This is a genomic window from Roseobacter sp., assembly GCF_039970775.1.
GTDB lineage: Bacteria > Pseudomonadota > Alphaproteobacteria > Rhodobacterales > Rhodobacteraceae > Roseobacter.
This window is the reverse complement of record NZ_JBDVLG010000025.1, coordinates 1-91,732: the sequence shown is the minus strand read 5'-3', so window position 1 is coordinate 91,732 and position 91,732 is coordinate 1. Positions and strand designations below refer to the sequence as shown.

The following is a 91,732-nucleotide window of genomic DNA, read 5'->3' as shown; positions in this document are numbered from 1 at the left end:
CACATTCAGCACTAGGAAACCTGACACCAATGGAATTCTTGCAGAGAAGCTTGATGGACAAAATGGCAGCATAGCGCCAAAGATTTAACACCAAGGACTCCGCGCCAAGCTGGAGGGAACTTGGGGCACAGGTCAGCAGCGCTGATCGGATAGTGATCCGACCCAAAATCTTCCAACTGGCCAAATGAGACCAACCCTATGCCAGCGGTCAGGTAGATCTGGTCAATGGGGACGGCAAAGAGCTGGTATTGTGCGTGGAGCGTAGAGAACCTGCCTCGTCCGACGCGCGGCTCAAAAAACCCGCCGTATGCCTTAACGTGATGGCTCGTCCGTGATCATGCGACGTCGTTAAAGTCGTCCATGCAGACAGTCGGCCAGATGGCATCGCCGGTCATCGTTGCCGCCGTCTTGATCTGTTAAGGCAGCCCTGAACGGCATCCAGCCAGTGTTGATCCGCTTCCATCAGGGACAAAACGTCCGGGTCTTCACGGTCAATAAGCCGGACCATACCCGCCTTGCGCGTGTTTTCCAGTTGTACATTTGCAAACAACAGCTTGATTTTGCTGTGGTCAGGCGCCTCCTCAAGGAGGTCAACTTCGGATACTGCGAGACGTGTGTATGGGAAAATACGGGCCGCCTGATAAATGATGCACGCCCCCAGCCCCGCGACCAACAACGCCTTGAAACTTGTCGGAAGCACGTAAACCAAAACCAAACAAAATGCGGCTGTCTAGGAAGCTCCCGAGCCCGCACCCACGATCGCACGCTCCGCGTGAGCGGCTAGACCGTCCCCAGAAAGGCAACCGTGGTTAAGATTCAGATTGAAAAATAAATTTAAAGTCAATAGCTTACCGATTTTGCATCTCTTGACTAAGGTTTGCGGTTACATATCGATCCAGTCGATAAGACCAACATGCCCATCATGACCCGTCAATCAATACAAGTACCGCATGGCCGCATTTGAACACGGTGCCAACGACATGCTCAAGACCCTCGGAGCTATCAGATATGGCATAACTAGTGTTCAATTATGTCAGGGTGGGGGGGCCTTCTTAGGCCAAAAATCTATGGCGGACCCTAGAGGATTCGAACCTCTGGCCTCTGCCTTCGGAGGGCAGCGCTCTATCCAGCTGAGCTAAGGGTCCACTGGAATTCGTATAACGGGACTAATCTGCCCCCGCAACGGCAAAACAGCACGCGGGGCGCAGGTTTAGACAAACATCTGCGAACCCTCAGCCGTCACGCAAAAAGATCATGGGCCAGTTCGAGGGCGTCAACCAACACATCGACCTCCGACGTGGTGTTATAAAGCCCAAAAGACGCGCGGCAACTGGCAGGAATACCCATATGCGCCATCAATGGCCCCACACAATGCTGCCCTGCCCGCACCGCCACGCCCTTTTTATCAAGGATCGTGGAAATATCATGCGCGTGCCCGGCCCCGTCCATAGTGAAACTAAAGATCGCGGCCTTGTCGGGTGTCGTGCCTTGGACCTGCAACCAATTGAGGCCATTCAGTTTTTCAACCGCATAGTCCCGCAGCGTGTCTTCGTAGGCGGCGATATTATGCATGCCTAAACCCATCATATAGTCCAGCGCCACGCCCAACCCGATGGTCTGCACAATACCGGGTGTGCCTGCCTCAAACATCATCGGCGGGTCGGCATAGGTGACCGTGTCTTTGCTGACCTCGCGGATCATATCGCCACCCCCGATAAAGGGGCGCATTTCTGCCATCCGTTCAGGTTTTACGTAGATCGCGCCGGACCCCGACGGGCCATATAGCTTGTGCCCCGTGATCGCGTAAAAATCGCAATCGAGATCTTGCATATCAAGCGGCTGGTGCACTGCGGCTTGGCTGCCGTCGACCAACACCGGCACGCCGCGGGCATGGGCTTCGTGGCAGATAGTTTTCACATCAACCCGCGTACCCAGCACATTCGACAAATGGCTGACCGCGATCAGTTTGGTCCGTGGACTGATGGCGTCGATCACCGCTTGGGGGTCAAGGTCGCCTGTGCTGTCCACATCCACCCATTTCAGCACAACGCCTTGCCGTTCCCGCAGGAAATGCCATGGCACAATATTGGCGTGGTGTTCCATCACCGACAAGATGATCTCGTCGCCCGGTTGCATACGTGGCATAGCCCAGCCGTAGGCCACCATATTGATGCCTTCGGTGGTGCCCGAATTGAGGACAATCGTGTCTTCGGATGCCGCGTTCAAGAACTGCGCGATGACACCGCGCACCCGTTCGTATTTGTCCGTTGCGACATTGGAAAGATAGTGCAGCCCTCTGTGAACATTTGCATATTCATGCGTGTAGGCATTGGTGATCGCATCAATCACCACCTGCGGTTTTTGCGCCGACGCCCCGTTATCAAGATAGACCAACGGCTTGCCATTCACCTCACGCGATAGAATGGGAAAATCAGCGCGGATTTTTGTGACATCATACATTGCTGGGGACTCCGATGGCACTGACGCCAAACATAGACAAAAGAAAAGACAGACCGAGCGACATCACCAACGCGCCCACAATCAACACGACCACAGCGCGCAAAAGCGAGTTTAACCGCAAGCCGACACTGATGAAATTGACAAACACCCACAGGGTCGCAACCGCGACAAACAGCACCAGAAAACTGGCCAGCACCGGCGCCAGTAAGGCCGCCACCAACACCAGGGCCTGCCCCACGGCCCGAAGCGCCTGCATCCAGACCAGCACCGCCAGGAGATCTGTCAGGTCACCGGTGCCGCCCAAGACGCGGCCGGTCCAAAATAGCGCGTAAATGGTCAGGACAAACGCGCCCGCGATCACAGCAAACACCATGAAGGGGCTGATCATCAAGGTATCCAGCGGCGCGGGCAATGGGATCGCCGCATGCGACAACGCCGACATCAACGTGCTGGCGATCGCGATGACCGCCGCCGTCATCCACAAGGCCGCCTGCGGTATTTGCCAGCTGATAATGTCAGCAGCAGCGGCCTTTGGATCCCGCAGGGTTTGCACGGACAGTTGCGGCCAATTTACCTGTTGGAGGATCATACGTGATGCCTTTCCGCAGCGATCAGACCGCCGATCCAGAACCATCCAAAGATGCAAAGCCACCCGAACCCGACGATCTGCAGTTCCAGACCAGGGCCGATGAACCCCGCGACCAGACCGTTCAGCAACATCAACGGGGACGCCGCCAGCAAGGCCCAAAACAACGCCAAACGCGCGCCATAAAACGTGCCACGCCCCCGGAAAACCTTGGCGACAACATGCGATAGCGCCGCCAGACAATAGAGCATCAACGGCGCGATCACGATCCACGCCATCAGCGCGGCCCCCATCAACATATCAAGCTCTTGGCCCGTGATATGCGCCTCGCGGGCCAACCGTGGCATTTGCGCGATAAACACCACAAAACACCCCGCCATCAGATAGGCCAACGCGCGATCTTCACGTTGGCCAAGCGCCAGCAACCCGCGCAGTATTTTGCCCGGGTTGCGGTAGGTTAGTCTGATGTTGCGTGTGACCGCCATCAGCCGCGATGCCGTTCCAACCAGGCCGCAAGCCGCCCGTTGATTTCATCGCGCAAATCGTCGTTTTCGATCTCTTCCACCGCTTCGGCAAGGAACGCCAGCGTCAACAGATCAGTCGCCTGCGCTTCGGGCACACCGCGTGATCGCAGATAAAATAGCGCGTCTTCGTCGATCGCACCAGATGTCGACCCATGCGAACACGCCACATCGTCGGCGTAAATCTCCAGCTCTGGTTTGGCTAAAAATTGGCTATCGTCGTCCAACAGCAACGATTGGCTGATCTGATAGCCATCGGTTTTCTGTGCGTCTTTCTTGACCAGAATCTTGCCCTGAAACACGCCCGTCGCCCCGTTGCGCAACACCTTTTTGAACACCTGACGGCTTTCACAACCGACGGCATCATGGGTGATAAACACCGTGTCGTCGTGCAGGAAATCACCGTCACCGACACAGGCGCCCGCCACATGCGCAATCGCGTCATCGCCTGTCAGTTCGATGATGCACTCGTTGCGCGTCAGCACGCCATTGGCCGTCAGCGTAAAGGATTTGAACGTAGACCCCGTGCCCAGCCGTGCAAACATATGCGTCACAGCCCGCCGTTCGTGGTCGCGCCCTTGCGCGCGCACATGGTGGAACGTCGCACCATCGGCCACGTCAACTTCCATGCATTTGTTGAACCGCGCCGCCGCCGGGCCGCTTTCCAACACGGTGACCACCGCGCCCGCGTCCAGACGCACCACATGGTGCAACATAACGTCAGATGTTTCCGATGTGTGGTTGTAAACCAAATGGATCGGTTTGGACGTCGCGCCCGTCACATGGATCAACACACCATCGGTGGCAAATGCAGTGTTCAACGCCGCCAATGGCCGCTCAACCGGGTCTTGACCGTTGGTTTCAAGGCGGCCGTAAAGATCCCGCGCCCAATGAATATCGGCAGTGCTGTCGGCCAAGCGGTCAATCGTGACGCCTTCAAGGCTCAGATCGTCGGATGCTTCGGCGTCAAACACACCGTCCACAAACACGATGCTCAGGCGGTCCATTTCGCCAAAAACAGGCGCTTCGTCGTTGTGGAACAAGGCGGCAGGTACCGGTGCGGCCTGGGTCAACGTGTCAGGGCGCGTGTACTTCCAATATTCGTCGCGCCGTTCAGGCAAGCCCGTCGCGCGCACCCGCGACAACGCGTCCTTGCGCGCCGCGTCAGACCACCCGCCCGACGGAATACTCAACCCCGCCAGACGCGCCTCTGTCAAAGACAGGTTTTCCGCTGCGTCCGCCATTACGCCACCTCTGCCAAGATATCGCTGTAGCCGTTGTTTTCGACTTCCAACGCCAATTCCGGACCACCGGTTTTGACAATGCGACCGTTCGCCATGATATGCACAACATCAGGTTTGATGTGGTCCAGCAACCGTTGATAGTGCGTGATCACCAAGAACCCACGCCCCTCAGACCGCAGCGCATTCACGCCTTCGGCCACCAGTTTCATCGCATCGACATCCAACCCTGAATCGGTTTCGTCCAGGATGCACATCTTTGGTTCCAGCATCGCCATCTGCAGGATTTCGTTGCGCTTTTTCTCGCCGCCCGAAAAGCCCACATTGACCGGACGCTTCAACATATCCGCGTCGATTTTCAGATCTTTGGCCCGGGTCCGGATCACTTTGAGGAACTCTGCCGCAGACATTTCGTCTTCGCCACGCGCCTTACGTTGTGCATTCACAGCAGTGCGCAGGAATGTCATGTTCCCAACACCGGGGATTTCGACAGGGTATTGGAACGCCAAAAACAGGCCCGCCGCCGCGCGCTCTTCGGGCTCCATATCCAGAACATCGTTCCCATCAAGCGTGGCCGCACCGTCGGTGACCTCATAGCCGTCCTTGCCCGAAAGCACGTAAGACAGCGTCGATTTCCCCGACCCGTTTGGCCCCATGATCGCGTGGACCTTGCCCGCCTCGATCTCCAGATTGACGCCTTTGAGGATCTGTTTGTCCTCTTCTTCGAGTTTCACGTGCAGATTTTTGATGCTCAGCATGTCTTTGTCCTTTATATTCATCCGCAAGAGCGGTTTATTTTCAGCGTCTTGCGACGTATTTATATGATTGTGACGGCGGTGCCAGAAACAGACACCATCAGCATGCTGTCCCCGATCACCTCGTAATCCAGATCGATCCCGACCACGGCATTGGCGCCGATAGCGGTGGCGCGTTCTTCGATTTCGGCCATGGCCTCGTCGCGGGCGTCCTTGAGCTTGGTTTCATAGGCGCCCGAGCGCCCGCCGATCACATCGGTGACGCTGGCAAAGAAATCCCGCACGATATTCGCGCCCATGATCGCCTCGCCGACGACAATGCCTTTGTAGGCGGTGATCGGGTGTCCCTCGACAGTGTTGGTGGTGGTGAGGATCATTTAACCCAGCTTCCAATACTGTAGTGCGAACATACCAAGCGCCACCATCAGGCCTAATCCAACAGTTCCTTTCAGCGGCGGCACCGTCTCAGGGCGATGCTCAAATTTTTTCAGCGCCGGATAGATGAGGAGCGCGGCAACAAAACCGCTTGCCAATGGCTTTACAACCAAATTCAACATTAACGGCGTCACCCAACCGACCCTTCGAGGGAAATCGCCACCAGCTGCTGCGCTTCCATGGCGAACTCCATGGGCAGGGCCTGCAACACGTCCTTGCAGAAGCCGTTGACCACCAGCGCCACGGCCTCTTCTTCATCCATCCCGCGCGAGCGGCAATAGAACAACTGGTCGTCATCCACCTTGGAAGTCGTCGCCTCATGCTCCACCCGTGAGGAGTTATTTTTCACCTCAATGTAGGGCACCGTGTGCGCGCCACAATCGCCGCCGATCAGCAGGCTGTCGCACTGCGTATAGTTGCGTGATTCCTTAGCCTTGGGGTGCATCGACACCAACCCGCGATAGGTGTTTTGTGCCTTGCCCGCCGAAATGCCCTTGGACACGATCCGCGACTTGGTGCGCTTGCCCAGATGGATCATCTTGGTGCCCGTGTCCGCCTGTTGCATGTTGTTGGCGATGGCGATCGAATAAAATTCGCCCTGCGTGTCGTCCCCGCGCAGAATGCACGACGGGTATTTCCACGTCACAGCTGACCCGGTTTCCACCTGCGTCCACATGACTTTGGCGCGGTCGCCCCGGCAATCGGCGCGTTTGGTCACAAAGTTATAGATGCCGCCCTTGCCGTTTTCATCACCGGGATACCAGTTTTGCACGGTGGAATATTTAACTTCGGCGTCTTCCTCGATGATGATCTCGACCACAGCGGCGTGCAATTGCGCGATATCGCGCTGCGGTGCTGTGCAGCCTTCGAGGTAAGACACATACGATCCCTTATCCGCGATGATCAACGTGCGTTCAAATTGCCCGGTGTTTTCGGCGTTGATGCGGAAATACGTCGACAACTCCATCGGGCAGCGCACGCCCGGTGGCACATAAACAAACGAACCATCTGAAAACACAGCCGAATTCAGCGTCGCGTAATAGTTGTCCGACACCGGCACGACCGTCCCGAGGTATTTTTTCACCAACTCTGGGTGCTCTTTGATCGCCTCAGAGATCGAGCAGAAAATTACGCCTGCTTTTTTCAATTCATCCTGAAAGGTTGTGCCCACTGACACACTGTCAAATACCGCATCCACGGCGACTTTGCGTGGTTCATCGCCCATCTCTTCGGCGCCTTCGACGCCTGCAAGGATCATCTGTTCCTTCAGCGGAATGCCCAGTTTTTTGTAGGTTTCCAACAGCTTGGGGTCAACCTCATCCAAGGATTTCGGTTTGACCTCCATCGATTTGGGGCGCGCGTAATAATATTGGTCCTGAAAGTCGATCTCGGGGTAGTCGACCATCGCCCACTTGGGCTCGGATTTTTGCAGCCACCGGTCGTACGCCGCCAAACGCCATTCCAGCATCCATTCTGGCTCTTCGTTTTTCTCGGAAATCAGGCGCACAATATCGGGCGACAGGCCCTTGGGGGCGTATTCCATCTCGATGTCTGTGGACCAGCCGTATTTGTATTTACCGCCAACTTCGCGCACCGCGTCCACAGTTTCCTGATCGACGCCTTCTTTGACCTGAACCTCGTCCAGTGGTTGATCCAATGCAGCCATCTTAACCTCCATACTCACGCCGCTCGGGCGCGGAATTTACGTTCTTGAGCAAGCCATGCTGCGGCGAACCGCTGCACGTCCTCATGTGTTGTTTCTAACCCCAGCGACACCCGAATGGCGCTGCTGGCTGTGTTCTCGTCATACCCCATCGCCCGCAAAACCGTGCTGGCGCGCACCTTACCGCTCGAACAGGCCGAACCGGCGCTGATGGCAAACCCGGCCAAATCCATCTGGATGACCTGCGCCTCGCCCTTCCACCCCGGTGTCGCGAAACACAAAGTGTTAGGCAGCCGTTCTGCGTCTTTCCCGACAAAAATAGTTGTCTTCGCTGCGGCTGCAAGGGTGTTTTCTAGAATCTTTCTAAGTTTTTCGACCGCGTCCCACCGACCCGCGGTTACATCACGGTGCGCGGCCTCAGCGGCAGCCCCAAACCCCGCAATGCCGATCACGTTTTCGGTACCGGACCGCCGGCCCATTTCCTGTCCACCACCGCGCACAATCGCCTGCGGGTCTTCGGCGGTGAAATTGATCAACGCGCCGACGCCCTTGGGGCCACCCAATTTATGCGCCGACAAGATCATATAGGCCGGGCGCGTGTCGCCATATGTCACCGGCACTTTGCCTGCCATCTGCGTGATGTCGCATACGACAGAATAGGGCACCGTGCCCGCCTGCGGGGCATCGAAATAGCCGCCGGGCACAACACTGCGGTCGGGCGCCATAACGCCGGTTTCACTGTTGGCCGCAGACATCGCGACCAGCGCGACCGCGCCGCCACCCGGCCGCCCACCATCCCCCGCCATTTCGCACACCGCATTCAAAAACGTCGATGCCCCGTCTGGGTCCAGCTCGCCATCGTGGCCCCAAAGCGGGGCAAGCGCGGTCTCGCTCCATGCGCCGAAACAGTCATGTTCGGTGGGCAACGCCGCAAAAATACCGCCGTGCTGGTGCTTTTGGGCGACGGCCAAGGCAGCGGCCTCTGTGGCACTGCCGGTAAAGATCACTTGATTGGGTTTGCATCCCACCAGATCGGCAACCTGCACGCGGGCGCGTTCAACCAGCAATTTGGCCGCGCGGCCTTCGGCGTGCACCGACGACGGATTACCGTTGATATCCATGGCCGCAGACATCGCCGCGCGGGCCTCGGGCCGCAACGGCGTTGTTGCGTTATGATCCAGATAGACGCGGCCCATCACTCAATCCACGACATCAAACAGGTTGGGCACCGCAGGGCATGGCGCCAGTTCGTTGGACACCACATCCGACAGGCGTGTTTGGTGCAAAAACACATAGACATGCGCGCTGAGCCCTTCCCACAACCGGTTGGTCAACGATTGCGCGCGGCTGCCCGACGCGCCCCCAGAGGCACCTGCACCCTTGTGCATCGCATCCACGGTTTCATCCACGGCCGCCAGAATATCAGCGACCCGAATGTCAGACGCACTGCGCGCCAACCGGTACCCACCGCCCGGCCCCCGCACCGACGAGACAAGGTCGGCGCGGCGCAGCTTTACAAACAGTTGTTCCAGATACGGCAACGATATCGATTGCCGCTCTGCGATCTCGCTGAGCGTGATTAAATCACCGTCCGGCCGCAGCGCGATATCGGCCAAAGCCACCATGGCATAGCGCCCTTTTGTTGACAGTTTCATATCGCAGCCCCCTCCCCAGATGCCGCGGGTCGTGCCCGCAATGATTGACGCGGCGCTCCAGAACGCCTAAGTCGAGATTTCGCACCTCGATGGACGATGTGTGAAAGATTTAGAACCGTTCTAAAGTACCCGACTGAGGCCGTCAAGATTCACCGGGTGCAAATAGACTTTGTTACAGGGACGCACATGCCCGAGGTCATTTTTCCCGGACCCGAAGGCCGACTCGAAGGCCGCTACCACCCTCAAAAAGAACGTGACGCACCGATTGCGATCATCTTGCACCCCCATCCCCAATTTGGCGGCACGATGAACCAAGCCATCGTGCACCGGATGCATTACGCGTTCTATCATATGGGTTTCACTGTTCTGCGGTTTAATTTCCGCGGCGTTGGCCGAAGCCAGGGGGAATATGATCAGGGGATTGGCGAGCTGTCTGACGCGGCTTCCGCGTTGGATTACTTGCAATCCATGAATAACAATTCCAAACACTGTTGGGTAGCTGGATTTTCCTTTGGTGCCTGGATCGGAATGCAACTGTTGATGCGCCGGCCAGAAATCACCGGGTTCATTTCGGTCGCCCCGCCTGCCAACATGTATGACTTCTCGTTTCTAGCGCCCTGCCCGTCTTCGGGGTTGATCATCAACGGCACCGCCGACCGTGTGGCACCGCCTGCTGATACAGAGACCTTGGTGTCCAAACTGCACGAGCAAAAAGGCATCACGATCACCCACGAGCAGATCGAAGGCGCGGGGCACTTCTTTGAAGAACCGCACCTGGATACGTTGATCGGCAGCACGACGTCATATGTGAAGCGCCGCCTGACAGAAACATCGCGCTGAGCATGGGCATTGTCGAGGATGTCGCGGATGAATTGGCGCTAGAAAGCCTCAAGATCATCAACGCCACTGGGGATGATGCCTTTGTTCAACGGGTCGCCGACGCAATCGGCGGCTCGTCGCAGACGATGGAAGAAGCGTATATGACCGCCGTACGCGTTCGCCGCGCCGAACAACGGGCCCGTCAGGTGTTGCAGACCATCAATGATGAGCTGGCCACTGCGCCGCCCCCTCACCAAGATGACTGACCGGCTGGCCGCACAGATCGCATTCCTGAACGAAGCGGACCGGTTAAAATCGGTCTTGCGGGCGTCGCGTCTGCACGACAACAGCCGGTTTGAGAACTCTGCCGAACATTCTTGGCACGTGATGCTGCACGCGTTTGTGCTGGCCGAACACGCGCCCGACGGCGTCAACGCTGGCCGAGTGATGCGGATGTTGTTGCTGCACGATCTGGTCGAGATTGACGCGGGCGATAACCCGATCCACGGCGATGTGGATGCGGCCGCACAAGACGCCGCCGAACAGGCTGCAGCTGACCGTCTATTTGGCCTGTTACCACCGGATCAGGCCGCCGAATACCGCGCGCTTTGGGATGAATTCGAAGCCGCCGAGACCCCAGACGCTCAATTTGGCAAAGCCATTGACCGGTTGACCACGCCGCTCGCCAATCTGGAAAACGGAGGCGGGTCGTGGACGGATTATAACGTGACACTTGCCCAGATAGATCAACGCGTTGGCACACCATTGGAACGCGGCGCACCTGTGCTCTGGGCCTGGCTGCGCCCCAAGCTGGTCACGTGGTTTGCGCGGCACATGACCTGATTGTGACCCTGCAAGGGGCCGAGGTCTGCTGGTTTACGTGGCATCTATACAATTCTAACTAGAAATTTTCGGTATGCAAATGTATACAGACTTTTAAATTAACGATACCTGCGCTACACGGCTGATATCGCGATTCAACCCCCTGTGCAGGAGCGCCCCATGACCAAGATCAAGGTGGAAAACCCCGTTGTCGAGCTTGACGGCGATGAAATGACGCGGATTATCTGGGATTTCATCAAGAAAAAGCTCGTTTTGCCGTATCTTGATATCGATCTGAAATATTACGATCTGGGGATGGAAGCGCGCGACGAAACGGATGACCAGATCACCGTTGACGCCGCCCATGCGATCAAAGAACACGGCGTTGGTGTGAAATGCGCCACCATCACCCCCGACGAGGCCCGCGTCGAGGAATTTGGCCTGAAACAAATGTGGCGGTCACCCAACGGGACCATCCGTAACATCCTGGGCGGCGTGATTTTTCGCCAACCCATTATTTGCAAGAACGTCCCGCGCCTTGTGCCCGGTTGGACCCGGCCTATCGTGGTGGGCCGTCACGCCTATGGCGATCAATACAAAGCCACAGATTTCAAATTTCCCGGTAAGGGGAAATTGACGCTGAAATTCGTGGGCGATGATGGCACAGAGATCGAAAAGGAAGTTTTTGACGCGCCTGCCGCGGGCGTCACGATGGCGATGTATAACCTGGATCAATCGATCATCGATTTTGCGCGCGCCTCGATGAACTATGGTCTGTCGTTGGGTTGGCCTGTGTATCTGTCGACCAAAAACACTATCCTAAAACAATACGACGGCCGGTTTCTGGAGCTATTTCAGCACATCTACGAAACTGAATTTGAAGATAAATTCAAAGCGGCGGGTATCACGTATGAACACCGGCTGATCGACGATATGGTGGCCTGCGCCATGAAATGGAACGGCGGCTATGTCTGGGCGTGCAAAAACTACGACGGCGATGTCCAGTCTGACACGGTGGCACAAGGGTTCGGCAGCTTGGGTCTGATGACCTCCGTTTTGATGACCCCGGATGGCAACACCGTCGAAGCCGAAGCCGCCCATGGCACCGTCACCCGCCACTTCCGCCAACACCAAAAGGGCGAAGAGACATCAACCAACTCTATCGCGTCGATCTACGCGTGGACGGGCGGATTAAAGCACCGCGCCAAGCTCGACGAAAACGCCCCCCTCATGAACTTTGCCGAAACGCTAGAGCGGGTGATCGTCGACACGGTCGAATCCGGGTTCATGACCAAAGATCTCGCATTGCTGGTGGGGCCTGACCAAAAATGGCTCACAACCATGGGTTTTCTCGAAAAGGTCGACGAAAACCTAAACAAAGCGCTTGTGGGCTAACGCCGCACGCAACGGCCGGTGCATATATCGGCCGTTGCACAAACTTTCGGCAGCACGGCTTGACAACCCCCTGAAGTCACGTCCAATCAATGGACATCCGCCCCCAGAACACGGTACGCGCTGGTCATGAACATGGCATCCGATGACCCGAAAAAACACACGCTGTGGGAAGACACTCAGGGCCTCGGCTTGGGGGTGTTTTTGTGCAGCGTTGGCGTTCATATCCTGACTTCCGTCGGGTTGATCACCGGGCAAACTGCGGGCCTTGCAATCATATTTGCCTACCTGACCGGCTATCCCTTTGGGATCACATTCTTCGTCATCAACTTGCCGTTTTATGTGTTAGCTTATCGGCGCCTCGGGGTGCAGTTCACGTTAAAATCGCTCATGTCCGTCACCTTGATGTCCCTGATCACCATGGCCCTACCTTGGGGGATGTCGTTTGATCAACTCGATCCGGGCCTTGCGGCGATCACCTTTGGTGCGATGTCTGGGCTTGGCCTATTGGCGATGTTTCGGCACAATGGATCCATGGGCGGCTTTGGGGTTGTCGCGCTGCTGGTCCAAGACACCACAGGCTTCAAAGCCGGCTGGGTCCAGCTGATTTTAGACGCGGTCATCTTCACCGCTGCCTTTTTATTATTCCCAATCGACGTGGTTCTATATTCGTTGGTAGGCTCGGTGGTGTTGAACCTAATCGTTGCCGTCAATCACCGGCGCGACCGATACATCGCCACTTGACGCCACCCGCGTGGTGGCCCACCGCCCCATGCATAAGGATCACGTGATGCCGGCACATTATCTGTATCTTATTCTCGCCGTCGCGGCCGAAACCATCGGGACAACCGCGCTCCATGCCAGCGCTCAATTCACCAAACTCTGGCCATCGTTGCTGTCAATCGCGGCCTACGGCGTTGCATTCGTTTTGCTGTCGCTCACGCTTAGGGTCATGCCGGTTGGTGTGGTTTACGCAATTTGGTCCGGGCTGGGCATTGTCCTGATCGCCGTGATTGGGTTTGTCATGTTTGATCAACGGCTCGATGCGCCCGCGATTTTAGGCCTGACCATGATCATTGGGGGAATTTTAGTCATCCACCTGCTGTCAAACACCACGTCGCATTAACCAATACCGATTTACCCTAGCATTCTGGGACGCGGCGCGTTATGCGCCCTGCAACCCCTGCAGCGTGGCCAAAACCGCTGCTATTTTCCGAACAAAGGCTAAACCATGGACCTGCGCAACATCGCAATTATCGCTCACGTTGACCACGGCAAAACCACGCTTGTGGATGAATTGCTCAAGCAATCGGGCACCTACCGCGAAAACCAGGCGACGACAGAACGCGCCATGGACAGCAACGATCTAGAACGCGAACGCGGCATCACGATCTTTGCCAAACCCACATCCGTGGAATGGAAAGGCACGCGCATCAACATCGTTGACACGCCCGGCCACGCGGATTTCGGTGGCGAGGTTGAACGCATTTTGTCGATGGTGGACGGCGTTGTATTGCTGGTGGACGCGGCCGAAGGCCCGATGCCGCAAACCAAATTCGTGACCTCCAAGGCGCTCAAACTGGGCCTGCGCCCAATCGTGGTGATCAACAAGGTCGACAAACCAGACGGCGAACCAGACCGCGCGCTGGACGAATGTTTTGACCTGTTTGCAAATCTTGACGCCACAGATGAGCAGCTGGATTTCCCATCGATGTACGCATCCGGCCGGTCTGGCTGGGCGGATATGTCACTGGACGGGCCACGCGAAAACCTCGAAGCGCTGTTTCAGCTGATCGTCGATCACGTACCCGCCCCCGCCCAAATCGAACGCGCGGCTGAGCCATTCACGATGTTGGCAACAACCTTGGGCGCGGATCCGTTTTTGGGTCGGATGCTGACGGGTCGTGTGGATTCAGGCACGCTCAAAGCCGGGCAAACCATCAAGGCGATGTCCCGCGATGGCAGCCTGATCGAGAATTTCCGATGCACCAAAATCCTTGCGTTCCGCGGCCTTGAGCAGACAGCAATCGACGTGGCCGAAGCCGGCGATATCGTATCCATCGCGGGCATGACCAAAGCAACCGTGGCCGACACGTTGGCCGACCAATCCGTGAGCGACGCAATCCCCGCACAACCGATTGATCCGCCCACCATCACGGTGACCTTTGGCATCAACGACTCGCCATTGGCGGGCCGCGACGGTAAAAAAGTGCAATCTCGGGTCATCCGCGAACGTCTGATGAAAGAAGCCGAAAGCAACGTTGCGATCAAAATCACCGACACCCCCGGTGGCGATGCCTTTGAAGTCGCAGGCCGTGGCGAATTGCAGATGGGTGTTTTGATCGAAAACATGCGCCGCGAAGGGTTCGAACTTAGCATTTCACGCCCTCAGGTGTTGTTCCAAGACATCGACGGCGTACGCCACGAGCCCATCGAAGAAGCCACAATTGACGTCGACGACGAATATTCTGGCGCCGTGATCGAAAAAATCACCGGTGTGCGTCGCGGTGAGTTGGTCGAAATGAAACCCGCCGGAGCAGGCAAAACACGCATCGTGGCGCATGTGCCATCACGCGGGTTGATCGGCTATCACGGTGAATTTCTGACAGATACACGCGGCACGGGCGTGATCAACCGCGTCTTCCACGACTGGGCGCCACACAAAGGCAAGATCCCCGGCCGTCGCGCAGGTGTATTGATTTCCATGGAAAATGGCACGTCGGTTGCCTTTGCTTTGTGGAACCTCGAAGAGCGTGGAAAAATGATGATCGGCGCCCAAGCGGACGTCTACACCGGCATGATCATCGGCGAACACAGCCGCGAAAATGATCTCGAAGTGAACCCGCTCAAAGGTAAGAAACTGACCAACGTCCGGGCCTCTGGCACAGACGAAGCCGTGCGGCTGACCACCCCCGTGACACTGTCGTTGGAAGAGGCCATTGCCTACATCGATGATGATGAATTGGTCGAGGTTACGCCCAACGCGATCCGGTTGCGCAAACGGTATCTGGATCCGCATGAACGCAAGCGGATGGCAAAGGCCAGCTAATAAAAAACGCCCGTCGCAGTTATGCGGCGGGCGTTTTCATATGATCAATCAGTTGTTTCGATGATCATCAATTCACGCTCTGACGCGTCGCGCGCATGACTTAGCGCGCGCTGATAAACATCTGAATTATAGCACTTTTCCGCCGTTTCCACATCGGTGAACCGTGCAACCACATTGCGTGGACGCGCCTTGCCTTCTAGCTGCACAAACCGACCTGCACGGGCGATGAACACACCGCCATGGGCTGCAACGGCCTCTGTTGCGAGAGCGGCGTATTTTCCGTACGCCTCTTCGTCGGTGACGGTCACATGAGCGATCCAAAGTGCTCCCATTGTCTTTATCCTTTCAAGATATTTTCAGCCGCAGCGATCGCGGCATCCGCTTGGCTTGCATCTTTTGCACCGCCTTGGGCCATATCGGGGCGTCCGCCGCCACCTTTACCGCCCAGCTCTGCAACAGCTGCTTTGACGATATCCACCGCCGAAATCTGGCCTGTCAGGTCCTTGGTGACCCCGGCCGCAACCGCCGCCTTGCCATCTGCATCCGCGATCAAAAGCACAGCGCCACGCCCCAGTTTCTCTTTGAACTGGTCAACCAGCGCAGGTAAATCGCGCCCAGTCACGCCAGACACGACCTGCGCCAAAAACGGAATGCCCGCGACATCACGCGCCTGCGGCGCATCCGTATCTCCACCGCCAGACATCGCCAATTCGCGGCGCAACTGCGCAACCTCATTGGCCAACGTGCGACGCTCGGTCAGCAACGCGCGCACACGGTCTGGCACATCAGCGGCCTGCGCCTTGAGTTCGGTCGCGACCTCGGCCAAACGCGTGTCTTGATCGCGCAAATGCGTCATCGCTGCGGCGCCGGTCAGCGCCTCGATCCGGCGCACGCCTGCACTGCTGGCACCGTCACCCAAAATCACAAACGCGCCGATATCGCCGGTTTGCTGCACATGGGTCCCGCCACATAGTTCCAACGAATAGGTCTGCCCATCCGCGCCCTTGCCCGACCCGTCAAGACACCCCATCGAAACAACGCGCACCTCGTCGCCGTATTTCTCGCCAAACAACGCCTGCGCTCCTATCGCACGCGCGTCGTCTGGGGTCATAATGCGGGTTTCGACGGTTCCGTTTTGGCGGATATACGCGTTTACGTCCTGCTCGACCTGTGTAAGTTCCGCACGGCTCAATGCTTGGGTGTGGCTGAAATCAAACCGCAATCTGTCTTGCGCGTTTAGCGAGCCGCGCTGCGCCACGTGATCCCCCAGCGCCGCGCGCAGGGCCTCGTGCAACAAATGCGTGGCAGAATGATTGGCCTGAATGGCAGATCGCCGGTCGTGGTCGACCTGCAGCACTGCGGCCTCATCCACCGAAATTGTCCCTTTGGTCACGGTTGCGATATGCACAAACACACCGGCGGTTTTTCGGGTATCGGTGATCCGCGCGGCCCCGCCCGCAGTTGTCACCGTTCCGGTATCGCCAACCTGCCCGCCGCTTTCAGCGTAAAACGGGCTTTGGTTCAATGCGATTTGGATGATTTCGCCGCTTTGCGCCGACGCGACCGTGGCGCCGTCTTTGACCAAGGCGACAATCTGACCTTCGGCGGTTTCGGTGTCATACCCTAAAAAATCGGTTGTGCCGCGCTGGTCTGCCACATCAAACCAAATCGCCGCATCTGCTGCCTCACCCGTCCCCGACCATGCTGCACGCGCCTTGGCTTTTTGTTCGGCCATGGCGGTGTCAAATCCGGCAGTATCCACCGCACGCCCTTTTTCGCGCAGCGCATCCTGCGTCAGGTCAAGCGGGAAGCCAAACGTATCATACAGTTTAAACGCCGTTTCGCCGGGCAAATTCGCGTCTGCATCTAGATGCGTCAGCTCTTCGTCGAGCAGTTTCAGACCCCGATCCAGCGTTTGGCGAAAGCGGGTTTCTTCCTGCAACAATGTCTGTTCAATCATAGATTGTGCCTGCCCCAGTTCCGGGTAAGCCGCCCCCATCTGGCGCACCAACGCTGGCACCAACTGGTGCATCAACGGATCTTTTACCCCCAACAGATGCGCGTGGCGCATGGCCCGGCGCATGATCCGGCGCAACACATAACCGCGCCCATCGTTTGACGGCATCACACCATCCGCCATCAGGAAAGACGTGGACCGCAAGTGATCCGCGATCACGCGGTGGTGGGTGATCACATCCGCGTCTATGCCCGTGGAGGTCGCATGGGCAGAGGCCTCGACCAGCGACAACATCAAATCGGTCTCGAACACGCTATTGGTGCCCTGCAACAGCGACGAAATCCGTTCCAGCCCCATGCCGGTGTCGATAGATTGCATCGGCAGCGGTTTGCGGGTGCCATCCTCGAATTGTTCGTCCTGCATAAAGACGATGTTCCAGATTTCGATGAACCGATCACCGTCTTCGTCAGGCGATCCGGGAGGACCGCCCCAGATGTGATCGCCGTGATCATAGAAAACCTCGGTGCACGGCCCGCACGGACCCGTCGGCCCCATGCGCCAAAAATTGTCGTCCGTGGCGATGCGAATGATGCGGTCATCCGGCAGACCTGCGACTTTTTTCCAGATCGCAGCCGCTTCGTCATCGGTGTGATACACCGTAACCAACAGTTTTTCCTTGGGGATACCCAATTCTTTGGTCAGCACTTCCCACGCATAAGGAATGGCCTGTTCTTTGAAATAATCGCCAAAGCTGAAGTTCCCCATCATCTCAAAAAACGTCAAATGGCGTGCCGTCATCCCGACATTGTCGAGGTCATTGTGTTTGCCGCCTGCACGCACACATTTTTGCGCCGTGGTCGCACATTGATAGTCGCGTGTCTCGATGCCGGTGAACAGGTTTTTGAATTGCACCATGCCCGAATTTGCAAACATCAACGTCGGATCGTTGCGCGGCACCAACGGGCTGGACGGGACGACCGCATGCCCCTGCTTGCCGAAATAGGACAGGAAGGTAGAGCGTATATCGTTCAGCGTTTGCATGTCAGGCCTTTGCACAATGGGTCAGCCTGCGAGAAATAACCCGCGCGTTCACGGCTGTCCACGGGCATTGCGCATGAAAAAGGGCGCGCCCAACCGACACGCCCTGTTTTCAGATTTCGACAACGGTACCTAGGCTTCGAGGATATCGTCGTCTTCTTTGCGTTCATGGGGTGGCATATCAAAATCGAGCCCATGCGCGGCCCTGATTTTATCTTCGATATCCAGCGCCATTTCGGTGTTTTCACGCAAGAACCCTTTGGCGTTCTCACGTCCCTGGCCGATGCGTTCGTCGCCATAGCTAAACCACGACCCTGATTTATCGACCACGCCGGCGGCCACACCAAGATCAAGCAATTCGCCCATCTTGGAAATACCTTCGCCATACATGATGTCGAATTCAACCTGTTTGAACGGCGCTGCCACTTTGTTTTTCACGACTTTGACGCGGGTGTGGTTGCCAACGATTTCGTCGCGGTCTTTCAGGGCACCGATACGGCGGATATCCAAGCGGACTGACGAATAGAATTTGAGCGCGTTACCGCCTGTTGTCGTTTCCGGGGACCCAAACATGACGCCGATTTTCATGCGGATCTGGTTGATAAAGATCACCATGCAGTTGCTGCGGCTGATGGAGCCTGTCAGTTTGCGCATGGCCTGGCTCATCAAACGGGCCTGCACGCCGACAGAGCTATCGCCCATGTCGCCTTCAAGCTCTGACTTCGGCGTCAGCGCGGCCACCGAATCAACGATGACCATGTTCACAGCGCCCGACCGCACCAGCGTATCGGTGATTTCAAGCGCCTGTTCGCCCGTGTCCGGTTGGCTGATAAGCAATTCGTCCAAATCAATGCCAAGCTTTTTGGCATAAGTCGGATCCAACGCATGTTCCGCGTCAACGAACGCACATACGCCCCCGGCTTTTTGTTGCTCCGCCACACAATGCAAGGTCAGCGTGGTTTTCCCAGAGCTTTCAGGCCCGTAGATTTCCACGATACGCCCCATTGGCAAGCCACCAATACCCAACGCAATGTCCAAGCCTAGCGAACCCGTCGAGCTTGCCTTAATATCTTGAACGGCACCTTCTTTGCCCAGCTTCATGATTGAGCCTTTACCGAACTGGCGTTCGATTTGCGCCAGCGCGGAATCAAGCGCCTTTTGCTTGTCTGCAGTTTTCTTACTTTTCATGCTTAATAAATCTGCCGTTGCCATTCGCGTTTCCTCTTAGTGTCATACTTCGGGAAACTCGGCAATCACTGCCAACAGCTCCCAGCGAGATGTTCTCATTACGTTCTTTATGAGATCAAAAAGAGAACATTTCAATCAAAATTTCACTAAACTATATTTTGTCGATTCTGGTTAAAGACAGGTTTAAGGGTGCCTGGCCTCGAGAAATAGGTGGTCTCTAAAGTTAATTTTTATCGTAATAACAGAAGTATATTTAATAAAATTAAGGTAAAATATGAAGTATTCGACCCATCCTGAAAAACGTTGAAAACATCGGGAAATCAAACGCTTTGTGCTGCGTCTTTAATGCAGTTGTTGGTGGACCGTATCGGTGAGATCATTCAGCGAAAAGGGCTTAGGCAAAAACACCGAATTGGGAATTTTGATCTGAGTCTCGCCGAAACTGTCCTCGGCATAGCCCGAAACAAACACCACACGCACGCCCGGACGCTCTTTCAGGGCTTCGCGTACCCAACTGGGGCCGTCCATCCCCGGCATGACCACATCGGTGACAAAAACATCAATATTGAGCGATGCGTCCTCAAGCGTTTTAAGCGCGGCTTCGGCAGAATCGGCCTCAAGCACTGTGTATCCCCGCAACCGCAAGGCCCGGCTCGCAAAAGCACGGACAGGTGCTTCGTCTTCGACCAGCAATATCACCCCATCGCCGTGCTGAGCGACCGCCTTGGGCTTTGCCTCTCGTTTGACCGGCATCTGCGCTTCGGACGGCTCCAGCACAGGGAAATACAACGTGAACTGCGTGCCCGTTCCAACAGTGCTGTCCACAAAGATATACCCGCCGGTTTGTTTGACTATGCCGTAGGCGGTCGACAGGCCAAGTCCAGTGCCTTCGCCGGTGCGTTTGGTCGTAAAGAACGGCTCAAACACCTTTTGAAGTTTATCAGACGGAATTCCCACCCCATCGTCAGATACCTGAACGGTCACATATCGGCCCGGCGGTACCCGTACGCGGTCGCGTTCCAAGGGGTCTGCCAGGTCTGTGCATTCCGTCACAATCCGGATCTGCCCGCCTTGCGGCATAGCGTCTCGTGCGTTCACGACGAGGTTCATCAATACCTGTTCCAACTGCCGTTTGTCGGCGCGAATTGGCTCCAGCACCGGATCATGACTAAGTGTTAGCGTGATCTTTTCGCCGACCAACCGGTTGAGTAAATGCGTCAGGTCCGACAACGTATCGCGCATATCCAACGTCTCAGGGCGCAGGGTCTGTTTGCGCGAAAACGCCAGCAATTGCCCAACCAAAGCAGCCGCACGATTGGCGTTTTGGTTGATCTGCACGAGATCTCCAAAATCAGGATCACCCTGATCATGGCGCAATAACAACAGGTCGCAATGCCCTGAAATTGCTGTTAAAAGATTGTTGAAATCGTGGGCCACACCGCCAGCAAGCTGCCCAATAGCCTGCATTTTCTGGCTTTGCACAAACTGCGCTTCAAGCGATTTTAGTTCTGTTGCGTCGCTCAAGACAGCGATTAACGCAGGTTTGCCCTCTTCCGTCACACGGTTCAGCGTGACCTGCACATACACTTCTTTGTCTGTCCGTTTAAGACGCAGAAATTCCGATTGTTGCGGCGCGCGCCCTGCGATTGTTTCGGTTAACCAATCCCCCATCGAACGCCCCAGACCTTCCATAAGGTCAGACAGATGCACATGGTCTTTCAGCCCGATGCCAATTAACCCAGCGGCCAAACGGTTGTAGGCCAACACATCGCCGTCAGGCCCGATCTTGAGCAGCGGGACCGGCAGATCCTGAAAGACGTTCCATTCATCCCGCGCCATAGCTTCGGCACCGGGCGGCAACAGATAAAGCGCGCGCCGCCCTGCACCCGCATCCATCTCGCAGATCCGAACGCGTGTGCTACCGTTGCTGCCTGCAACATCACACACCATCCCCGGAATAACCGGCAATTGTTCAAAAAGCCGGTCCAGTGTTTTAACGCGCCCCCCGGCAATTTTGCGGGCGGGTTCGTTCATATACAGCACCGCATTGGTGTGTCCGACCAACACCATCGGCAATGCGGGCGCATCGGCGTCCTCGCTCGCAACCGGGACGTCTTCGAACCGCCACATAAACGTTTGCTGGCCTGCCTGATGCGCCGTCAAACGAATGTGTCCGCGCCGGGTTACCAAGTCTTCGCGCGCCGATCCTTCTTGTTCGGCACGCGTTTGCAGGCGGAATATAATGCCGCTTGGATTGGCGAGAGTGTTCTTCAGAGTTCCGCTAAGGGTTTCGTCGAGATCACCATCAAATCGTTTTTGCGCCGATTGGTTCGACGAAAGCAATGCACCGTTCGTATCGACAAGGAAGCTGGGCGACGAATCGCTGTGAATAAAATCGGCCAATGTGGCGACTGTGACAGCGCGATGTGCGGCATGGCGCCGCGCAATTAAGGTTAATCCGCCGCACACACCCAACAGGGACAAGCACCCCGCCAGCAACGCCTGACGTGTCATCGGATCATCCGTGACCACGGCGAGACCGCCCAGTAAAGCGGATACAACAACAAGTGCTCCCAGACGCTTTTGCGCGTTTAGTGCGAATTGTGTTAATTTAGAGGGGGTCAACGCTCCGCGCGGCAAAATCAGGCTCCCAAGTTTATTCGAATCGCAACGTCATTAACGCGACTGATGTCTTAAGCTTGACTTAACCACACCACGCACTGCCCGTTAGAGTTGAGTATCGCCAGACTTTAACGCGCGTCAAGTGTGCTATTCAAAAACTGCCGCCGTTTACCGCCCTATCCCATCGCAACCCCGTGTCGCAAACCACGCACTGGTGCTGCGCGAACGCCCGTTTCCCCGTCGAGAGTAAAGGTTGAGAAACCACCTAAATGGTGCTTTGCGTGATTTTGGACAGAACCAACCGCCTTCTCAGCCCAGCAGAATGGTCGAGATCGCACCGGTTTTTAGTCCTTGCGGAGCACCGCGCAATAAAACCCGTCGCTGTCTGACACAGGCGTAAATTGTTGCTCGTCGATGGTCGAGAAATGCGTGTTTCGGGCCAAAAATTCTTTGACTTGCCGCTCGTTTTCGCGATCTAGTAAAGAGCACGTCGCATAGACAAGATGCCCATGCGGTTTGACCAGCATGCACGCAAGATCAAGAATTTCTTGTTGCAGATCAACAATTTCACCAAGCCTGTCCGGGGTCAATGCCCACTTTCCTTGCGGATCACGACGCCAAGAGCCGCTGCCCGAACATGGGGCGTCGATAAGAACCGTGTCAAACTGGTGCTGGTCTTGTTCTATTTCGTCAAGCGTCAATTGGGTGACACTCACACCCGCCCGTTCGGCCCTGACAGACAGATCTTTCATTCTGCGTGGGTCTACGTCATGCGCAAAAAACTCTGCGGTGGTTCGCGCAGCGATGGCCAAGACCTTTCCGCCCGCCCCCGCACAAAAATCAAGCAAGGTCTGGCCCTGCGTTAGCGGGACCAAATCGGCCGCCGCCTGCGACGACGCGTCTTGCAATTCGACCATGCCGTTTAGGTAAGGCCCCGAATTTCGGATCTTTCGCGCCCCTTCTATGACCTGCAAAGCAGACGGTGACAGGCCAAGCGGTTCGCAGATGATGCCCTCGTCGGCAAGCGACGCTAGAGCGTCATCGCGGTTGCGCTTTTGCAGGTTTACCCGAAGATGCACCGGTGCCCTGTCACGCATCGCACGCGCCACGGGCAAAGCGTGATCACCGTGAGATCGCACAAGGTCAGGCCAGAGCCATTCGGGAAAATCCGCGCTTTCGGCCAACGAGGCATGCGCAACCGGATCGTAGGATGCCTCATCAGCGGTTAATTCCGAGGGTGCGTACCGATCCGCGCCAAAAACGGCGCGAGGGTCCTGCCCGCTTGCGCGCACGTACCCCAACAAAAGCGCGCGCCCCGTCTCTCCGCCCCCCAAGGCGGCGAGGCTTTGTCTTTTCCTCAATACGTCATAGACGATATCGCCTATGGCGGCCCGGTCCTTGGACCCCGCGTACCGGTTTTTACGCCCCCAGGCCGCCAAAACGCGGTCTGCCAATTCGCCCGCCTGAATGCGATCCAATAGGTCGATCGCCGCATTGATCCGCGCTGCTGGCGTCATAACACGCACCCCTTTGCCATCGGTGTTCCAATTTTACGCAACCCTAGCCACCGATGGCGGCAGGCGGTGTTAGCCCGCGCGGTAGTTCGGGCTTTCTCGGGTGATCTGAACATCATGCACGTGGCTTTCCTTGAGCCCCGCACCGGTGATCTTTACGAAATTACAATTGCTGCGCATCTCGTCGACCGTGGCGCAACCGGTGTACCCCATCGCCGCGCGCAAACCGCCGACCAACTGGTGCAACACAGCGCCCGCACTGCCTTTGTAGGCCACCTGACCTTCGATGCCTTCGGGCACCAGCTTGTCGCTGGCGGCGTCTTTTTGGAAATACCGGTCCGCGGATCCGCTGGCCATCGCCCCCAAGCTGCCCATACCGCGGTAGCTTTTGAAGCTGCGGCCTTGGTACAAGATCACCTCACCGGGGGATTCGTCGGTGCCCGCGATCATGCTGCCCACCATCGCGCAGGACGCACCCGCCGCGATGGCTTTGGCAAAATCGCCCGAAAACTTGATGCCGCCATCGGCGATCACCGGGGTCTCGCCTGCGGCCTTCGCACAGTCCATAATGGCTGTCAGCTGCGGCACGCCCACACCCGCCACCATCCGCGTGGTGCAAATAGAGCCCGGCCCGATCCCAACCTTGATCGCATCGGCACCCGCATCAATCAATGCGCGCGTGGCCTCGGCGGTGGCCACGTTGCCCGCCACAATCTGAACCTCGTTCGACAGTTCTTTGGCTCGGCGCACCGCAATTGCGACGCCTTCGGAATGCCCATGCGCGGTGTCGATCACGATCATATCCGCGCCCGCATCCACCAACGCCTGCGACCGTTCAAAGCCCGCATCACCCACGGTGGTTGCCGCAGCAACGCGCAACCGGCCCAGACCGTCCTTGCAGGCTGTGGGGTTCAGCACCGCTTGTTCGGTGTCTTTGAGGGTCAAAAGCCCCGTCAATTTACCGGCGCCATCGGTGATCAGCAGCTTTTCGATCCGGCGCGCTTTCATCAAGCTGATCGCCTCTTGGCGGTCTGCCGGTTCGTGCAGAATGGCCAGATCATCCGAGCTCATCATCACCGAAACGGGTGTTTTATCGTCGCTGGCAAAGCGCATGTCGCGGTTGGTCACAATACCGACCACCCGGCCCGCATCATCAACGACGGGGAACCCTGTCACCCGGTAGCGTTCTTGCAACGCCTTGGCGTCGGCCAACGTTTGGTCGGCGCGCAGCGTGATGGGGTTATAGACGATCCCGCTTTCGAACCGTTTAACACGGCGGATCTCGCGCGCTTGTTCCTCAATGCTGAGGTTGCGATGCACCACACCGATGCCACCGGCCTGCGCCATAGCAATCGCCATGCGCCCTTCGGTCACGGTATCCATCGCGGAACTGAGCAACGGAATGTTCATCGAAATGGCGCGCGTCACGCGCGTGCGTGTGTCCGCAGTGGACGGTAAAACCGACGATGCACCCGGCACCAGCAGCACATCATCAAAGGTCAGGGCCTCACGAATCTCCATAGCATACCTCGCGCGTGGAGTGTCTCATTTGGCAGTTTCCTATTTCACGGGCAGAGCGAAATGAAAAGGGGTAATTCAGCAGGTTTTGACAGCAGCGCACCATTGCCAATTGCCCACACACCTCGCAAGCTTGGCGCAGCACCACCAAAGGAAGACCCACATGGCAGGACACGAATACGAAGGCGGCAGATTAGATCTGCCCTTTGTCGGGATATCGACCTTTGGCAAACGCCCCTATCACGCCGATTGGCAGACCATTGATGCCGATGTCGCGATCTTGGGCGCGCCTTTTGATGCGGGCACCCAATGGCGGGCGGGTGCCCGGTTTGGCCCACGCGGCGTGCGCGAGGCATCGACCCTGTTTAGTTTTGGCCACGCCGGGGCCTACGACCACGAAGACGATGCGACCTACCTGCCCGCCGATGTACGTATCGTTGATATCGGGGATGCTGATATCGTGCACACCGACACCCGCCAAAGCCACGCCAATATCGAAACCGGGGTGCGTGCCATTTTGGCGGCGGGCGCCTTGCCTGCGGTGATTGGTGGCGACCATTCGATCAACATCCCCTGCATTCGGGCCTTTGACAGCACGCCTACGCCGTTTCATATCTTGCAGATCGACGCGCATCTGGATTTCGTCGATGAACGCCACGGGGTCCGGCACGGGCACGGCAACCCTATGCGGCGGGCGGCAGAACAACCCTATGTGTCGGGGTTGACACAGGTGGGCATTCGCAACGTCAGTTCCACGGCACGCGAGGGCTACGCAGATGCGCGTGCCATGGGGTCGCAGATTATATCAGTACGCCAAGCGCGCAACATGGGCCCCGGTGGTGTCGCCGACACAATCCCCAAAGGCGCGGATGTTTATATCACCATCGACATTGATGCGTTCTGCCCTTCTATCGCGCCGGGCACCGGCACCCCTAGCCACGGTGGGTTCTTATACTACGATGTGCTGGAAATGTTGCAACAGGTCACCGCACGGCACCGGATTGTCGGGATCGATCTGGTGGAGGTCGCACCCGATTACGATCCAACGGGATCGACCTCTATTTTGGCCGCACAGGTCTTGTTGAACACGTTGGGGTTCATATTTCACGCCCGCGCACAGACGGCCTGAGACGGGCAGATCAACGGCTGTTCATAATCGTTATGATAAATTCAGGCGGGCAATGCCGCGACCGGCGCATTATGTGACGCTAGACGGTAGGCGCAGCCCCCTGCCCGCGCTATGTGTGAACGCAAGATCAAAAACAGGTGTTATCAGACGATGAGCAACGACCCCCTTGTGGTTTTCACCCCCTCCGGCAAGCGCGGACATTTCCCTGTCGGCACCCCCGTCCTGACCGCCGCGCGGCAGTTGGGTGTTGATCTGGATTCCGTCTGCGGTGGGCGGGGCATCTGTTCGAAATGTCAGATCACCCCCAGCTACGGCGAATTTTCCAAACATGGCGTCACCGTTCAGGATGATGCCCTGTCAGATTGGAACAGCGTGGAACAACGCTATGACGACAAACGCGGGCTCGCCAAAGGGCGGCGGCTGGGCTGTCAGGCTATGGTGCAGGGCGATATCGTGATCGATGTGCCCGCCGAAAGCCAGGTGCACAAACAGGTCGTGCGCAAACGCGCCGAGGCACGCGAGATCGTGTTGGACCCGTCGACCAAGCTCTTTTACGTCGAGGTCGCAGAACCCGACATGCACGACCCATCCGGCGATCTGGAGCGGCTGCGCGCCGCGCTGACGGAGCAATGGGATCTGCCCGAGGTCACCGCCGATCTGCATATCTTGCAATCGATGCAACCTATTTTGCGCAAAGGTAGCTGGAAGGTCACCGTCGCCGTGCATCTGGGTGATGCCGAAAACCGGCCCCGGATCATACACATCTGGCCGGGGTATTACGACGGCACGGTGTACGGGCTGGCGGTTGATCTGGGCTCTACCACCATCGCGGCGCATCTGTGTGATCTACAAACCGGCAAGGTTTTGGCATCATCTGGGGTGATGAACCCGCAGATCCGCTTTGGCGAAGATCTGATGAGCCGGGTGTCCTATTCCATGATGAACGCGGGCGGTGATCAGGAAATGACCCGCGCGGTGCGCGAAGGCATGTGCGGGCTGTTCACCCAAATCGCAACCGAGGCGGGTATCGACAAAGAGCTGATCGTGGATGCGGTGTTTGTGTGTAATCCGGTGATGCATCACCTGTTGCTGGGGATTGATCCGTTTGAATTGGGGCAAGCGCCCTTTGCGCTAGCCACCAATGGGGCGATGCGGCTGCGCGCCGATGACCTGGATCTCAACATCCACCGGTCGGCGCGTATTTATATGTTGCCCTGCATCGCGGGTCACGTCGGCGCCGATGCCGCCGCCGTCGCCCTGTCTGAGGCACCGGATAAATCCGATGATCTGGTGTTGGTTGTCGACGTGGGCACCAATGCCGAAATCCTGCTAGGCAATCGCGACAAGGTGCTGGCGTGTTCGTCCCCGACGGGCCCTGCATTTGAGGGCGCGCAGATCAGTTCGGGCCAGCGCGCGGCCCCCGGCGCCATCGAACGCGTGGAGATAGACCCCACCACCAAGGCACCACGGTTCAAGGTGATCGGGTCTGACCTGTGGTCCGACGAAGACGGTTTTGACGATGTGATCGCCACCACAGGCGTAACCGGTATTTGCGGGTCCGGCATCATCGAAATGGTCGCCGAAATGCGCATAAATGGGATCGTCGATGCGCCCGGTTTGATCGGGTCTGCGGAACAGACCGGGTCGGACCGGTGTTTTCTAGATGGGCGCACCCAGTCGTATCTGCTCTATGATGGGACGGCGTCAGGCGGGCCCAAAATCACCGTCACCAACCGCGATATTCGCGAAATCCAGATGGCCAAGGCAGCGCTTTATTCTGGCGCGCGCCTGTTGATGGATAAATTCGGCGTCGACAGCGTGGACCGCGTGGTGTTGGCCGGGGCCTTTGGCGCGCATATCTCAACCAAACACGCGATGGTGTTGGGCATGATCCCGGACGCGCCTCTCGACAAGGTGACATCTGCGGGCAACGCGGCAGGCACGGGCGCGCGCATCGCATTGCTGAACACTGCGGCGCGGGCCGAAATCGAAGCCACCGTACGCGCCATCCACAAGATCGAAACCGCGATTGAACCACGGTTCCAAGAGCATTTCGTGAACGCGTCTGCCATCCCCAACGCGGTCGAACCCTTCCCGATTTTGAGGTCCATCGTGACCCTGCCCGATGCGTCATTTAACACAGGCGGCGGCGATCAAAACGGCACAGGCCGCCGCCGAAGACGCCGCGTATGACACAAGACAACAGTGACCAAGCCACGTTCTGGACCTCAGATGCAGGTGGCAAATGGGTCGCGCAACAGCAGATCCTGGATCAGCTGATGCAGCCGGTGCTTGACGGGGTATTGAACCGCGCGAAGATCACACAGGGGCAAGCCGTGCTCGATATCGGATGCGGGACCGGCGATAGCAGCCTGCGTGCGGCAGATCTGGTTGGTGCGCAAGGCCGCGTGCTGGGCGCGGATATTTCGCCCACGATGTTGGGATTGGCCCGGCAGCGCGCAGCCGACCACCCCAACGTGGCCTTTGTTGAGGCAGATGCCGCGCAATATGCGTTTGGCCCCGCCCAGTTTGACCATCTGATCTCGCGGTTTGGAGTGATGTTTTTCACGGATCCTATCGCGGCTTTTTCCAATATGCGCAGCGGGTTAAAACCCGGCGCTTATGTGACATTCGCCACTTGGGGCCAGATCACCAACAACCCTTGGTTCACGGCCGCAGCACAGGCAGCAAAGCAGCAATTAGGTGCGCCCCCGCCGACGGACCCTGACGCGCCGGGGCCGTTTTCCATGCGGAATGTCGACCAAACGGTGGCCATATTATCACAGGCTGGCTTTGACCATATTCGCGCCGATGTCGACCCTTTGCACCTGACGCCCCAAGGCGATGCAGAGGCGGTGGCACAGATGGCGACCAGCATCGGCCCTGCGGCGCGCACCCTTGATTATTTCAAGGGCACACCCGCAGATCGCGCGGCGATTGTCTCATACGCGGCCCAGAATTTTCAACGGTATGAGACGTCTCATGGCCTGCGTATCCCGGCCGAAATCAACTTCTTTTCTGCACGCTGCCCCTAACGCCGGTGCTATTGGGTCAGGCAAAGCGGGAACCTGCGCCCCCTTGCAACCGCCTGATTATATCTCCGCCCATGATTTCGGGACCACAGGCCAGAAAAACCGCAGCTATTTGGCATTTTTGGTTACTTCAGCACCTTGCGAGCCCGGGGGATCCAAGGTATCAGCACCGCACGCGGGTGTAGCTCAATGGTAGAGCAGTAGCTTCCCAAGCTGATGACGAGGGTTCGATTCCCTTCACCCGCTCCAATCCCAGATATGATATTTACACAGGAACGACCCGCACTAACTGTGGTTTACCCCTCAGTCCAATGCGAAGGTCACACCAAAGGTCAAAACACCGTCAGTCGATTGGCCATCTGCGGGCAAAAGCTGTGCAAAAACGCTGCGGTAGCGCGCTTGTAGGCCCAACAAAGGGATCACATCGCCAATGGAATGGCTGAATTGGTCACCTTCACCAGGATAGACCGCGAATCCTGCAAATGCGCCCACCTCGAGCTCCTCTGCCAATTCGATATCATACCCGATAGAGATCAACGGTGACACATTAGAATAGCTGTTTTGGAACAGACCAATGCTGTAATCAAAGGTCTTACGTTCCCAAGTTAAAAAGACGCCGGGGTTAAATTCGCGGAAATCACGGGTCGCGTTTATATGCTCCGACCCCAACAAAAATGAAATCCGGTCTGGGCCTGCCATTGCAGTGGTGGGCAGTGCAGCAGCTAAAATCAGCGCAGGCAATTTCATCGGGTGTCTCCAGCGTGTGGTGTTAAATCTGTGGTTGAGTTCCTTGTACGGTGTTTTTATCGCAATTGGGTTAAAACCACGCCGCCCCGTTGGGATATTCTAAAAAGTGTCTCTGGGGTCACGCTATTGTGTGGCCCGCGGAGCCACCGTGCCTGTCGCCTCACCCACAACAGCTTGGCAACGCCCGCGACAACGCCTAATGAAAGCGGTATGACACTTCTTTACCACACCCCCTTGTCGCACCAAACGCAACGCGATCTTGGCATTCCCCACCCTGCCCCAATGGCGCTGGCAGATCGGGTCCGATTTTCAGAGCTTGATGTTTTGAAACACGTCAACAACGCGGTTTATATGCATTGGTTTGAGCAGGTGCGCGTGCGCTATGTGCAAAGCCACGGGTTGGCGCAATCGTTGATGTCCCCTGATGACCCGCGGATCGTGATCCGTTCGGCGAACATCCACTACAAATCAGAAATGCGGATGAACGAAGACTATGTGGTCACCTGCCACTGCACAGCCTTTCGCAACACGTCATTTTCCTTGGCGCAAACCCTGTGGTCGGGTGGCACATTGCGCGCCACCTTTGACTGCGTCATGGTGTTGCTGACCCCCGACGGTCAGGCGCGCTATCCCATCCCCAAAGCCGTGCGCGACACCTTCATCACGGTGGATGGGGCACAGCCCGCTGCCGGTTGATGTCACCGCGCAAATGCCCGGTGACCTGCACATGCGGGCCGGCGTTTTGACTATGCGCTATGTTGGTGGATAAAGCCCACCAAAGATGCGGTTGAGCCGTCTTTGCCAGCCGCGTCGGCGGTGCCTTCGATGACCGGTTGCAAGGATGTTGCCAGTTCCTTGCCCAACTCAACGCCCCATTGATCATAGGAATTGATCCCCAACACCACGCCCTCGACAAACACGCGATGTTCATACAACGCCACGATCTGGCCCAATGTAAACGGATCCAACAGCGGATACGCCAGCGTCGTTGACGGCCGGTTTCCCGCAAATACACGGTGGCGCGCCTGACGTTCCAGCTCGGCCCCAGCCAAGCCCGCCGCCTGCATATTGGCCCGCGCGTCCTCAAGGCTGCGCCCGCGCATCAACGCCTCTGACTGAGCCAGACAGTTGGCGGTCAGCAACTGGTGGTGATGCGCCAGATCGGGTTCGTGGCCATTGGCAGCAATCATGAATTCACACGGCACAACGCGCGTGCCTTGGTGGATCAATTGATAGAACGCATGCTGTCCGTTGGTGCCAGCCGCCCCCCAAACCACAGGGCCACTGCTGACCTCAACGGGGCTGCCATCCATCTGGACGCCCTTGCCGTTCGATTCCATTTCGAGCTGTTGGAAATAGTCGGGCAGCCTGGACAACCGTTGATCATACGGCAAAACGGCGCGGCTGCCATAACCGCAAACCTGCGCGTGCCAGATCCCCACGAGGGCCAACATAGCAGGCAGGTTTTCATCCCACGCCGCCGATTGAAAATGAAGATCCATCGCCTGACCGCCACGTAAAAACGCATCAAACCCCTTTGGGCCAACGGCAATCATCAGCGCCAGACCAATCGGCCCCCACATCGAATACCGCCCGCCGACCCAATCCTCAAAGCCAAACACCTGACCCGCCGGAATGCCGAACGCCGCTGTTTTGTCAGCCGCCGTGCTGAGCGCTGCAAACTGCGTGCCCGGATCGCCCCCATTTTCCTGCATCCACGCCTTGGCTGTGCGCGCGTTGGTCATTGTTTCGATTGTGGTAAAGGTTTTGGACGCGACAATCACCAGTGTCGTTTTGGCATCCAGCCCCCGCAACGTATCGGAAATATGCGCCGCATCCACATTCGACACAAAATGACATTTGGGGCCATCGTGGTACGGCGCCAACGCATCAACAGCCATGGCTGGGCCCAAATCGGACCCACCGATGCCAATATTCACCACATCCGTGATCGCGCTGTCGCGGATTTGGGTGGCATATGCGCGCATGCGGTCCAGCGTGGCCAGCACGCCGGGCATTACATCAGCGCCATCGACCAAAACCGCCGGGCCATCCAGATTGCGCAGCGCGGTGTGTAAAACCGCACGCCCTTCCGTTTCGTTGATCGGGGCGCCGCCAAACATAGCGTCCCGCCGCCCAGCGACATCTGCCGCATCCAACAGCGCGATCAGCGCAGACCGCGTTTCAGCATCTATATTTGTCTTGGAATAATCAAACAGCATATCGCCCGTTTGCGCCGAAAACGTGCCTGCACGTCCGGGGGCGTCAAACAACGACAAGATAGAACGATCAGCCGTCTGGTGGTGCAAATCCGTCAATGTTTTCCAGTGTTGCGTCATGCTGCCCAATGCACGGTCCCTCCTGAAATAACGGCAGATATAGGTGCCTGTTCGGGTGGCAGGTTGCGCGATGCCGTGAAGGCTGCGCGTTTGTCATCGCCGAATATGACGAGGTGTTTGTCCATCGCGCCGCTCAGCGCTTGGGCGCTTAGTGTGATCCGCGCCTCTGGTTGGTCCGCAGGTTTCACCGCGCAGACCAATGGTGCGTCAGGCGCCATCGCCGCCGCCACCCCGGGTGCGCCGGGAAACAGCGACGCGGTGTGCATATCCGCGCCCATGCCCAGCAACAAAACCGATATAGGCACCTCGGATGCAAGTGCCGTTGCGACCTGCGGCGCCGCATCGTCCACCGACAACCCGTCGCGGTAGAGCGACACAAATTGGGCCGCCGCGGCCTTGCCCGTCAACAGCCGAGCCTTGACCAAACCAGCATTGGACCGCGCATCGTCTTCGGGCACCCAACGTTCGTCTGTCAGCAAAACATGCACCCGGTGCCAATCGATATCGACGGTGCTCATGGCGTCAAAGATCGGGCCGGGTGTTGTGCCGCCCGGCACCGCAAAGCTCGCGAATTCATGCTGCAACAGACATTTGCGCAAATCACTGGTCAGCGCATGGGCGACATTCATCACCGCCATGTCGCGATCTGCATTTTCGTTTATTTTCATGGGGTCACCTCTCGCCATTCGCGGCCATCACGACGCATCAGTTGGGTGGACGCATCGGGCCCTGCGCTGTGGCTGTCATAGGGTTTGGGCACGTCGCCGCGTTTTGTCCAGCCTTCGATGATAGGATCTGTCCAGGTCCAGGCCGCCTCGACCTCGTCTCCGCGCATAAACAAGGTCTGGTTGCCGCGGATCACATCCATGATCAACCGTTCATAGGCGTCGACGTTTTCGCCACCATCGGGGCCCAACGCGTCAGCAAAGCTCATATCCAGCGGCACATCGATCAACCGCATCCCGCCCGGGCCGGGTTCTTTGATCGTAACGCCCAACTGCATCCCCTCGTTGGGCTGCAAGCGGATCGACAACACATTGCGGTGCCGGCCTGCCTCTTCGCCAAAAATAGAATGCGGCGTGTCTTTGAACATGACCGAAATCTCGGAGGACCGGGCGCTCAGCCGTTTGCCCGTGCGCAAATAAAACGGCGTGCCGGCCCACCGCCAATTGGCGATATGGGTCTTCATCGCAATGAAGCTTTCGGTTTTCGACGATGGGTTTTCCGCGCCTTCGCGGTATGATGGGTTTTCCACCGGGTCCGTCGGGTCGGCGTCATATTGACCACGAATGATGTGATGCGGTTCGACCGGCTCTAACGCGCGGATCACCTTGAGTTTTTCATCACGCACCGCGTCGGGGTCAAACCTGGCGGGGGGTTCCATGGCAATCAGGCACAGCAACTGCATCAGGTGGTTTTGCACCATATCGCGCATCGCGCCGGATTTGTCGTAATATTCGCCGCGCCCGCCAACACCGACCGTCTCGGCCACTGTGATTTGAATATGGTCGACAAACTGGCTGTTCCACAGCGGTTCGAACAACATGTTGCCAAACCGCACGGCCATCAAGTTTTGCACCGTCTCTTTGCCCAGATAGTGGTCGATCCGGTAGATCTGGCTTTCGTCAAAAAACGCCGCGAGATCTTGGTTAAGCTGACGGGCACTGGCCAAATCACGGCCAAACGGTTTTTCAACCACAATCCGACTGTTGTTGTCGGTCAAGCCATGGTTGTTCAAACGTTCTGCCAAATCACCGAACAGGCTTGGCGCAACAGAGAAATAAAACGCGCGCACCACACCGCGCCGCATATGCGTGACCAGCTGGCGCCACCCGGTTTCGCCGCGCGCATCAATCGCGACATAAGACAGATCAGCGATAAAACTGGTTAATTTATCCGCATCGACCGAGCCTTCGTCGCTGAATTCATTGATCGCATCGCGCACCATCTCGCGGTAGGCCGCGTCATCTATATCGGCCCGTGCGGCCCCAATGATCCGCGCCTCTGGCGGCATCTGACCGGCACAATACCGTCGAAACAGACCGGGCAGAATTTTACGCCGGGCCAGATCGCCGGTGCCGCCAAAAATAACAAGATCGAAAGGATCGACCGGAATAACGCGCGAAACCATAGGATGTCATCCTGATGTGTTGGGCCATCGGGCCGGGATTTCCGTTAGCGCAAACATGCCTTGAATACCCACCGATCACAAGGGTCACACACGCGGATAAAGCAGGGTTTATTGCGATACCTTATCTCTTTTGGCATGTTTTCGGCAATATACATCAATTTTGATCGCGCGCACCTTCCCCGGCGACGCAACACCGCCCAATGTGATCAATGGCTTGGTGACGCTCCACGCACAAGCCGAACGTTGATGCCTACACTTATAGCTCACTGCGATTTCGCGCCGGGAAGACGACGGTATTGATGGGCGTATCCCATTGCGCGGCCTCGAAACACGCCACGCGAAGGGCCCAAAGACCGACCCTTTGGATCAATCCGGCTTCTTCTGCCAGCGGAATAAAATCGGCAGGAGACACGCGGCCACGTTCAGGGTGGTTTCAGCGTAGCAGCACCTCAAACCCACTAATCTCGCGGGTCGCGATGTCGCTTTGCAATTGATAGACCAGTTCAAGTTCATGTCGGTCGATCGCGTTCCTGAGATCGTCGATCAACACCAGCCGTCCGCGATTTTGCTGTTCCATGTCTTGATTGAACAGACTGATAGTCCGGTGCCGTGTCTTTGCGGCAGACCAAGGCCAAATTGAACTTATGCAGCAAACTGTCCAGATCGGCACCATCTTTGAGGGTCGTCGCAACGCCAATTGAGGCGCCAATAGACAATGTAGACCCTTCAAAAGGGATCGGTCCCATGATGATCGTGTCTATCCGTTCTGCGAAGGCCTCCACCTCTTGGCTCCGCCTGAAGCCGTCCTTTACGGCCGCAAATTCATCCCCCCGCGCGGGCAATGAATTCCCCATCGCCAAGCGCTACAGACAACCGTTGCGCGATCTGACACAGAACGATGTCGCCGGCGATATAGCCGTGCAGGTCGTTGATCTCTTTGAACCGGTCGAGCCCAATGCTCAGCACGGCGGAGTTTATCGTCTTATCCTGCGGTTGTTCTGCCAAATATTGGACAAAGGCCACCCGATTCGGCAGCCCTATCAGCGCATCCAACGTGGCCATGCGTTGCACCCGCGCAACGGATTCGTGTTCTGAGTCGAGTTCAATGTTAATGCCCACAAAACCGACGACAAAGATCACCGACGTGACACCAAATACCCAAACCCCCAGCACGATGTCGGACAAGATTTCTTCTGGGACTGCATAGAACGGGCTGAGTTCTAAATAAAAGGCCGCCATCCCGGTAAAATGCATCGCACAGATGGACAGGATGAAGAAAACTGCACCGCCCAACCAACAATAACGTGTCACAGGGTGGATCAGCCGGTGCACGCCGCCCGCTCCGAAGGCAACACCCAAAACGCAGGACACGACCATTGTCTGGGGTTCCCAGATGATGTGGCCCGGCAGCACATACGCGGACATCACAACGTAGTGCATAACGGTCACTGTCAGCCCAAACGTCAGCCCCCCCAATCAGGACAACGAACCGCGATCGCACATAGACCAATGTGGCGGAAGACCCCAACATGCCGCAGATCGCAAGCACAAGTGATGCGATGGTCGCGTTGGTTTCATACCCATGAGCAAATCCGGGTTCATACGCCAACATCGCAATAAAATGCGTGGACCAGACCGTGGTTCCCCCAACAGACCCGCCAGTGACGTCTGGTATCGGCGGTGGCCGGTGCACGCATGAATGAGATCGCCACCGATTTGAGCCGTCAGAGCCGAGCCAACGACACAAACAAGCACCGCCACGGCCAAAAGACCATCGTGATGTTCATATGTCAGACACTCGATAACTCTATTCAAACTACAAAACTCCGCCTAGCGGATATGATTACGGCCCAAAGTCATTAATATTCCCCACGCCTGCCAGAGAGAGGTCCCCCATTTTCGTGCTTGTTTTTAATGGCTCGAAGAGGAAAAATTCGACGCAATGTTACGTTGGTTACCCCCATTCGCGGCGTCGAAGACCCCCTGTTTCAATACATTGGTAACCATGAAACTCGATAACACCTTGGGTTTTACGATCTGGTAATCGCATACCGCTATCCGTGTGAAGGTTAATGGGTGGCGCGTGCAATCAATCCGCAGCCAAATGGAGACCCCGCCTTTAAATCAACTGATCTCGTCGGGAAAATGCTATGCAGCGGCGCACTAAATCTAAGAGCGGCCCCACTGGCACGCATGGGTCAGGCTCTGTGCAAATCGACGTTTACCGTCTTGGACAAGTGTTCAACGACTGGCCGCACGCTATTTTTGTGCTCAATCAGAGCGGGCGGCATGTGTATCAAAACCCCACCGACCGAGGATCAGTCGGAGATTTAGACGGTAAATTCGTGACCGACATCGCGGCCGATTTTGCAAAGAGCGAAGACTGGGGCGCGCGGCAAGACCGTGTTTTAGCAGGTGAAACGGTCACGCACACAGTTTCGCGCGGTGACCGCCACGGCGGCACGCGAGACGCAGATATCACCATGTCACCGCTGCGACGAGACAACGTCATTATCGGCATCCTTGGCATGACAATTGACCAAACCCACGCGTTCGAGCTTCAGCGCGAGCGCAAAGAAATCGCCAAGAGGGCGACAGCCGCGTCAAACCGGCTCAAATACCTCACGGACAACGTGCCGGGTGGCATTTTCGAATACGTGATTGACAGCAACGGGACCCCGAAATTTACCTACATAAATTCCGGGATGGGGCCCCTGTTGGGCACGACAAAACAGATGTTATTGCAAAACCCCGCTGCGGCATTTCAAAACGACCATCCAGACGATGCCGTGCGCGTCCAGCAGGCCATCGCACGGTCAACGACAACGAATGAACCCTTGAACATCACACATCGCTTACTCCACCCCGAACGCGGTCTGCAATGGAACCGGTTACATGCGACGCCAACCGTTCAACCAAACGGCGACGTGATCTGGCATGGCTATATCTTTGACGTCACCGAAGAACACGCGCGTGCAGAAGAGCTGGAACAAGCGCGCAACCGGATGGAAGCCCTGTCTTTGATCGATTCGCTGACAGGCTTACCCAACCACCGCGCCTGCGACGAGGCGATGGCCAAGCGGTGGGCAGATCCGCAAGCCAGATGCCAAACAACAACGGTTGTCCGCATTGACTTGGATCACTTTAAATCCGTGAACGACACTTTGGGTCACGCGGCAGGTGACGCCGTTTTATGCCGTGTGGGCGATTGCCTCAACACCACGCTGGAACCGTTCGATTTTACGGCCCGCTTGGGAGGCGATGAATTTGTGATCGTGTTGGCACCCGGAAAAACCGAATCCGATGCCGAAGACACATTGCGAAAACTCCGGGCATTGATCGAAGTTCCCTTCATGTTTGAAGGGCGGCATTGCCATTTTGATGCCAGTTTTGGCATCGCCAGCGTCACGTCTTTGCCCAGTGACTACACCGAAGTCCTGAGTTCAGCGGATGCCGCGCTATTTCAGGCCAAACGCTTGGGCCGTGGACGGATGGCGGTTTTTACACCAAGCCTGAAACAAGAAATCACACATCGCAGACGCCGTGCGGGTCAGATAAGGACCGCACTTGATCAACGGCAATTTGTCCCCTTCTTTCAACCGCAAATTGACGCTATCACTGGCGAAGTCGCCGGCTTTGAGGTTCTTGCGCGCTGGCCCCACCCCACCGAGGGGTGCATCCCGCCGCTGGATTTCATACCAATCGCGGAACAGATGCGGGTCGTGCATGAAATCGACCGTATGATGTTCGAAAAAGCGATAGAGGCGCTTGGCCGGTTCAAGGCAGATGGTCTTGTGATCCCAAAGCTTGCGTTCAACGTTTCTGCTGCCCGTGTGCATGACCCCGACATCATCAAATCTGTTAAGGCATTGCAAACCGGCGGCACGCGGGTAGCGTTCGAACTGCTTGAATCCATTTTGCTCGAAGACGAAACCGCGCTCTTTGCCCATCACATCGACCTCCTCAAAGAATGTGGTATCGAAATTGAAGTAGATGACTTTGGGTCCGGTCGTGCGTCTATCATCGGTGTTTTGAAAGTCGCCCCCGATACCATAAAAATCGATGGTCGTTTGATCAGGCCTCTTTTTGAAAGCGAACAGGCGCGCGGATTGTTGCGGGCTATCGTCGACATCGGCCATTCGTTGAACATCGACATTACAGCCGAAGGCGTGGAAACAATCGAACACGCGAGGGCATTACGCAGTATGGGGTGTAAAACCCTTCAAGGGTTTGCTTTCGCGCGCCCGATGCCCGAAGCGAACCTCAAATCATACCTGGCGGGATTTTCACCCGCCTTCATGGACGAGGCGCCCGCAAAGATCTCGCGATAGTCGTGGCTAGGGTTGCGTTTCGAAAGGAGCCAGAACCAAACACCACAATCGGATCCGAAATCCCCCAAGCGAACGCGTAACCGCACGGGTGATGTTTCACGCATACGGCCCAGAATCCTCGATTACATCGCTTTGCGCGGATCCAGGATACGAGCAATGACCCCGGTTTTGCTAATCTGACCCACGATACGCCCTTCGTGTTGCACGCCAAGTGGCCCAGTATCGTCCAGCAACATGCGCATCACGGCCTCCAGCTCTGTGTCGGCAGCCACGTTTTGTGTTGTGGTTCCGGTTACAGGTTCCATCACGTCCCCGGCACGCAACACGCCCAAGGGGTTCATATGTGCAACAAAATCAGCGACATATTCGTTTATAGGTTGCGAGAAAATCTCCTGTGGGGTTCCGCATTGCACAATCCGCCCCCCCTCCATGATCGCGATGCGGTCGCCCAGTTTGAACGCTTCATCCAGATCATGACTGACAAAGACAATCGTCCGCTTTAGATCTTGTTGCAGGTCAATCAGCTCATCTTGCAACCGATTGCGGATCAACGGATCCAGCGCAGAAAAGGGTTCATCCATCAACAGGATCGGCGCGTCCGTCACAAATGCCCGCGCAAGACCCACCCGTTGCTGCATTCCCCCCGAAAGCTCGCCCACCTTACGATCAGCCCAATCTGAAAGACCCACCAGTTCCAGTTGACGGTTCGCGCGGGCGATCCGGTCTGCTTTGGGCACATCCGCAAGTTCAAGCCCCAGCGCCACATTTTCGCGCACAGTGCGCCACGGCAACAGCCCAAATTGTTGAAACACCATCGATACGCATTCGCGCCGCACCCGCCTAACAGCCGCCGCAGACCCATGCGTCACGTCGCAAGACCACGTGCCATCGTGCACCCTGACGGCGCCGCGCACCACGGGGTTCAACCCGTTTACCGCCCGCAACAACGTTGATTTGCCAGATCCCGACAAGCCCATCAGCACCAGTATTTCACCGGCTTCGACCGTCAGCGAGCAGTCGTGCACCCCCAAAACCTGATTTGTGGCGCGCTGTACATCAGCCCGAGATTTCCCCGCATCCATTTCGGGCAACGCCCGATGCGGCGCGTCTCCGAACACGATCGAGACATTGTCAAATTCAACAGCCGCCGTCATTTGCGATCCACCCGCAACATGCGGTCCAGCATAATCGCCACCACCACAATGATAAATCCGCTCTCGAAGCCCAATGCCGTATTCACCTGATTGAGCGCCCGCACCACGGGCACGCCCAACCCGTCCGCGCCCACCAAGGCCGCGATCACCACCATCGACAGCGACAGCATGATCGTTTGGTTCAACCCCGCCATGATCTGAGGCAGCGCATAGGGGAGCTCGACTTTCCATAGTTTTTGCATCGGTGTTGCGCCAAACGCATCCGCCGCCTCGAGCAACGGTGTCGGGGTCGAGCTGATACCAAGATGCGTCAACCGGATCGGCGCCGGCACCACAAAAATCACTGTTGCAATCAGGCCCGGCACCATACCGATGCCGAAAAACACAATGGCAGGAATAAGGTATACGAAGGTTGGCAGCGTTTGCATCAAGTCCAACACAGGCCGCATGACCTGAAACAACCGCGGTCTATGGGCCGCTGCAATCCCGATGGGCACGCCAATCGCCATGCACACGACGCAAGCCGACAGCACCAATGTGATGCTTTCGGTCATTTCTTCCCAGTAGTCCTGATTGAGAATGAACAAAAAGCCCAACGTGACAAACAGGCACGTTTTCCAACTGCGTTGCAACGTCCAGGTCAGTGCGACAAAGGCCGCGATAATCACAAACGGATGCGGCGTTTGCAAGATCCACAGGATCGCATCGATCATCGCTTCCATCGCGACGGCGAGCCCGTCAAACGCCCATTCCCCGTTGGATTGCAGCCAATCGAAAAACGCAGCCGCGGTTTTGCCAACAGGTATTTTGGAATCAGTCAGCCAATCCAGCACGCAGCGCCTCCCCTTCAGGCCTCAAAGTGCCCCGCGCCGCAACGGGCGCAGGGCGGTGCCTATCTGATCACAGACCCAAGGCGGCATTCACTGCGGCAACACTATCGCCACCGTCCAGCGTGGTCACACCGTCAAGCCATGCCGCAAACACATCGGCGTTCGCGGTCAACCAATCGGTGGCTGCCTCTTCGGGGTCGGTACCATCGTTCAGGATCGCGCCCATGATCTCGTTTTCCATGGCCAGCGTGAATTTCAGGTTGCCCAGAAGTGCGCCCACATTCGGGCATTCCGCAGCATACCCGGCGCGGGTGTTGGTGTAGACGGTCGCCCCACCAAAATCGGGGCCAAAGACCTCATCTCCACCGGTCAGGTATCCCATGTCAAAATTGGCATTCATCGGGTGTGGTTCCCAGCCCAAAAAGACAATCGGTTCGTCGCGCTTGGTCAGACGTTCTACCTGTGCCAGCATCCCCTGTTCGGAGCTTTCTTTGACTTCGAAATCAATCAGACCAAACGCGCCGCCATCGATCATCGACTGGATCAGGCGGTTGCCGTCATTGCCGGGCTCGATGCCGTAGATTTGACCGTCCAGCGCATCGGCATAGGCGGCGATATCCGCGAAATCTTTGATGCCTAGATCCACGGCGGCCTTATTCACGGCCAGTGTGTATTTCGCCCCTTCGAGGTTTTCGCGCACGGTATCCACGGTGCCCGCCTCGCGGTATGGCGCGATATCGGCTTCCATCGTCGGCATCCAGTTGCCCAAAAACACATCAACATCACCTTGGGCCATCGACGTGTAGGTTACGGGAACGGACAGCACCTTGATGTCGGTGTCATAGCCCAACGCCTCAAAAATAACCGTTGTGGCGGCTGTTGTGGCGGTGATATCGGTCCAGCCCACGTCGGAAAATGTGATGTCAGAGCAGTCCGCAGCCGCCGCACCGGCCATGCTTAGAAAGGCCAGCGCACTGGCGGTTGTCTTGAGTGTCATGTGATATCTCCCATCTGGATTTCACGCCATAGATGCGCAGCCAAAACGGGCGGGTCAAGGCGAAAGGCCCGACGACCGCCCGTGGCATTCATCGCAGTGGGTCAAACGGGGCTGTCACGCCTCAGATGGTAAGTTTCTGAAAACACCAATTATTTTATTGACGGCATCGTCATCATCCGTTCGCGCAAGGCCGAAAGATTCAACCAAGAGCGTTTCCCCCTGACGATTGCTCAGACGATGTTTGAACCGGAAATCGCCGCCCTTTTCGACCACAGTTTCGATGTGCTCTTTCACAGCCTCGCGGTCGTCGGGGTGGTAATAGTCCAGCGCGCCGTCCAAATCAGGCGCGTCACCCTCAGGGCCCTCGCCATGAATGCGCGACCCTTCGGACGACCAATACACCGCCTTGGTCTTCAGATCATACGACCAAACGCCGATTTTGGCCAAGTTTTGCAACAGTTCAAGCTGCGTCAGCGCACCTTCAGCTTCGTGCCGGGCTTCGACAACCTCGCTGATATCTGTGCCAACCGAATACAACGACGACGTATACAGAGACGGATCCGCAAAGATGAAGTTCTCGGTGCTCATCCAGCACGGCTGGCCACCCTCTTGCGACACAATGGCACTGATGTCGCTGTAGCTGCCCGATTTGCTGTTCATCAACGCTTCGTCGCGCTTTTTCACGGCCAGTACGGTTTGTTTATCCGCGATCTTTTCAAAACTCTCGCCTTCGGCTTTCTGGCGGGTTGTGCCCAAAACATTGGCAAATTTCTCGCTGATCCGCAGGATCTTGCCATCGGTCGTCCGGTTGAGCATGAAAATTTCGGCGTGGTCGAGAATAAGGTCCAATTCCTGCGCAAGACCGGGGAATTCCGACACGACCATAGTCGAGCCTTTCATCTGGCCGCGCATGTCAAAGAACGGCGAACACGTCATCTTGTACCGCGCACCCTTTGAGGTAAATTCCCGCGAAATCGGCTCACCCAGTTTCAGTGTCTCGTTACAAATCGGCGCAAGCATCGGGCAGTTTTCTGGCAAGACGCATTGGCTGATATGCCGGTTCGACACCGGACGCGACAGGCCAAACATCTCGGCGGCCGCATTCGTTGCCTGCGAAATCTGCAACGCCGTATCAAGCACCATGATCGCTAAGGGCGCGGTTTCCAGAACAGACATCAATTCACCCGTTCGCCCGCTAAGCTCAGCCGCGGTGACCTGCAGTTCTTCGTTGACCGTGATAAGTTCTTCGTTAGTCGATTGCAGTTCTTCGTTCGAGGTCTCAAGTTCCTCGTTGGTGGCTTGCAGTTCTTCGTTGGTCGATTGCAATTCTTCGTTCAAAGACTGCAATTCCTCGTTCGAGGTCTCCAGCTCTTCAATGGTCTGCTGCAACGCCTCGCGGGTGGTGGCCACCTCATCTTCCAGCAGCCGAATGCGGTCGCTGTCGACGGTATCGCCGACCAGCTGCCTGTCAGTTTGCAGCCCCTTCGTGCGATCAACCTGAACCTCGCTGAACACAACCAACGCCGCGTGTTCGTTCAAGTCGCGCGCGATAATCGGATAGACGTCGAGCCGGATCTCCGCATCGTCGTCCTCTGCCAGCAAATGCCGGACACCGGTGCGATGCTCCTCATTTTTCAACGCCAGGGTGACCAAACTGCGCGCTTCTTCCCGGAAAGGCCGACGCAATAGATCAATGTGCATCTTCAGACTACTGGTCTCGTTCATCTCGATATACGGGCTGACGTTCCCATAGATCCGAATGATCGAATATTCATCTGTGACCAGAACCGAGTTTTTCCCCAATGACAGCGCCAGCGCCTCGAACATCTGACGGTCGGTCGAATATCCTGCCGTGTTGGTTTTCGGCGCAGAGGCCGCCAGAATTTTGCGCGACTGCGGCACGCTGCGTGAATTCGAAAATGGCATGTGCTCGGATCGTCGGATCGACCGCCTGCGGTAGATATGCGCAGAATGGCTGTCTTGCACGAACAATTCGTCTGATCCGGCCACTGTTTCCGCTGTCCCTAGGAACATCAACGAACTGTCCGTCAGCGCGTAATGGAACCGCGACATGACTTTGTGCTGCAGCGAGGTGCCGAAATAGATCAGCAGGTTACGGCAGCACAGCAGATCAACCTTCTGGAAGGGGGGATCCTGACACACGTTGTGATCGGAAAATAAGATCGCGGACCGCAGCGAATCGATGACCCGAATCCCGTCGTTTTGTTGGATGAAATATTGATCCGAGATATTTTTGGGGATGTCATTTAGAGCGCCCATTCCGTAAACCCCTTTGCGGGCCACCTCCAACGCGTCCTTGTCGATGTCCGTCGCGAAGATCTGCACGTGATCTTTTAATTGGACCTTGGCCCCCCCCAATGCTTCGCACAGTAAGATCGCGATGGAATACGCCTCTTCGCCGGTGGCACACCCGGCGATCCACACCCGAACCGGCCCCTTGTCCTTTTTCTTTACAAGAGCCGGCAGCAACTCGGTCAGAGCCTCAAACTCGCGTTTGTCACGAAAAAACCGTGTGACAGATATCAACAGATCCTTAAACAGCGCGTCTACGGCTTCCGGGCTACCCCGACAAAATTGCGTATATTCTTCGTGGCTTTCGATCCCTAGGGCAACCATACGTCGCGCAATCCGGCGGTTGATCGTGGTTTGTTTGTACTCCCGAAAATCTACGCGCGTACGGGCGAGCAAAATTTGCATGAGATCCGACAATAAACCCGTTTCGGAGGTTTCTTGTCGGAAGGCACCGAAATCACGCGGCGAGGTCAGAATTTTTTGCAGGTGCGTGCCAATTTCAAAAGGTCGCAACACCAAATCGACGCACCCGGTTTGCATTGCAGATACCGGCATGCCGTCATATTTTGCGCTCTCGGTATCTTGCGCGATGGTAATGCCCCCAGCCTCGCGGATCGCCTGCACACCATAGGCACCATCGGTGCCTGTGCCCGATAAGATGATGGCCATGGATTTTTCGCCGTGTTCGTCTGCGAGGCTCAGCAAGAAACGGTCAACCGACGGCTTGGGCGACGCCGCCTCGTGACTGGGATCAACCAGATTAAGTTTACCGTCTTTATAGACGACATCGGTCTTGGGTGGCGTAATATAAATCACGTTCCGTTCGGGAATGCAGCCATGCACCACATCACGCACCTTCAGACTGGTCTGGCGCGCTACCAATTCTGTCATCAAACTTTTATGGTGCGGTGACATGTGTTGCACCACCACATACGCCACCTGCAATTCTGTCGGCAATGTCGCGACTAGCTCGCGTATGGCCTCGAGCCCGCCTGCCGACGATCCTATCCCGATGATTGTCAATTCGTCAGTATCGGCTTCGTGCACGTCCACTCTCCCATGATGTTTCGAGTTTTGTGAGCGTACTTCCTCGCCCTAATCGCAACCTGTTAAAAGTAACCGAAATTTGCAATTGTAATAACGCTATGGCAACGAACACAACCCTGAGAACAGCCCTGCAACAATATTTCCCTTTTAGTTAGGCAACGGGCACCGTACGGTGGGTTCACACTTAACTACTAACTTTACTGCAAGCTAAAGCCATTGAATGCGATTTGTGGATTAAATCATGACAGATCCAAATATTATTTCACCTTTACCATCGGATTTGTCCGACCGCGTATTAACCTTCAACCTTATAATTAAAGAAGACCAATCTATTGCTATTCGATCCTCTGAAATATTGGGCCGCAAGTTCCGAAACCGTGTCTCGTTTCAAACATCTGCCGATCTCGATGATGTTTTAGTTGGAAAATTAGCCCATTCTCTGCGTAGATGCTTGGCCAACGTCCCTGAGGGGACGCAGGTTTTATCTCTACCTGAATTCGTAGTCGAATTACCGGGCCTGGTACTGTCTGGCGCTCATGTTCTCATAATGGACCTACAAGAGGGCGTCCGCAACACTATCATCCGTTTCAAGGAGTTCATGGGTGGGCTCAACAACGCGTTTATTGAAAACGTTGGCCTGCAAGAACCCTTTTCCAACCATGCAGAACGACTTGCAACGAACGTACTCGTCGATATTTGCCTCCCATTGCTAAACATGACCCGCGATTTGGAATATGGTCAAGTCGACACTAAGGACCGCGTATGCAAAGGATTTGCAGAACGTGCGCAAGAATTTGAGTTTCAGACCGAGTTGTTGAAACGGTTTATCTTCAACGCCGGTATTGGGCACGTGCAGCCAACGCAGATGCATCTTGATCCAGACTATGGGGTGAGACCTCTGGGCCTGCCGCGCGGATAAGCGCGCGGCAGATCCTCTAAAGTCCTTAAAATTATACGAATTTCAGGCTAATTAGTTAATTTTCAACTCAATTGGCATAGTCTCGCCTTATTGATGCCGCTCGGCTGGCAAAAATAAGGGTGAACCTTAAGACAGAAGCGGCCATGCCGCATGACGTGGATAAGGATCGAGCACATGAGCACAGAGCAACACAAACCAGTTACCACACCGCAGCAGGCCCGCAAAGACACAGCCCCCGCGCGGCCACCAATCACCGATTACGCCAGCATCTGAGGCGCGATTAACGGGGTGACACGGCGCCGCCGAGCTGCATAATCGCGGCCATGACAACACCCGTGTCCTCCATTCGCAACCTTGGCCCCGCGATGCAGGATGCCTGCCACACCGCAGGCATTCATTCCGCCGAAGACCTGCGCAGCATTGGCGCCGATGACGCCTACACGCAGTTGCTTCGCACTGGAACGAAACCGCATTTCATTGGCTACTATGTCCTAGTCATGGCGCTGCAAGGGCGCCCGTGGAACGACTGTAAAGGCGACGAAAAAAAGCAACTGCGCAAACGATTCGATGCGATCAAGGCCGCAGCCTTCGACGCAGGCCTCAGCGAGTTTGAAAAAATGATGGATCAAATCGGGGTCCGCGCCGCCCCCTAACGCACATCTTTTGATCACGCACAAAAAAGGCCACCCCAAACGGAGCGGCCTAAATCGTTGGTCAGTTGCCTATTCGGCTTAGCCAACCAGTTCCATGCCGGAGAAGAAATAAGCGATTTCGACCGCTGCAGTTTCTGGCGCATCGGAACCGTGCACAGAATTTTCGCCAACGCTTTCGGCGAATTCTGCACGGATGGTGCCCGGTGCCGCGTCCGCTGGGTTGGTTGCGCCCATGACTTCACGGTTTTTGGCAATGGCGCCTTCGCCTTCCAAAACCTGTACAATCACTGGCTCGGACGCCATGAATTCGCACAATTCGCCGTAAAATGGACGCTCAGAATGCACCGCGTAAAACACGCCGGCTTGGTCTTTGGTCATGTGGATACGCTTTTGCGCAACAACCCGCAGACCTGCGTCTTCGAATTTGGCGTTGATCTTGCCGGTCAGGTTGCGCCGTGTGGCATCTGGTTTGATAATCGAAAATGTCCGCTCAAGGGCCATAGTAAAACTCCACTTGTCATATTGCGCCGGGCCCCGTGCCCATACGCCTTGAATTTCGCGGCCCACCTAACACGCACGATCCCGCATGGAAAGCGGCGATTGACGCTCGGCGCGCGATGCGGCACACCGCGCCTATGTTACGCATTTCCAACATCAGCTATTCCGTCGAGGGCCGACCTCTGTTTGAAGAGGCCAGCGCCGTTATTCCCGAAGGCCACAAGGTGGGTCTGGTGGGCCGCAATGGGGCCGGCAAAACCACCCTGTTCAAGATCATTCGGGGGGAACTGTCTCTGGACGGCGGCGATTTTTCGCTGCCCAGTCGCGCACGCATCGGCGGCGTGGCCCAGGAGGTTCCATCCTCCGAGACCTCGCTGCTCGACACCGTCCTTGAGGCCGACACAGAACGCGCCGAACTGCTGAAAGAGGCCGAAACCGCCACCGACCCCACCCGCATCGCAGATATCCAGACGCGATTGGCCGATATCGACGCGTGGTCGGCCGAAGGCCGCGCCTCTAGTATCCTGAAGGGTCTGGGGTTTGAAGACGCCGAGCAGCACATGCCCTGTTCTGATTTTTCGGGCGGTTGGCGCATGCGGGTTGCCTTGGCGGCGGTGCTGTTTGCGCAGCCCGATCTGTTGTTGCTCGACGAGCCGACCAACTATCTGGATCTCGAAGGCGCGCTGTGGCTCGAAGCATATCTGGCGAAATATCCCCATACGGTGATTATCATCAGCCACGATCGTGGGCTGCTGAACCGGGCTGTCGGCGCTATTTTGCATCTCGAAGATCGTAATCTGACGCTCTATCAGGGCCCCTATGATCAATTCGCGCGCCAACGCGCCGAACAGCGCGCGGTGCAGGCCGCGATGGCCAAAAAACAACAAGCCCGCCGCGACCACATGCAGGCCTTTGTTGACCGGTTCAAGGCCAAGGCGTCCAAGGCGAAACAAGCGCAATCGCGTTTGAAAATGATCGAAAAAATGGACATGATCTCTAGCCCCGAGCAGGCGGCCAAGCGGGTGTTTACCTTCCCCGAACCCGAAGAGCTCTCGCCGCCGATTATTTCGATGGAAGGCGGGTCTGTTGGCTATTCCGACACGCCGGTGCTGAACCGGTTAAACCTGCGGATCGACCAAGATGACCGTATCGCGTTGCTGGGTAAAAACGGTCAGGGCAAATCGACCCTGTCCAAATTACTGTCGGGGCGTTTGGTTTTGATGGGCGGGAAATCCATTCAATCCAACAAGTTACGCATCGGATTCTTTGCACAACATCAAGTGGATGAATTGATCGTCGACGAAACGCCGCTGCAACATATGATCTCGGCGCGCCCGGGCATTTTGCATTCGAAATTGCGCGCGCAACTGGCGGGTTTTGGCTTGGGTCCGGATCAAGCAGAAACCGAGGTCGGGCGGCTGTCGGGGGGGCAAAAAGCACGGTTGTCGCTGTTGTTGGCCACGTTAGATGCGCCGCATCTGCTGATCCTCGATGAACCGACCAACCACCTCGATATCGAAAGCCGCGAGGCCTTGGTTGAGGCATTAACCGCCTATTCCGGTGCGGTAATTTTGGTCAGCCACGACATGCACCTGTTGTCGATGGTCGCGGACCGGCTGTGGTTGGTGTCTGACGGCACCGTACAGCCCTATGACGATGATCTTGAATCTTATCGCAAAATGCTGCTGACGCCGGAAAAGCCTGCGGGCAAACACAGCAAGAAACCCGTCGAAGCCGCAAAACCCAAACGCGCCACACGCGATGAAATTCTGGCGTTAAAATCCGAGACCCGCAAATCCGAAGGCCGCGTCACCAAGCTGAATGATATGCGTGACAAGCTCGCGAAAAAACTGGCAGATCCTGCGCTCTATGAAGACGCAAAAGCAGGCGAGCTTGAGGTCTGGAACCGCAAATACGCCGAAGTCATGCAGGCGTTGGAACGTGCCGAAGCCCTATGGATGAGCGCGCTCGAAAAGCTCGAAAAGGCCCAAGCGTAATGGCCAAGCACTGACCATGGAGCTTGCGTTTTTCATCACAGCTTTTGTGACCATGTTGGTGGTGATTGACCCCATCGGACTGGCGCCTTTGTTTGTGGCCATGACCCATGGCATGTCGTCGACAGCGCGCCGACATATCGCCTTGCGCGCCACGATCATCGGCATTGTGATCCTGCTGGCCTTTGCGATATTTGGCGAAGCATTGCTGAGCGCGATCGGGATATCCATGCCCGCATTTCAGGTGGCGGGCGGTGTGTTGCTGTTTCTGACCGCGCTCGACATGCTGTTTGAACGCCGCACCAAACGCCGCGAAGACCAGACCGAAGAAGAGCACAACGACCCGTCGGTCTTTCCGCTGGCTATTCCGCTTATTGCCGGGCCCGGTGCCATTGCATCGATCATCTTGTTGATGGGCCAACGTCCCGGCCTAGAAGGTGCCGTCATGGTGTTGGGCGCGACGGCGCTGGTTATGGTGATTGTACTGGCGTTGTTTCAGGCTAGCGGTCTGATCGAACGCGGTTTGGGCAAGACAGGCATCACCGTGGTCACGCGGCTTTTGGGCATGTTGCTGGCGGCGTTGTCGGTGCAATTCGTGCTTGATGGGCTTAGCGCATTTGGCTTTGGCCCCGGCGCGGGGTGATTTTTGCGCCTGCGTGCCTATATGGTAAGCCACGCAACAGGAGCACCCCATGCACGGCGATGACACCGGTCGGCTGATCTATTTGAGTGTTCTCGTGGGTGTGGTCGGCCTGTGGTTTTTCGCCCAAAACCGGCTCTCTGCGAACAAACTGCTGCAACAGGCTGCCGTCTGGGGATTGATCTTTTTGGGCGCTATTGCGGCATATGGCCTGTGGGATGACATCAGCCAAACCGTGCGACCACAACAAACCGTCTTTGCCGACCAAGGCAAAGTCGTTGTCCCCCGAAGCCCGGACGGCCACTATTATCTGACCGCGCAGATCAACGGCGCGCCGGTGCATTTTGTGATCGACACGGGCGCGACCATGCTGGTGCTTACCCGGGACGACGCCGCGATGGCAGGGTTGCACCCTGATACGCTGGCCTTCACCGGCCGCGCCAACACCGCAAACGGCGAAGTCCGCACAGCACCCGTGCGTCTTGATACGCTGACCCTTGGCCCTGTCACCGACACCAACGTGCGCGCGGTGGTCAACAACGGCGACATGGCCCAAAGCCTGATGGGGATGACCTATCTTCAACGCTGGGGCAAAATCGAGATCGCCAACGGCGCGCTGACCCTGACCCGCTAGCGCCGGTTAGGTCTGCGCTTTCATCTCCCAGCGGCCGCTTTCTTCAGACCAATACTGCGCGCTTGCACCGGCCGCCTTCAACGCCTTCCACTGGTCGCGCGCGACCTCAAGCGCCGATGGGTCATTGCCATCAAACAACACACACACCCTGTCCATGTCCGCCACATCGGCGGCATCGACGGCGGCACCGTCTACCGTCATCAGGCACCCTGCCCCATTGGGCGCATCCGGCCCTGTGGTCAGTAAAACGGGCTGCAACGCATCATGCGCGCCGCCCGCCATCCCATGCGGCAAAAATCCGTCTTCGGCGCCATGCCACAGCTGTTCATCCAGCCACCCCATGCGCCCCAAATCGGGCCCGCGCACCACCACCCGCATCTGCGCCCCAAGCGCTTTGCCCAGCAACATCGCCAAGGTTTGCTCGAGCGGGCGGCGGGTCAGGTGGTAAAATAACGCGGTGCCCAACGGTTTAGCCCTTCTCGAACATATCCGACACCAAGCGGTCCAACGCCCGCACGCCCCAGCCGGTGGCGCCTTTGGGGGCCAGTTTGGTGGCAGATTTCAACGAGGCAACACCCGCGATATCAAGGTGGATCCACGGCACGCCGTCTTTGACAAACCGTTGCAGGTATTGCGCCGCCGTGATCGACCCCGCAGGGCGACCGCCGATGTTTTTCATATCCGCGATGGGGGATTTCAACATGTCGTCATAGGCCTGGCCCAACGGCATCCGCCATGCGCCTTCTGCCTCTGCGCCAGCCGCCTTCAAAAACGCGTTGCACAGCACATCATCGTTGGAAAACACGCCCGCGTTTTCATGGCCCAACCCGATAATAATCGCACCCGTCAAGGTCGCCAGATCGATCATGCCCGCCGGTTCAAACCGCTCTTGCGCGTACCACATCACGTCACACAACACCAAACGCCCCTCGGCGTCGGTGTTCAAAATCTCGACAGTGTCACCCTTCATGGATTTCACCACATCGCCGGGGCGGATCGCAGTGCCAGACGGCATGTTTTCGACCAACCCGACCAACCCCACAACGTTGGCCTTGGCCTTGCGCAGCGCCAGCGCGCGCATCACGCCCGCCACAGTGCCCGCGCCGCCCATGTCCATGGTCATGTCTTCCATGCCGCCCGCCGGTTTCAGGCTGATCCCGCCGGTGTCGAAGACAACGCCCTTGCCAACCAACGCCAAGGGCGCATCCCCGTCGGCGCCGCCATTCCACTGCATCACCACCACTTTGGAAGGGCTTGCAGAGCCTTGCCCAACGGCCAGCAACGTGCGCATGCCCAGCTGTTCCAATTCTGCCTCTTCCAGCACCTCGACCTTCAGACCCAACGCCGACATCTCTGCCAGACGGTCTGCAAATTCGGTGGTGGTCAGGATGTTGGCGGGTTCATTCACCAAATCGCGGGTCATGAATGTGCCGTCAGCCACGGCCAGCAACGGCGCTGTTTCGGTTTCAAGCTTGGGCGCGTCATTGGCCATGACCTCAATCGCGCCGGGCTCTTTTGCGGGCGATGTTTTGTGATCGTTAAAGCCATAGTCGCGCAACACAGCCCCCTGCACCACAAACCCCGCACGCCGCGCCGACCCGACCGCCAACAACAGATCAGCCGTACCGCGTTTTTGCCCCAGCACAGCGCCCGCATGACGCGCCGCGATCTCGGAGGCACCGCGTGTCAAGCACACCACATCAATCGCTTCGGCCGCCATGCCCGCAGGGTACGCCAATGTCAGGCTGTCACCCTCTTTGAGGCCGGCCTCCACACGGGCGTCCAACGCGCGTTTCAACGCCCCCTTGCACAACCGGTTCACACGGCGCCCCGCGACATCCAACTTACCCCCATCGTCGACAATAAGACCCACCCGCCCCGCGTGATCGGTCAGGCGTTCAATGTCGGTTTCGCTATAGCTGACGGCTGTGAGGGTGGTCATGACGGAGCCTTTCTGGAATGAGATACACCACCGACCTAGCGCGCTCCTGCGTCAAAGACCAGATAGCAGTTTTACAGCGTGGAAGTTTCGTCTATCGTTGACCGAAACGCAGTAGATAAAATAGCGAGGGGCATGGGGTGAGCAAGATCGACAGGTATATGCTGTCGCAGTTGCTGATTTTATTTGGCTTTTTTGCGCTGGTACTGGTGGCCGTGTTTTGGATCAACCAAGCGGTTGTCTTGTTTGACAGGTTGATCAGTGACGGCCAATCGGCGCTGGTGTTTTTGGAATTCACCGCCCTAGGGCTGCCCAAACTGATCGCCACGATCCTGCCCATCGCGGCCTTTGCGGCGGCTGTCTATGTGACCAACCGGATGAACAACGAAAGCGAGTTGACCGTTTTGCAGGCAACGGGTGCGGGCCCCTACAGGCTGGCGCGCCCCATGTTGGCCTTTGGCGGGGTGGTTTTTCTATTGGCCTCACTTTTGCATCATTTGCTGCTGCCGCTGGCCTCACAACAGCTCAGCGAACGCGAAACAGAAATTTCTCAAAACGTGACCTCGGGACTGCTGACGGAAGGGACCTTTTTGCATCCCACAGACGCCATTACCTTTTACACGCGCGAAATTTCCGAAGACGGCGTGTTGCTGGATGTGTTTTTGTCAGACCGGCGCAAACCTGATGAAGGTGTCATTTATACCGCGTCCGAAGCCTACCTGCTGCGCAATCAAGACGTCACGACCTTGATCATGGTCGACGGTTTGGCGCAGCGCCTCGGCACCCAAAGCGGGCGACTGGCCACCGCTAAGTTCAGGGATTTTTCATTTGATATCAGCGCACTGAAACATCGCGATGTGGCGCTAAGAGTACGGGCGCGCAACATGACCACACCGCAACTGATGCGCCCACTCAGCGATCTGACCGAGTTAACCGGCCAACAACCCGGCGCCTTAATCGAAGAAATTCATGTCCGGTTCGCCGACCCACTGTTTTGCATCGTGGCCGCGATGATAGGGTTTTCGACGTTGCTTGTGGGCGGTTATTCGCGGTTCGGGATCTGGCGCGAGATTTTCGTCGCCTTTGGATTGCTGTTGTTGATTGATGGTGTCGGCTCGACGTTACAACGTCCTGTGCGCAGTGACCCACAGATGTGGCCGGTGCTGTATCTGCCTGTCATCTGCGGCGCGCTGCTTGTGCTGGGTATGATGTGGTACGTGGCGCGCCCCAAAAGACGCCGCCGCGCCGCGGTTCAACCTGTCGGGTCTACCCCATGATTTTACACTTCTATTTTGCCCGGCGCTTTGTCATTAGTTTTGGTATCATCACCGGTGCATTGTTTTCGATCGTCGCACTTGTGGGGCTGGTCGATGAAACGCGGCGCTTTGGCGACAGCGGCGTGAGTTTTGCACAGATTCTTGGGCTGACGCTGCTCAAAGCGCCTGAAACGGTGAACCAGATCTTCCCGCTGATCATGATTTTGGCGACGGTCATGCTGTTCCTGACGTTGGCGCGATCCTCCGAACTGGTTGCCACGCGCGCGTCGGGCCGGTCGGGGTTGCGGACGCTGATCGCGCCATTGGTCGTTGCGCTGATCATCGGCGGGCTAGCGGTCGCGATGCTAAATCCAATCGTCGCGGGAACATCCAAGCGCCATAACGCGCTGTCTGACAAGTACTACAGCGGCGGGGTCTCGACCCTGTCAATCTCGAGCGAAGGGCTATGGTTGCGGCAGGGCGACACCGAGGGCCAGACCGTGATCCGCGCGTGGCGGTCCAACGCGGATGCCTCCGTTCTCTATGATGTGACGTTTTTATCCTACACTCCCGGTCGCGGCCCCACCCAACGCGTGGCCGCCCAAAGCGCGTCCCTGCAAGAAGGGGGTTGGGCGTTGAAAGGCGTAAAACTATGGCCGTTGCAGGCCGGGATCAACCCCGAGGCCAACGCCGAAACCCACGCCGAATATTTCATCCCAACCACACTGACCCAAGCCCGCATTCGCGAAAGCCTGGGCCGCCCAAGCTCGATCTCCATTTGGGATTTGCCCGATTTCATTGCGCAACTGGACCAAGCCGGGTTTTCATCGCGCAAACATCGGGTCTGGTTGCAATCAGAACTCGCGCGGCCACTTTTCCTGATGTCCATGGTTCTTGTTGCGAGCGCCTTCACCATGCGGCATACCCGCTTTGGGGGGACCGGATTGGCGGTCTTGGCAGCGGTGCTTTTGGGGTTTGGTTTGTATTTTATTCGCAGCTTTGCGCAAATTCTGGGCGAAAGCGGGCAGATCCCTATTTATCTGGCGGCTTGGGCGCCACCGGTCGCGGCGGTATTGCTTGCGCTGGGTCTGTTACTCCATGCAGAGGACGGCTGACACGTGAGACATCTCTTAATCGCGCTGGCTGTGACCTTGTGGTCCACCACAACCATCGCACAAGAAACACCACCCCCAGCGGCCGTTTTGGTCGCGGATGAACTGTTCATCGCCAATAACCGCGAACTTATCGCGCGCGGCAATGTCGAGGCATTGCAAGGCACGACGCGGCTGACGGCCAAAGAGATCGCATATGACCGCGACACCGGCGCGTTGGTCATAACCGGCCCGATTGTGTTGCAGGACGGCGAAGATATCACGGTTCTGGCCTCTGCGGCCGAACTGGATGCAACCCTGCGCACCGGTCTTTTGACCAGCGCCCGGATGGTGCTGAGCCAGCAGCTGCAACTGGCGGCGGTACAAATTCAACGCGTCAACGGGCGCTATAGCCAACTGTCTAAAACCGCGGCAACGTCTTGCCGGGTCTGCAACGACGGAACGCCGCCTTTGTGGCAGATCCGGGCCAAACGGGTTATTCACGACAAACAAGAACGCCAGTTGTATTTCGATGGCGCGCAGCTTTTGATCCGCAATATCCCGGTTTTCTACATCCCGCGACTGCGGCTGCCTGACCCGACCCTCAAACGGGCGACCGGATTTTTGTTCGCTGAGCTACAACAAACGTCGCAGTTCGGTCCGGGGATCAAGATCCCGTATTTCATCAACATCGCCCCTGACCGAGACCTGACCTTGACCCCGTATATCGCACGGGATTCGACCACGCTGGAATTGCGCTACCGGCAGGCCTTCCGCAAGGGTAACATCGAACTCAACGGGGCGATCTCCAGGGATGGCCAGCGACCCGGCGAAACGCGCGGGTATTTCTTTGCCGACGGCAACTTTGCGCTCAAGAACGACTTTAATTTAAGCTTTGATATCGAGCTGGCAACCGACGATGCCTACCTGAGCGAATATTCCATCTCGGGCAAAGACCGGCTGGACAGTGCGATCACCATAAGCCGCGTGCGCCGCGATGAATATATCTCGACTGGGTTGACCGTATACAGATCGCTGCGCGACGACGAAGACAATTCGACTCTGCCCACAGTTGTCGCTGATGGTCTCTACGAATCGCGTCATTTCCCGTCTCGTTTGGGTGGCGAGTTGCGATTTCGCCTAGATTCCAACGTGCATTACCGAGCTTCGGACGATGACACCTTGGGGCGGGATGTGGCGCGCATCAGTGCCGAAACCGATTGGCTGCGCAGCTGGACACTACCGGGCGGTTTGCGCGCCGATGTTCAAGTGGGAACAACCGCAGACCTGTTCCAGACACGACAAGACAGCACAGTCGGAAACACGGAATCCCAAATTAGCCCGCGCGGATCTGTGGCCCTAAGGTACCCATTGTCCCGGACTGGGCAAAACGATGTCACCCAACTGCTGGAACCCATCATACAGGCCGCATGGGTCGGTGGAAGTCGGCTTGATGTGGTAAACGAAGAAAGCACGCGCGTTGAATTCGATGGCGGTAACCTGACATCCCTGTCACGTTTCCCCGAAGTGGACCGGCGTGAACGGGGCCGGTCACTGGCGGTCGGTATGAACTGGTCGCGGTTTAATCCCGAAGGGGTTGATACCTCGCTGACCTTTGGCCGTATCCTTCGCCAAGACGCCGATGACGCGTTTTCTGAAAGCTCGGGTCTGTCGGGGGTGACATCGGATTATCTAGTCGCAGGTCAGGCAATCACGCAAAACGGTTTGATCATGACCGCGCGCAGCTTATTTGATGCCGACTTCGACTTTACCAAGTCGGAAATCCGGGGGGATTACACCGGGCGCCGGGCCACGCTGGGTGGCAGCTACCTGTGGCTGGTCGCCGATGACGCCGAAGACCGCGCCGATAGTATATCGGAAATCACTCTGGACGGGTCCTACGGTATCGATAGATACTGGACCGCCTCGGCAGATTGGCAATACGATCTATCTCTGGCGCGGGCCTCAAGTGTGGGCCTTGGCCTGCAGTACGAAAACGAATGTGTCGCAGTCGCCTTGAACTTTGACCGGCAGTTTGCGTCATCGACGAGCCTTGAACCGAACACGACTTTGGGCTTTACCGTCACGTTACGGGGGTTTTCGGCGGTCAAAGGCACTGAAACCTACACGAAGGCATGCGATCAATGACGAGGATGACAGCCGTGAGCAGATTGAAAACCACCATTGCCCTTATGGCGAGCATTGCGTTTACCGCGCCGGTCGCCGCGCAGGGGTTGTTTGACCCGGTTGTGGTGGTCAATGACGATATTGTCACCGAATACGAAGTGGCGCAGCGCAGCGCGTTTTTGCAGATGCTCAACTCTCCCGACTCGGGCCGTGACGACGTGATCGAAACCTTGATCAACGAACGGCTCCAGCGGCAAGCCGTTGATACGGCGGGCCTGGAACTGACCGATGAGGGGCTCAATGCGGGGCTCGAAGAATTCGCAGCGCGCGCCAACATGAACGCCGAAGAATTTATGGCCGCGCTCGCCAGGGGGGGTGTCGCCGAAGAGACCTTTCGTGATTTTGTGCATGTGGGTGTGTCATGGCGCGAATTAATCAGCGCGCAGTTTGGGTCACGGGTGCAAGTCTCTGAAAGAGAAATCGACCGCGCGATGGGATCCAGCACCGGCACCACTGGCATCCGTGTGCTGGTGTCCGAGATCATCATCCCCGCCCCCCCCGAGCGCCGGGACGAGGTTGACGACATCGCCCGAGAGATCGCAGCCAGCGGTTCTATCGATGAATTCTCAAGCTATGCGCGCGAATATTCCGCCACAGCCACACGCGACGCAGGTGGCCGGTTGCCTTGGCAGGACCTCAACAACCTGCCTCCGGTGTTGCGACCCATCTTGCTGTCGCTCGCACCGGGAGAGGTCACCACCCCGCTGCCGATCCCCAATGCGGTTGCGCTGTTTCAGCTGCGCGATATCCAAGAAACCAGCACACCTTCGAAGGAATTTGCAGCCATCGACTATGCGGCCTACCTCATTCCGGGGGGACGGTCGCCCGCAGGGTTAGCCGCTGCCGCAAAGGTCGCCGCCCAAGTCGACGTATGCGATGATCTTTACGGCGTTGCCCAAAACCAACCCCCAGAGGTTCTGGAACGCACCATATTGCCGCCCTCCGAGATCCCACAGGATATCGCGATTGAACTCAGCAAGCTCGACCCCGGTGAGGTCTCCACCACGCTTACGCGCGCCGACGGTCAAACCTTGGTGTTCTTGATGATGTGTGGCCGGACGGCGGCAGTCAACGAAGAGGCCAGCCGCCAAGGCGTCGCCAATTCGCTGCGGTCTGCACGGTTGAACGCCTACGCAGACAGCCTGCTCGACGAGCTGCATGCGGACGCCCGTATCGTCACCCCATGACAGCCACCGCGCCCGTGGTCATCAGCTGCGGCGAACCTGCTGGCATCGGGCCAGAGATCGCCGTGCGCGCCTGGAACGAACTGCGCGGGGCGGTGCCCTTGGTCTGGGTGGGCGACCCGCGCCATTTGCCCAAGGGCACGACCTATGACTGCATCGACACACCTGCGCAGGCCGCAGATGTCGTGGCGCACGCCCTGCCCGTTTTGGCGCACCCTTTTGCCCAGCCGACCACCCCCGGCACCCCAAACCCCGCCAATGCGCAAGGTGTGATCGACGTCATTGCCGCCTGCGTTGGTCTGGTGCAATCCGGGGCCGCAAGGGCGCTGTGCACGGCCCCTATCCACAAACACGCACTGATCGAGGGCGCCGCGTTTGGCTACCCGGGCCACACCGAATATCTGGCCGCCTTAGCGGGGGGGGACGCACAAGCCGTGATGATGTTGGCGTCTGACCAGCTGCGGGTGGTGCCCACCACCATCCACATCGCCCTCGAAGACGTGGCAGCGGCCTTAACGCCCGACCTGCTGCGCCGCACCATCCAGATCACCCATACAGATCTACGCGACCGGTTTGGGATCGCCGAACCCCGTCTGGCAATTGCGGGGCTGAACCCTCATGCAGGCGAAGGGGGCGCCATGGGGCGCCAAGAAATCGATTGGATCGCTGATCTGGTCGCGCAGATGGCCACCGAAGGGTACAACGTGGTTGGCCCGCTCCCCGCAGATACGATGTTTCACGCAGCCGCCCGCGCGCGCTATGATGTCGCCATTGCCATGTACCACGATCAAGCCTTGATCCCGATCAAGACGCTGGATTTTGACCGCGGCGTAAACGTCACATTGGGGTTGCCCTTTGTGCGGACATCACCGGATCATGGCACCGCGTTTGACATTGCAGGTCAGGGCATCGCGAACCCCACAAGCATGATCGAAGCCATCAAATTGGCCAACCAGATGGCCAACCCGTGACGCCTTTGGCAGGCATATTGAGAGACCCCCCCCCATGAGCGTATTTGACACTCTGCCCCCGTTGCGTGACGTGATCGCCGATCATGGGTTGCGGGCACGTAAATCAATGGGCCAGAACTTTCTGCTCGACCTGAACCTGACGTCCAAAATCGCGCGACAGGCGGGGGATTTGACGGGGTGTGACGTGCTAGAGATCGGCCCCGGCCCCGGTGGCCTGACGCGCGGGTTGCTGTCTGAAGGCGCGCGCCACGTCTTGGCCATTGAGAAAGACGCACGCTGTTTGCCCGCCCTGGCGCAAGTCGCTGCGGCCTATCCCGAACGGCTGACCGTCTTGGAGGGCGACGCGCTAGAGATCGACCCTTTGGTGCATCTCACGCCCCCCATCCGGGTTGCGGCAAACCTGCCCTACAACGTCGGCACAGAGCTATTGGTGCGTTGGTTGACCCCAAAAGAATGGCCCCCGTTTTGGCAAAGCCTGACCTTGATGTTTCAGCGCGAAGTCGCAGAGCGGATCGTCGCGGCCCCCGGCAGTAAGACCTACGGCAGGTTGGCGATTTTGGCGCAATGGCGCTCTGACGCGCGGATCGTGCTGCAATTGCCCCCCGAGGCGTTTACCCCGCCGCCCAAAGTGTCCAGTTCGGTGGTGCATTTAACGGCGCTGGCCGAACCGCGGTTTCCCGCTGATGCGCAGATCCTTAGTCGCGTTGTCGCGGCGGCGTTCAACCAACGGCGTAAAATGTTGCGCGCAGCGCTCAAAGGCGTCGCACCTGACATCGAAGACCGCTTGATTGCGGCCGGGCTAAAACCCACGGACCGCGCCGAACAAGTCCCCCTAGAAGGGTTCTGTGCTTTGGCCCGCGCCGTCGCCCAGACATAAAAAAACCCCGCATCGCGCGGGGCTTTTTATGATTTATTCTGCCGCTTTGGGCGCGTCGTCGCCCCCCGGTGCATCTCCACCTTCGGTGGCCTCAGGCTTGGGCCGAGGCTTGCGGCGCGGTGCGCGCTTTGGCTTGGGTTTCGGCTTGGGCTGGCTTTCAGGGGTGTCCACCAAATTGGCCTCACCCTCTTGCGCAGGTACGTCCGGTTGCGGCTGCGATGCCTGATCTGCGGCTTGGTTGGCCGCTTGCTGCGCCGCTTCGCGTTCCTGACGCTCGGTGCGCTCGCGATCACGCTCGGCTTGGCGTTCGCGGTTCTGGCGCTCTTGCTCTTCGCGGCGGGCATCAATTTCGCGCTGCGCTTCGGACAGCATGCGGGTGTAATGTTCCGCATGTTGTTGGAAGTTTTCAGCCGCCACACGGTCATTGCTCAGTTGAGCATCGCGCGCCAACTGGTTGTATTTCTCAATGATCTGCTGCGGCGTACCGCGGACTTTGCCCTCAGGGCCAGAACTGTCAAACACACGGTTCACGACGTTGCCGCCTTGATTGCCTTGTGAACGGTGACGGTTGCCCTTGGAACGGGACCGGGATCTCGATGATTTCATGAAATTCGCTCAGCCTTCGTGCTGTGGATCGTAGGCCGAATGCCTATAAATTTTTCGCGCATCCGGAATATTAACTATGTTGGGCTTACCGCCGCGCGGGACCGCCCTTTATAGGCATCCACCGCTGCAACATCTTTGAATAAACATGCGCACGGCTTTGCCGCAAGGGGTAACAACGCATTTTAGACAGAATTAGCAGAAATTCCCTTGTTCTCAGACGATATCACCCCGGTTTCGCCGCGCTGACCACCCTATCATGGCCCCCAAGATCAGGGAGAATCGCCACCTCTCCCCAGCCCTGTGCCCGAAAGATATCGGTGACCTGCGCTCCTTGCCGGTAACCGATTTCAACCAAGACGCGACCGCGTGCATTTAGGTATCCCTGTGATTGCGCCGCAATGATCCGGTAGACCGACAGCCCGTCCTGTTCATCGGTCAGCGCAATGCGCGGTTCGTGGTCGCGCAGCTCGGGTTGGACGGTCGCCATTTCGGCCGCCGCCAAATAGGGCGGGTTCGCGACGATCAGATCATAGCGCCCCTCGACGGCCTCGAACCAATCCGATTGCATGATCTGCGCGCGGTCGGCCACAGCGTGGCGCGCGGCATTGGCGCTGGCATGCAAACAGGCCGCGTCCGAGACATCGACACCAAGACCCGTGGCGTCTTGTCGTTCGGCCAACAGCGTCACCAAAATGCAGCCCGACCCGGTGCCCAGATCCAGCACCCGGTCAAAGGGTGCAGACAACGCGGCCTCTATCAAGGTTTCAGTCTCGGGGCGCGGGTCCAGAACATCACGGCTGATGTTAAAGGGCCGCCCGTAAAATTCGCGCGCGCCGATCAATTGCGACACAGGCACGCGCACAGCCCGCAGCGCGATCAGGCTTTCATACCGTTCGGCGATTTCGGGGGCGATGTCTTCGGGCGCGATCAACGTCACCCGCGCGGCATCGACCTTGGCGGCATGCGCCAACAGCACCCGTGCATCGCGCGCAGGGTCCGGCACGCCAGCGGCCCGCAACCGCGCCATGGCCGCAACCATGGCTTGGGCCGCGGTCACTGCCCCATCTCCGCCATCATCCGGGCCTGTGCATCCGCCGTCAGCGCATCGATGATTTCATCGATATCGCCCTGCATCACCGCATCCAACCGATAGAGCGTCATGTTGATCCGGTGATCCGTCATGCGCCCTTGCGGGAAATTATAGGTCCGGATGCGTTCAGACCGGTCGCCCGACCCCACCTGCGCCGCCCGGTCCGCCGAGCGTTCAGTATCAACGCGCGACCTCTCCAGATCATAGAGCCGCGCCTTCAGGACCTGCATCGCGATCTCGCGGTTGCGGTGTTGTGATTTCTCGGAACTGGTGACAACCAGCCCGGTGGGAATATGCGTGATCCGCACCGCAGAATCGGTGGTGTTGACGTGTTGCCCGCCCGCCCCCGACGACCGCATAGTATCAATGCGCAGGTCGTTGGCTTCGATCTGGATATCAACGTCTTCGGCCTCGGGCAGCACCGCCACCGTGGCCGCAGATGTGTGAATGCGCCCGCCGCTTTCGGTGCTGGGCACCCGCTGCACCCGGTGCACGCCGCTTTCAAATTTCAACCGGGCAAAGACGTTCTGGCCTTTGATATGCGCGACCATTTCCTTGACCCCGCCCAATTCGGTCTCTTGCAGTTCGATGATATCGAAGGCCCAACCGTTGCTTTCGGAATACCGCTGATACATGCGCATGAGATCGCCAGCAAACAACGCCGCCTCATCGCCGCCGGTGCCGGGCCGAATTTCCAACATCGCCGGTTTGGCATCTGCCTTGTCACGGGGCAACAGCGCCAGTTGCAACGCGGCTTCGGCCTTGGGTAGGGCCGCTTTTATCCGGGGCAGTTCCTCTTCGGCCAGCGCCGCCATGTCGGGGTCCGCCAACATCTCTTGCGCTTCTTGCATGTCGGTCAGCAGGCGTTGATAGGCCGCGATCTGTTCGACCACAGGGCGCAGGTCCGAATATTCTTTGGCCAACGTTGCGATATCAGCAGAGACATCACCCGCCGCCATCGCGGCTTCAAGATATTCGAAACGGGCAGTGATCTGGTGTAATTGGTGTGCAGGGATCATCCCGCGTCTGTCCGATATTGAACGGCTTTGGTCAAGGCCCCGGCTGTGCTAAGGTGCCTTGATGAAACGTTTCAGCTGCCTTCTGGCCCTATCGGCCCTGCCAGCCTTGGCAGACACCACCTATCCCGGCGGCCGGCCCGTGGACTGTTATTGCACCGATACCTCCGGTAGCCGCATTGAGCTGGGCCAGACCATCTGTCTTCGGGTGGACGGGCGCATATTCACGGCGCAATGCCAGATGTCGCTGAATGTGCCGATGTGGCGCGAAATTCAGCCGCAATGTGTATCATCGTGACTGGACAGCCGCGATCACCCGCTGCAACCGGGCCCGGTTGACCCCAAGATCTGACCGACCAAACCGCAACCGCCCATAGATGCGCAGCTGATCACCATGAAGCTCTATCGTTGTCAGATCCGGGAACCCGATCACCGCAGACCGGGTCGCATAGGTGACGCGCCCGCTGTCCACCGACCCCGCCAAGACCCGCGTGCGCGGTTCCGCCCGCAGCGCGGCATCCGCCTGCGCCATAATCCCGGCATCACCGGGGATCACACGTGCCGCGCCACCCGTTAGGTAAACGTCGGCGGTATGGGGCACGGGGCGGTGCCAACGCGCCGGATCCAACGGCGCCAGCCGCACATAGGCCAGTGCCAAGAAAATGCCCGCAACAAGCACCCACGCGATATTTTTTCCCATGCTGCGTCCTTTCCAATGACACCGGCGCCAGAGCTGTTAATAAAGGTTAACCACGTCGCAGAATTTCTGCCTAAAAGATATTTTTTAGGCTATGCCCAACCGACTGTGGTGGAAGGTATATTTGTGAAAAAATTATTAATTATCAGCATTCTAACTCTTTTGTCCGCCTGTGCCAAAGGGCCTGATGCGATCGCGCCTGTGCCACTGGGCGATGCCTACACGGGGCTGTCATGCGACCAAGCCAACAAGACCCTGATCGCAGAACGCCAGACCCTCGCCGCGCTCGAAAAACAACAGCGCAATGCGCGAGTTGGCGACACGGTTGGCGTCTTTTTGCTGCTGCTCCCTGTCAGTTCGATCACCGGCAATGACGTCGAAGGCAAGCTGGCAACGTCAAAGGGCAAAGTCATAGCCCTTGAACAAAGAGCGCTGTCGTGTTGACCGTCAGCGGCTCTTAACGCCTGGCAGCACGCACATCAGCTCAAACAGGATATTCGCCGCCGTCAAGGCGGTGTTGCCTGTGGGGTCATAGGGCGGTGAAACCTCGACCAAATCGCACCCAACGATGTTCAGCCCTTTGAGCGCGCGAATAAGTTCCATCGCCTGTGGGGTCGTCAGGCCACCGATCTCGGGCGTGCCCGTGCCCGGCGCATAGGCCGGGTCCAGACCATCGATGTCAAAACTGACATACACGGGTTGTTCGGGGCCAATATCGCGCCGCACTTCACCCCCCAATGTCGACAGACTGCGGTGCCACAATTCCTGCGCGGGGAACTGCTGAAAGCCCCAACCTTGGGCTTCGGTGAAATCTTCGGCGGTGTACCCCGTGCCTCGCAGCCCAATCTGATAGGTCTTATCCGCAACGATCAGACCTTCTTCATAGGCACGCCGAAACACCGACCCATGGGTTTCGCGTTCGCCAAACATGTCTTTGTTCACATCGGCATGGGCATCCACATGCACCACAGCCACAGGGCCAAACCGTTTGTGCATCGCCCGCAAAATCGGCAACGTGATCGAATGATCGCCCCCCATCGCCATCGGCATCGCATCGTAATTCAGGATCGCCTCATAGCTTTCCTGCACGATCCGCAGGCTGTCTGTCAGCGAAAACGTATTGATCGCCAGATCGCCGATATCGGCCACTTGCAGGCTGTCAAACGGCGCGGCCCCGGTGCCCATGTGGTAGGGCCGGATCATCGAACTTTGGCCGCGGATCTCTTTGGGGCCAAACCGGGTGCCCGACCGCCACGAGGTGCCGATATCTACGGGGATGCCCACAAAAGCGACATCCAGCCCCTTGAGATCATTCACATAAGGCAGCCGCATAAAACTGCCGGGGCCGGAAAATCGGGCTAGGTCATTGCCGCTGATAGGTTGGTTCTTACTGCTCATTCTGCACTTTCTTCACGCATTCGCCAGCCCAGTAGGCTGAGAAGTTCTGTTGCAACATGCGCCCCCGCAATCGCTGTCGCTCCGGTTGTATCAAACGGAGGCGAAACCTCAACAACATCCCCACCACAAATGTTGATCCCCGCCAAATCGCGCAACATCATCGCCGCCTGCGCGCTGGTCAATCCGCCCCACACAGGCGTGCCGGTGCCCGGCGCATAGGCCGGATCGAGCGCATCTATGTCAAAGGTCAGGTAGCACGGCCTGTCGCCCAAAATGCCCTTGATCTTTTGCACCACAGCCGCTGGGCCGGTTTCGTGTACCTCGCGGGCGTCGATCACATGCACGCCCAATGTGTCCTCATTGGTGGTGCGAATGCCCACCTGCACCGAAGTCGCCGGATCCACGATGCCAGATTTCACCGCCTTGTAAAACATTGTGCCATGATCGACCCGCGCCATGTCATCATCCGGCCAAGTGTCGGTGTGCGCATCAAACTGCAACAGGCTGATGGGTCCGTATTTTTCCGCATAGGCCTTGAGGATCGGAAAGCTAATATAGTGATCGCCGCCCAACACCACGCTGGCCGCACCCGCATCAAGAATACCGCGAATATGCGCTGTCAACGCATCGGGGAACACAGGCACATTGGCATAATCAAACGCCAGATCGCCGTAATCGACGATCACCCGTTCGCTGAGCACATCAAAGGGCCAGCCATAGGGCGCATCGGGGGCCTGCAGGGCGCTGGCCTCACGGATGGCGCGGGGCCCCAGACGCGTGCCCGGCCGGTTGGTCACCGCCTGATCAAAGGGCACGCCAGTTACGGCGATATCTACCCCGGTCAGGTCCTTGGTATAGCGCCGCCGCAAAAACGACAGCGCGCCACCAAACGTGAGCTCAAAGCTCGGGCCTTTGGGATCATCGCGCGTAAACGCATGATCCATCTGGGTCTTGGCATCTTCCAGCGCCACCAGCCTAGGCCCCGGCGGTCGCCGGTTGGGCGCGTTCTACCAGCCGCGCAAAGAATGACGCGCCAATGGGGGCAATGTCATCGTTGAAATTATACTTGGGGTGGTGCACGCCTGCGCCCTCGCCCTGCCCCAACATCAAATACGCACCGGGCCGGGATTCGAGCATATATGAAAAATCCTCGGCGCCCATGACCGGGTCAATATCGGTTTTGACCCCGGCCTCGCCCGCAATTTCGCCCGCAACCTCGGCGGCGAATGTCGCCTGTGCTGCATGGTTAACTGTGGGCGGGTAGCCATAATCGATCTCGAGCGCGACTTGCAGGCCATAGCTGGTGGCATGGCCATCGACGATCTCTTGCATGCGCTTTGCGACCATTGCCTGCACGTCTTTGCTAAAGGTGCGGATGGTCCCGTTGATGTAGCATGTCTCGGGGATCACATTATCGGTGGTGCCCGTGTGGATCTGCGTGGTCGAAATCACCAGCTGGTCCAATGGGTTACGGTTGCGACTGACGATAGTCTGCAACGACTGCACCAACGCGCAGGCCGCCACAACCGGGTCGACCGCATCATGGGGGCGCGCCGCATGCCCGCCCTTGCCGGTGATCCGAATATGGAACGTATCAGCCGCCGCCATGATCGGGCCGGTGCGGGTGTTAAAGCTGCCAAAATCCTTGCCCGGTGAATTGTGGATCGCATAAACCTGCGCCACGTCGAATTGGTCCATGATGCCCGCCTTTACCATGACCTCGCCGCCGCCGCCGTCTTCTTCGGCCGGTTGGAAAATCAACGCCACACGGCCCGAAAAATTGCGCGTTTCCGCCAGATATTTCGCAGCCCCCAGCAACATCGTGGTGTGCCCATCGTGGCCGCAGGCGTGCATCTTGCCCTCGTGGATCGACGCATAAAGCAGCCCGGTTTCTTCGGTCATCGGCAGGGCATCCATATCAGCGCGCAACCCGATGGTGGGGCCGTCGCCGCGCCCGTTGATGATCGCCACAATGCCCGTGGTCGCGATACCCTCATGCAATTCGTCAACGCCAAAGCTGCGCAGCTGATCGGCCACAAACGCCGCCGTTTTATGACATTCCATGCCCAATTCAGGGATCGTATGCAGATGCTGGCGCCAGGCCGTCATCTCGGCACTCATGTCGGCAATCCGGTTTACAACGGGCATGGGGTGGACTCCTTGGGTGATTGTTTGTCAGGTGCATCTGACACAACACACAGGCACGCTGCAATGGCTGACGACCTCATCCACGACCGCAATGCGGGAATTGAACGCTTGCTGCACATTATGCAGCGGCTGCGTGACCCCAAGATCGGATGCCCGTGGGATATCGAACAAACCTTCGACACCATCGCGCCCTACACAATCGAAGAGGCCTATGAGGTCGCCGACGCTATTGAGCGGCGCGATTGGCCCGAGTTAGAGGGCGAATTGGGCGATCTGTTGCTACAAACGGTCTATCACACGGCCATGGGCGCCGAGGCGGGGCATTTCACATTTCAATCGGTGGTACAGGCGATCTGCGACAAGATGGTCGCGCGCCATCCCCATGTGTTTGGCGATGAAAGTCGCGACAAATCCAGCGCCCAGCAAACCGCCGATTGGGAACAGATCAAGGCGGCTGAACGCGCAGGCAAGGCGCAAAAAGGCACGTTGGATGGCGTCGCTGTTGGCCTGCCCGCCCTGCTGCGCGCGTTGAAATTGCAAAAACGGGCTGCGCGTGTGGGGTTTGATTGGCCATCGACGACGCAGGTGTTGGATAAAATCATCGAAGAAGCCGCCGAATTGGTCGAGGCCAAAGACACGCTCACGCAGGCTGAGGTCCACGAAGAATACGGTGATTTGATGTTTGTGATGGCCAATCTGGGCCGACATCTGGACCTAGACCCAGAGGCCGCATTGCGCGCGGCCAACGCCAAATTTACCCGCCGGTTTGAGGCCGTCGAGGCGCGATTGGCGCAGATTGGCAAAACCCCTGCCGAGAGTGATTTGGCCGAAATGGACGCATTGTGGGACGCCGTGAAACACGCCGAACGCGCGCCCTAAGACAGATCAGCGCAGCTGTGCTCAGACCGGCCAGAGCCGCTGGACAATTCCGATGCGACTGATATCACACGAACAATAAGAAACTGGAGCAGCCATGTCCCCCCGCAAAATTATTATCGACACAGACCCCGGCCAAGACGACGCCGTTGCCATCCTCTTGGCGCTGGCCAGCCCAGAAGATATCGAGGTTTTGGGCATCACATGTGTGGCAGGCAACGTGCCGCTGTCGCTGACGTCCAAGAACGCGCGCATCATCTGCGAGCTGGTGGGCAAGCCCGACGTCAAGGTCTATGCAGGGTGCGACCGCCCGCTGGGCCGCGAACTGGTCACGGCCGAACACGTGCACGGCGAAACCGGGTTGAACGGCCCCGTCTTGCCCGACCCAACCATGCCTCTGCAAGACATGCACGCCGTCGATTACCTGATCGAAACATTGCGTGCGGCGGCGCCCAAATCGGTGACGCTGTGCCCGCTTGGGCCGTTGACCAACATCGCCACCGCCTTGACCCGCGCGCCAGACATTGCCGCCGCTGTGGATGAGATCGTCTTGATGGGGGGGGGGTATTTTGAAGGGGGCAACATCACCCCCACCGCCGAATTCAACATTTATGTTGACCCACAAGCCGCTGATATTGTGTTTAAATCCGGCATTTCCATCGTGGTTATGCCGTTGGATGTCACGCATAAGGCACTGGTCACATCGCCTCGTAATGCTGCCTTTCGCGCGCTTGGCACTGCTGCGGGCACGGCCGTTGCCGAGATGACCGATTTTTTCGAACGGTTCGACAAAGAGAAATACGGCTCTGAGGGCGCGCCACTGCACGACCCATGTGTCACCGCGTATCTGATCGACCCTGCGCTGTTCAAAGGCCGCCACATCAATGTGGAAATCGAAACCACATCGGAATTGACCATGGGCATGACCGTCGCTGACTGGTGGGGCGTGACCGACCGCCCGGCCAATGCGTTGTTTATCAAAGACATTGATGCGGACGGGTTCTTTGCCCTGCTGACCGAGCGCCTGGCCCGGCTATGAGCGCCGTCCTGACCCTGGCGCAACCCGAACACGCCGATCGGCTGGATGCGCTGGTGGCGGCGTTTCATGAGGAACACGGCATTGATCTGCCCCAAGACGCACGCCGGGCCGGGGTCGCCCCGCTGCTGGAGGGCTCGCCCCATGGTGCGGCCTATCTGATAGGCCCCGCCCGTGCGCCCATCGGATATGTGGTGATCACCTTTGGTTGGTCGCTGGAATTCGGCGGGCTGGACGGGTTCATTGATGAAATATTCATCCGCCCCGGCGTGCGTGGGCGCGGCATTGCCTCTGAAACATTGCAAAGCTTGCCCCGTGCGTTGGCGGGTGCGGGCCTGAAGGCGCTGCATCTTGAGGTAAAGCGCGACGATGACGCGACCCACCGGCTCTATGCGCGGGCGGGTTTTAGCGCCCGGCCCGATTATATGCTGATGACGCGCCGGTTCTAGCCGCACCCACTGGTGCACACCGCACCGGCCCCCTATGTAGAGGGCATGACGTTTACAGCCCCCTTCGACAACAGCTATGCCGATCTGCCAGCGGGTTTCTACACCCGGCAAGATCCGACCCCGGTGCGCGCCCCAAAACGGGTGGCCTATAACAGCGCATTGGCGACGCTATTGCGCCTGCCCGACGCATCTGAGCCAGAATTGACCGCGATCTTTTCGGGGCAACGCGTGCCACTGGGCGCCGACCCGTTGGCGCAGCTTTATGCGGGGCATCAGTTTGGCAGCTACAACCCACAGTTGGGCGATGGGCGCGCGGTGTTGTTGGGTGAAACCATCGGCACCGATGGCATCCGCCGGGATATTCAGCTGAAGGGGTCGGGGCCCACGCCCTATTCCCGGCGTGGGGATGGCCGTGCGTGGCTGGGCCCTGTGTTGCGCGAATATGTGATTTCGGAGGCGATGCATGCGCTTGGCGTCCCGACCACCCGCGCCCTTGCGGCCACGTTAACGGGCGAAGACATCTACCGCGAAACCGCCTTGCCCGGCGCCGTTTTGGCCCGCGTCGCGCAAAGCCATCTGCGGGTGGGCACCTTTCAGGTGTTCGCCCACCGGGGCCAAAATGCGGAACTGTCGCAGCTGACGCAATATGCCATCGACCGCCACGACCCGGGTGCCAAAACCCCGATGGATCTACTGCGTGCAGTCTGTGCCCGGCAGGCTGATCTGGTCGCGGCGTGGATGTCGGTGGGGTTCATCCACGGGGTGATGAACACCGATAATTGCACGATATCAGGCGAAACCATTGACTACGGTCCTTGCGCTTTTATCGATGATTATCATGAAGATACGGTGTTTAGTTCTATCGACCGGACGGGGCGCTACGCCTATTCCAACCAACGGCATGTTATCGTCTGGAACATGGCGCAATTCGCCACGGCCCTTTTGCAACAACTGGATGACCCCGCAGCGGGCGTCGAAGAGGCAACCGCGATCATTGACGCCATGCCCGGCCAGATCGACGCCGCGTGGCTGGCCCGTTTTGGCGCCAAGGTTGGCCTGACATCCCCCGGCCCGGATGATGCCACGCTGATCCAAGACCTACTGACGTTGATGCAAAACGACGGGGCCGATTTTACCAATACATTTGATGCGCTTGCACGGGGTGATGCCCGCGACCAATTTGTGAACCGGGCGCGCTTTGATCGCTGGTCTATACGCTGGCAGGATCGGCTATGCGACGAACCGGCCCCGCAAAACACCATGCAGGCGGCATCGCCGCGGGTCATCCCGCGCAACCACCGCATCGAAGACATGATCGCCGCCGCCGTCGCAGGTGATTTCGCACCGTTTGACCGGCTGATGACCGCGCTGGCCGACCCCTACGGCACCGATGATCTTGATCTGATGCATCCGCCGACCAAAGCGCAACGTGTGCCAGCAACATTTTGTGGCACCTGATCAATCTACGGCGTGGTTTCGGGGCCGGCGGTTGATCAGATACAGGCCGCCCGCAACAAGCGCCAGCGCGCCCCACACCTTGGGACTGACGTGTTCGTCCAAAAGCGCCCACCCCAAGATCACCGCGAAAACAGGCGACAAAAAGCTAAATGAGGCGACCGCAGAAGCGGGATAAATAGACATCAGCCAGAACCACGCCAGAAACCCCAAGCTGGCGACGGCAACAATTTGAAATATCAGCCCCGCCACGTGGATGGGTTGTACATCGCGGATCAAATCCCCGAACCCTAAAGAGGCCAGCAACAAGATCGGCGCGGATACCAGCACCTGAAACATCAGCTGATGCGCAGGCGCCACGGTTTGCAGCGGCGTCGCCTTGACGCAGAGCGCAATGCCGGCCCAACACAAAGCCGCCGTCAACGCCAACAAGTCGCCGGTCAGGCTGGCGGTGACATCGCTGTGGTCCAAAAGCGCCAGCGCAACGCCCCCCATCGCCAGCGCCATCCCCGCCAATCGCCGCCCGGTCAAACGGTCTGACGGCAGCACAAAGTGACTGACGATCGCCAACCATACCGGCATCGAATAAAAGATGACAGAAGCACGGCTGACGGTGGTGAAATCGAGTGCGACGAACAAGCAGGTGAATTCCAGCGCAAAGAGCATCCCAGACAACAGCCCTGCCGGGATCGCGCGCTTTGGCAAAACAAAACTGATACCGCGCCACCGCATCCAGATCAGCAAGACAACCATCGCTCCGGCCGACCGCACACCGGCTGCAAAAACCGGGTTAAATCCGCCGTTTGTGACTTTGACGACCACCTGATTGAACGCCAAATGCACCGCAAAGGCGATCAAGGCAACGGCGCCGATTGTATCCATATGAGGTTTGGTGGTCATTGCGCCAAATGGGCGGCTCTGCCCCGCAATGTCAATCGCGGCGCAGATGCTTTTTTAACGTATATTCAGGGATCAAGCGGCCTGCTGGCCATCACCGCCAGATTTCCCGCCACGATTGCGCCGACGCCGGTTGCGTGCCGGTTTTGCGCCCTGCGGTTGCCCCGACGCAGGTTTTGGGCTGCCTTGCCCACGACCACCACGTCTGCGACCACGTCCTTTGGATTTGCTGTCTTCGGGAATGTCCATCGCTTCCCATGGGCGCCCCGAGGCGACCGGGATCGATATGCCCATGGTTTTCTGGATGGCTTTCAATTCGCCCATCTCGTCGGGGGCGCAAAATGCGACGGCTGCGCCATCTTTGCCAGCCCGCGCGGTCCGCCCGATCCGGTGTACATAGTTGTCAGGCACATTCGGCAGATCGTAGTTGTACACGTGTTTCACATCGGGGATATCAAGACCGCGCGCGGCGACATCCGTGGCCACCAACACCTTGATTTCGCCCGATTTAAACGCTGCAATCGCCCGGTCCCGTTGGCCCTGAGATTTGTTGCCGTGGATCGAACTGGCGGCATACCCTGCTTTGACCAGGTTTTTCATCAGCTTTTCAGAGCCATGCTTCGTGCGCCCGAATACCAAGGCGCGTTCATCACGGTGCTTGTCCAGCAGTTCGATCAGCAGCCCCGATTTCTCGGCTTTGGCGATAAAATGCACCTCTTGGGTGACCTTATCCGCGGCCTTGCCGGGAGGCGAGACTTCGATACGGATTGGGCTGCGCAGGTAGCTTTGCGCCAATTCGTTCATTTGTTTGGGCATCGTCGCCGAAAACAACATGGTTTGCCGTTCTGGCGGGATCACAGCAGCGATTTTACGCAGGTCATGGATAAACCCCATGTCGAGCATCTGGTCGGCCTCATCCAGCACCAAGAACGTCGCGTCGTTCAAGCGCACGGCACGGCGATCCATGAGGTCAAGCAAGCGGCCCGGCGTCGCCACCAGAAGGTCAACACCGCGCTCCAACCGTTTGATTTGATTGTTGATCGACTGGCCGCCCACGACCATCGCGACCTTCAATGAAGTATTTTCAGCAAAGGCGCGCAGATTGACGCTGATCTGGGTGGCCAGCTCGCGGGTCGGTGCCAGCACCAAACCACGCACCGATTTTGGCGCCGGGCGCCCGTCTAGCTCTAACATTTGCGCAACCAGCGGCACACCAAAGGCGGCGGTTTTGCCAGTTCCTGTTTGGGCCAAACCCATCACATCGCGCCCGTTCAGCGCGTGAGGGATAGCCTGTTTCTGGATCGGTGTCGGATCGTTCAGACCCATATCTTTCAACCGCGCCACCAATTTCGGTGGCAGACCCATCATGTCAAAATCGCTCATTTATCTCTTTCCGGCGCACCGGCGCGGCACGCATATATTGGCCGCGCCACATATGGGCACCGCTTGGGAGACACCAAACAGATCGCAGGGGGCGCCAATGCGCACACCTGTCTGTGGCGTTTGCACCCACGCGTGATTTTGGGAACAACAGCGGATCTTTTTATGCAAGCGGCGGACATCTATTTTGGTCCGTCAGCGCTTCCAACTGCTCACGCGGCAGAAGATATCGCTGGCGCTGCGGATGCAGCATTCAATGTGAAAAGTCAACATCAAACCGTCAAAGGCATCTGGATGGCGGCGCAAAATACCGTTAAACGAGATATTCAAACACTAAGGGTCAAGACATGGGTACGACAATCATCCAGCGCTGCGAAGCCAAGGGGCTCCGTATGACGGGGCAACGGCGCGTGATTGCCAAAGTTCTCGAAAACAGTGCCGACCATCCGGATGTCGAAGAACTATATGCCCGTGCCGCCGCCATTGATGCGGGGATTTCAATTGCAACGGTTTACCGGACGGTAAAGCTGTTTGAAGAAGCAGGCATTTTGGAAAAGCTCGAATTCGGAGATGGCCGCGCGCGCTATGAGGACGCGGAACGCGATCACCATGACCACCTGATTGATATGAATTCAGGCGAGGTGATCGAATTTGTTGACGCCGAAATTGAGGCGCTACAGGAACGCATCGCGCACAAATTGGGGTATGCCCTGCGCGGGCACCGCCTAGAGCTATATGGTGTTCCGCTGAAAAAGCACGATGCCGATCCGGCAGAGTAATCGGTTTTTGCATGAGTTGGGGGACCGTATTCACGCTCCCCCAACTCGCATCACTTAGTGGCGTTGCGGACCAGGCTGCGCGGCCGTCCAGCTGTTACCGAGCAGCATACGTTCGAACGCTGCGAAAATCGCCTGCATCGGTGCGCGTTTGTACGGAAAAATCACCTCAGGGTCCATATCGTGCACGATCAAGGCGTTGTCGGCCTCAAACACGATCAAGTTTCCGTCGGCATCTTCGGCACAATCAATCCCGAAGTAATCCAGGCCGACCTGCGCAACAAGCGCATCAAAGCTGGCTTGATGGCGCGCCCCAAATCCAGTGTCGAACTGCGCCATAAAGGTCGCTTCTTCTTGGCGTTTGTCAGCAAAGGCGTGCATGTCCGCGTTCAAATACCACACGTCCCACTGATCGGCGACGGCCATATGGCAAGGGAAGGCTTTGCCATCGACAAACACAATTCGGTATTTGCGATATTTACCGTCATGCGGTGACGCGTAGTCCTCGAAGTCAGACACATAGAACTCGGCCTCATCCCGCTCCGTCAGATAGGCGGTCAAGTCGTGCGGTCCTGCAAGCTTTTTCAGACCCAACCCGGCGTGCGACCCAACGGGGCGAATGATCAACGGATACCCACCAAGGGTCTGCAATGCAGCTTGCCCTTCACTGCTCTCCAATGTCTCACGCTCAATGCGCAACGACGCTGGGAAACGCGCCTTGTCAACATCTGCCAACAGGGCCGGCATGCTATCGCGGTCCAAGCTTACAGGTGTTTCGGGGAGGTTCAGGGTGCGTGTCCCTGATTTGCGGGTCAAATAACGCACATGCTCATAGAACTCGGCGTTATTTTCCGAATCGGCAGGGGCTGCGCAAAATGCAACATCATGCCGCGGCAGTTCAAAATCGCGCCCCGACTGCAGGCACGGATAATAAAACATCACCTCAAAATCAGATGTTTGCAGCAAGAACTCGACGGGGGTGTTCCCCCCCATGTCGATGGGTGCCGCAAACACCAACACCCGCTTGCGGGCATCTGATGCACGATGTGTTTTGAACATGCGGCAGGTCTCAAATGCCTGCGTCTGCCAGGCCAACCCTTGTTCGCGGTTCCCGGTCAGTTGGTCGATGACAGCAAGGTCCATTAAGGCGCCTGCTTGCCCGCTTTCTGCGAGGCATTGGGTCAACAACTGTGTGCGCAGTGGACTTAGATCCACCCCGTCAAATGCCAATTTCGTCAATTGGGCTAAGCCAATTCTAGCTTGAGGTTCCATTCTGGCTCCTATCCTCGTTCCTAGCTTTGTATGTCATGGCAAAGTTTCCAAAGTGTGGACATAGAACAAAAAAAGAACACAAAGCTGTCATAAATGTATCCAACACCTTACCATCCCCGCACGATTGACCTGCCCGCGGCTTTCTGAAACGACGCAAGCAGCCTCCATAAAAGGACACCCAATGGACAACTTACGCGGCGCGGCCCTCATGGTGGCGGCCATGCTGGCCTTTGCACTCGAAGACATGTTGATCAAACTGATGGCCGCAGCCCTACCTGTTGGTCAAATTATCGGCATGCTGGGCGTTGGCAGCGCGGCGGTGATCGGGGTCATTTTAACCGTCCAAAAACAAGCCCTGTTTTCACGTGATATGCTGACCCCGGCCATCGCCATTCGGCTGGTCGGTGAACTTGTGGGCAGCATGGGGTTTGTGACGGCCATTGCGCTGATCCCGTTGTCGACGGCCTCTGCGATCCTACAGGCGACACCGTTGTTCGTGACCTTGGGGGCCGCGTTATTTTTGCAAGAATCCGTTGGCTGGCGCCGTTGGGTCGCGATCTTGGTCGGGTTTTGCGGTGTGCTGCTGATCATCCGGCCGGGCCTCGACGGCTTCAGTTGGCAGTCGTTGTTTGCGCTCCAAGGCGTCGTCGGGCTGGGCGTCCGCGATCTTGCGACCCGCCGGGTGCCACGCCACACATCGTCACTGCAACTTAGCTTTTTGGCGTTTCTGGTGTTAATCCCCGCTGCGGCTGGGCTGATGTGGGTCAACGGCAGCCACATCACGGATCTGTCCCCCATAAATTGGGTGTATTTCGGGTTTGCCGTGCTGATCGGGGTCGTCGCCTATTACGGGATCGTGTCGGCCATGCGCATGGGCGAGGTCAGCTTTGTCACGCCGTTTCGGTATTCGCGTATTGTGTTTGCGTTGTTTGTGGGTGTTTTGGTGTTTGGTGAACGCCCCGATACGTTGACCTTGGTCGGGGCCAGCATCATTGTTGGGTCGGGGCTATATACCCTATGGCGTGAACGGAATGTTCGCGCTAACGCCGCCTAAGGGTTTCCATACCCGCCCCAGACCGTTAAGACGCGAGGGATCACCCATATAGGAGCCTGACATGAGCACCATCATCGACATTCACGCACGCGAAATCCTCGACAGCCGGGGCAACCCCACGGTCGAAGTGGATGTGATTTTGGAAGATGGCACAATGGGCCGCGCGGCGGTTCCATCAGGCGCATCCACCGGCGCCTATGAGGCCGTCGAACGCCGCGATGGCGACAAGGCGCGCTATATGGGCAAAGGCGTGCTCGAGGCCTGCGCCGCCGTCAACGGCGAGATCGCCGAAGCACTGGTGGGCATTGACGCCACCGAACAAGTCGAAGTCGACAGCGTCATGATCGAATTGGACGGCACTGAAAACAAATCACGCCTAGGCGCGAACGCCATTTTGGGTGTGTCGCTGGCCACAGCCAAAGCCGCGGCAGATTTCTGTGCGCAGCCGCTTTACCGTTATGTGGGTGGCACATCGGCGCGGGTTTTGCCGGTGCCGATGATGAACATCATCAATGGCGGCGAACACGCCGACAACCCTATCGACATCCAAGAATTCATGATCATGCCCGTCGCGGCCGACAACATCCGCGACGCTGTGCGCATGGGGTCAGAGGTCTTTCACACGTTGAAAAAAGAACTGTCTGCGGCAGGTCTGTCCACCGGCATCGGCGACGAGGGCGGCTTTGCCCCCAACATCAGCTCTACCCGTGATGCCTTGGATTTCGTGCTGAAATCCATCGAAAAGGCAGGCTACAAACCCGGCGATGACATCTATCTGGCGATGGATTGTGCCGCGACAGAATACTACAAAGACGGCAAATACGAACTCTCTGGCGAGGGCAAATCGCTGACCTCCGAAGAAAACGTGGCCTATCTGGCGGCATTGGTGGCCGACTACCCGATCATCTCTATCGAAGACGGCATGTCCGAAGACGATTGGGACGGCTGGAAGGCCCTGACAGACGCGTTGGGCGACAAAATCCAGCTAGTGGGCGACGATCTGTTTGTCACCAACCCTGCCCGTCTGGCCACAGGGATCGAACGTGGCTCGGCCAATTCGATGCTGGTTAAGGTCAACCAAATCGGCAGCCTGACAGAGACCCTCAAGGCGGTCGACATGGCGCATCGCGCGGGCTTTACCAACGTAATGTCGCACCGTTCGGGCGAAACCGAAGACGCCACAATCGCCGATCTGGCTGTGGCCACCAATTGCGGCCAAATCAAAACCGGGTCGCTCGCACGGTCCGATAGACTGGCGAAATACAACCAGCTGATCCGCATCGAAGAAGCCTTGGGCGAAACCGCAGAATATGCGGGCCGGTCTATCCTGCGCTGATGGCTGAGCTAACGGTTCGGGCAGCCACGTCCGAACAGGACATTGACGCGGTACGCACGCTATGTTGGGCGTACCGCGACTATTTGATCGGGTTTAGCGATACGCTGCGCCCGACTATTGAAACGTTCTATCCGGTTGATGACTACGCCGCCCTGATGGATGTGTTGGCACAAAAACACGCCCGCCCCGGTGGGATTATCCTGATGGCAGAACTCGATGGCGCGCCGGTGGGCTGCGGCATGTATTATCCGTTGTCAGACAGCGATGCCGAAATCAAACGCGTCTTCGTGCAAGCCGGTGCCCGCGGGACAGGGGCCGGTCAGGCACTATCAAAGGCGTTGATCGATCACGCACGCGCGGACGGCTACAGCCGCGTTTTGCTGGACACCTCCAAAGAATTCAAAGGCGCACAACGTCTTTATGAAAGGTTAGGGTTTCAGGCACGGGGCAGCTATTCTGACCTGCCCCCCGGCACCGAAGACTTGCTGGTGTTCTACGAATTCACCCTGTGAAGCGGGCTGGTCTATAGGGCGCCAACATCGCCGTTTGCGCGTTGGTTAGGGCGGTGTCACGCACCTCTGCGCTGACCAATTCTGCCACCACAGCCGCCAGTGTCGCCCCAGAATGCAATGTGGCGACATACAACCCCGCAGGCCCGCACGGCCCAATCACAGGCAGGGTGTCCGCAGGCATAGGGCGCGCGGCAAGGGTGACCTGCTCCCACGCCACGTCGCGGCCAATCAACGTGGATATCCGCGCAATCGCCGCATCCGCCAAAACGTCCGGGGCTGCATCGATCCCATCAGCGCTGTCGCCTTGATGCCCGGCCGTTGTGGGGGCCAAAAGATGCCCCTGCGGCGTCTGGCGCACTTCCTGATCGGGGGCGACCAGCACGTGACGCATCAGGGGCGGCAAGGGTTCGGACCGTAAGATCAACGCAGGTCGGTGCACCATCGGCACCGCTACATCTACCCCCTGCAACAACGTCTGCGTGGCCACCCCTGCGGCCACCACGACCTTGTCGGCCGCAAACGTCCCCACATCTGTGCGCACCCCGGTGATGCGGTCGGACGTCATGTCAAACCCCGCCGCCGCGACACCTGTGATCCAACGCGCGCCCTGCGCCATCGCGCCGCGCATCGCATCCGCCGTCAGCTGCACCAGATCCACGACGCCCTCACCTGGCAGATACAGCGCACGGTCTGGCGCGGGCATGGCAGGTTCAAGCCGCGCAAAGGCATCCGCGCCGATCTCTTGCACCGGGTACCCCAGATCGGCCAGCGCGCGCAGGTGGATGTCAAAGGCCGCACCGCTGTGTTCCCAACACAAGCACCCCGGCCAGGATATCGCCTCTGAGCCCAGATCAACCGCCAGCCGTTTGTGCGCGGCCATACCGGCGTACCGCAGGCGGAAATGGTCATCATCAAGGTAAAAGCTGGCGTTGATCCACCCAAAGGACGCGCCAGATGCCGCGTTGGCCGGTTGGCCCGCCTCTATCACGGTGACCTGCACGCCTGCGCGGGCCAATCGGTAGGCCGTCACGGCGCCAATGACGCCTGACCCGACCACGATGACTTTCATGACTGTGCCCCCTTTAGCGCCTGCACGGGTCGCTATACTGCGATGCCTTTGGGCTGCGGCCAACTGACCGTGCCGCCCCCCACGGGGGCCTGCACGCCGGTGGTGCCCGGGCATGATGTGGGCAACCCGCGACTGACCCGCACGGCCAGATAGGCAAAGGCCTGCGCCTCGAGCATATCCCCGTCCAAGCCTACGTCTTCGACCGGCAGCACCGCACATGCCAAAGCGTCGCGTAACATCTGCATCAACACCGGATTATGCCGCCCGCCCCCTGTCACCAACACCCGCGCGGGCGGCTCGGGGCAGTGGCGCATGCCCTCTACAACACCCGCGACGCACATTGCGGTCAAGGTCGCCGCCGCATCCGCGTTGCCTAATGGGTCCACCAAACGGGTCATTTGCGCAAAATCATCCCGGTCCAGCGATTTGGGCGGAACCTGCGCGAAATACGCCGCCGCGCGGAATTCATCCACCACCGATGGGTGCACCCTACCGGTGCGGGCCACCGCGCCGTCTGCGTCAAAGGGCAGGTTCAGACGCGCCTGCATCAGGTCGTTGATCGGTGCGTTCGCGGGCCCTGTGTCAAAGGCCAAGAGCGCGCCAGGTGTATCGGCCGCCTCATATGACGGATCCACATATGTGATGTTACCCACACCGCCTAGGTTCAAAAACGCCACAGGTTCGGTGGCGCCGATATGCTTGGCACAGGCAAAATGGAAAAACGGCGCAAGCGGCGCGCCCTGCCCGCCTGCGGCCACATCCGCACTGCGAAAATCCCACACAACCGGGCACGACAATGTCTGCGCCAAATGCGCCCCATCGCCCACCTGCAAGGTGCCGCGCGTCTGGGGGGCATGGGCCAAGGTTTGACCGTGAAAGCCTATCACATCAACCTCTGTGAACTGCGCCAGCAACGTCAGATGCGCGGCCTCGACCACGTGCGCAGCAGCCGCAACCGCCGGGCCCGACCACTGCCCCAACCCCGCGCGCAACACATCGCGTTCGGCGGCATCATAGGCGCGGTAGGCGATGGCGCCAAACCTCTCAATCTGGTGGCCATCGGTGCGCACCACGGCCGCATCGACCCCATCCAGTGACGTGCCGCTCATGGCGCCAAGGGCTGTCACCGGGCCTGTTTTTGCAAGGACCTTTGTCAAAGCCTTTTCCTTTGTCTGCGCACCCCCTATAGAGTGGGCGGAATTTCAGCGAAGAGCAAGCATGATGACCTATCACCCCAAGTCCGATTTTGTTGCCGTGATGATGGAGCGAGGCTTTCTGGCCGATTGCACCGATTATCAAGGGCTGGACGACGCGCTGCTGCAAGGGGGCCAGGCGGGGTATATCGGGTTTGATGCCACGGCCAGTTCGCTGCATGTGGGGTCGCTGATCCAGATCATGATGCTGCGGTGGCTGCAAAAAACCGGCGGCAAGCCGATCACCCTAATGGGGGGCGGCACCACCAAGGTGGGCGATCCGTCGTTTCGCGCCGATGAGCGCCCGCTGCTGACGCCGGCCGCGATTGACGACAATATCGCCGGCATCAAACAGGTGTTTTCCGCCTATCTGACCTACGGCGACGGGCCGTCTGATGCGTTGATGATCAACAACGCCGAATGGCTGGATGGTCTGAATTACCTCGATTTTCTGCGCGACATCGGGCGGCATTTTTCGATCAACCGGATGTTGTCGTTCGAAAGCGTGAAATCGCGGCTCGACCGGGAACAATCGCTGTCGTTTCTCGAATTCAACTACATGATCCTGCAAGCCTATGATTTCATGGAATTGCACCGGCGCTATGGCTGTATCCTGCAAATGGGTGGGTCGGATCAATGGGGCAATATCGTCAATGGTATCGACCTGACGCGCCGGGTGATTGACGGCGAGGTCTACGGCCTGACGTCGCCCTTGCTGACGACCTCTGACGGCAAGAAAATGGGCAAATCGCAGTCTGGGGCGATCTGGCTGAACAGCGATATGTTGTCGGCCTATGAATTCTGGCAGTTCTGGCGCAACACCACCGATGCAGATGTTGGCCGGTTCCTGAAACTGTACACAGAACTGCCCGTAGATGAATGCGACCGCTTGGGCGCGCTACAAGGCGCCGAGATCAACGAGGCCAAAGTGCGGCTGGCGGGGGAAATCACCACCCTGTTGCATGGGGCGGATGCGGCCGCGGCGGCCGAGGCCACAGCGCGCGAGGTGTTTGAAAAGGGCGGTGTCGGCGACGACCTGCCCACCTTGACCTTGACGGCCCAAGACGTGGGCGACGGGATATCCATCGTGCAATTGATCGTGCGGTCAGGTCTGGCCGGGTCTGGCAAAGAGGCCAAGCGCCTGATTTCCGAGAACGGCGCGCGGCTGGATGATCAACCGCTGTCGAATGCGGGTCTGATGATTGATGCCGCAGCCCTGTCGAGCCCGATCAAGCTAAGTGCCGGTAAAAAGCGCCATGCCTTGGTGCAACTGGCCTAAAACCAGAGCTGATCAACCAGCGTCAGCAACGCGAACACAGGGATCGACATCCCCACCGCGATCAGGAATGCGGCGGTTTTTGTCAGACGTGGAGCGGGGGCAGCAATGCCTTTTGCAGTCTTTTTCATGCCAGCATTAACCCCCAATTAGGTTTCAGAGGGGTTAATGCTGGCATGTTTGATGCCGCCCCCGTGCCCGCCCTTGTCCCGCTTCAACAAAGCGACAGCTTTATCCGCGCGCTTGACGCCATAGGAACCCCGCATCTGCGGCTTGCGGATGGCACGGTTGTGTTGCGCCGCAAATGGGGCCCTGTACCTGTATCGATGATCGCGCGACCCGCAGCGCAAACACCCCACGAGATGCATGAATTGGCGCGATCCGTGCCCGGAAAGGGCCTGCAAATTCTGGCGCCCGACCGGCCTATGGCGCTGAACCAAATCGGGGCGCTGCCCTTGGTCAGTCCCAACTGGGTCGCAACGCTGGATTTGACCCCAGATACCGACAGCCTGATGGCTGCGCAGCACCAAAAATGGCGCAACCGGTTGCGCCACGCCCAAGGCCAAAACCTGCGGATCACCCGGCAAAACCTGCCCGATGACCCTGACCATTGGCTGCTGCAAGCCGACCAGTCACAACAACGCGCCCAAGGGTACCGGGCCTGGCCGGCCGCGCTCACACAGGCCTATGCCCGCGCCAACCGCAGCCACGCCAAACTGTTCACCGCCTTTTACGGGCGCGAACCGGTTGCCGGGATCGTTATTTTGCGCCACGGCCTGTCGACCAGTTACCATATCGGCCACACGCGCCCATCGGGGCGGGTGATGTCAGCCCATAATCTGTTGATCTGGTCGGCGATCCTTTGGGCGAAATCCAAAGACCTTCAGACCCTCGAATTGGGCACATTAGACAGCGAAGATGCCAGTGGTCTGGCGCGGTTCAAACTGGGCACCGGTGCTGTGGCGCGGCCGTTGGGGGGGACGTGGTTGCGTTGGCTGCCCCTTACATCGCCGCTGCGCCACATCGCGCGGATAGACCGCAAACTTATGCACCTTGGCTAGGCGGCGCGCGCGGGGCATGATCTCGCCAGCCGAACACAAGGGGATCAGACCATGCGCATCAACGACACCGCCGCCATCGTAACCGGGGGCGCCTCGGGGCTGGGCGAAGCCACGGCCCGGCATTTGGCCAAACAGGGCGCACGTGTCACCCTGCTGGACCGCGATACCCAACGCGGGCCACAGATCGCCACCGAGATTGGTGGGTTTTTCGCCCAAACCGACGTCACCGATGAAACCTCTGTGCAGGCGGCGATTGATCTGGCGCGCGACCGTATGGGGCGTATCACGGTGGCGGTGAATTGCGCAGGCATTGCCGATGCCGCCAAAACGGTGGGGCGCGATGGGCCGCATCCGCTCGCTCTGTTCCAACGCACCGTGGATATCAACCTTGTGGGCACGTTCAACGTGGCACGTCTGGCGGCTGCGGCCATGCAAGACAACACCCCCGACGCCGATGGCGCGCGCGGTGTGATCATCAACACAGCCTCTGTCGCGGCGTTTGATGGGCAAAAAGGGCAAACCGCCTATGCCGCCTCCAAGGGCGGGGTTGTGGGGTTATGCCTGCCGATGGCGCGGGATCTGGCGCGCGACGGGATTCGCGTGATGACCATCGCGCCCGGAATTTTCATGACGCCCATGTTGGCAGGGCTCGGCGCAGAGGTTCAGGCCGGGTTGGCCGCAGATGTGCCCTGCCCGCCGCGGTTGGGCGACCCTGCGGAATACGCGCAGTTGGCCGCGTTCATCATTGGCGCGAGGTATTTGAACGGCGAAGTGATCCGTATCGACGGTGGCCTGCGGATGCGCTAGCCACCCGCCTTGTCTTCGAGGGCCAGCCATTCTTCTTCGGCATCGCTCAGCTTGGCGTGGCGTTCGATCAACGCATCGCTGGCTTTCTGAAACTTGACCGGATGATCGGTGAACAACGCAGGATCCCCCAACAGCTCTTCGAGCTTGGCGATCTCGGCCTCTAGGCGGGCGATTTCGGCGGGCAAGGCCTCGAGCCGGTGCTTTTCAGTGAAACTCAGACCCGATTTGGGCGCCGATTTGGGTTTGTCCGCCCCCTGCGATGTCTTGGACTTGCGCACGCTTTCGGTGAAATCATCCTGCGTGCGTTGCCGCAGATAATCTGTCCAGCCGCCGGCATAGACGGTCGCACGCCCGTCGCCTTCCATCGCGATGGTGGTTGCGGCCACCCGGTCCAGAAAATCGCGGTCGTGGCTGACCAACAAAACCGTGCCGTCATAAGTGCCCAGCAGTTCCTGCATCAGGTCCAGCGTTTCTACGTCTAAGTCATTGGTCGGTTCATCCAGCACCAACAGGTTGCTGGGCCGCGCCATGATCCGCGCCAACAACAGCCGTGCCTTTTCGCCACCCGACAAGGCGCGCACCGGCGCACGGGCCTGCGCCTCGTCAAAGAGGAATTCCTTGAGGTACCCCACCACATGTTTGGGCTGGCCCCGCACCATGACCTGGTCGGCCTTGCCCGACACCCGCATATCGGGGTCGCCTGTCAGACTGTCCCACAGGGTCATATCCGGGTCGAGCTGCGCGCGCGCCTGATCAAACAGCGCCAATTCGAGGTTTGTGCCCTGTTTGACGATGCCGCTGTCGGGGGATTCGCGCCCGATGAGCATGTTCAACAGCGTGGTTTTGCCCACACCATTGGGCCCCACCAACGCAATGCGGTCGCCCCGTTGGATGGTCATGGAAAACGGCCGCAGAATGGTTTTATCGCCGAAGGATTTTGTGATATTGTCGGCCTCGATCACCTTGCGGCCCGATTTGGGGCCCGCGTCCAGCGCCATCGCCGCCGTGCCCTGCCGTGTGATTTGCGAGGCCCGTTCGGCGCGCAAATCTTGCAACGCGCGCACCCGGCCCTGATTGCGTTTGCGCCGCGCGCTGATCCCTTCGACCGCCCAACGGGCTTCGGCCTTGATCTTGCGGTTCAGCTTGTGGCGCTGCATGTCTTCTTCGTCCCAGATCGTGTCGCGCCATTCTTCAAAGGCCTCAAAGCCCTTTTCTTGGCGGCGCACATCGCCCCGGTCTACCCACAGGGTCGCCCGCGTCAACGCACGCAAAAACGCGCGGTCGTGGCTGATGATGATATAACCCTTACGGCTTTGTTTTAGTTCACTTTCCAGCCACGCGATCGCTTCGATGTCCAGGTGGTTGGTTGGCTCGTCAAGCAACATCAGGTCGGGCGCATGCGCCATCAACCGCGCCAATGCCGCGCGCCGCCGTTCGCCACCACTGGCGGTACTGACCGGGCGCGCGGGGTCAAATTTCAGCCCCTCGCCTGCGCGTTCCACCAGATACATTTCAGAGGCATCCAACCCGTGGGCCGCAAAATCGCCCAGCGTTTCGAACCCCGACAAATCGGGGTCCTGTTCCATATAGCCCACCGACACACCGGGGCCGGGGATCACCTCGCCGCGGTCGGGTTCGACCATGCCAGCCATGACCTTCATCAAGGTGGATTTGCCGGACCCGTTGCGCCCAACCAGCGCCACACGGTCGCCGGGCTGCACAACAAGGCTGAGGCCATCAAAAACAGGATCACCGCCAAAGGTCAGTGATATTTCATTCAGTTGTAAAAGGGGGATACGCGCCATGCCCCGCAGCTATGCTGCATCCCGGCCCGCGTCAACGTATGGCACCGCCTGTGACGTAAAATATCTGCGCAATTGACGCAAAATCACACCAATGCGCGCAGCAATCGTTTGCGCGCGGCGGGAATCGCCCCGATCTCGACCCCGGTGAAGACGTGCAATGTGTTCATCTGCCGGTCCACCACCGCATGGTCACTGACCCACCCCCCCATCAGCAGATAGGTGCGCAACAAAGGCGGCATATGCAGCATCGCCTTTTTCAGATCGGGTTTGCGCCGCAACCGCGCGGCAAATCGAAACACATCGGGGGCTTTGACCCGCGGCAACCACCGTTTGGGGGCCAGATGGCGCGCCTTGAGCATCGCAAACGCATCCAGATAGGTCGCAGGGTCCTGCCCCGCAAATGAGGAACACCCAAACAACAGTCGTACATTATGCGTATCCACATAGGCCGTCATCGCAGCCCACGCCATCCGCAGGATATCTGGGTCGCGCAGATCAGGGTCAATGCAGAACCGGCCCATTTCGACCATCGCGCCATCGAAGGTTTCCAGTGCCGAAAGCTCGTAAAATTGCGCGGCATAGCTGGTGGAAATCGCCGCCCCCGTGATGTGGTGCATCCGGTAGGTGCACACCACGGCTCCTGATCCGGTGTCTGATACGATCACATGGCTGCATTGCGCATCAAACGCATCTGCGTCGCGCGCCACGGTCAGCCCGAAGCACCGTGCGCGCAGGGCCTGCGCCGCATCGATATCATGCGCCGACGTGGCCAGCCGTGCATGGTAGCGGCCCCTTTTTAAGGAGATCATCTTGTGCCCCCGTGTCGCAGCCTATGCCACACCGGTGTACCACGGTTTTGCCAAACGTCGCGCGACGCGATCAGCTATCCAGCCCCGAGGCGGGCGAGAATTGGCCAATATTCCCCAACAGCTGCTTCAGGAACGTCGTATCACGCACCCCAGAGCTGGTGACCCGGCGCGACAGCGGCACGACCTGACCACGTTCCAGACCGAATGTTTCTAGGTTGGTGACCACCCCCGCCGTATCGAATGTGATCGCAAGCACCTGCCGCTCAACGACTTTGGGCTCAAACAGGGCGACGGTTTGCACCCGGCTGCGGACAAAATACAGGCCCCGATCCTTGAGAACCGACCCAGAGGCCGCGCCACCAAGGGTCTCGACCACGCTCGCACGGGTGTCGATTCCTACAACGATCTGTTCCAGATCTTCTTGCGGTGGGATATATCCATGGTCACGAAACGTGCCGCCACAGGCCGTCAACGTCAAACATAGAAGGCCCACACCCGCAAACCGCACCGGTCTCGGCATACTACCGATCACCACGTCTTTGATACCCATTCAACCTGCCCTCTTGCCCTTAAGTGCCGTGGCTTTTATCCCGCTTACACCATGCACTGCCCATGGTTCAAGAAACGAAAGTGACCAATGGCCAAGCAACCTTCCCCCTCTCCGCACGCCCTGCGTGTATCAGAGCTCAATCAAAACACCGTGACGCCCTTTGCGCTGCGCCCCGATGCCGCCACGCTCAAAGCGCTGGCGACCGAATTAGATTTGATGGGTCTGCGCAAATTATCTTTGGTGGGCGATATTCGGGCCCAAGCCGGGCGCGACTGGCGGTTGACCGCCAAATTGGGCGCCACCGTGGTGCAGCCCTGCGCCGTGACGCTGGACCCTGTGACCACGCGCATTGATGTGCCGGTAAGCCGGCAGTTTCTTGCCCATTTCGAACACGACACCGCGCCCGAGGTCGAAATGGGCGACGACGACAGCACCGAACCGCTGGGGGCGTGGATCGAACCGCATCACGTCATGATAGAGGCGTTGGTTCTGGCGTTGCCGCTGTATCCACGCAGCACAGATGCCGATTTGGGCGAACAGGTTTATGCCGAACCCGGCGTGACACCCATGCGCGATGAAGATGCGCGCCCCTTTGCCGGATTGGCGGGCTTGCGCGACCAACTGTCGGACCCAAAGAAAACCGATGGTTAACCACGATCATCCAACTAGATTTGGGTCAGAAAAAACGTCTTGCAAACTGGGCGCATCCCAGTATTTTGCGGCGCTCACCCAATTAGGGTTGGACAAGTGCAGGGCTGGGGCCTAAACGCACGTCACACCCAAACTGTGGGAACTGAAATGAAACTCGGCCACGTGCTTTTATGGTACGCCCGGCCCCGAATGACAAAAGGCCCAAGACAATGGCTGTTCAGCAGAACAAAGTCTCCAAATCACGCCGCAACAACCGCCGTGCGCATGATTCTCTGGTTGCGGCAAACCCGAACGAATGCTCCAACTGTGGCGAATTGAAACGCCCACACCACGTGTGTGCCTCTTGCGGTCACTACGACGATAAAGAAATCGTAGCGCTGTCAGAAGAGATTGATCTGGAAGACGACGCAGCCTAAACCTGTGCCTTAACCAATACGGGCAGAAGGTTTGGGGGGGCAGTCGCTTTTATGACGGCGCAGACCGATCAGGACACCAGGCAGGCCAGACGCATTACAATATCTGTAGATGCTATGGGGGGGGACGAAGGTCCCGCTACCGTGGTGGCAGGGTGTGATGTGTCTGCACGCAAAAATCCTGACATCCAGTTTATATTGCATGGACCACAAGCGGAGCTGACTGCGCTTGTGGCTCGTAGGCGGGCACTCTATGGTCGGGTCGACATCCGTGATGCAACGGGTGTTGTGACCATGGAAGACAAGCCCAGCCACATTGTCCGAAATGGCAAAGACACATCTATGTGGTCTGCGATCGAAGCCGTGCGCGACAAATCCGCCACGGTTGCGGTGTCGTGCGGCAACACCGGCGCATTGATGGCGTTGTCGATGATCCGCCTGCGCAAATTGCCGGGCGTGAACAGGCCCGCGATTGCGGTTCTATATCCGTCCTCCAATCCGCAGGGGTTTAACGTATTGCTCGACGTTGGTGCCGACGTGCGTGCAGATGCCGATGATTTGCTGCGGTATGCGATGATGGGCATGTCTTATGCGCGCAACGGTCTGGATTTGACGCGCCCACGTGTGGGGCTGTTGAATGTGGGCACCGAAGAGCACAAAGGCCACACCGACCTCAAACACGCCTATGATTTGATTCGCGATCAAAGCGATGTGGCCGAGTTTGAGTTTGTCGGATTTGTCGAAGGCGGTGATATTTCGGGGGATATCTGCGACGTGATCGTCACCGATGGGTTTACCGGCAACGTGGCGATCAAAACCGGCGAAGGCACTGCCAGCCTCATCGGCGACAGGCTGCGTCAGGCGTTCAAATATTCGCCCCTATCGCAGATGGCATCGTTGTTGGCCTATCCATCACTGCGACGGTTGAAGAAAAACATCGACCCCCGGCGTGTGAACGGCGGCGTGTTTTTGGGATTAAACGGCACGGTCGTGAAATCCCATGGATCCGCCGACGCCACGGGTGTATCGGCGGCCATCAAACTGGCGGCTCAACTGGCTGACATTAAATTTACGGACAAGCTAGCCGCCCGCGTGGCCGGGCTGCCCGCCGAGGAGAGCAAATCATGACCCTGCGCGCCTGTGTCAAAGGGGTTGGCCACTACCTGCCCGAACGTATCGTGCCCAATGCCGAATTTGAGGCGACGCTCGACACCAACGACGAATGGATCCGTGCGCGGTCGGGCATCGAACGGCGGCATTTCGCAGCCGAAGGTGAGACAACCTCCAACATGGCCGCCGCTGCCGCACGCGCGGCGTTGTCGGATGCGGGGTGCGAGGCGGATCAAGTAGATGCGATCATCATCGCAACCTCCACACCAGACCTGACATTCCCATCAGTGGCCACCATGGTGCAGGCCGAATTGGGCATGCACACGGGGTTTGCCTTTGACATTCAGGCCGTCTGCGCCGGGTTCATCTATGCGCTCAGCAACGCCAATGCGCTGATCCTGTCGGGTCAGGCCAAACGTGTGCTGGTGATCGGCGCAGAAACATTCAGCCGCATCATGGATTGGACGGATCGGTCCACCTGCGTGCTGTTTGGCGATGGCGCAGGGGCGCTGTTGCTCGAAGCACAAGAGGGTGAAGGCACCGCACAAGACCGCGGCATTCTATCGACAGACCTGAATTCCGACGGGCGGCACAAAGATCTGCTCTACGTCGACGGTGGCGTGTCTACAGGCACCACCGGCCATCTGCGGATGCAGGGCAACCAGGTTTTCCGCCATGCGGTGGAAAAGCTCGCCTCGACCGCCACCACAGCGATGGAACGCGCTGGCGTCACCCCCGAGGATGTCGATTGGATCGTGCCGCATCAGGCCAACATCCGCATCATTCAAGGCACCGCGAAAAAGCTCGGGTTGCCGATGGATCAGGTCGTTGTGACGGTGCAAGATCATGGCAACACCTCTGCCGCATCGATTCCTCTCGCCCTGTCTGTAGGGCGCGACCGGGGCCAGATAAAACCCGGCGATCTGATCGTCACCGAGGCAATCGGCGGTGGATTGGCGTGGGGAGCCGTCGTGCTACGTTGGTAACGCATAAAATCTTGCTCAAACGCCGTGTGCCAAGCCATTGATATTGACTCTGAAAATCAGCGTCCCCTATGGTTGTTAAAATTTAAAGGGGGATAATGATGGCCGAAAAGACTTTGACGCGTATGGATTTAAGTGAAGCTGTGTTCCGCGAGGTCGGATTGTCACGTAACGAGAGCGCGCAATTGGTAGAATCGGTGCTTGATCACCTGTCTGATGCGCTGGTACGTGGCGAGCAGGTTAAGATTTCGTCCTTTGGAACATTTTCCGTTCGAGACAAATCGGCCCGTGTTGGACGCAACCCCAAAACTGGCGAAGAGGTTCCTATTAACCCACGCCGGGTTTTGACGTTTCGTCCATCGCATTTGATGAAAGACCGCGTGGCCGACGGGAACAAGTCCTGATCTGATGTCTAAATCACCTGATGCGTTTCGCACGATCTCCGAAGTTGCCGACTGGCTGGGCGTGCAAGCGCATGTGTTGCGGTTTTGGGAAAGCAAGTTCAGCCAGCTCAAACCTGTAAAGCGTGCCGGCGGACGGCGGTATTATCGCCCCGCCGACATGTTGTTATTGGGGGGCATCAAAAAGCTGCTGCACGAAGATGGCCTGACCATCAAAGGTGTTCAAAAGCTGCTGCGTGATCACAGTGTGAACCACGTGGCAGACCAATCTCAACCGCTGGATGACTTGACGTTGGCGGTGATCGAAAGCGCCGCCGGGGGTATGGCGCAAGATATCGAGGCGGCGGCCGAGCACCCAGAACCACTGCCAGACCCCGCGCCGATAGAAGAGCCTGCGCCAGCCCTGCCCGAACCTGCCGAGACTGCGCTGCCGGATGTGGCGGAGGACGCAGAGCCTATCGTTGAGGCTCCGGTCGAAGACGTCCCTGTCGAGGCGCCCACCGATGCAAGCGATACAGGTGCCAATGATGTGCCAGCGGATCTCGCGCCGTTGGATGATGTCGCGCCATTGGACGGTATCGCCGAGGACAGCGCGACACCTGAAATAGACACGTCCCCTCCGGCCCCCGACGATATTGAAGAGCCAGAGGCCCTGCCAATTGTCGATGCGCCCAAGGAAGCAGACCTCGCGCCGGAAATGGACACCCCCGCCGATACGGCGGAGACCTTGCCCGAGGCGCATTTGGACGTGGCGGACCCGCCATCTGATGCCCCGACGCCCGCGCCGATGGATGATGAGGCCGTGGCCGAAATTGCGCCCGAGCAGCTTGAAACGGCCGGTGATGACGCCACCACCGCGCTGCCGGACGTTGCGGCAGACACGCCCGAGGACGCGCGAAAACCGGATGCTCCTGAAGCCACCCCCGAGCCCCAACATGTGGACACTGATTTTGCCGACACCGCTGAACAGGACGATGCGCTCGCCTTGGATGCACCGATGCCTGCGCATGACGTCGCCGTACCATCAGAGGATGAGGCCGCAGCACCCGACCAACAGGCGGAGGCCGCAGCCGAATCGCCCGAGGATTTGGCGTTTGAGCCACCGCTAGACGATATTGAACCGGAATTGACGCTGGCACCTACGGATTTAGGTCTCGAAGAGCCAGAGGCCACGCAGCCGTCGGGCGAGGCGGATGAAGAGATAGAGGTCACGCCAGATGATATTGGCGCCGACGCAGTAGCGTTTGAACCGAATGACGCGCCTGATGCACCACCTGCGGAAATTGCACCAGATCTGGAGCAAAATCTTCAGGCGGAGTTAGCGCTTACACCAGACATTGAAGCTGAGGCTGAGGCTGAGGCTGAGGCTGAGGCTGAGGCTGAGGCTGAGGCTGAGGCTGAGGCTGAGGCTGAGGCTGAGGCTGAGGCTGAGGCTGAGGCTGAGGCTGAGGCTGAGGCTGAGGCTGAGGCTGAGGCTG

Annotated in this window: 89 protein-coding genes and 2 tRNA genes; 44 read left to right on the top strand and 47 right to left on the bottom strand. The window is 58.1% G+C overall.

Going from position 1 to position 91,732, the window contains the following annotated elements; all coding sequences use genetic code 11:
• Positions 1-391: 391 nt before the first annotated feature.
• The 12 genes from ABJH13_RS05340 to ABJH13_RS05285 form a co-directional block, all read right to left on the bottom strand.
• Entirely contained in the window at positions 392-700 is a 309-nt protein-coding gene (locus ABJH13_RS05340) for a hypothetical protein (protein ID WP_348405180.1), read from the bottom strand.
• A 368-nt stretch (positions 701-1,068) separates the two neighbouring features.
• Positions 1,069-1,145: transfer RNA gene (locus ABJH13_RS05335), tRNA-Arg, on the bottom strand.
• A gap of 94 nt (positions 1,146-1,239) precedes the next feature.
• Positions 1,240-2,460, bottom strand: a complete 1,221-nt coding sequence (locus tag ABJH13_RS05330) for a cysteine desulfurase (protein WP_348405179.1) — start codon at positions 2,458-2,460, stop codon at positions 1,240-1,242.
• The gene (locus ABJH13_RS05325; protein WP_348405178.1) at positions 2,453-3,049 is read right to left on the bottom strand and encodes a YIP1 family protein; all 597 of its coding nucleotides are present in this window, start codon (positions 3,047-3,049) and stop codon (positions 2,453-2,455) included. Before ABJH13_RS05325 ends, ABJH13_RS05330 begins: the two co-directional genes overlap by 8 nt.
• Entirely contained in the window at positions 3,046-3,531 is a 486-nt protein-coding gene (locus tag ABJH13_RS05320) for a YIP1 family protein (protein WP_348405177.1), read from the bottom strand. Before ABJH13_RS05320 ends, ABJH13_RS05325 begins: the two co-directional genes overlap by 4 nt.
• Positions 3,531-4,811, bottom strand: a complete 1,281-nt coding sequence (locus ABJH13_RS05315; RefSeq protein WP_348405176.1) for a SufD family Fe-S cluster assembly protein — start codon at positions 4,809-4,811, stop codon at positions 3,531-3,533. Before ABJH13_RS05315 ends, ABJH13_RS05320 begins: the two co-directional genes overlap by 1 nt.
• On the bottom strand, positions 4,811-5,566 hold the full coding sequence (gene sufC, locus ABJH13_RS05310) for a Fe-S cluster assembly ATPase SufC (protein ID WP_348405175.1): 756 nt from the start codon (positions 5,564-5,566) through the stop codon (positions 4,811-4,813). Before sufC ends, ABJH13_RS05315 begins: the two co-directional genes overlap by 1 nt.
• A gap of 59 nt (positions 5,567-5,625) precedes the next feature.
• Positions 5,626-5,940, bottom strand: a complete 315-nt coding sequence (locus tag ABJH13_RS05305; RefSeq protein WP_348405174.1) for a YbjQ family protein — start codon at positions 5,938-5,940, stop codon at positions 5,626-5,628.
• Positions 5,941-6,132, bottom strand: a complete 192-nt coding sequence (locus tag ABJH13_RS05300; protein ID WP_348405173.1) for a hypothetical protein — start codon at positions 6,130-6,132, stop codon at positions 5,941-5,943.
• Entirely contained in the window at positions 6,129-7,664 is a 1,536-nt protein-coding gene (sufB, locus tag ABJH13_RS05295) for a Fe-S cluster assembly protein SufB (protein WP_348405172.1), read from the bottom strand. The genes ABJH13_RS05300 and sufB overlap by 4 nt, the downstream gene beginning before the upstream one ends.
• Before the next feature lie 14 nt (positions 7,665-7,678).
• On the bottom strand, positions 7,679-8,857 hold the full coding sequence (locus tag ABJH13_RS05290; RefSeq protein WP_348405171.1) for an aminotransferase class V-fold PLP-dependent enzyme: 1,179 nt from the start codon (positions 8,855-8,857) through the stop codon (positions 7,679-7,681).
• A gap of 3 nt (positions 8,858-8,860) precedes the next feature.
• Positions 8,861-9,316, bottom strand: a complete 456-nt coding sequence (locus tag ABJH13_RS05285) for an Rrf2 family transcriptional regulator (protein WP_348405170.1) — start codon at positions 9,314-9,316, stop codon at positions 8,861-8,863.
• 186 nt (positions 9,317-9,502) lie between these two features.
• On the opposite strand from ABJH13_RS05285, the gene ABJH13_RS05280 reads away from it, so the two are divergent.
• From ABJH13_RS05280 to typA, 7 genes are all read left to right on the top strand, one after another.
• Positions 9,503-10,156 carry an alpha/beta hydrolase gene (locus ABJH13_RS05280; protein WP_348405169.1) on the top strand — a complete coding sequence of 218 codons (654 nt, stop codon included), beginning with the start codon at positions 9,503-9,505 and terminating at the stop codon, positions 10,154-10,156.
• Positions 10,157-10,158: 2 nt separating this feature from the next.
• Positions 10,159-10,401 (top strand): hypothetical protein, encoded by a 243-nt coding sequence (locus ABJH13_RS05275; protein WP_348405168.1) that lies wholly within the window; start codon positions 10,159-10,161, stop codon positions 10,399-10,401.
• Positions 10,394-10,978 (top strand): HD domain-containing protein, encoded by a 585-nt coding sequence (locus tag ABJH13_RS05270; protein ID WP_348405187.1) that lies wholly within the window; start codon positions 10,394-10,396, stop codon positions 10,976-10,978. The genes ABJH13_RS05275 and ABJH13_RS05270 overlap by 8 nt, the downstream gene beginning before the upstream one ends.
• Before the next feature lie 159 nt (positions 10,979-11,137).
• A complete protein-coding gene (locus ABJH13_RS05265) occupies positions 11,138-12,352 on the top strand; it encodes an NADP-dependent isocitrate dehydrogenase (RefSeq protein ID WP_348405167.1) in 1,215 nt (404 codons plus the stop codon).
• 132 nt (positions 12,353-12,484) lie between these two features.
• A complete protein-coding gene (locus ABJH13_RS05260; protein ID WP_348405166.1) occupies positions 12,485-13,093 on the top strand; it encodes a YitT family protein in 609 nt (202 codons plus the stop codon).
• Between the two features lie 46 nt (positions 13,094-13,139).
• The gene (locus ABJH13_RS05255) at positions 13,140-13,475 is read left to right on the top strand and encodes an SMR family transporter (protein ID WP_348405165.1); all 336 of its coding nucleotides are present in this window, start codon (positions 13,140-13,142) and stop codon (positions 13,473-13,475) included.
• Positions 13,476-13,580: 105 nt separating this feature from the next.
• Positions 13,581-15,398 carry a translational GTPase TypA gene (typA, locus tag ABJH13_RS05250; RefSeq protein ID WP_348405164.1) on the top strand — a complete coding sequence of 606 codons (1,818 nt, stop codon included), beginning with the start codon at positions 13,581-13,583 and terminating at the stop codon, positions 15,396-15,398.
• A 44-nt stretch (positions 15,399-15,442) separates the two neighbouring features.
• Here the strand turns inward: typA and ABJH13_RS05245 are convergent, their stop codons facing one another.
• The 6 genes from ABJH13_RS05245 to guaB all read right to left on the bottom strand — a co-directional run bounded on the left by ABJH13_RS05245 (position 15,443) and on the right by guaB (position 25,238).
• The gene (locus ABJH13_RS05245; protein ID WP_348405163.1) at positions 15,443-15,730 is read right to left on the bottom strand and encodes a DUF1330 domain-containing protein; all 288 of its coding nucleotides are present in this window, start codon (positions 15,728-15,730) and stop codon (positions 15,443-15,445) included.
• A 5-nt stretch (positions 15,731-15,735) separates the two neighbouring features.
• Entirely contained in the window at positions 15,736-18,396 is a 2,661-nt protein-coding gene (gene alaS, locus ABJH13_RS05240) for an alanine--tRNA ligase (RefSeq protein ID WP_348405162.1), read from the bottom strand.
• Positions 18,397-18,525: 129 nt separating this feature from the next.
• Positions 18,526-19,605, bottom strand: coding sequence for a recombinase RecA (gene recA, locus ABJH13_RS05235; protein WP_348405161.1), 1,080 nt, complete (start codon positions 19,603-19,605; stop codon positions 18,526-18,528).
• 318 nt (positions 19,606-19,923) lie between these two features.
• Entirely contained in the window at positions 19,924-22,095 is a 2,172-nt protein-coding gene (locus ABJH13_RS05230) for an ATP-binding protein (protein WP_348405160.1), read from the bottom strand.
• 452 nt (positions 22,096-22,547) lie between these two features.
• Entirely contained in the window at positions 22,548-23,720 is a 1,173-nt protein-coding gene (locus tag ABJH13_RS05225; RefSeq protein WP_348405159.1) for an RsmB/NOP family class I SAM-dependent RNA methyltransferase, read from the bottom strand.
• 69 nt (positions 23,721-23,789) lie between these two features.
• Positions 23,790-25,238: an IMP dehydrogenase gene (gene guaB, locus ABJH13_RS05220; protein WP_348405158.1), complete on the bottom strand. Its 1,449-nt coding sequence runs from the start codon at positions 25,236-25,238 to the stop codon at positions 23,790-23,792.
• 160 nt (positions 25,239-25,398) lie between these two features.
• On the opposite strand from guaB, the gene speB (ABJH13_RS05215) reads away from it, so the two are divergent.
• The 4 genes from speB (ABJH13_RS05215) (at position 25,399) to ABJH13_RS05200 (ending at position 29,645) form a co-directional block, all read left to right on the top strand.
• On the top strand, positions 25,399-26,364 hold the full coding sequence (gene speB / locus ABJH13_RS05215) for an agmatinase (RefSeq protein WP_348405157.1): 966 nt from the start codon (positions 25,399-25,401) through the stop codon (positions 26,362-26,364).
• Positions 26,365-26,514: 150 nt separating this feature from the next.
• Positions 26,515-28,557, top strand: a complete 2,043-nt coding sequence (locus ABJH13_RS05210; protein WP_348405156.1) for an ASKHA domain-containing protein — start codon at positions 26,515-26,517, stop codon at positions 28,555-28,557.
• The gene (locus ABJH13_RS05205; RefSeq protein ID WP_348405155.1) at positions 28,554-29,399 is read left to right on the top strand and encodes a class I SAM-dependent methyltransferase; all 846 of its coding nucleotides are present in this window, start codon (positions 28,554-28,556) and stop codon (positions 29,397-29,399) included. The genes ABJH13_RS05210 and ABJH13_RS05205 overlap by 4 nt, the downstream gene beginning before the upstream one ends.
• A gap of 172 nt (positions 29,400-29,571) precedes the next feature.
• Positions 29,572-29,645 (top strand) — tRNA-Gly (locus ABJH13_RS05200).
• Between the two features lie 54 nt (positions 29,646-29,699).
• Here ABJH13_RS05200 and ABJH13_RS05195 read toward each other — a convergent pair.
• Entirely contained in the window at positions 29,700-30,143 is a 444-nt protein-coding gene (locus tag ABJH13_RS05195; RefSeq protein ID WP_348405154.1) for a hypothetical protein, read from the bottom strand.
• A gap of 210 nt (positions 30,144-30,353) precedes the next feature.
• Between ABJH13_RS05195 and ABJH13_RS05190 the strand changes: the two genes are divergently transcribed.
• Positions 30,354-30,839, top strand: a complete 486-nt coding sequence (locus tag ABJH13_RS05190; protein ID WP_348405153.1) for a thioesterase family protein — start codon at positions 30,354-30,356, stop codon at positions 30,837-30,839.
• A gap of 50 nt (positions 30,840-30,889) precedes the next feature.
• Here ABJH13_RS05190 and pgi read toward each other — a convergent pair whose 3' ends face one another.
• From pgi to ABJH13_RS05165, 5 genes are all read right to left on the bottom strand, one after another.
• Positions 30,890-32,482 carry a glucose-6-phosphate isomerase gene (gene pgi, locus ABJH13_RS05185; RefSeq protein ID WP_348405152.1) on the bottom strand — a complete coding sequence of 531 codons (1,593 nt, stop codon included), beginning with the start codon at positions 32,480-32,482 and terminating at the stop codon, positions 30,890-30,892.
• Entirely contained in the window at positions 32,479-33,150 is a 672-nt protein-coding gene (gene pgl, locus ABJH13_RS05180; RefSeq protein WP_348405151.1) for a 6-phosphogluconolactonase, read from the bottom strand. The genes pgi and pgl overlap by 4 nt, the downstream gene beginning before the upstream one ends.
• Positions 33,147-34,613, bottom strand: a complete 1,467-nt coding sequence (gene zwf / locus ABJH13_RS05175) for a glucose-6-phosphate dehydrogenase (RefSeq protein WP_348405150.1) — start codon at positions 34,611-34,613, stop codon at positions 33,147-33,149. The genes pgl and zwf overlap by 4 nt, the downstream gene beginning before the upstream one ends.
• A gap of 433 nt (positions 34,614-35,046) precedes the next feature.
• Entirely contained in the window at positions 35,047-35,190 is a 144-nt protein-coding gene (locus ABJH13_RS05170; protein ID WP_348405149.1) for a hypothetical protein, read from the bottom strand.
• Between the two features lie 245 nt (positions 35,191-35,435).
• Entirely contained in the window at positions 35,436-36,062 is a 627-nt protein-coding gene (locus tag ABJH13_RS05165) for a diguanylate cyclase (RefSeq protein ID WP_348405148.1), read from the bottom strand.
• Between the two features lie 701 nt (positions 36,063-36,763).
• Between ABJH13_RS05165 and ABJH13_RS05160 the strand changes: the two genes are divergently transcribed.
• Positions 36,764-38,944, top strand: a complete 2,181-nt coding sequence (locus ABJH13_RS05160) for an EAL domain-containing protein (RefSeq protein ID WP_348405147.1) — start codon at positions 36,764-36,766, stop codon at positions 38,942-38,944.
• Positions 38,945-39,066: 122 nt separating this feature from the next.
• Here ABJH13_RS05160 and choV read toward each other — a convergent pair whose 3' ends face one another.
• The 4 genes from choV to ABJH13_RS05140 all read right to left on the bottom strand — a co-directional run bounded on the left by choV (position 39,067) and on the right by ABJH13_RS05140 (position 45,285).
• Positions 39,067-40,098: a choline ABC transporter ATP-binding protein gene (gene choV, locus ABJH13_RS05155; RefSeq protein ID WP_348405146.1), complete on the bottom strand. Its 1,032-nt coding sequence runs from the start codon at positions 40,096-40,098 to the stop codon at positions 39,067-39,069.
• The gene (gene choW, locus ABJH13_RS05150; RefSeq protein ID WP_348405186.1) at positions 40,095-40,928 is read right to left on the bottom strand and encodes a choline ABC transporter permease subunit; all 834 of its coding nucleotides are present in this window, start codon (positions 40,926-40,928) and stop codon (positions 40,095-40,097) included. The genes choV and choW overlap by 4 nt, the downstream gene beginning before the upstream one ends.
• A gap of 70 nt (positions 40,929-40,998) precedes the next feature.
• Complete coding sequence (locus ABJH13_RS05145; RefSeq protein ID WP_348405145.1) at positions 40,999-41,925, bottom strand: choline ABC transporter substrate-binding protein; 927 nt, start codon at positions 41,923-41,925, stop codon at positions 40,999-41,001.
• 114 nt (positions 41,926-42,039) lie between these two features.
• Complete coding sequence (locus ABJH13_RS05140) at positions 42,040-45,285, bottom strand: chemotaxis protein CheB (protein WP_348405144.1); 3,246 nt, start codon at positions 45,283-45,285, stop codon at positions 42,040-42,042.
• A gap of 241 nt (positions 45,286-45,526) precedes the next feature.
• On the opposite strand from ABJH13_RS05140, the gene ABJH13_RS05135 reads away from it, so the two are divergent.
• Entirely contained in the window at positions 45,527-46,204 is a 678-nt protein-coding gene (locus ABJH13_RS05135; protein WP_348405143.1) for a hypothetical protein, read from the top strand.
• A gap of 323 nt (positions 46,205-46,527) precedes the next feature.
• Complete coding sequence (locus tag ABJH13_RS05130; RefSeq protein WP_348405142.1) at positions 46,528-46,857, top strand: TfoX/Sxy family protein; 330 nt, start codon at positions 46,528-46,530, stop codon at positions 46,855-46,857.
• 78 nt (positions 46,858-46,935) lie between these two features.
• On the opposite strand, the gene ndk is transcribed toward ABJH13_RS05130, so the two are convergent.
• Positions 46,936-47,358, bottom strand: a complete 423-nt coding sequence (gene ndk, locus ABJH13_RS05125; RefSeq protein WP_348405141.1) for a nucleoside-diphosphate kinase — start codon at positions 47,356-47,358, stop codon at positions 46,936-46,938.
• A 134-nt stretch (positions 47,359-47,492) separates the two neighbouring features.
• Between ndk and ABJH13_RS05120 the strand changes: the two genes are divergently transcribed.
• Genes ABJH13_RS05120 through ABJH13_RS05110 form a run of 3 tightly spaced genes read left to right on the top strand, consistent with a single transcriptional unit; the run spans position 47,493 to position 50,623 of the window.
• On the top strand, positions 47,493-49,352 hold the full coding sequence (locus ABJH13_RS05120; RefSeq protein WP_348405140.1) for an ABC-F family ATP-binding cassette domain-containing protein: 1,860 nt from the start codon (positions 47,493-47,495) through the stop codon (positions 49,350-49,352).
• Between the two features lie 16 nt (positions 49,353-49,368).
• On the top strand, positions 49,369-49,992 hold the full coding sequence (locus ABJH13_RS05115) for a MarC family protein (RefSeq protein WP_348405139.1): 624 nt from the start codon (positions 49,369-49,371) through the stop codon (positions 49,990-49,992).
• A gap of 49 nt (positions 49,993-50,041) precedes the next feature.
• A complete protein-coding gene (locus ABJH13_RS05110) occupies positions 50,042-50,623 on the top strand; it encodes a TIGR02281 family clan AA aspartic protease (protein WP_348405138.1) in 582 nt (193 codons plus the stop codon).
• A 6-nt stretch (positions 50,624-50,629) separates the two neighbouring features.
• Here ABJH13_RS05110 and ABJH13_RS05105 read toward each other — a convergent pair whose 3' ends face one another.
• Positions 50,630-51,088 (bottom strand): DNA polymerase III subunit chi, encoded by a 459-nt coding sequence (locus ABJH13_RS05105; RefSeq protein ID WP_348405137.1) that lies wholly within the window; start codon positions 51,086-51,088, stop codon positions 50,630-50,632.
• 4 nt (positions 51,089-51,092) lie between these two features.
• Entirely contained in the window at positions 51,093-52,565 is a 1,473-nt protein-coding gene (locus ABJH13_RS05100; RefSeq protein WP_348405136.1) for a leucyl aminopeptidase, read from the bottom strand.
• 137 nt (positions 52,566-52,702) lie between these two features.
• Between ABJH13_RS05100 and lptF the strand changes: the two genes are divergently transcribed.
• The 6 genes from lptF to rsmA are packed head-to-tail and all read left to right on the top strand — an operon-like array spanning position 52,703 to position 60,128.
• Entirely contained in the window at positions 52,703-53,839 is a 1,137-nt protein-coding gene (gene lptF, locus ABJH13_RS05095) for an LPS export ABC transporter permease LptF (RefSeq protein WP_348405135.1), read from the top strand.
• Positions 53,836-54,933 (top strand): LPS export ABC transporter permease LptG, encoded by a 1,098-nt coding sequence (lptG, locus tag ABJH13_RS05090; RefSeq protein WP_348405134.1) that lies wholly within the window; start codon positions 53,836-53,838, stop codon positions 54,931-54,933. Before lptF ends, lptG begins: the two co-directional genes overlap by 4 nt.
• Positions 54,934-54,936: 3 nt before the next feature.
• A complete protein-coding gene (gene lptD, locus ABJH13_RS05085; RefSeq protein WP_348405133.1) occupies positions 54,937-57,057 on the top strand; it encodes an LPS assembly protein LptD in 2,121 nt (706 codons plus the stop codon).
• Positions 57,058-57,062: 5 nt separating this feature from the next.
• Positions 57,063-58,283: a peptidylprolyl isomerase gene (locus tag ABJH13_RS05080; RefSeq protein WP_348405185.1), complete on the top strand. Its 1,221-nt coding sequence runs from the start codon at positions 57,063-57,065 to the stop codon at positions 58,281-58,283.
• Positions 58,280-59,251, top strand: coding sequence for a 4-hydroxythreonine-4-phosphate dehydrogenase PdxA (gene pdxA / locus ABJH13_RS05075; RefSeq protein WP_348405132.1), 972 nt, complete (start codon positions 58,280-58,282; stop codon positions 59,249-59,251). Before ABJH13_RS05080 ends, pdxA begins: the two co-directional genes overlap by 4 nt.
• A 34-nt stretch (positions 59,252-59,285) precedes the next feature.
• Positions 59,286-60,128, top strand: a complete 843-nt coding sequence (rsmA, locus tag ABJH13_RS05070) for a 16S rRNA (adenine(1518)-N(6)/adenine(1519)-N(6))-dimethyltransferase RsmA (protein ID WP_348405131.1) — start codon at positions 59,286-59,288, stop codon at positions 60,126-60,128.
• A 33-nt stretch (positions 60,129-60,161) separates the two neighbouring features.
• Here rsmA and ABJH13_RS05065 read toward each other — a convergent pair whose 3' ends face one another.
• The 3 genes from ABJH13_RS05065 to prfA form a co-directional block, all read right to left on the bottom strand.
• Positions 60,162-60,734: a DUF4167 domain-containing protein gene (locus ABJH13_RS05065; protein WP_348405130.1), complete on the bottom strand. Its 573-nt coding sequence runs from the start codon at positions 60,732-60,734 to the stop codon at positions 60,162-60,164.
• A 223-nt stretch (positions 60,735-60,957) separates the two neighbouring features.
• Positions 60,958-61,773, bottom strand: coding sequence for a peptide chain release factor N(5)-glutamine methyltransferase (prmC, locus tag ABJH13_RS05060; protein ID WP_348405184.1), 816 nt, complete (start codon positions 61,771-61,773; stop codon positions 60,958-60,960).
• A 14-nt stretch (positions 61,774-61,787) separates the two neighbouring features.
• On the bottom strand, positions 61,788-62,843 hold the full coding sequence (prfA, locus tag ABJH13_RS05055; protein WP_348405129.1) for a peptide chain release factor 1: 1,056 nt from the start codon (positions 62,841-62,843) through the stop codon (positions 61,788-61,790).
• Between the two features lie 61 nt (positions 62,844-62,904).
• Here prfA and ABJH13_RS05050 point away from each other — a divergent pair, with 61 nt between their 5' ends.
• Positions 62,905-63,138 (top strand): hypothetical protein, encoded by a 234-nt coding sequence (locus ABJH13_RS05050; protein ID WP_348405128.1) that lies wholly within the window; start codon positions 62,905-62,907, stop codon positions 63,136-63,138.
• Here ABJH13_RS05050 and ABJH13_RS05045 read toward each other — a convergent pair.
• Positions 63,130-63,540 carry a DUF1499 domain-containing protein gene (locus tag ABJH13_RS05045; RefSeq protein ID WP_348405127.1) on the bottom strand — a complete coding sequence of 137 codons (411 nt, stop codon included), beginning with the start codon at positions 63,538-63,540 and terminating at the stop codon, positions 63,130-63,132. The two genes, ABJH13_RS05050 and ABJH13_RS05045, sit on opposite strands and share 9 nt — an antisense overlap.
• A 123-nt stretch (positions 63,541-63,663) precedes the next feature.
• On the opposite strand from ABJH13_RS05045, the gene ABJH13_RS05040 reads away from it, so the two are divergent.
• The gene (locus ABJH13_RS05040; protein WP_348405126.1) at positions 63,664-63,981 is read left to right on the top strand and encodes a hypothetical protein; all 318 of its coding nucleotides are present in this window, start codon (positions 63,664-63,666) and stop codon (positions 63,979-63,981) included.
• Between the two features lie 3 nt (positions 63,982-63,984).
• Here the strand turns inward: ABJH13_RS05040 and speB (ABJH13_RS05035) are convergent, their stop codons facing one another.
• The 3 genes from speB (ABJH13_RS05035) to ABJH13_RS05025 are packed head-to-tail and all read right to left on the bottom strand — an operon-like array spanning position 63,985 to position 67,083.
• Positions 63,985-64,935, bottom strand: a complete 951-nt coding sequence (gene speB, locus ABJH13_RS05035; protein ID WP_348405125.1) for an agmatinase — start codon at positions 64,933-64,935, stop codon at positions 63,985-63,987.
• Positions 64,932-65,906, bottom strand: a complete 975-nt coding sequence (gene speB, locus ABJH13_RS05030; RefSeq protein WP_348405124.1) for an agmatinase — start codon at positions 65,904-65,906, stop codon at positions 64,932-64,934. The genes speB (ABJH13_RS05035) and speB (ABJH13_RS05030) overlap by 4 nt, the downstream gene beginning before the upstream one ends.
• 4 nt (positions 65,907-65,910) lie before the next feature.
• Complete coding sequence (locus ABJH13_RS05025) at positions 65,911-67,083, bottom strand: M20 aminoacylase family protein (RefSeq protein WP_348405123.1); 1,173 nt, start codon at positions 67,081-67,083, stop codon at positions 65,911-65,913.
• A gap of 63 nt (positions 67,084-67,146) precedes the next feature.
• On the opposite strand from ABJH13_RS05025, the gene mazG reads away from it, so the two are divergent.
• From mazG to ABJH13_RS05005, 4 genes are all read left to right on the top strand, one after another.
• Entirely contained in the window at positions 67,147-67,962 is an 816-nt protein-coding gene (gene mazG, locus ABJH13_RS05020; RefSeq protein ID WP_348405122.1) for a nucleoside triphosphate pyrophosphohydrolase, read from the top strand.
• Positions 67,963-68,056: 94 nt separating this feature from the next.
• Entirely contained in the window at positions 68,057-68,998 is a 942-nt protein-coding gene (locus tag ABJH13_RS05015) for a nucleoside hydrolase (RefSeq protein WP_348405121.1), read from the top strand.
• Positions 68,995-69,444: a GNAT family N-acetyltransferase gene (locus ABJH13_RS05010; protein ID WP_348405120.1), complete on the top strand. Its 450-nt coding sequence runs from the start codon at positions 68,995-68,997 to the stop codon at positions 69,442-69,444. The genes ABJH13_RS05015 and ABJH13_RS05010 overlap by 4 nt, the downstream gene beginning before the upstream one ends.
• 45 nt (positions 69,445-69,489) lie before the next feature.
• Entirely contained in the window at positions 69,490-70,902 is a 1,413-nt protein-coding gene (locus ABJH13_RS05005) for a protein adenylyltransferase SelO (RefSeq protein WP_348405119.1), read from the top strand.
• Here ABJH13_RS05005 and ABJH13_RS05000 read toward each other — a convergent pair whose 3' ends face one another.
• Positions 70,903-71,799, bottom strand: coding sequence for a DMT family transporter (locus tag ABJH13_RS05000; RefSeq protein ID WP_348405118.1), 897 nt, complete (start codon positions 71,797-71,799; stop codon positions 70,903-70,905).
• Positions 71,800-71,871: 72 nt separating this feature from the next.
• Entirely contained in the window at positions 71,872-73,179 is a 1,308-nt protein-coding gene (locus ABJH13_RS04995) for a DEAD/DEAH box helicase (RefSeq protein ID WP_348405117.1), read from the bottom strand.
• Positions 73,180-73,242: 63 nt separating this feature from the next.
• Between ABJH13_RS04995 and ABJH13_RS04990 the strand changes: the two genes are divergently transcribed.
• Both ABJH13_RS04990 and ABJH13_RS04985 read left to right on the top strand, forming a co-directional pair.
• Positions 73,243-73,572, top strand: a complete 330-nt coding sequence (locus ABJH13_RS04990) for a hypothetical protein (RefSeq protein ID WP_348405116.1) — start codon at positions 73,243-73,245, stop codon at positions 73,570-73,572.
• Positions 73,524-73,955, top strand: coding sequence for a Fur family transcriptional regulator (locus ABJH13_RS04985; protein WP_348405115.1), 432 nt, complete (start codon positions 73,524-73,526; stop codon positions 73,953-73,955). Before ABJH13_RS04990 ends, ABJH13_RS04985 begins: the two co-directional genes overlap by 49 nt.
• A gap of 54 nt (positions 73,956-74,009) precedes the next feature.
• Here ABJH13_RS04985 and ABJH13_RS04980 read toward each other — a convergent pair whose 3' ends face one another.
• Entirely contained in the window at positions 74,010-75,095 is a 1,086-nt protein-coding gene (locus tag ABJH13_RS04980; protein WP_348405114.1) for a hypothetical protein, read from the bottom strand.
• Positions 75,096-75,405: 310 nt separating this feature from the next.
• On the opposite strand from ABJH13_RS04980, the gene ABJH13_RS04975 reads away from it, so the two are divergent.
• From ABJH13_RS04975 to ABJH13_RS04965, 3 genes are all read left to right on the top strand, one after another.
• The gene (locus ABJH13_RS04975; protein ID WP_348405113.1) at positions 75,406-76,278 is read left to right on the top strand and encodes a DMT family transporter; all 873 of its coding nucleotides are present in this window, start codon (positions 75,406-75,408) and stop codon (positions 76,276-76,278) included.
• Between the two features lie 61 nt (positions 76,279-76,339).
• The gene (gene eno, locus ABJH13_RS04970) at positions 76,340-77,614 is read left to right on the top strand and encodes a phosphopyruvate hydratase (RefSeq protein ID WP_348405112.1); all 1,275 of its coding nucleotides are present in this window, start codon (positions 76,340-76,342) and stop codon (positions 77,612-77,614) included.
• Positions 77,614-78,126 carry a GNAT family N-acetyltransferase gene (locus ABJH13_RS04965; RefSeq protein ID WP_348405111.1) on the top strand — a complete coding sequence of 171 codons (513 nt, stop codon included), beginning with the start codon at positions 77,614-77,616 and terminating at the stop codon, positions 78,124-78,126. The genes eno and ABJH13_RS04965 overlap by 1 nt, the downstream gene beginning before the upstream one ends.
• Here the strand turns inward: ABJH13_RS04965 and ABJH13_RS04960 are convergent.
• Together ABJH13_RS04960 and ABJH13_RS04955 are read right to left on the bottom strand one after the other, a co-directional pair.
• Entirely contained in the window at positions 78,116-79,195 is a 1,080-nt protein-coding gene (locus tag ABJH13_RS04960; protein ID WP_348405110.1) for an FAD-dependent oxidoreductase, read from the bottom strand. The two genes, ABJH13_RS04965 and ABJH13_RS04960, sit on opposite strands and share 11 nt — an antisense overlap.
• A gap of 32 nt (positions 79,196-79,227) precedes the next feature.
• Complete coding sequence (locus ABJH13_RS04955; RefSeq protein ID WP_348405183.1) at positions 79,228-80,304, bottom strand: anhydro-N-acetylmuramic acid kinase; 1,077 nt, start codon at positions 80,302-80,304, stop codon at positions 79,228-79,230.
• 112 nt (positions 80,305-80,416) lie between these two features.
• Here ABJH13_RS04955 and tyrS point away from each other — a divergent pair, with 112 nt between their 5' ends.
• Positions 80,417-81,667, top strand: coding sequence for a tyrosine--tRNA ligase (gene tyrS / locus ABJH13_RS04950; RefSeq protein ID WP_348405182.1), 1,251 nt, complete (start codon positions 80,417-80,419; stop codon positions 81,665-81,667).
• On the opposite strand, the gene ABJH13_RS04945 is transcribed toward tyrS, so the two are convergent.
• Positions 81,664-81,795 carry a hypothetical protein gene (locus tag ABJH13_RS04945; RefSeq protein ID WP_348405109.1) on the bottom strand — a complete coding sequence of 44 codons (132 nt, stop codon included), beginning with the start codon at positions 81,793-81,795 and terminating at the stop codon, positions 81,664-81,666. The genes tyrS and ABJH13_RS04945 overlap by 4 nt on opposite strands.
• A gap of 45 nt (positions 81,796-81,840) precedes the next feature.
• Here ABJH13_RS04945 and ABJH13_RS04940 point away from each other — a divergent pair, with 45 nt between their 5' ends.
• Entirely contained in the window at positions 81,841-82,725 is an 885-nt protein-coding gene (locus ABJH13_RS04940) for a GNAT family N-acetyltransferase (RefSeq protein WP_348405108.1), read from the top strand.
• A 51-nt stretch (positions 82,726-82,776) separates the two neighbouring features.
• On the top strand, positions 82,777-83,532 hold the full coding sequence (locus ABJH13_RS04935; protein ID WP_348405107.1) for a 3-hydroxyacyl-CoA dehydrogenase: 756 nt from the start codon (positions 82,777-82,779) through the stop codon (positions 83,530-83,532).
• Here the strand turns inward: ABJH13_RS04935 and ABJH13_RS04930 are convergent.
• The 3 genes from ABJH13_RS04930 to bamE all read right to left on the bottom strand — a co-directional run bounded on the left by ABJH13_RS04930 (position 83,529) and on the right by bamE (position 86,696).
• Positions 83,529-85,337 (bottom strand): ATP-binding cassette domain-containing protein, encoded by a 1,809-nt coding sequence (locus ABJH13_RS04930; protein ID WP_348405106.1) that lies wholly within the window; start codon positions 85,335-85,337, stop codon positions 83,529-83,531. The genes ABJH13_RS04935 and ABJH13_RS04930 overlap by 4 nt on opposite strands.
• A gap of 83 nt (positions 85,338-85,420) precedes the next feature.
• Positions 85,421-86,146 (bottom strand): GNAT family N-acyltransferase, encoded by a 726-nt coding sequence (locus ABJH13_RS04925; protein WP_348405105.1) that lies wholly within the window; start codon positions 86,144-86,146, stop codon positions 85,421-85,423.
• Between the two features lie 70 nt (positions 86,147-86,216).
• Positions 86,217-86,696, bottom strand: coding sequence for an outer membrane protein assembly factor BamE (gene bamE / locus ABJH13_RS04920; protein ID WP_348405104.1), 480 nt, complete (start codon positions 86,694-86,696; stop codon positions 86,217-86,219).
• An 87-nt stretch (positions 86,697-86,783) separates the two neighbouring features.
• Between bamE and ABJH13_RS04915 the strand changes: the two genes are divergently transcribed.
• From ABJH13_RS04915 to ABJH13_RS04890, 6 genes are all read left to right on the top strand, one after another.
• Positions 86,784-87,347 carry a DUF177 domain-containing protein gene (locus ABJH13_RS04915; RefSeq protein WP_348405103.1) on the top strand — a complete coding sequence of 188 codons (564 nt, stop codon included), beginning with the start codon at positions 86,784-86,786 and terminating at the stop codon, positions 87,345-87,347.
• Between the two features lie 209 nt (positions 87,348-87,556).
• Positions 87,557-87,763, top strand: a complete 207-nt coding sequence (gene rpmF / locus ABJH13_RS04910; RefSeq protein WP_348405102.1) for a 50S ribosomal protein L32 — start codon at positions 87,557-87,559, stop codon at positions 87,761-87,763.
• Between the two features lie 51 nt (positions 87,764-87,814).
• Positions 87,815-88,888, top strand: a complete 1,074-nt coding sequence (gene plsX, locus ABJH13_RS04905; protein WP_348405101.1) for a phosphate acyltransferase PlsX — start codon at positions 87,815-87,817, stop codon at positions 88,886-88,888.
• Entirely contained in the window at positions 88,885-89,856 is a 972-nt protein-coding gene (locus tag ABJH13_RS04900) for a beta-ketoacyl-ACP synthase III (protein ID WP_348405100.1), read from the top strand. Before plsX ends, ABJH13_RS04900 begins: the two co-directional genes overlap by 4 nt.
• Before the next feature lie 98 nt (positions 89,857-89,954).
• Complete coding sequence (gene ihfA / locus ABJH13_RS04895) at positions 89,955-90,257, top strand: integration host factor subunit alpha (protein WP_348405181.1); 303 nt, start codon at positions 89,955-89,957, stop codon at positions 90,255-90,257.
• 4 nt (positions 90,258-90,261) lie between these two features.
• A partial coding sequence (locus ABJH13_RS04890; protein ID WP_348405099.1) for a MerR family transcriptional regulator occupies positions 90,262-91,732 on the top strand: 1,471 nt, incomplete at its 3' end.

What these genes read in the sequence shown, in the direction of transcription:
- ABJH13_RS05330 (WP_348405179.1), bottom strand. Translation starts at nt 2,460, where the DNA reads ATGTATGATGTCACAAAAATCCGCGCTGATTTTCCCATTCTATCGCGT.
- ABJH13_RS05325 (WP_348405178.1), bottom strand. Translation starts at nt 3,049, where the DNA reads ATGATCCTCCAACAGGTAAATTGGCCGCAACTGTCCGTGCAAACCCTG.
- ABJH13_RS05320 (WP_348405177.1), bottom strand. Translation starts at nt 3,531, where the DNA reads ATGGCGGTCACACGCAACATCAGACTAACCTACCGCAACCCGGGCAAA.
- ABJH13_RS05315 (WP_348405176.1), bottom strand. Translation starts at nt 4,811, where the DNA reads ATGGCGGACGCAGCGGAAAACCTGTCTTTGACAGAGGCGCGTCTGGCG.
- sufC (WP_348405175.1), bottom strand. Translation starts at nt 5,566, where the DNA reads ATGCTGAGCATCAAAAATCTGCACGTGAAACTCGAAGAAGAGGACAAA.
- ABJH13_RS05305 (WP_348405174.1), bottom strand. Translation starts at nt 5,940, where the DNA reads ATGATCCTCACCACCACCAACACTGTCGAGGGACACCCGATCACCGCC.
- sufB (WP_348405172.1), bottom strand. Translation starts at nt 7,664, where the DNA reads ATGGCTGCATTGGATCAACCACTGGACGAGGTTCAGGTCAAAGAAGGC.
- ABJH13_RS05290 (WP_348405171.1), bottom strand. Translation starts at nt 8,857, where the DNA reads ATGGGCCGCGTCTATCTGGATCATAACGCAACAACGCCGTTGCGGCCC.
- ABJH13_RS05285 (WP_348405170.1), bottom strand. Translation starts at nt 9,316, where the DNA reads ATGAAACTGTCAACAAAAGGGCGCTATGCCATGGTGGCTTTGGCCGAT.
- ABJH13_RS05280 (WP_348405169.1), top strand. Translation starts at nt 9,503, where the DNA reads ATGCCCGAGGTCATTTTTCCCGGACCCGAAGGCCGACTCGAAGGCCGC.
- ABJH13_RS05275 (WP_348405168.1), top strand. Translation starts at nt 10,159, where the DNA reads ATGGGCATTGTCGAGGATGTCGCGGATGAATTGGCGCTAGAAAGCCTC.
- ABJH13_RS05270 (WP_348405187.1), top strand. Translation starts at nt 10,394, where the DNA reads ATGACTGACCGGCTGGCCGCACAGATCGCATTCCTGAACGAAGCGGAC.
- ABJH13_RS05265 (WP_348405167.1), top strand. Translation starts at nt 11,138, where the DNA reads ATGACCAAGATCAAGGTGGAAAACCCCGTTGTCGAGCTTGACGGCGAT.
- ABJH13_RS05260 (WP_348405166.1), top strand. Translation starts at nt 12,485, where the DNA reads ATGGCATCCGATGACCCGAAAAAACACACGCTGTGGGAAGACACTCAG.
- ABJH13_RS05255 (WP_348405165.1), top strand. Translation starts at nt 13,140, where the DNA reads ATGCCGGCACATTATCTGTATCTTATTCTCGCCGTCGCGGCCGAAACC.
- typA (WP_348405164.1), top strand. Translation starts at nt 13,581, where the DNA reads ATGGACCTGCGCAACATCGCAATTATCGCTCACGTTGACCACGGCAAA.
- ABJH13_RS05245 (WP_348405163.1), bottom strand. Translation starts at nt 15,730, where the DNA reads ATGGGAGCACTTTGGATCGCTCATGTGACCGTCACCGACGAAGAGGCG.
- alaS (WP_348405162.1), bottom strand. Translation starts at nt 18,396, where the DNA reads ATGCAAACGCTGAACGATATACGCTCTACCTTCCTGTCCTATTTCGGC.
- recA (WP_348405161.1), bottom strand. Translation starts at nt 19,605, where the DNA reads ATGGCAACGGCAGATTTATTAAGCATGAAAAGTAAGAAAACTGCAGAC.
- ABJH13_RS05230 (WP_348405160.1), bottom strand. Translation starts at nt 22,095, where the DNA reads ATGACACGTCAGGCGTTGCTGGCGGGGTGCTTGTCCCTGTTGGGTGTG.
- ABJH13_RS05225 (WP_348405159.1), bottom strand. Translation starts at nt 23,720, where the DNA reads ATGACGCCAGCAGCGCGGATCAATGCGGCGATCGACCTATTGGATCGC.
- guaB (WP_348405158.1), bottom strand. Translation starts at nt 25,238, where the DNA reads ATGGAGATTCGTGAGGCCCTGACCTTTGATGATGTGCTGCTGGTGCCG.
- speB (WP_348405157.1), top strand. Translation starts at nt 25,399, where the DNA reads ATGGCAGGACACGAATACGAAGGCGGCAGATTAGATCTGCCCTTTGTC.
- ABJH13_RS05210 (WP_348405156.1), top strand. Translation starts at nt 26,515, where the DNA reads ATGAGCAACGACCCCCTTGTGGTTTTCACCCCCTCCGGCAAGCGCGGA.
- ABJH13_RS05205 (WP_348405155.1), top strand. Translation starts at nt 28,554, where the DNA reads ATGACACAAGACAACAGTGACCAAGCCACGTTCTGGACCTCAGATGCA.
- ABJH13_RS05195 (WP_348405154.1), bottom strand. Translation starts at nt 30,143, where the DNA reads ATGAAATTGCCTGCGCTGATTTTAGCTGCTGCACTGCCCACCACTGCA.
- ABJH13_RS05190 (WP_348405153.1), top strand. Translation starts at nt 30,354, where the DNA reads ATGACACTTCTTTACCACACCCCCTTGTCGCACCAAACGCAACGCGAT.
- pgi (WP_348405152.1), bottom strand. Translation starts at nt 32,482, where the DNA reads ATGACGCAACACTGGAAAACATTGACGGATTTGCACCACCAGACGGCT.
- pgl (WP_348405151.1), bottom strand. Translation starts at nt 33,150, where the DNA reads ATGAAAATAAACGAAAATGCAGATCGCGACATGGCGGTGATGAATGTC.
- zwf (WP_348405150.1), bottom strand. Translation starts at nt 34,613, where the DNA reads ATGGTTTCGCGCGTTATTCCGGTCGATCCTTTCGATCTTGTTATTTTT.
- ABJH13_RS05170 (WP_348405149.1), bottom strand. Translation starts at nt 35,190, where the DNA reads ATGGAACAGCAAAATCGCGGACGGCTGGTGTTGATCGACGATCTCAGG.
- ABJH13_RS05160 (WP_348405147.1), top strand. Translation starts at nt 36,764, where the DNA reads ATGCAGCGGCGCACTAAATCTAAGAGCGGCCCCACTGGCACGCATGGG.
- choV (WP_348405146.1), bottom strand. Translation starts at nt 40,098, where the DNA reads ATGACGGCGGCTGTTGAATTTGACAATGTCTCGATCGTGTTCGGAGAC.
- ABJH13_RS05145 (WP_348405145.1), bottom strand. Translation starts at nt 41,925, where the DNA reads ATGACACTCAAGACAACCGCCAGTGCGCTGGCCTTTCTAAGCATGGCC.
- ABJH13_RS05135 (WP_348405143.1), top strand. Translation starts at nt 45,527, where the DNA reads ATGACAGATCCAAATATTATTTCACCTTTACCATCGGATTTGTCCGAC.
- ABJH13_RS05130 (WP_348405142.1), top strand. Translation starts at nt 46,528, where the DNA reads ATGACAACACCCGTGTCCTCCATTCGCAACCTTGGCCCCGCGATGCAG.
- ndk (WP_348405141.1), bottom strand. Translation starts at nt 47,358, where the DNA reads ATGGCCCTTGAGCGGACATTTTCGATTATCAAACCAGATGCCACACGG.
- ABJH13_RS05120 (WP_348405140.1), top strand. Translation starts at nt 47,493, where the DNA reads ATGTTACGCATTTCCAACATCAGCTATTCCGTCGAGGGCCGACCTCTG.
- ABJH13_RS05115 (WP_348405139.1), top strand. Translation starts at nt 49,369, where the DNA reads ATGGAGCTTGCGTTTTTCATCACAGCTTTTGTGACCATGTTGGTGGTG.
- ABJH13_RS05110 (WP_348405138.1), top strand. Translation starts at nt 50,042, where the DNA reads ATGCACGGCGATGACACCGGTCGGCTGATCTATTTGAGTGTTCTCGTG.
- ABJH13_RS05100 (WP_348405136.1), bottom strand. Translation starts at nt 52,565, where the DNA reads ATGACCACCCTCACAGCCGTCAGCTATAGCGAAACCGACATTGAACGC.
- lptG (WP_348405134.1), top strand. Translation starts at nt 53,836, where the DNA reads ATGATTTTACACTTCTATTTTGCCCGGCGCTTTGTCATTAGTTTTGGT.
- ABJH13_RS05080 (WP_348405185.1), top strand. Translation starts at nt 57,063, where the DNA reads ATGACAGCCGTGAGCAGATTGAAAACCACCATTGCCCTTATGGCGAGC.
- pdxA (WP_348405132.1), top strand. Translation starts at nt 58,280, where the DNA reads ATGACAGCCACCGCGCCCGTGGTCATCAGCTGCGGCGAACCTGCTGGC.
- rsmA (WP_348405131.1), top strand. Translation starts at nt 59,286, where the DNA reads ATGAGCGTATTTGACACTCTGCCCCCGTTGCGTGACGTGATCGCCGAT.
- ABJH13_RS05065 (WP_348405130.1), bottom strand. Translation starts at nt 60,734, where the DNA reads ATGAAATCATCGAGATCCCGGTCCCGTTCCAAGGGCAACCGTCACCGT.
- prmC (WP_348405184.1), bottom strand. Translation starts at nt 61,773, where the DNA reads ATGGTTGCGGCCATGGCGCGGTTGCGGGCCGCTGGCGTGCCGGACCCT.
- prfA (WP_348405129.1), bottom strand. Translation starts at nt 62,843, where the DNA reads ATGATCCCTGCACACCAATTACACCAGATCACTGCCCGTTTCGAATAT.
- ABJH13_RS05050 (WP_348405128.1), top strand. Translation starts at nt 62,905, where the DNA reads ATGAAACGTTTCAGCTGCCTTCTGGCCCTATCGGCCCTGCCAGCCTTG.
- ABJH13_RS05045 (WP_348405127.1), bottom strand. Translation starts at nt 63,540, where the DNA reads ATGGGAAAAAATATCGCGTGGGTGCTTGTTGCGGGCATTTTCTTGGCA.
- speB (WP_348405125.1), bottom strand. Translation starts at nt 64,935, where the DNA reads ATGAGCAGTAAGAACCAACCTATCAGCGGCAATGACCTAGCCCGATTT.
- ABJH13_RS05025 (WP_348405123.1), bottom strand. Translation starts at nt 67,083, where the DNA reads ATGCCCGTTGTAAACCGGATTGCCGACATGAGTGCCGAGATGACGGCC.
- mazG (WP_348405122.1), top strand. Translation starts at nt 67,147, where the DNA reads ATGGCTGACGACCTCATCCACGACCGCAATGCGGGAATTGAACGCTTG.
- ABJH13_RS05015 (WP_348405121.1), top strand. Translation starts at nt 68,057, where the DNA reads ATGTCCCCCCGCAAAATTATTATCGACACAGACCCCGGCCAAGACGAC.
- ABJH13_RS05010 (WP_348405120.1), top strand. Translation starts at nt 68,995, where the DNA reads ATGAGCGCCGTCCTGACCCTGGCGCAACCCGAACACGCCGATCGGCTG.
- ABJH13_RS05005 (WP_348405119.1), top strand. Translation starts at nt 69,490, where the DNA reads ATGACGTTTACAGCCCCCTTCGACAACAGCTATGCCGATCTGCCAGCG.
- ABJH13_RS05000 (WP_348405118.1), bottom strand. Translation starts at nt 71,799, where the DNA reads ATGACCACCAAACCTCATATGGATACAATCGGCGCCGTTGCCTTGATC.
- ABJH13_RS04995 (WP_348405117.1), bottom strand. Translation starts at nt 73,179, where the DNA reads ATGAGCGATTTTGACATGATGGGTCTGCCACCGAAATTGGTGGCGCGG.
- ABJH13_RS04985 (WP_348405115.1), top strand. Translation starts at nt 73,524, where the DNA reads ATGGGTACGACAATCATCCAGCGCTGCGAAGCCAAGGGGCTCCGTATG.
- ABJH13_RS04980 (WP_348405114.1), bottom strand. Translation starts at nt 75,095, where the DNA reads ATGGACCTTGCTGTCATCGACCAACTGACCGGGAACCGCGAACAAGGG.
- ABJH13_RS04975 (WP_348405113.1), top strand. Translation starts at nt 75,406, where the DNA reads ATGGACAACTTACGCGGCGCGGCCCTCATGGTGGCGGCCATGCTGGCC.
- eno (WP_348405112.1), top strand. Translation starts at nt 76,340, where the DNA reads ATGAGCACCATCATCGACATTCACGCACGCGAAATCCTCGACAGCCGG.
- ABJH13_RS04965 (WP_348405111.1), top strand. Translation starts at nt 77,614, where the DNA reads ATGGCTGAGCTAACGGTTCGGGCAGCCACGTCCGAACAGGACATTGAC.
- ABJH13_RS04960 (WP_348405110.1), bottom strand. Translation starts at nt 79,195, where the DNA reads ATGAAAGTCATCGTGGTCGGGTCAGGCGTCATTGGCGCCGTGACGGCC.
- ABJH13_RS04955 (WP_348405183.1), bottom strand. Translation starts at nt 80,304, where the DNA reads ATGAGCGGCACGTCACTGGATGGGGTCGATGCGGCCGTGGTGCGCACC.
- tyrS (WP_348405182.1), top strand. Translation starts at nt 80,417, where the DNA reads ATGACCTATCACCCCAAGTCCGATTTTGTTGCCGTGATGATGGAGCGA.
- ABJH13_RS04945 (WP_348405109.1), bottom strand. Translation starts at nt 81,795, where the DNA reads ATGAAAAAGACTGCAAAAGGCATTGCTGCCCCCGCTCCACGTCTGACA.
- ABJH13_RS04940 (WP_348405108.1), top strand. Translation starts at nt 81,841, where the DNA reads ATGTTTGATGCCGCCCCCGTGCCCGCCCTTGTCCCGCTTCAACAAAGC.
- ABJH13_RS04935 (WP_348405107.1), top strand. Translation starts at nt 82,777, where the DNA reads ATGCGCATCAACGACACCGCCGCCATCGTAACCGGGGGCGCCTCGGGG.
- ABJH13_RS04930 (WP_348405106.1), bottom strand. Translation starts at nt 85,337, where the DNA reads ATGGCGCGTATCCCCCTTTTACAACTGAATGAAATATCACTGACCTTT.
- ABJH13_RS04925 (WP_348405105.1), bottom strand. Translation starts at nt 86,146, where the DNA reads ATGATCTCCTTAAAAAGGGGCCGCTACCATGCACGGCTGGCCACGTCG.
- bamE (WP_348405104.1), bottom strand. Translation starts at nt 86,696, where the DNA reads ATGGGTATCAAAGACGTGGTGATCGGTAGTATGCCGAGACCGGTGCGG.
- ABJH13_RS04915 (WP_348405103.1), top strand. Translation starts at nt 86,784, where the DNA reads ATGGCCAAGCAACCTTCCCCCTCTCCGCACGCCCTGCGTGTATCAGAG.
- rpmF (WP_348405102.1), top strand. Translation starts at nt 87,557, where the DNA reads ATGGCTGTTCAGCAGAACAAAGTCTCCAAATCACGCCGCAACAACCGC.
- plsX (WP_348405101.1), top strand. Translation starts at nt 87,815, where the DNA reads ATGACGGCGCAGACCGATCAGGACACCAGGCAGGCCAGACGCATTACA.
- ABJH13_RS04900 (WP_348405100.1), top strand. Translation starts at nt 88,885, where the DNA reads ATGACCCTGCGCGCCTGTGTCAAAGGGGTTGGCCACTACCTGCCCGAA.
- ihfA (WP_348405181.1), top strand. Translation starts at nt 89,955, where the DNA reads ATGGCCGAAAAGACTTTGACGCGTATGGATTTAAGTGAAGCTGTGTTC.